Genomic DNA, 115,343 nt, shown 5'->3' on the forward strand with positions numbered 1-115,343 from the left:
TAATATCCTTACCTCGAATAACACCATTAATTGCAGCTGTTACAGCAGAAAAATCCTTGTAATCCTCTTTCCTTAAGTCATTGGCTTTTTCAATTACTGCATCTACTTTTGAGTAATCAGCAGGTTTTAATTGAGTATTAATTGCATTCTCGATTGCAATAGCATAACCATTAACAATATCTTGCTCGGTATAATGCTTATCACGCACAACAGCATTAATTGCATCTATTACAGCAGAAAAATTAATGTAGTTATTCATATTTATACTGTATGCTTTTCTAATTGCTTCATCTACTACTGAGTAATTAGCACTCATTAGATATTCTTCATCACATTTAGAATAGCGTAATAAATTTGATGAAGAATTACATCCGCTTTCAATCACATTCATTGTATATGTGCATACTAATTCATTTGATTCATTTATAATAAATGACGGTGGACATGGGAAAACCATTTGATTCTCTTTATATAATTTTTGTGAAAGAAGATCCAATTTACTTTCTTCAAAGTTAACATAGTAGAAATATATATGCTCTTTATTTATCGTTCGAATATCTCCACTTTCATCCATCCACTTTTCATCATCTATTTTCACGTATGTTTTACCGTCAATTATAATTTCACTTTGATATTCACTTGTCGTAAAAGGTTCATACTTCATTGCCGTAAGATATGTTGGGACGCCATTTTGGGATACGATTGTATACCTTGCATCACCCGTCTCAGAAACACCTCCACTCTCAACCGAGCTTAAGACATTGTTTATTGAATAAATCTTATTTTTATTATAGTAGAGTAACATTGAATTATCCGACTCAATTATCGATGAATAAGAATCACCGTCTGTTAAATCAGTCACGGTATTTCCTTTATTTGTAGATATTTTGATGATGCTATCTTTATACTTTTCGGAGAAAAAAGGATAGATTTTTTTAATAACTTTATCAAACATGACATCAGAAATATGCGTGGTTTGATCTACAGATTCTTCAAACATAGTGACTACCTCACCTTTTATTTCAGAAATAGAATAATTCGAAATATAACTACATTCTTTTGCAAAAATCATAGGTACAAGGTTTCCATTAGTAACTTCCGTATTATTTTCTGAGTAAAAAGTATTCGTTTCAGGATTATAATACATTCCTTCTATTCCATATGCATTGGTATCATTTAAAATATTATTACAAACCACCCAAGAAACAAGTATCTCATCCCCAACCTTAGTAATCCTTGGATTATATGTGCTAATATTATCTGACCCATAATAAGAAATATTAGAAATTGGAGGTTTCATTGTTAGTGTAATCGGGTCATAAATCGAAAGACTAATTCGCATAGCACTTGCTATATCATAGCCTATTGGTGATTCAACTAATTTCATAGTTGCGTCTGTCCATGCTATTAACACTTCTTCATTTGAATACAAAAACGGCTCCATATCCCATGTACCATCTTGTTCTATTGCCATTGGTACAGCGAAACTTCTACCATCATAAATAGAATAATATACTTCTGATAAATCGCATTTGCTTGAATCACTATTATCTATGGTAATTGCTAAAATCTCTTTCCCTTCATATTTTGAGTCTGGTAACGCTGCAAGCTTTGCTTCACAATAAAGTGGTACATTCGATAATAAAGTTGTATGTAAAACCCCAATATTTTGTGCCATTGCCGTTTCAGAAAAAATACCTATAAATAATGTGATAGATACAATAAATGTAATAATATTCACTTTTCTTTTTTTCTTAATGCCCATAATCATCCCCCATACTTGATTTAACACTACACTTCAAAATTTATAATATAATCCTATATTTTGTTCTTATTTGAATATTATAACTTAAAATACTGTAATAGTAAATGTAATGAAGATTGTTTATTAGAATAAATATTCTTAGTATTCATATTTATATTTGCAGCTACTCATACAGCAAATTTGCAAGGCGCTCTTGTGATATTAGACTATATAAGTTAAATTGTGTGTAATATAATTTTACATATATAGATTTTATAACATAACCAAATCTCATTATTTATGAGCTTATAGCAATATCTTGAACATATTGCTATCTTAACTAAAGATTATTTTTATTACTTTATAGTACAACCAAAACCCATGTTGGGAACACATAAAAAAAGCCCCTGAGAAGTATGATCCTCTCAAAGACTTAATCTTAAAATAAAATATATTATTTTTCTGGTTTCATTGTTGGGAATAAAAGTACGTCTCTAATTGATGTAGAATCAGTTAAGAACATTACTACTCTATCTATTCCTATACCTAATCCACCTGTTGGAGGCATACCAATTTCAAGTGCATATAAGAAGTCTTCATCAAGTACAAATGCTTCATCATCACCTAATTCTCTTTCTCTTAATTGTTGCATGAATCTCTCTCTTTGAACAACAGGATCATTTAACTCAGAGTAAGCATTACAGATTTCTCTACCATAGATAAATCCTTCAAATCTTTCAGTGAATGCTGGATCATCCTTTTTCTTTTTACTTAATGGAGAGATTTCAACTGGGTAATCGCAAACAAATGTAGGTTGAATCATTTTGTCTTCAGCATATTCTTCAAACATAGCATTTAATACGTCTGCTTTACTACAGTCAGCTAAATCTTTCTTAAATTCTAAGTGTCTTTCTTTAGCTATTACTCTAGCTTCTTCTTCTGTAATTGTATTAAAGTCAACACCTGAATATTCTTTAACAGCGTCAACCATAGTGATTCTTCTCCATGGTGGTGTAAAGTCTATTTCAGTTCCTTGATAATTAACTTTCATTGTACCAAGTACTTGTTGAGCAACAGAAGAAATCATATCCTCAGTTATTTTCATCATGTCATTGTAATCAGCATAAGCTTTGTATATTTCAATCATAGTAAACTCTGGGTTATGTCTTACGTCGATACCTTCATTTCTGAAGTTCTTTCCTAAGTCATATACTTTATCAAACCCAGCAACTATTAATCTTTTTAAGTATAACTCTGTAGCTATTCTTAAATACATATCTATATCTAAAGCATTATGGTGAGTGATAAATGGTCTTGCAGCAGCACCACCAGCTATTGGTGATAGGATTGGTGTTTCAGCTTCCATATATCCTCTAGTATCTAAGTACTCTCTAATTCCTCTGATTATAGCTGTTCTCTTCATTAATGTATCCCTAACTTCTGGATTCATTATAACATCTACTTCTCTATGTCTATATCTTAAATCTGGATCTTTTAACCCGTGCCATTTTTCTGGTAATGGTCTTAATGACTTACAAGCTAATACGAAATCTGTTACTGATACAGATATCTCTCCTCTTTTAGTCATGAACACAGTACCAGTAACACCGATGATGTCACCAATATTTAAAGTTTTGAACTCTTTTAATTTATCTTCGCCAACTTCATTTAATTTGATATATAATTGGATTTTACCCTCTTTGTCATGAAGATCTGAGAATCCAGCTTTACCTTGAACTCTCTTAGACATTAATCTACCAGCTACAGTAACTTCTTTACCTTCAAACTCTTCAAAGTTATCTTTGATTTCTTTTGAATAGTTAGTTACCCCTACTTTGTAAACCTCAAATGGGTCTTTTCCTTGTGATTGTAATTCTTCAAGTTTTTGTCTTCTTTGAAGCATTTGTTCATTTAATTCTTCTTTAGTAGCTTCAACGTTCTCATTTAACTCTTCTGGAGTTAATTGTCTTTCATCTGACATCAAAATTCCTCCTTACTTTATATCCATAACTCTAACTTAAGTATATAATTTATTATCTTTTTATTTCTAAAACTTCGTATTTTGAAATACCATCAGGAATTACAACTTCAATTATATCCCCAACTTTTTTACCAACTAAAGCACTACCTACTGGTGATTCGTTTGATATCTTATCATTTTCTGGTTCTGCTTCTGCTGAACCAACGATTTTATACTCAACTATTTCATCAAAGTCATAATCTTTAACCTTAACTATAGTTCCAATATTTACGATATCACTTTGAATATCTGATTCATCTACAACTTCAGCATTTCTTAACATGTTTTCTAATTGAGTTATTCTTCCCTCAACGAAACCTTGTTCATTTTTAGCTTCATCATATTCAGCATTCTCACTTAAATCTCCGAAAGAAAGAGCAACTTTAATCTTCTCAGTTATTTCTCTTCTCTTAACAGTTTTAAGGAAATCTAATTCATCTTCTAATTTCTTTATTCCATCAGCTGTCATTAAATACTTTTTAGCTTCATTCATTACTATACTCCCCTTCGCCTTCTATTTTCAATATTTTTTCCATATTCTGTATAAATCATTTAAACAATTATAAACCAGTAATATAAAATTGTCAACGAATATAAAACCTATAATTTTTCCTTATATTCATTAAGAGCTTCTATCACTCTATTATAATCATTTTCAGTGTTTACCGCATTTTTTAGTTCTGTACAATTAAGCATTCCTTTTACATAACAAGCTATATGCTTTCTCATTTCTCTAACAGCCTTATACTCTGTATGATATTTTAAAGCTAACTCATAATGCTTTATACACATATCAATTTTTTCTTTATCAGAGGGATAAGTTACTTCTTCCCCCCTCAAGGCTTCATTAATCTGATTAAACAACCATGGGTTTCCCATAGAACCTCTCGCAATTAATATTCCATCACAATTAGTTTCTTCAGTAATCCTTATGGCATCCTGTGCTGTAAATACATCTCCATTCCCTAAAACTGGAATAGATACTGATTCCTTTACCTTTTTAATTATATCCCAATCTGCCTTACCTTCATACATTTGCTCTCTAGTTCTTCCATGTACTGCAACACAATCTACACCAGCATCTTCTAATGCCTTTGCAAATTCAACTGCAGTAGCTGCATCCCTTTCGAAACCTTTTCTGAATTTAACTGTAACAGGTTTATTAGTTACTTTTTTTATTTCTCTAACAATTTCTGCTGCAAGCTTAGAATTTTTCATTAAGGCTGACCCCTCACCGTTTTTTACTATCTTAGGTACAGGGCATCCCATATTTATATCAATAATACAAATATCATCATTATTATTAAAGTAATCTTCACATACCTTTGACATTATGTATGGATCATTCCCAAAAATCTGAACCGCAGCTGGTTTAGCTTTATCTGATACCATCATTAAGGCCTCTGTATTTTCACTGCCATAATATAGTCCCTTTGCACTAACCATCTCTGTATATATAAGCCCACATCCTTGCTCCATGCAAATCTCTCTAAAGGCCACATCTGTTACTCCAGCCATTGGTGCAAGGAAAACATTATTCTCAAAATTTAAATTTCCTATTTTCATATTTACACCTATTATCTATTCTTCTCATATATAACTCTTAGACCTTCTAAAGTTAAATATGAATCTACCTTTTGTATAGTCTTAGATTCCTTTGCCATTAAATTAGCTAAACCACCTGTAGCTATTACTAGTGGTTCTTCATTATCTACCTCAGCCATCTCTTGCTTAATCTTAGCTACTATATAATCTACTTGACCAACATAACCATATATTATGCCCGCTTGCATACTTGAAGCAGTGTTTTTACATATAACAGTACTTGGCTTTATAAGCTTCACCTCTGGTAGTTTTGCAGTCTTTTCAAATAGTGCTTGAGCTGATATCTTTATACCTGGGCAGATAGTTCCACCTAAGTAATCTCCATTTTTAGTTACAGCACAAAATGTTGTTGCTGTACCAAAATCTATTATAATTAAAGCTCTTTTATAAGTATTGTAAGCTGCCACAGCATTTACAATTCTGTCAGCTCCAACTTCCTTTGGATTATCATATTTTATATTAACACCTGTTTTAACACCAGGCCCGACAATCATTGGATGAATACCAAAGTATTTTCTCACCATGTGTTCTAAAGAATACATAACATTAGGTACAACTGAGGAGATTATTACTCCCTCTACCTCTTTTAAATCAAATCCCTTATACTGAAAAAGCTGTAAAACTTGTATTCCGTACTCATCAGAAGACTTCTTAGAATCCGTCGACAGTCTCCAATCTGATATAAGCTTTTCATCTTTATAAAGGCCTAGTACAATGTTAGTATTTCCTACATCCAATACTAAAATCATTTAAATTCACCGCCTCACAGGTCATAAAATAAAAGCAGCTTGCAAGCTGCCTTACTCTCATTAGTCTAAGTTACTTAAAATTAATCAATACTTTAATTTTAACAACTTCACTTTATTTGTCAAGCACTTATATGGTTAATTGTCAAGTGCCTATGCTTAGTTAGAAGTTATAATATTACATCAATTATGTTATTAAGCTCATTCTAAAGACCTAAATTCTCTAAATATCATTTAACATTAATATATTTTTACATTTATTAGTTAACTTTATTCCTTCATAAATAAAAAAACTTATTTTTTTATGAGTTATCAATAAAAACTTACTTTAGCCTAAAGCTTTGATATTTTATCAATGATTATATTACCAAAATAATATTAGATTTTTTCACTATACCATAGTTATTTAGCTTTAGTATTTTATAATAACGCACCATTTAATCTTGTTAATTCACTATAAGGTATATTGGAAGAAAATATCTTCATTATACTTAGAGATAATAGTCATTATAGAATAACTATTAAGATAAATGTAGAGTATTAACTAAAATTTATATATACTAATTTAGTTTTAACAATTTACTATAACACATTAATTTAGTTTTGGCTTCTTAATACTTTATAATAAAGCTACTCTAATCCTATTTAATATACTTAACTTCAACTACTTTAATCGAAAATCAAAGGGTTGCAGAATTATCTCTACAACCCTCAATTAATTTTTACATTCTATAATCAGAATTTATATTAGAATAATCCTACGATTGTTCCATCTTCTAATATATCCATCTTATTAGCAGCAGGTACCTTTGGAAGTCCTGGCATAGTCATTATGCTTCCTGTTAATACAACTATAAATCCTGCACCATTAGAAAGCTTAACCTCTCTAACACTAACTCTAAATCCTGTTGGTCTACCTATTAAAGCACCATTATCAGAAAGAGAATTTTGAGTTTTAGCTACACATATTGGCAACTTATCAAGACCTAATTTTTCAATTTCTCTTATTTGATTTAAAGCAACTTTATCAAAATCTACTCCATCAGCACCATAGATTTCTTTAGCAATAGAGTTTATTTTTTCTTCTATTGCTAATTTTTCATCGTATAATACCTTAAAGTCACTTTCTTTCTTTTCTATAATGTCTATCACCTTATGTGCTAAGTCAATTCCACCGTCTCCACCTTTAGCCCAAACATCTGTTAAAGCAACTTCAACATCTAATGACTTACAGAAGTCTTCAATGAATTTGAATTCTTCTTCTGAATCACTTACAAATCTATTTATAGCAACTACTGGTTTAACACCAAATTTCTTTACATTTTCTATATGCTTTTCTAAGTTTACAATACCCTTAGCTAAAGCTTCAACATTAGGAGTATTTAAATCCTCTTTCTTAACTCCACCGTGATGTTTTAAAGCTCTAACTGTTGCAACTATTACTACACACTCAGGCTTTAACTCTCCATATCTACACTTAATGTCAAAGAACTTCTCAGCCCCTAAATCTGCTCCAAATCCAGCTTCTGTTACAGCATAATCTGAAAGCTTTAATCCCATATTAGTAGCAATTAAACTGTTACATCCGTGAGCTATATTAGCAAATGGACCACCGTGAACTATAGCAGGTGTATTTTCTAAAGTTTGTACTAGGTTAGGTTTTATAGCATCCTTCATTAATAGTGCCATAGCTCCATTGACACCTAGCTCTTTACAGTATACAGGTTCCCCATCTAAGTTATATCCTATAAGAATTCTACCCATTCTTTCTTTTAGATCCATTAAGTCTTTAGATAAACATAAGATAGCCATAATTTCTGAAGCAACAGTAATCATAAATCCATCTTCTCTTAAGAATCCGTTAGCTTTACCACCCATACCAACTACAACATCTCTAAGAGCTCTATCATTCATATCCATTACTCTTTTAAAGCTTATCTTTCTTGAATCAATTCTTAAAGGATTTCCTTGGTGAATGTGATTGTCTATAGCTGCTGATAATAAATTATTAGCTGCAGTTATAGCATGCATATCTCCTGTGAAGTGTAAATTTATATCTTCCATTGGAACAACTTGAGCATATCCGCCACCAGCTGCTCCACCTTTAATACCGAAAACTGGTCCTAAAGAAGGTTCTCTTAAAACTGCAACAGAGTTCTTACCAATCTTGTTTAAAGCTTGGCTTAAACCTATTGTTACAGTTGATTTACCTTCTCCAGCTGGAGTTGGATTTATCGCTGTAACTAAAATAAGATGTCCATTATTTTTTTCACTATTTTTACTTAAAACATCTAAAGAAATCTTACATTTATATTTACCATATAAGTCAATGTCATCTTCGCTTAATCCTAATTTCTCTGCAACTAATCTTACATGTTGCATTTGAGCCTCTTGAGCTATTTGAATATCACTTTTCATATTTAACACTCTCCCTAAAACAAATAATAGTTTGAACCTTTATAAGTGCTTACTACCAAAGTCTATACTTTAAAACATAGACTCACTTTCCTTATGTTCTTTAATAAAAACATCTCTATACTTAATACTTTTAATTTTCACTTTAACGTCACTACTAAAGTAGCCATGTTTATATTATAATACTTTAAAATAGTAAAAGCTATATATAAATCTTAATTTTACGAAAATTTTTATAATTATTGCGTTTTTTATATGTGTATATTCTTGATTTATATTGTTAAGCTCTCTTAAAATTAGAGTTAAGTTGCTTTTCCTATGTTTTTTTAAGTTAATTTCCGAACATTGTCTTGTTTTCTCAATGTTATACTTCTTATTTCCCAGACAATATATATAACTTTAGTAATTTCTTTAAGCCTCATTCTATTCTTTCATTGTATAAGAAAAAGGTGGGATATTATCCCACCCTTTAATTACATGTTATCTTTTTTAGTTACATCATCATCTTCCTTAGAAGATAATGCTTTATTTTCTTCTATACCGAAGTCATTAGCTACTTCATCTTGAGCTTCTTTAAGATTATGAGCAACCTCTGCTTCTTTTCTTAATTGCTCTTGTCTCTCAAGCTCTGCTTCTCTTCTTAATTCATCTTCTCTTTGTTTTAAAGCAGCCATTTTCTTAGCTTCTTTTTCTTCAATGAATTTATCTAGGTCTTTACCTTGAAGTATAGCTTCAAATTCATCACCTTCAAGTTGCTCTCTATCTAATAAAGCCTTAGCAACGCTATGAAGTTGATCAATGTGTTCAGATAAGATAGCTTCTGCTCTTTTATATGCCTCATCACTTAATCTGAGTATCTCAGCATCTATTCTAGCAGCAGTTTCTTCACTGTAATTTCTCTCGTGACCAAAGTCTCTTCCCATGAATACTTCCTCATGTCCTGTGCCGAAAGAAATTGTTCCTATGTTCTCTGACATACCAAAGTCCATAACCATTTTTCTTGCTATACTACTCATTCTATCAATATCATTTTTAGCACCAGTACTAATATCACCTAAGATAATTTGCTCTGCAACTCTACCTCCAAGCAATCCTACCATATCATCAAGAAGTCTAGATTTTGACATATAGCTTCTATCCTCTGTTGGTAGATTCATTGTATAACCACCAGCTCTTCCTCTAGGTATTATACTTATTTGATGTACTGGATCTGAATGATCTAAGTATCTCATTGTGATAGCGTGACCTGCTTCATGATAAGCAGTAAGTCTTCTTTCCTTTTCACTAATGATTCTACTCTTCTTCTGAGGTCCTGCAATTACTCTTGTAGAAGCCTCTTCAAGCTCATCCATTTCAATAACTCTCTTACGCTTTCTAACAGCAAGTAATGCTGCTTCATTCATAAGATTTTCCAAATCTGCTCCTGTAAATCCTGGAGTCTTTTTAGCAACTACCTTTAAATCTATATCCTTAGATAGTGGTTTCTTTCTAGTGTGTACCTTTAATATTTCTTCTCTACCCTTAACATCTGGAGCTCCAACAACAATTTGTCTATCGAATCTTCCAGGTCTAAGTAATGCTGGGTCTAATATATCTGGTCTGTTTGTTGCAGCTATCATGATTATTCCCTCATTACCAGCGAAACCATCCATTTCAACAAGTAATTGGTTAAGAGTTTGTTCTCTTTCATCATGACCTCCACCAACACCAGCACCTCTTTGTCTACCAACCGCATCAATTTCATCTATGAATATTATACATGGTGCATTTTTCTTAGCCTGTTCAAATAAGTCTCTTACTCTAGATGCACCTACACCAACAAACATTTCAACGAAATCTGAACCTGATATACTAAAGAATGGAACACCTGCTTCACCAGCAACAGCTTTTGCAAGTAATGTCTTACCTGTTCCTGGAGGCCCTACTAGTAAAACACCCTTAGGTATTCTAGCTCCCATATCTGTATATCTCTTTGGTTGTCTTAAGAAGTCTACTATTTCAGCAAGTTCTGCTTTTTCTTCTTCGGCACCAGCCACGTCATTAAAGTTTACTTTTTTAGCATCAGGCATCGCCATTTTAGCTTTGCTCTTACCAAAATTCATAACACCTCTTCCGCCACCGCCACCACCAGATTGTTGCATAAACATAAATAGTACAAACATAACAACAACAATAAGTATTATATTAGGTAGTAGTGATACCCAGATTGGAAAACTTTGAGGTTTTAAGTAGTTAATCTTAACTCCATCTAAATTTACTTTATCTAGATATTTGTTTAAATAACCAGTAGAAACAATAGTTTCATATTGAGTTTTTTGCTCATCTTTAAGTTGACCCGTAATTATACTCATTCCATCATCTTCTTGTATAGTTACGCTATCAATCTTGCCATTAACCCAATAAGTATTAAACTTATCAAAGCTTATGTTATTGCTTGTTGGATTACCCTGAAGTAATAACATTAAAGCAAAAATAACCAAGACTAATACAGCAATCCAGGCCGTTGCACTTGAATATTTCTTCATTTAAGGCCCCCCTCTCTATTATTTTGTTTTTAAGATATCACCTTAAAATTCTATCATAATGATTTTTTATTTACAATAATATTAGTAAACATCTTACCTTATATATTATTTATAAACTTCTTCTTTTAATATACCTATGAAAGGTAAATTTCTATATTTTTCTGCAAAGTCAAGTCCATATCCAACTAAGAAATGATCTTCAACATCATAACCTAGATATTTTACATCAATCTCAACTTTTCTTCTTTCATGCTTATTTAATAGGCATGCAATTTCTATACTTTTTGCACCTCTTGATTTAAAGTAACCCATTAAATAATTTAATGTAATTCCTGAATCAATTATATCCTCAACTACAATTACATTCTTTCCTTCAATTTCATAGTCTAAATCCTTTAGAATTCTAACTATTCCTGAACTTTGACTAGAATTACCATAGCTTGAAACAGCCATAAAATCCATATAACATGGTATTTCAATTTCCTTTAATAAATCAGCCATAAACATAACAGAACCTTTAAGTATTCCTACACATACAACTTCTTGCCCTCTGTAGTCCTCACTGATTCTCTTACCTAATTCTCTTGCCTTACTTCTAATTTGCTCTTCTGAGTATAATACTTCTTTAATATCAGATATCATTATTCCCTCTCCTAATCTCGACTCTTAGTATTTTATTGCTTTCTTCAGTAACTTTGAATTTATTGCTAATTCTATCCCCAATAATCCAAGCAATTTCATTATCTATGCAAAGAATTAACTTATTATTTCTTTCTTCCCTAGGAACCTTATTATCTATGAAGAATCGATTAAGCTTTTTGCTACCCTTCATACCTAAAGGCGTAAAAACATCTCCCTCCTTAGGGTATCTTAAGAGAATATTAGTCTCTTCTTTATCATCAATAGCTAAATATTTTTCATCTTCATCCTTAGACCTTTTAAAACTTCCCTTCTTAACCAAGCTTGCTTTAATATAAGCATCTATAGCTTCAATATAGACTTCTTCATTAATTGGTAAAATATATTCTTTAGGTCTATTAGACTCCGACTTTTCTTTTTCTACATATACATGAATATTTCCATAAACATTCTCTACAATAACTCCCCTCGGAAGAACACATCTCTTCCCTGTTGAAAGTTTCTGAATATTTATAACCTCATTTATATGGGTGCTTTCAAAATTGTTTAAATCTCCTACAACTTCTTTTAAGGTATGCCTTAGAACTCTGTTGATAATAGCCTCATGTTCCATAAACATATCACTTTTTATTATAACTGTTTTTCCAGTAGTATCACAATATTTTTTATACTTTTCCAAAGAAAGATTTTCTAAAAAATCATTTTCTACCCTAATTAAAGAAGATGTTCGATTTAATGTAGATATTATATCACTATTAAAGTTTTCTTCAATATAAGGAATAAGTTCTAATCTCACTTTATTCCTACTATATATATTCTCCAAATTAGTCTTATCAATTCTAGGATTTAATACAAACTCATCACAATAAGCCTCTATATCCCTTCTATTAATCTCTATTATTGGTCTTATATATTTATTATCTCTTACAGGCCTTATTCCTACAAGCCCTTCTAAGCCTGCTCCTCTCATAATCCTCATTAAAACCGTTTCTGCTTGATCATTATAATTATGTGCAAGTGCTATTTTATTAGCTCCAACCTCACTTGCTACCTCATCAAAGAAATCATATCTAGCCTTTCTTCCCGCAGCTTCACAAGATAATCCTGTTTCTTCACATAATTTATGTACATTAATTCGTTTTGAGAAAAATGGTACAGACAAGGATTCACTAATCTCTCTTGCATAATCTTCATCTAAGTTTGCATCTTCCCCTCTAAGACAATGATTAACATGGACAGCATAAATGCTTATACCTAGTTCATCCTTCAAATTACTTAAGACATGTAATAAGCAAACTGAATCTGGTCCTCCTGATAAAGCAACAATAACTTTATCACCTGTACAAAGCATATTATATTTTTTTATGGTGTTCAAAATTCTTTCTTTCAAACCCTGCATCTCCTAGTTTATTTTTTATACAGTACAGTATATTATATCATAAATAAAATCAATTATATTATTAGTAATAATAACTTAATATTATTTTAATATATTTCTTTTAAATTATATATGTACAATCTTAATCTATACTTAGTCTTATAAATAACATAAGTTCCTCTTATCTTTTATTTTTTCAAGAGTAACGCCATCTAAAATAACCTCTTATAAATAATATAAGTTGCTCTAACTTTTCATTGCTTACAAAGCACACAAATACATCTTTCAATAATATTTATTTAATTTAATATACCACTAATTTTCAAGCAATACATTATATATATTCAAAAGAATGTAAAATATTATTCATAATCAAAGTATACATTACAGTATTATTATAAATATGTCAAAATCTATTTTTTCATAAATAAAGCCCATACATCAACTTAATTTTATGTATGGGCCTTAGTATACTAAAACAACCTATTTTAAAGCTTTTACACTTATTAGTGTATTCATAATTTCAACTCATAATATCAACCCTAATTTCAGGTTTTCACTCCCCTTACTCTAAAGCATATACCTTAGAAACTAAAACAGTCATATCATCTTTAATCTTATACTTACTTAATTTCATTGCCTCATCCATTAGAGCATATGCTAAGTCTTTAGGATCATTGAAATTGTTATTTTTCAAATACTCACTTATCCACTTATCCCCTTCTTCATTTTGATCACAATCAGAAACTCCATCACTCATCATAATTAAAAAATCACCATTTTTAAGCATCTTTCTTTCTATCTCAATATCTGCCTCTTCTAAAACCCCTATAGGTAAGCTCTTAGACCTGACTATAGAAATATTGTTAGCAGACTTAATAAATGTTGAAACCGAACCAACTTTCACAAACTCAGCTTCTCCAGTATTCAAATCAATATTAGCTAAGTCCAAGGTCGTAAACTTCTCTTCTTCATCAAACCTCATGGTCATAATAGAATTTACCACATTAATAGCAGTTACCTTATCAAAACCCGACTTCATGAAATCATTAACCAATTGAACCGCTGCCGAACTCTCTCTACTTGCTTGAGGGCCTGACCCCATACCATCACTTAATACACATAAATAAGATCCATCATTTAAGCCACCATAATTGAAAGTATCTCCATTACATTTTTCACCCTCTTTACATTTAACAGATGCGTAAGTCGATACATAAAACTTAGGCGCTTGTTCAAAGGTAAATTCATAAATATTTTTGCTATAATCCACATTGCACTTGTCATTTGATATGCACATATCAATTCCTGTAGCCTTACATATAAGTGGTAAAATAGCTTTAATTACAATATCCTTATTTCTACAATTCTTAATACTAACTTTAACAACTAAGGAGCCTACTTTATTTTCAAAAGAAAATACATCCTCATAATTTATATTAGACTTATCTAAAATTCTCCTTATATCTTGTTCAACCTTAGTATTAATAGTTATATCCTTGGAGAAATCCTCCCCTATATTTTTTATTATCCCCGATATATTAATTATTTGATTAGAAAGAAGCTCCCTTCCTTCACACAAACTCAATCTCTTCATTTCACTTAACATATACTTTGTTATAATGTCCTCAGCATTTCTAAGTAATGCATTTCTATGAGTACATTTTCTTTCTATTTCATTTGGTACTATATGATTATTTTCCTGTAAATTTTGAATTAATTCTCCAAAAGCAGAATAGGTATAATGTATTTCCCTTTTCCAACACAAATGATTCATATCACAATTACTGCATACCCTATCTGCTAAACACTGCACCAGAGCCGAACTCTTATTCCTCATACCTAACTTATCATTTTCTATAAGATTATTAAGTACTCCTGACATATTAGTAAGTAATCCTGAAAAATCTTCTAATTTATATGCAAACATCTCTTTAACCTTGTCCACATATTCGTCTGTCAAATTAACCGTCTTTTTATCAGCATTTAAATCTAAAGCTAATTTTCTATAATGTTTATTGCTTATACATACAAAAATTAAACCGGCAACTCCAGCTTCAATAAGTGAAAAACCTCCCACTTCCAATAAATATATTTTCAATATCAAAAATACTACTATAAAACCAATAGCTGATACCCACTTACTTACATCCTTAAAAATTCCTGTTATGAGTCCACATATAGAATACATACTTATATATGCAACCATATTATTTGTACACATACCTGCAACTATGCCCATCGCTACCCCTGTAGCTGCACCTACTGAGCTACCACATATATAACTAACTATTGCTATAGATGCTAAAGCAAATATATTCATTAAAGATATTCCTGCTATTTCAATTCCCCAAGTTCCAGCAACTATAAGTGATAATAATATTCCCATACTTATAATTTCTTCATTATTGAAAAGGTGCTTCGTGTTAAGTTCCTTTATTCCCATTATGCCATTGTCTAAGACAAAGCATATTGGGACAATGAGCGTAATTTGTAATAAAGCACTAAAGGCTGAAACCTGTAATCCATAACCACTAATTAAGAAATTACTCAATAAAAACTCTAAGAAAATAGCTGTTCCTAAAATAAATATTCTTTTTTTCTTTTCTAAATGTCTACCTACTATATATTGAAAAGCTAATGTTGTTGCTAAGGCTATTATATATAATCCCAGATATTCAGATTGTCCAATTAATGATAAATATCCAAGAACACCACCCATTGTAACAACAATACTTGATACACTACTTGTATATGATGTAATACACATAAGCATGGCAACTCCAAAAGGAGCCATATTATTAATAAGCTTGACTCTAGTTACTAATAACATTACTGAAAATAATACTATGTATTTTAATCCCGCTTTTACACCTTCATTATTCTTTCCCTTTGATACATTTTTTTTACCTTCCCTTTTGTAAGGTAATACTTCCACTCCATATTGCATTTATGTTATCCCCCATATCATCTTTACTTTAAGATAATTATAGCAAGGCTCAGTGGAAATAATTGTAATTTATTGGATGTAGTTTAGAAGTTTTTAAAGACACCATATTACTTTTTGTTTTAAATTTATATATTTTTATCAGCATTTAAACACTTTTAAGTTTATTCCTTTTTTTACCAAAAGTATTTTATTGTAAACTTATGGAAAATCATTTACGGTTTTGTAGATAAGTTTTTATACTATTAACAGCTTATTGTGCATATATTATGATTTTTTTGGTTTAGAAGTGGATAACTTTTTATATTCCAAGCTTCATAAGACAGATTATAATAAGAATTGAAGTTTTTTATCACACTAATCCTATTTCAATTAAGGATCTACAATATTAAAAGTAAGTTGATTCAACAATAAATCAACTCTAAATATACTTCGGTCCCCTTCTTTAAACATATAGTTTTCAATATTAAAAACACACTATAATATATTAGTTAAGTTTTAATCTGCATTGCAATATTATAAGAATAGGTGAAATTTATTTAAGGTACTATTATAACCAATCTCATTTTACTATGACTAATTTCCTTTTACCCACATTATTTTAACTTTAATCAACAGTTATTAAGAGGAGTTATACACACTGTGGATACTTTTTAATCATTTATGTTTATATTTTGGCAATAAAAAAACTCACAAGTTTAACTTGTGAGTTTGGTAGCGGAAATAGGACTTGAACCTACGACCCTTCGGGTATGAACCGAATGCTCTAGCCAGCTGAGCTACAAGAACCGATTTGTCTGGCTAACTAGGTATCTCCTAGCGACAAGATTTATTATATACTTATTACTTTTTAATGTCAACCCTTTTTTCATATTTTAATATAGGATTAAATTTTACTATATTCAATCTTGTGAAATTATAGCTACGAACACCTACCTAAAACTCATTAATCTAAGCTTATATTCACCTATCTTTGTGTTTTCTATTTCTTGCTTCACATTTTATTTATATGATTTTTTTACTTCTTAAATTAACACCACTTGATTAATCCTTCCTTGTTAACTTTTATGTCTTCTCTTTAGCTTTATAATCCCTCTCTCATACTTTTAAATAAATATTCTGTATATTTCTTTTTTATGTCACTTCTCCCTTGTCTCCTAATAGGCGCTATCAAACCTTCATTAGTCATAAATGAATCATCATTAACCTTGATAATATAATCAAAATTAACTACACATCCCCTTACACAACATACAAAATTTTTATTTTCTAGTAAAACTGTAGCCAATTCATCAAAACCTTGTCTTGTAGTAAATTTATCTTTTTTAGTATATATCTCAACAAGACGATTTGCCGTCTGAATTAAAACTATATCCTTTAAAAATATTCTCTTTATAACTCTATTACATAAAACTTCTATAAATTTACTTTCAGAAAGGAACATATCTTTATATCTATCCATAGCCTTCTTAAACTTCTCATAAGTATAAGGTTTAATTAAATAATATGCCGCCTTAACTTCATAGCTCTCAACAGCATACTCTATACTACTAGTAGTAAAAAATATCATGCTATTTAAGTTCATCTCTTCTAGTTTTTTTGCAACTTCCATACCATTAATCTTATCCATATATATGTCTAAAAATATTAAATCAAAATCTTCTACCTCATTTTTTTCTATACTTTCTAAAAATACTTCTCCACTTATAAATTCCTCAACCTCAAAGCCAATATTACTTGAATTTAAGTATTGTTCCAAATATATTCTTGTAATATCTCTATCACTTTTCAAATCATCTACAATTGCAATTCTCATATATAATCTCCTTATAATGTTCTAAGTCTATATTTCCACATAAACTTTTTTATTAAAATCATATATTTATACAACCACCACTTAACATTAATCCTCTTACTTCATTTTTATTTTACTACAAATATTATATTACACTAAATTATTTTTTAACTTCCTATAAAAATAGTGAACCTATTTAGGTTCACTACGGAATTAACTTTCCATGTATTACATATCTATCATCTACATTTCCATTAGTACAAGTAGACAAAGTTATAATTTTATTATCTTCATTAGCATCTTCACCAGTATTATATTGACTCTTACTATTTACATATTCTATATATTTTTTGAAATCATCCTTATCTGAAAAGCTAGTTTTATAAGTGTCACTTCTAGCATCAGCTACATAGAAAGAAAATATTTTGTATTTCTTTTTTCCCTCTGGAGTATATAGAATAACTTCGGAGTGTTCATCATAAAACTCTTTCTTAGTGTATTTGCTTAAATCATGAAACATCTTTTGATTCTTCATATTATGTCCATATAAAATAGAATTACCATCAGAGAATACCTCATCGTTATTGCACTCAAGGAATATAGCTCCTGAACTATTGTTATTCTTTTCAAAGGTATGATTTATATAATAATCGTTATCCTTACCCTTTACAACTGGATAGTTTATATTCGTACCCTTAATTTCCACCCATGCTACTATGTCACTATTAATCTTTCTTAACTCTTCAAAATCTACAGTAGTTCCATCAACTTCCTCATTACCCTGTGATTCTTCTGTGGCAACATCATTGTGCTTGTACTTTTCTAGCTTATCATATTCTGATGAACCCTTGTTATACTCGCTGAAGATAGTGTATAACTTATAAGCAGAAAAACAAAACACACATAAAGCTACAATAAATATAATTCTCTCTACCCACTTTTTCATATAAATCATTCCTTTTCTCACTATGACTTTCTTATACAATATATTATATCTGAATTTTGGTCCATTTTCCTCCTATAAATCTCATAAAACATATAAATAACCTCATACATTGATCAATGAACAAAGCTATCCATGCTCCAAAAATTCCTAAACCTACTGGGAAACATAAAAACCATGTTAAAAAAGGCCTTATAATTCCTATACTAAGTAAAGAAGTTAATGCTACATACTTTGTATCCCCTGCCCCACGAAGACATCCCGAAATAATAACTTGAGATGTTTGTGCATGAGTAGTAAAGGCAACTATAATTAAAATAATCGCACCTTGTGCTATTATAATAGGGTCATTAGTAAATAAACCAATTAAAAAGTTCCTACCAAGGATAAATATAAAAAATAGTACAGTTGAACAAATCAAAGCTATCCTCTGAGATATACTCCCATATAGCATAGCAATATCAGGACGTTTTTTTCCAAGATTTTGACCAACTAAGGAAGATGCAGCAATACTAAATCCATCCCCTACTGAAAAAGATAAGTTAGTTATATTCATACATATCTGATGAGTAGCAAAGGCTGTTGTACCTAACTTCGCAACCATTAGTGCATATACAAAGAATCCTATTCTTAAAAAAACTTGCTCAGCAGCAGCACTACTACTTATATTCAAAATACTTCTTAAAGTCTTTTTATCAAAGTTCCATGATACATTAGAAAGAATATTTAAAAAGCCATCGCTTTTTCTTCTATAAACAGACTTTAGAGCCATTAAAAAAGCTACTATATTCCCTAGGACAGTTGCAATCCCCGCTCCAACAACCCCTAAGGTTGGGAAAAACACTATACCATTAATCAAAAGATAATTAAATATCAAGTTTATTATATTAGCCGCAATATTAGTTCTCATGGAAACCTTTGTATTTCCAATTCCTCTTTGAGCAGCATTTATAGTTAAACATATACCATTAAAAAATAAGCCCACCATTATTATTCTAAAATAAGAAATAGATGTGTTAATTATTTCTGGTTGAGCTCCTGCAAACTTCATTAATTGAGGTGCAAATGTTATTCCTAAAAAAGACAGAATAAAAGATAATCCTAGACTTATTAAGATACTTTGCTTTAAGCATCTATTAGCCGCCTTAATATCTCCTTCTCCCTTTCTTCTTGCCACCACAGCTGTTACCCCTACATTTAGAGAAAGTAACATAGCTAAAACTATAAACCTCGGCTGATTTGTTATTCCTACAGCAGCAATGGCTTCTGGACCTATTCCACCAACCATCATTGTATCAACTGATGCTACAAGACTTACCAAAACAGCTTCCACTATTGATGGCCATGCAATATTTAGAGTATTTCTATACCCTTCTTCAGTACTTGGTAATTCACCTTGAACATATTTTTCCTTAACCATGTACCGGCAAGAAAATATCTTCACCAGTAAATTTGACCTCATATATATCCCTTCTTTACCCTTATTGTCTTTACTTAATTTATCTATACTAAATTATTATAACACTTTTTACTATGTTTTCCTTAAAAGTTTATGTTTTTATTCATCATATATTTTTGCATAACTATATTTAACTCAATCTATAAAACAACTTCTTAATCCCCCTTAAAATTATTTTTCAAATCAATTTTTGCTTACATATTTTTCAAAAGAAAAAAGGCAGTAAATCAAAATGATTTACTGCCCTTAATTTATATTAAACTTTAAGTTCTTTTTCTTTATGATATTTTTATGCAAAATAAAAAAGGCTTCATTGCTGAACCTTAAAATTGGTTGCGGAGGCAGGACTTGAACCTACGACCTTCGGGTTATGAGCCCGACGAGCTGCCAACTGCTCCACCCCGCGATATTTGGTGCTGAAGACCGGAATCGAACCGGTACGGTGTTTAACCACCGCAGGATTTTAAGTCCTGTGCGTCTGCCAGTTCCGCCACTTCAGCATATTAATCTTTTTCTTAATTTCTGGCTTATTTATTTTGTTTTGCCATCGCTCTCAGCGACAAGTATTATTATATCTATATATGGATTAACTGTCAACACTTTTTGATAAATTTTATTCATTTTTATTCTTTTTCTCTCAAAGCATTGATTTTACTAGGGTTATAGCACTATTATTTTTAATAAAAGTATAATTTAAAAATTAATTCTTATACTTTTTATAGCTTTTTATTCTTTTATAACATCCTTTATGTTGAAGATTTGCATCCTTTTCTTTAACTTCAAATTATATATTTTTATTATCTTCCTTTTCTATTTTTAAAATAATAAAAAGGTTCAAACTATGTTTGAACCTTTTTTGGTTGCGGGGGCAGGACTTGAACCTACGACCTTCGGGTTATGAGCCCGACGAGCTGCCAACTGCTCCACCCCGCGATATTTGGTGCTGAAGACCGGAATCGAACCGGTACGGTGTTTAACCACCGCAGGATTTTAAGTCCTGTGCGTCTGCCAGTTCCGCCACTTCAGCATATTATTTTTCTGGCTAGCTAAGTACTCCTTAGCACATGAATTATTATATATCATTTAAATACTCTTGTCTATAGTTTTTTATAAATTTATTATATTTTCACCTAATTTCATTAACACTTAAGTTTAATTATATCAATTTTTTTATGAACATAGACTATAGCTATAATAGTAAGTTTAGTATTTTCTTAGAATGTTGTTTAATCTTTATCCTTACATTCAAACCTTCTATAAATAAAATATAAAAGGTTAAGAGCTTGAGAACCTTTCCCCAACTCTTAACCTGTAAATTCATTTATAAATTATCTATAATAATATAAATTATCTATAATAACTTTTTAAAACGCTCTAATTACTTTCTTGTTTTTTTATTGTTGTAAGCGCCATTTTTAAATTGTTTTGTGTCTTTAATTCTTTCTTCACTATCTTTTAAAAACTTAGATAAAGTGTCTTCAAAATTATTTGACGTTGATTTTGATCTATCTCCATAACTTCCTGAATGATTCCCAGAATGATTCCCAGAGTGATTTCCAGAATGACTTCTTTGTTTTTCTTTGTTCCAATCTACTTCAGCTGGTCTAGCTGACTTTCTTTCTGGCTCATTATCTACTTGTTTCATTGATAAACTAATTTTACCGTTATCATCAATTGAGATAACTTTAACTTTTACTACATCATTCTCTTTTAAATAATCACTAACTTCTTTAATAAAAGTCTTAGATATTTCGGAAATATGTAATAAACCTATCTTATCTTCCACCTCTACAAATGCACCAAATTTTGTAATGTTAATCACTTTACCTTCTAAAATGTTTCCTGGCTTTAAAGACATCTAAAAAATATCCTCCTTGAAATTAAATATTTATGTAAATTTAATACTTTTAACTTTATTTCTTGTTCATTACTGTAGTCTCTCCCTCTTTTATGAGACCAAGTTTTTCCCTTGCAATTCTTTCTATATAGTTTTCATCTTCAGACATTTTAACATTGTCCTTTAATTTCTGATTTTCTGCTTCTATCTTTACCAGCTCGTCTTCCCACTTCTTAACTTCTCTCTTTTGTCTAAAAATAGTTACTTGCTGATTAACCAAAGTTATTGCAACATATGCAATAGCTACAACTAGCAAAACAGGTTTTATTTTGGAAAACTTTTTCATTTCAACATCCCCACTTTAATAGCATTTGTTGTATCCTCTAGATAAATTCTCTTATATCTTCTTCTTTTTTTTAGTTATAGAATATTTAAGTATGTTTATAGGATATAAAATACCCTTAAATATTGCTCTAGTAAAGGAATAAGTTTCATTTATTATTTTCCTCAAAATCTTTGAAAAACCTCTACTAAATAGTTTTAAATACCCAAACAAACCTAAGAAAATAAGCAAATATATATATATACTAACATAAGCATAATTAGTATACAACAAAAATATAAAGACTAAAACTGAGGTTAATATCCAAAATAATACATCTGATATAAAAGTAATTATAGGGTTAGATTGCTCATCACCCTTAATTACTCTATATATATCGAATAGTACACCGGCTAATACTCCCGATAAGATTGCACATATAAATCTATTAACTTCTATAAAGGTTGGATTTATCATACTATCTTACCTAAAAAGTCTAGATAGTATACTATCTTTCTTTTTCACTTTTCTATTTTCACTGTATACAAAGGAGTTTAAAGTGCCAGTTATATTTACCTCTCCATTGACCACATCTAGCTTATTCATTTTTAGATTTTTACCTTCAATAGTTAAGTTGCCACCTTTGGTTATTAGATCTATTTCGTCCTCAGTGAAACTTATAACTTCAAGTACTCCGGTAACATGAAGTTTACTTCTATTAATTAAACTTAAGTCACCTAAGTTTTCTTCTACTTGAACACCTTTCTTAAAATCCTTCTTGCTTTCCATAGGTTACCTCCAATCAACATAGAATTCATACTCTTACTACTTCTAAATATATGCTAGTTGTCGGTAATTATTAACAATTTCTTTTTATTAATTAATTTTTAATTGTTTTAACCTAGGAATTACAAAGCTTTTCACAGAATATACAGAATTTTTTTGAATTTTACTCCTCTGTACTTTCAGCATCAGCACCAGATATTATTTCATACATTTCCTTAGCTTCTTCTTTTCTAACATGTTCTACTATATTCACTATCTTAGCTTTTAAAGTTTCCTTTGCAAATGCTATTTCTATAATATCCTCTTCATTTACATTTGTGCTAGGCTTAGCAACTTTACCATTAATACTTACTCTACCACTCTCACAAATTTCTTTAGCCTTTGTCCTTCTTTTAATAATTCTTGAAACTTTTAAATATTTATCTAATCTCATAATTATATCCTCTCTAACTTTTCAAAAATATATTTAACTCTAAATATGATAAATTATAATCTTATAAAGCTTATAAACTAACTATATAAGATAATTAAATATATCACACTCTCTCATCACAGCTGAGTCCCTATTAAACCTTTGCTATAATTCTATAAATACGCATATAATATCGATAACTTAACATTTATAATTCCATTTTCAATCTCAGCAAAACTTAACAAAGATTAATAAAAAAACCTAGATTTTTATACCTAGGTTCTTATTTACTGTGTAACATTAATTACTTATTAACTTTATCCTTAAACTCTTTACCTGCTTTAAACACTGGTGCTATTGAAGCTGGAATTTCGATTTCTTCCTTAGTTCTAGGATTTCTTCCTGTTCTAGCTGCTCTTTCTCTAGTTTCAAAAGTACCAAAACCTATAAGTTGAACTTTTTCATTTTGCTCTAGAGCCTCTTCTACTGTTTCAATGAAAGCTTTTAATGCTGCTTCTGCATCCTTTTTTGTAAGCTTTGATTTTTCACTCATAATAGTAATTAATTCTGCTTTATTCACCTTTGTTACCTCCTTAAGATAAACGTATACTTAATCATTTTCAAGTATACTAAACATACTTATTCTTTAAAAGATATTTAAATCCTTTTTTATATAAATTTTATACTTAAAAATATAAAATACATATGCTATTTAAGCTTTTTACATTTCTCCCACAATTCGTCCATTTCTTCTAAAGTCATTAATTTTAAATCTCTGCCCTGTTCTATAGCAGACTTCTCTATGAACTCAAACCTTGTTATAAATTTATCTACTGTATAATTTATAGCATTTTCTGGGTCAATGTCAAGGAATCTTGCAACATTTACTGTAGCAAACATTAAATCCCCTAGTTCTTCTAGTATTTTTGACCTATTTTGGGATTTATATACCTCTAAAATCTCATAATATTCCTCTTTTATCTTATCCATGGCAGGTTCCACATTATCCCAGTCAAATCCAAACTTAGAAGCCTTCTTTTGAACCTTATAAGCTCTCATTAATCCTGGTAGTGTTTTAGCTACATGTCTCAATTCATCCGTATAGCTATCATAGTTATGTTCAGTCTCTTTTATTTTTTCCCAATTTTCAAGAACCTTTTCACTATCATTAGCTATTACCTCTGCAAATATATGTGGATGTCTTCTTATCATCTTTTCACAGATTGATTGTGTAACATCATTGATATTAAAATACCCTTCGTCTTCACCTATTTGCGCATGGAAAATTACTTGAAGTAATAAATCACCTAGTTCTTCAACAAGTTTATCATCATCTTGTTCATCTATAGCTTCAATAACTTCATAACATTCCTCAACTAAATTCTTTTTAAGGCTTTCATGATCTTGTTCTAAATCCCAAGGACATCCATCAGTTCCTCTAAGAACTCTCATAATGTCTACTAAATCATTAAAATCCTTTTTACACTTAGTATCCTTAGGTATGTATAAAGAAGTTAAATAATCTATATCTTCTTGTCTATCTAACTCAAATAATTTTATTTTTCTAATACTTTCTAACCCTTTGATACCTGCAGCTCTTACAAAGTAAATCTCTGCTTCTTCATCATAGTATTCTGACAAAGTTATCTTAACCTCAGAAGCTATAAAGTTATTATATACTTGAGTTATCACTATGCCAAGTCTATTGTCTAAAATTTGATTTTTAATGTCAAAGGCATCTATGATTTTCAATCCATTAATAGGGTCAATTTTAAGACTTTCCATAATTGCATCTATAAAGCTTACTGCTGGAATCAGTTCTGTCTCTACCCCTTCTTTCTCACAAAGATCTAAAAGTATAGAAACAGATTTTTCTGCAACTAGTGGATGACCTGGTACACCATATACAATGTTTGAAAATTCCTTATGTTTTTCTATTAAATCAGCTGCAATAGAGCTATATACTTCATCAAAACTTTCGCTACTTTCATACTTATTATCATAAGTTTCGTATTTTATACCTAGTGTATTTATATACTCAATTGTTGGGTGAACTTCTGTCCTAAAGTATACCTTTTGGTTCTCCTTTAATATATCAATAGTACCTAATGTAAGAGATTCTTTATTTCCAGGTCCTAATCCAATTATTTTTATCATAAGCACACCATATAAGGGGATGTATTTACCTCTTATATACTTCCTTTCCTTATTTTTTTCTTAATATCACTATACTTGAAAACTTTAAAAATTACAATAAAAATAAGGTATATAATCACTCCAACAAATACAGATGCTAAACAAGCTAAATTGACACTACCCATTACCCTTAATGCACTATTATAAGTAAATATTACTGATATGCCCATAATAACTGTGGCAAAGCCTGGTTTAACTATGGTTTCATAGTAATTTACCGGAACTATAAGCACCTTTTTAAGTGCAACTAAGTTCAATGTACAAGTCACTAAATAACCTGCTATAGATCCAATTATTGCTCCATATATATTTATATTAGGCATACCAACTAAAACATAAGTTAGAATTACTTTTACAACACACCCTATAGCTAAATTCTTTACAGGTTTATAAAAATTATTCATAGCTTGTAAGATAGATGTAGTAGTTTGACATAATATTATAAATGGTATTGATAAAGAAACATATCTTAAAAGATCATATCCGCCATAATCCCCTGCAAATACTAAGTTTACAATAGGATATGCTAAACAAAATATTCCCATAGCTGATGGAAGTGCAATTACAGCTGATAGCTTCATTGCATTCTCTACCTTATTACCTAATTCCTTAGAGTCCTTCCTAAAAAATGTCTCCGCAATAATCGGTACTAAGGAAGCACATAATGCCATGGACAATGATAATGGAACATTAGATATAGTTCCTGCCTTTCCTGTAAGTTGTCCATATAGTATGGCAGCATTTTGAGTTGAAAAACCTGCTGCTAATAACTGTCTTGGCACAACTATAGAGTCTACTAGCCCCATGATAGTGCCTATAACAGCACCTAAAGAAAATGGAACTGCTGTTATTATAATTCTCTTCACTATACTTTTTTTATCTCTTACAGGTCTCTTAGGTACGCTCTTAGAAACCTTCATATATGTAAAAAATAAATATATTATACACATGATACCACCTGCAACAGCTCCTAAAGCTGCTCCACCAGCGGCATAATCTATACCCTTACCAATAAGTAAATAAGCTAATCCTACTCCAAATACAACTCTTCCTAGTTGTTCTAAAACCTGTGACACAGCTGTAGGATTCATGTTTTGAAGCCCTTGGAAAAACCCTCTAAATGCTCCCATTATAACAACTAGTATAGGCGCAATACTAATAGCCAGAAAAGCATAATATGATTTCATGTCCCATCTTAAGAAACTTATTATATTCTTTCCAAAGACTATCATTACAGTTGAAAATACAAGTGCAAAGGGAATCATAATTTTAAGCGTTGCCTTAAATACATATCTAATTCCACCCGTATCATTTTTACTTCCCATCTCTGATATTATCTTTGAAATTGCAATTGGTATACCTGATGCAACTGCTGCAAAGGTTATGTATAATGGATATGACATTTGATAATATCCCATTCCCTCATCACCTATAAGCATTTGTAACGGTATTCTAAAAAACAATCCTAAAAACTTAGCTAATACACTTGCAATACCTAAAATCAATGTACCTTTAATTAACGTTTGCTTTTTCATATTACCCTCCCAAATAATTCAATTACATGCAGCAAATCTTACCTTTTATCCTGTAGTCTACAAATCTCACTCCTAATACTGATATTTGTATTAACTCTCCTTAACAGAAACTATCTAAAAGTAAATTTGTTAAAGCTTGCCCCATATACTTCTATAATTATTAGATTTAAAAGGGTAATATTCCTAAAAAAAATTAAAAGCTTAACTAAGCGAATTACTTAATCAAGCTTTTAATTTCTTCATAAACGTATATTATTCCATTTGCTTTCCTAGGAAATTAGCAGCAGTTTCTGCTAACTTAAGTTGCACTTCTCCGAACTCTTCTGTTTTATTATTTGAAGCTATTATTACTGCCCCGATATTATCGCCTTCTGCTATAATAGGTGCTATAACTTCAGAAGAGTATTTTTCTTCAAAGTCTTCATCATCATAAATTGGTATAAGTGCGTCTGCTTTTCCGCCACGAACAACAGGTCTTCTAGCTTCCATTATTGCTTCTAAATCTTCACTTATCTTTCTATCTGAATATTCCTTTTTAGAAGCTCCACTTACAGATATAATGCTATCCTTGTCACATATTAACACTATATTTCCTATACTTTGTTGTAATGCATCTGCATATTCCTTAGAGAAATTACTTAACTCTTCAATTGGAGAATACTTTTTAAGTATTACACCACCATCTCTATCAGTGAATATTTCAAGTGGATCTCCCTCCCTAATTCTCAATGTTCTTCTAATTTCTTTTGGAATAACAACTCTACCTAAATCATCTATACGTCTTACTATACCAGTCGCTTTCATATTACCTACTTCCTCCTTCGTAACAACTTTAAATATAATAGCAAAAGTTATACTTATTCTTTCATCACTATATTCTATAAATAAGATGAGCCATATCAAGTAAAAAACATCATAGGCAATTAAACCTTAAATCATAAAATATACTGTTATTAATATTATCTATAAAAACTTGAAATTTTATGCACATTTAATATACTTTATTTAAAAATATTCCTATATTTTTTCATTTACTCCATTGAAACTTTTCTTACTAACCCATAACTATCTTGTTAAATTTAACATTTATTTTACTCTAGTTCACTAGCTTTTAATATTCATCTTTAAAATTTTATTACTCATTTTCCTTAACTATGTATTCTTTATTCATTCTTTGCATATTATTTCTTTTAGCTCTTTTTTCAAATTTAATCAACAATTAATGCTTACTCTTTATCAATCTATAAAAACTTTAAATCAATATCTCTTTTATAAGTCCGACTTTTCTAATACATCTTATTTAGATAATTTAAAATAGATTTGTAAATATATTACCTTTAATTAGCTTGCCTTATCCTATAAAATACACCAAATAAATAAGAAGGTAGAAACTTAATTCCTACCTTCTTATTGATTGTTCATTTATTTTATTGTTGATTTATTTTATCTTCATATACTTCTGGCTTTAATTGAGAATCCCAATCTTGTACTGTCTTAGTCCATAATTCAGTTTCCTTAGCCTTTGTTAATTCATCTTTAATTTGATCCTTAACATCATCAAATGGCTTAGGTGGAAAATCCTTTTTATCTAAAACTTTTACTATATGCCAACCATCTTTTGCCTCTGATGGATCTGTGTATTGTCCTGGTTGTAGTGCAATTGCAGGATACACAAAGCTGCTTTCTGAAATAGACTCATATCCTTTAAATCCCATGCTACCACCATTTTCTTTAGTAGCTTCATCCTTGCTCTTTTCCTTTGCTAATTGAGCAAAATCTGCGCCATCATCTAATTGCTTTTTAATTTCTTTAGCTTCATCTTGAGTAGCAACTAAAATGTGTGCAAGTTCAACACCTGACTCACCCTCAGCATATTTATATTTATACATTTCATATTGATTCTTTATGTCTGTATCGCTAACTGCAATATCCTTAAATATGTTCTCTTTAATCTTTTCTTCAAGAACAGTACTCTTTATTTTTTCTTTTAGTTCCTCTTCAGTAACTTTTTGCTTTTCTAAAGCTTGCTTATATGCATCTTCACTGTCATAACTATCTTTTACTTCTTTTAATTTAGCTTCTATAGCTTCATTCATTTCCTTCTCTGCAGGAACCACTTTCAACTCTTCAGCCTTAATAAGTATAATTTTTTCATAGACCATAGAGTTAACTACTCTAACTCTTTGTTGTTCTAAAATAGATTTTACTTGAGCATCTTTAGCATAGTCATCACCAAATTGTGCTTTAAAGCCCTCTTCCATAGCAGCTAATTCTGCGTCTATATCAGCTCTAGTAATCTTATATTTTCCAACTTTAGCTACTACCGTCTTAGAAACAGCTTCTGGCGTTTTTTCAACCATATTACATCCTGTAAAGGAAAGTAACATCATACTCGCCATAGCTAAAGCTATTAGTTTTTTTGTACTTTTCACGATTGTCCCTCCAATTCTTAACCTCATGTGTTAAGTATGTTTGAATTTTCCATTAAATTGATTTTACCATAAATCTATTCACTTGTAACTACGGTTTTAAAATCTTCAAATATTTCTTTTAATCTATTCATAATATCTTCTTTTTTAGGAGTTCTCACCTTGTAAACTAAGGTAGGTACTTCTCCCATCTTAATCATAAGCTCTTTATTATAGGTTGATAGCACTCTATTAATTATAGCTTTGCTCAATCTATCCCTATGTATGAACTTAATTTGAATCTCATCCTTAACTTCCTTAACCTCATAAATGCCTAGTTCCCTAGCAAGAGATTTAACATAAGCAATATTAATAAGATTTACAACTGGTAACGGCATTTCAGCAAATCTATCTTCCATTTCATCATATATATCCATCATATCATCATAGGAATCAATAGCTGCAATTCTCTTATAAACCTGTATCTTTTGAATTTCATCTTTTATATAAGTGTCAGGTATATAAGCATCTATTTTTATTTCTATTGTAGATTCAACTGGCTCATTTTCATCCTCACCCTTAATCTTATTAATAGATTCTTCTAACATTCTGCAATATAAATCATATCCTATTGTAGACATATGCCCATGTTGTGAAGATCCCATCATATTACCGGCTCCTCTTATCTCTAAGTCTCGCATAGCAATTTTAAATCCTGAACCTAGTTCCGTAAAGTCCTTTATTGCTTTAAGTCTCTTCTCTGCAACTTCAGTTAATACCTTATCCTTCATATAAGTGAAATAAGCATAAGCTATTCTGTTAGATCTACCAACCCTACCCCTTAACTGATAAAGTTGAGATAATCCCATTCTATCTGCATCACTAATAATCATAGTGTTTGCATTAGGAATATCAATTCCAGTTTCGATTATAGTAGTACATAATAATACATTATATTTTCTATCTATAAAATCAAGCATTATATTTTCTAGCTCACTTTCCGTCATTTGTCCATGAGCAATAGCTATTTTCGCCTCTGGTACAAGTCCAGAAAGATATGATGCCATTTCTGTTATAGTTTCTACCCTATTGTATAAGAAGAAAACTTGGCCCTCTCTATTAAGCTCCCTCAAGATAGCATCTCTTATAAGTTGCTCATCAAATTCAACAACATAAGTTTGTATAGGATATCTTTGTTCTGGTGGTGTCTCAATAACACTTATTTCCCTAACACCAGTAAGTGACATATGCAAAGTTCTAGGTATTGGAGTTGCTGATAAAGTTAAAACGTCTATATTTTGTTTTAAATTCTTTATCTTCTCCTTATGACTAACCCCGAAACGTTGCTCTTCATCAACAATTAATAATCCTAGCTCCTTAAATTTAACGCTCTTTTGAAGAAGCTTATGTGTACCAACTATAATATCTATATTTCCTGCTTTTAAATCCTCTAAGGTAGCTTTCTGTTGTGCTGTTGTCCTAAATCTACTAAGCATATCAACCTTAACTGGAAAACTTTCAAATCTACTCTTTAAAGTATTGTAATGTTGTTTTGCTAATATGGTAGTAGGAACTAAGAAGGCAACTTGTTTTCCATCCATAACAGCCTTAAATGCAGCCCTCATAGCAACCTCTGTTTTTCCATATCCAACGTCACCACAAAGCAATCTATCCATAGGCTTTGCATTTTCCATACTTAACTTAATTTCCTCTATAGCAGTAAGCTGATCTGGTGTTTCTTCATATGGGAATTCATCCTCAAATTGCTTTTGCCATACAGTATCCTTAGAAAATGGATGTCCTCTTAATATGCTTCTATTAGCATATAGCTTTACTAAATCATCTGCAATATCTTCAATAGATTTTTTAACTTTTCTCTTAGCCTTACTCCACTCTAAACTACTTAGTTTATTTACCTTAGGAGTTTTTCCTTCTGCTCCAATGAACTTATGAACCATATCCAATTGATCAACTGGCACATAAAGTGTTCCATTGTCTGCATAAGCTATTTGTAAAAAGTCCTTTTTGTGATTTTGAACTTCTAATTGTTTTATACCCTTATAAATACCAATACCATTATTAACATGTACAACATAATCTCCAAGTTTTAATTCATTAAAGCTTTTTATTTTAGCTGTACCCTTCTGTGGTTTCTTCTTCTTAACCCTTCTCTTGCTCTCTCCAAAAATACCCTTATCAGATATAACAAAAAGCTTTAAATCAGGATATTCAAAGCTACTAAGTTGATTCCCCTGAGTTATAACTATCTCTCCAGGTTCTAAAGTATTAATTGAATCTTTATAAACTGCTGTTACTCCATTAGAATCTAAGGTCTCTACTAATCTTTCTCCCCTACTTTTAGTTCCTGAGAATATTAATACCTTATACCCTAAGGCCTTTTTGTCTTGTATATCCTTGACAAGCAATTCAAGTTGTCCTTGATAATTAGTAATTGATATTTCATTAAAATTCACTATACTTCTAGGTTTAAAATACTTAGTAGCCTTAGCCATAGAGTTAAGAGTTATTAATTCCTTACTTACAAGTGTCTCTGTAACTTGATCCATAGGTAATAACAGTTCTCCCTGTTTAGGTAGGATATTCCCCCTACTCAAGAAGGCTTCATAATTATACATAAACTGTGTTTCTGTACTTTCAAGCTTTCCACCACATCTTTGAGAGTCATCCATAATGATTAAAAAATCCCTTAGATAATCAAAGAAAGTAGAAGTTTTCTCATAAAAATATGGTAAATAACTATCCATTGTACCGAAACTCCACTTTTCTTTAAGAGATTCTAAATTTTCTGAAACTATTTTCTTTATATTTTCAGCTTCTTCCAGTAACTTTTTCTTTTTAAAATTAGCCAAGCTACATTCTAAATCCTTACTTATAGACTCAATTCCATACTTAATATTTTCTTCTGAAAGAATAATTTCTTTAGCTGGAAATATCTCTATATTAAATGTTTTATCAATACTTCTTTGAGATTCAGTATTAAAAGTTCTTATAGAGTCTACTTCATCATCAAAAAACTCTATTCTATAAGGAAGATCTACTGTTGGAGGATATATATCTAGTAATCCTCCCCTTATAGAAAATTGACCCTTAGTTTCAACTTGAGCTACTCTTTCATAGCCACATTGAATAAGCTTAGTTGCAAACCCCTTCAAGTCAATTCTATTACCTACTGATATTTTAAAAATATAATCCTTGAATAACTCTACTGGTGTACAGACAGAGCTAAGTACATCAACACTAGCTACTATTATCTTCTTCTCTTTATTTAAAAGGCTTCTTAAAACCTTTAATCTTTCCCATCTCAAATCTCCAGAAATGGCTTCTACATTATAAAAAACCGCTTCCCTAACTGGCATATAGTGAACCATAGGCGTGTATAAATATAAATCTTCATAAATATTTCTTGCCTCTATATCACTATGAGTTAATATAAGTATAGACTTATCTAATCTGTTAAAAAGACTGCCAACTATATAACTCTTAGCCGAATCTTCAACGCCATATATACCAACAGGAGCCTTATCTGTCTTTAAATTTTCTATAACTTCCTTAAATCCATCACTTTCAATGAGTGGCTTTATTAAACCATCTAACCTCACAATAACACCCCTCAATAGTCATAAATCTTTATTCTGCTTTGAACCCATTAAAATTATTCATAGCACTCTTAGCATCTTCTTTTATAATGTTCTCTACAGCTTTAGTCGATGCCTCTAAAACCTTCTTTAGCTTTTGCATATCCTCATCTTTAAATTTCCCTAAAACGTGTGATACCAAATCATGTTCTGGTTTTCCAACACCTATTTTTACGCGTGGAAAAACTTCAGTAGCTAAACAAGATATGAGACTCTTAATTCCGTTATGTCCACCTGCACTACCCTTTTCTCTTATTCTCATTTTGCCTACTTCTAAACTTATATCATCATAAAGTATGATAATATTTTCATTAGGTATATTATAATAATTAGCAAACTGCACAACACTTTCTCCACTTAAATTCATGTATGTTGTTGGTTTTAATAAAATAACCTTTTCGTTTGCTATTCTAGTCTCGCCATAAACTCCTTTAAATTTTACCCTCTCAATAGATGTATTATACATTTCCGCCATAATATCTACAGCATCAAATCCTATATTATGCCTTGTGTTTTTATATTCATCCCCAGGATTTCCAAGTCCAACTACTAAGTACATCTCTACCTCCAATTATTTTATCTAATAAGTTTAAACCTCAAATATAAAATAAATTTATTACACGATGATAGTCTAATAATGTCATTAATTTTCATTAATATCCCTATAAATTTTATTTTTTATTTAATCAAATATAATTATACTATTATATTATACTTACTTATCTTAGAAATTTAAATATATATTATGATTTTAAGGTTATGTACATAATGCTCCTTTTAAAATCATCCTTCAATCCACATCTAGTATTATACTGTTTTGTTTATTTATTCCTAAGAAACACAAACTTATTATAAACTTTTTTAAAGAAAATTACTACTTTCATATTTAAAATAAGGATTTAAATTATATATTTAACTTAAACTCATAAAAAAAATGACTACTTATAGTAGCCATCTAAAACTCTCTTATATATTTTAACACATTTAAATATTTTATGAAGTACTTCTTACCTCATTATACTATACTTGTAATTGTTTTCTTTAATTAGCTATAATCCATTTAATATTAATTACTTCTCCAGCTCTCCATACCTTGCATTCTATCATATCACTAGAATTTTTCTCTTTAACTATAGATGCTAAATCATCCACATTATCAATAACTTGATTATCCACAGATATAATTATATCTGTTGGTTTAAATCCTATCTCATCAATATCTCCAACTTGCAAGTCCTTACGATTTACCACTTCTTGAATATAAGCTCCCTTTACTCCATTTGGACCTCTTGGTTTAGCATTTTTAGCAACTATACCTAAGGAATTCTTAAGTATATGCTGATTTTCTATAATATCATCTGCAATCTTTTTTATGTCATTACTAGCAATTGCAATATTAAAGTCCACCTCTTCTTTGCTATCACCAAGATTTATGCCTATTATTTCAGCATTCTTATTGCTTACTATTTCGCAGCCTAAATCTTCATCAATATGATTTTTAACTTTCAAAATATTGTATACTTTATTTTCAGTTTTATCATCTGCCTTAGTGGTAAATACCTTATTATTCTTAGATACTATCTCCGCTGAACATATATTAAGTTTATTTCGATTTCTTTCATTGCTACTAAAATAAATTATCTCATCGCCTTCTTTAACTCCATTGGAGTCTCCAAAAATCATAGATGTCAAATCCTCACTATTAACCTTAAGCATAGCTATATTAGATGCATCATCTATACCAAGAATATTTGCTTTAATATTACGTCCATCATTTGTCGTTATTAATGTTTCATTTTTATCTGATATCATATTTTTATTAGCAATTACATATCCATCACTAGAATAAACTATTCCTATTGAAGTCTTAACACCATTTTTGACTAAGACCGTTCCCTTTTGAACATTTTCCACCACATTTACAAGCTTACCATTGTATTTTTCACTATATTTATTATTATAATCGGAATCTATATCCTCTTTATATAGCTGTTCTTTTAAATTATACTCCTTAGACATTAAAAAAAATATACTAACACCTGAAGTTGAAATTAGTAAAACTAACGCTACTGCTTTCCCGATGAATCTTAGTCTTCGCCTACCTCTATTAATTCTAAATTGTATCTTGCTCTGATCTTCAGGTTCATTATATCGTTTAGGTATATCTATTTTCTTAGCATTTTTTCTATGAACCATAAACACCCTTCCTAACTCAATAAAATAAATTCAAATCAGACTCAACAGATTGCACAATTGAGTCCAATTTAAATAATCAAAGTTACTAGCACTATATTACTTAACTGTTTTTAATGTAAAGTTAAAGCAAACACCGTTATCTTTATTATTCACCCAGATATCTTCACCAAACTGTGTTATTATTTCACGTACTATAGGTAATCCAAGTCCTGTACTAACCTTTGAAGTCCTTGATTTATCTGCTTTATAAAATCTCTCCCATATATGCTTTATATCTTCATCCTTAATAGGCTCACCATCATTATAAATGGACACCAAGACTTTCTTACCCTTGGTTTTAACATTCACCTTTACATTTCCACCATCCGAAGCATATTTTATAGCATTATCAACCAAGTTAACTAGGACCTGTATAAGTTTATCTCTATCTGCCATAACATTAAGCTTTTCTTTCTCAAAGAAAACATTTATCTTAAGATTTCTCTCCGATATTTTAGTTTCAAATTTAAGAACTGTAATTCTAATAAGTTCATTTATATCTAGTTCCTCATACTTTAGACTTTGTTTTCCAGATTCTAAGGCTGATAAATCAAGGAGATTATTTACTAATCTAGTTAATCTATTAGTTTCCTCATATGCCATGGATAAGTATTGATGCTGCTTATTTTCTGGAATAACCCCATCTATTACAGCTCCTATAAATCCTTTAATGGATGTTATCGGTGATCTTATTTCATGAGATACATCTGATATAAATCTTCTTCTATTATTTTCATTTTTCTCTAAGAAATCAGCCATATAGTTAAAACTATGAGCAAGTTCTCCTATCTCATCATCGCTTTCAATTTCCACTCTTCTATCTACTTCTCCGATAGCTATTCTCTTAGCAATACTAGTTATTTTATCCAAAGGATCTATTATATATCTTTGGCTAAACCAGTATAAAATTACAGACCATAAAGCTATTAGTAATAAGGCTGAAATCCATATTACTTTGTATATAGTTTTAAGTGGCTGAATAATTTGATCCACAGAAATATTAGCAACCATAACCCCTACAAAATCATTGTAATAAGTTTTGGCCGGAACCGCTATTGTATAAACAGGCTTTTTATACATATCTTCATAATAACCCTTATACTCAAGCGCCTCACCTCTTTTTAATTTCTCAAGGTCTTCTCCCATCACTTGCTGTCCAATATACTTAACTTGATTATAGTTAGAAGTTGTGTATAGATATCCTGCTTTATCTAAAACCCAAATATCTGCATTTAAATACTTAGCTACAAACTCTATAGAAGACTCTAAATTGTCTAAGGTTATATCATTGTATGAATGCCTTATAACTAAGTCATTAACTATCTTTAACTGTTCTACTACACTTTCCTTCTTATCTTTCATCATATAGTTATCAAACCAAAATGACATTATAGTTGAACCTATAATAAAACTAATAGAGATAGTTATAATAGATGTGGCAATCATCTTGTTGAATAAACCCTTTTGCTTCATCTATCTCACCTCAAACTTGTACCCAACACCCCATACAGTTTCTATTTGCCAAGACATAGTTCCTTGAAGCTTTTCTCTTAACCTCTTAATGTGAACGTCTACAGTTCTTGAATCTCCTGGATAATCATATCCCCAAACTTCACATAATAATTGCTCTCTAGTAAATACCTTGTTTTTATTACTTGCTAAATAATGTAGTAATTCAAATTCCTTTGGTGGCATTTTTATTTCTTTACCTTTATAAATTACATTATAAGAAGCAATCTCTATAACTAAATCCTCAAATGTTAAAGTTTCTCTATTTGTATTGTCTGCATTGTATCTTCTCAAAACAGCCTTTACTCTTGCTGTAAGTTCTTTAGGTTCAAAAGGCTTAACCATATAGTCATCAGCACCTAATTCTAAACCTAATACCTTATCAAAGGTATCACCCTTAGCAGTTAATAATATAACTGGAACCTCTGAATCTCTTCTTATTTGTTTTAAAACATCAATTCCATCCATATAAGGAAGCATAACATCTAATATAATTAAGTTTGGTTTATATGAACTAAACTTTTCTAAAGCATCTTTACCATCATGAGCTAACATAGTATCATAACCCAAATTTTGTAGATATATCTTTATAACTTCACTTATATTTTCGTCATCATCAACTACTAAAACTTTTCCAATTGTACCTTCCATCATAAAATCCTCCTCAAAGTAAGCTTATTACTTTTTAATTTTATTTATCTTGTTTATTATTAATCCACTATGAAACAATATTTATCCATGTAAATTAAATAATGATATTCATCTTTTTTCTTAAATTATTAGCTATTGTTATTCTATAAATCCTAATTAATTATTCTACATTCCTAATAGTAGTTGTATTTATTCTACAATTAATGTTACCTATAAATACAATTAGGATTCTCATTAGAATATATATCAACTTCTAATTTAAAATATTTTTAAAGTTAGATTATATATAATTTATCACATTTTAATTTATAAACCTTAATTATGTCTCAAATGTTACAAATTATTTACCTACTTTTATTTAATTACATATTTTATTCTTCCAAATATAAGATTTCAAGATAATTTTTTCACTATACTCATTATAACTCTTCATTGTAATTTCAATCTACTAAAAATTTAAAAACCTTAATTAATCTACATAATATTAGATTATTTTATTAGTGAATTATATTTTAAAATAAAAAACAACTAAGAGTTAATAATTATTCTCTTAGTTGTTTAAATTCATATATAAATCTGGTTAGTCTTCCAAATTTATTTTTATATTTAGGTTTATTCAGTAATTATAGTAATCTCAAATATATCAAGGATTATTCTTTAGAAGATATATTTAAAATAACATCTTTAATACTTAGTTTTTATTCAAAGGAACTTTCATCAAATCTAATAAAAAATCCTTGTGGATGGTCACATACTGGGCATTTTAACGGTGCTTCTTCTCCGTTATATATATATCCGCAATTAGTACACATCCATCCTTCCTTTTTCGGTTCTTCTTTAAATAAAGTTCCATTCTCTATTCTGTCAGCATACTTTTTAAATCTATCAGAGTGTATTTTTTCAATGGATGCAATATTATTAAATAAGTCTGATATTTCAGCAAAACCTTCCTCTAATGCTATTTTAGCAAACCCATGATAGATATGTTCATATTCATTATTTTCATGTTTCTGTGCCAATCTCAATAGCTTTAACGTATCACTTTCTACTTCAACCGGATAAGCCGCTTTTATCTCAATATCCTCACCAGAAAACTCCTTTAATCTCTTCATATATTCTTTAGCATGTGCTCTTTCTTGATTAGCAGTATAAAGGAATAAATCTTGTAAAATTGAATATCCTTCTTTTTTAGCAGCTGATGCAGCAAAAGTATATCTGTTTCTCGCTTGACTTTCACCTGCAAATGCTCTCATTAAGTTTTCTTTTGTTTTACTTTTATCAAAATTAGTCATTAATGTTACCTTCCTATCTTTAATTTTTTCAATTATTATAATGTTACTATAATAATTGACAACCTATTTAACTTTTATACACAATAATCCATATTTTATATTTTTTGAATACGCCTTTATACAGTTACTTAGAAAATACTACTCTTATATTATTTTTAAAAAGAATTCTTTTATTTATTTTTAATACATATACTAAATAAAAGATCGAGTAAGAGGTAGATAATTATTTTATCTACCTCTTACACCACCGTGCATACCGTTCGGTACACGGAGGTTCAATAGAATTACCTAAATCTTAAATAGCTTTTGGTTAATGTTATAAACCCTTGTTCTTTTAGGTAGTTATTGAGCTTTGGTTTGTTAGGCAACCTTACCCATAGGCACTGCCTTATATGTGATTTCTATACGTAAGACAAGAGACTTGCCGCCGACTTCCTTAAGATTACGCCCCTGGGCGCACCTAAAATAAGCAGCTGGATAAAACTCCAACTGCTTAAATACTACTCCATATTCTCTTCTAATAAAGATGATGTACAATTAGGACATCTAACTGCATCAATATGAATTTTACTCTTACAATATGTACATTCCTTAGTAGATGGTGCTACCTCTTCTTCCTCTTTTTTAGGTGCAAACTTCTTATTCAAAGAATTAACTATCTTTATAAGACAGAATATTACAAAGGCAGTAATTAAAAAATTAATAATTGCAGTAATGAAATTCCCGTAAAGAAGTATTGGTGCATTTTCTCCTGAACCTAAAGTTAACTTCAAGTTAGAAAAGTCAGTACCACCAAAAATCCCAAGAATCGGTGTCAATATATCCTTATTAAGAGATGTTACAATAGCAGTAAATGCACCTCCTATAATAACCCCAACCGCTAGGTCCATTACGTTTCCTCTCATAATAAATTGTTTAAATTCGCTAATAAATTTCTTCTTTTTGCTCATAATATCCTCCTTTTATAAAATTTAAAAATCTTTATGTATTATTTTATCTCTTATTATTTGCGATTATTATAGCACATAATACTTTTCCAAACTATATATTTCTTATATAAAAAGAGCATTCATCTCCTTAACTTAATTAGTTATTTTGATGAATGCTCTTTTATTATAATTATGTCAATATGAATTAGTCCTCAAATAGCTTACTTACAGATACATCTTCGTATATTCTCTTAATTGCCTCTGCAAAAATAGGCGCTACTGGTAGTACCTTTATTTTCTCTATTAACTTATCTTGTGGTAAATCAATAGTATGTAACATTACTACTTCTTTTAAAACTGAGTTTTCTAATCTCTCAATAGCAGGACCAGATAAAACTCCATGGCTACAACAAGCATAAACTTCCTTAGCTCCTAATTTCATTAAAGCAGCTGCTCCATTCGTTATAGTACCAGCAGTATCAATCATATCATCAATCATGATACAAGTTTTCCCTTTAATGTCTCCTATGATATTCATAACCTCTGACACATTAGCCTTTGGTCTTCTCTTATCAATTATAGCTATAGGTGCATGTAATTTATCAGCAAACTTTCTTGATCTTGTAACACTTCCTAAGTCTGGTGATACTACAACTACATCTTCATTATCCTTGAATCCTAGGTCTATAAAATAGTTAGCTAAGATTGGAACTCCCATTAAATTATCTACAGGAATATTAAAATATCCTTGAATTTGAGCAGCATGTAGATCCATAGTTAACACTCTATCAGCTCCAGCAGCTGTTAAAATGTCAGCAACTAATTTAGCTGTAATTGGATCTCTAGCCTTAGCTTTTCTATCTTGTCTAGCATACCCGTAATATGGGATAACAGCTGTTACTCTACCTGCTGATGCTCTTTTAAAAGCATCTATCATTATTAATAACTCCATTAAGTTGTTATTAACAGGCTCATTAGTAGATTGTATTACAAACACATCCCTACCTCTAACAGTTTCATTGATGTTTACTGAAATTTCACCATCACTGAAAGTTGTTACATTTGCATCACCTAAAGTTACTCCTAAAGTTTCTGCTATGTCTTGTGCTAGCTTCGGATTAGAATTACCCGAAAAAACCTTGATATTTTTTCCATGAACTTGCATCGTGCAGCCCTCCTAAATTATTTTTCTTTCTTTAACCCCTTATTTTTAACCCAATCATTTATGATTGTTTGTCTAGCTCTAGCAACTGCTAATGAATCCTCTGGTACTTCCTTTGTAATAGTAGAGCCTGCTGCTGTGTAAGCATTTTTTCTAACTATTACTGGTGAAACTAAATTTGTATTGCATCCTATAAATGCATTGTCTTCAATAATGGTCTTGTGCTTTTCTTTTCCATCATAGTTTACGACAACAGTTCCACATCCGAAATTACATCCACTTCCAACTTCAGCATCCCCAATGTAAGTTAAGTGTGATACCTTAGTTCCATCTCCAATAGTAGATTTCTTTATTTCAACAAAATCTCCAATTTTAACTTTTTTACCTATACTTGAATTTGGTCTTATATATGCAAATGGTCCAACTGTAGTATTTTCCCCAACCTTGCTTTCTAAAATAACAGCGTTATCTACTGTAACACCAGCTTCGATTATGCTATCCTTAATTCTTGAGTTAGGTAATAACATACAACCTTCTTTAATTACTGTCTTGCCTTCTAAAATATTTCCTGGGTATATTATTGTGTCACTTCCAATTTCAACATCTACTCCTATATAAGTATTATTAGGATCGATTATAGTAACACCATTTTCCATATGTTGTTTATTGATTCTTTGTTTCATAAGCATTTCTGCATGCGCTAATTCTACTCTAGAGTTAACAGCAGTTATTTCACTAACTGGTACTGTAAATGCTCCAACTTTTAATCCTTTTGACTTTAAAATCTCTATAACATCTGTTAGATAGTATTCACCTTGAGCATTATTGTTATTTAATGAACTTAAATTCTCTAATAACACTTTTATATCAAAACAATACATTCCTGAATTGATTTCTTTCACTTTAACTTCTTCTTCATTACAATCTTTAAACTCTACAATTTTCTCTACTTCATTTGAAGAGTTTCTAATTATTCTACCATATTTAGCTGGATCATCAATTATTGATGTTATTACTGTAGCCTTGTAATTTCCATCTTCATGAAAACTGTAAAGCTTTTCTACCATTTCTTTTGTGATTAATGGTCCATCTCCAACGAAAACAGCAACAGTTCCATCCTTATCTTTCAAAAAATCCTCAGCACAAATGACTGCATGCCCTGTACCTAGCTGTTTGTCTTGGAATGCATAATTAACATTTCTATCTTCAGTTGCTTTTTTAACTTTCTCTGCACCTTTTCCAATTACCACTGTTACTTCTTCAATACCAGTAGATTTTATATTATCAATAACATGATTTATCATTTCTTTACCACAAACTTTGTGAGTAACCTTTGGCATATCTGATTTCATTCTTTTTCCTTCACCAGCAGCCAATATAATAGCACTTTTAAACAAATTGAACACCCCAATTACTTTTTAATTTATAATTAGTACTCATAATACATTTAATCCTATTAATTATTATATTTTATACTATGTATATTTGCAATATAATGAGCCGTTTTCTTTCGTTTTTTATATTTATTTTAAAAAATTCTTTCATATTAATGTATATTGAAGAAGAAATTTCGTCTTTATCTTTAGTTTGTCTTTAAATATATTTCAGCAAAAACAATATTATTCAGAATTTTAAGAACTAACCGAAAAATAAAATAAGGAAGCCGGAGCTTCCTTATTTTTTAACATTTCAATACTTTATTCATTTACAATAGAAGTATGTTCTTGCTCTGATACAACCTTTGCATATTCACCTAATATAGCTTGTTGAATTCTTTCTCTTGTATCAGTATTAATTGGATGCGTGATGTCTTTAAATTCTCCTGATGGTGTCTTTCTACTTGGCATTGCTATAAATAATCCGTCTTTTCCTTCTATAACTTTTATATCATGAACTACGAATTCATCATCAAAAGTTACAGATACTATAGCACGCATTTTTGTTTCTTCCGATATCTTTCTTACTCTAACATCTGTAATTTGCATTTGGGCACCTCCGAATATAAAAGATAAATCCGTCCTTAATAAAACTAAAAAACTTAGTGTAACTTACTATTTCTTCCTCATTATATTAAGTCCTTCTTTTTTGATATGAAAATATTTTTTTCAATACTTATTGAAGTATTTTCCATGAAATTAGAATTTTGTATCTTTCCGTTTGTAAAGTTTTTACATTGTTCAAGCTAATATTATCAAATTTTGTTACTTTTGTAAAGAAGTATTATATATTTTAACAAATTAATACTTATTTATTTGTTTTTCAAATTATATAGACATATAATCTTTTTATTATTATTTTATTTATTTTTATAAAATATTGGATTTTATTGTAAATCCTCTATTAGTTCGACTTACTTTAGGTATTATTTTTGAATTTAACTTATTAATTATATATTTTTCTTAAATTTACTGTAGAAAAATATTTTTTCTTGCTATGATTAATCAAATACTCATATTTATTTTTTTATTTTAGGCTTATTTAGATTGGCTTATTTTTTTGTCTAATATGTAGGCTTATGAAAACATATATCATAATTTAGAATTATATTTTTTTAAGTATTTAAGAATACTTAACCGATTTGCATAAATTTCAGCTGTGTTTCCTTTATTCTAAATAAATTTCCACCTTGCTATGTCGAATGACTTTATTGATATATTTTATTTTCTTATTTTTTAAATCTCACCTTCCCACATTCTATAATCGTTCTATTATAAAACATAATAAAACTCTAACTAAGACCAAGCCCAGCTAGAGTTTTGTTGCGTTTTATTTAATATAATCACGTTCTATTTGCTTCACTATACAATTAATAACTTTTATAAGTTAGATGGACTTAATATAGCTCCACCATTTTCGTCTATTCCATTAAACTGAAGTAATGACATATACTCATTAAATAACTTTCTAGGTGTATCTGCATCATCTATTAATACGCCTATTCCAACTAACTCACATTCAAATTCATGAAGTAAGTTTCTTATACCTGAAGCTGTTCCTCCACCCTTCATAAAATCATCGATAAATAAACATTTACTACCTTTATTTATTGACTTTCTAGCAAGGGACATAGTCTGTATCTTTTTGCTTGAGCCTGAAACATAATTTATACTTACAGTTGGTCCTTCTGTAACCTTAGGGTCTCTTCTTACTATAATTAATTTAACTCCTAGTATTTTTGCAACTTCATAAGCTAAAGGAATACCCTTAGTTTCTATAGTTACAACATAATCAACTTCTAAAGAATTGAATTTAGATGCTAATATGCTTCCTGCTTGAGTTATTACATTAGGATCAGATAATATATCCGTTATATAAATAAAATCTCCTGGAACTACTCTATCCTTTCCCATTAAAACATTACACAATCCGTCTACAAACTCAGATGTTTGCTCCTTAGAAACCTCCGAAATAAACTTAACTCCACCAGCTGCTCCAGATATAGTCTCTATCTTCCCCATAGAAAGCCTAGATAAACTCTCTCTTACAATAACTATATCTTCACTTATAGTTGATTTTGCTGCATTAAGTAATTCTGTAAATCTATTTAAATTTATTATCTTATTTGGATTCTCTACAAGAACTTTTGTTATAGCCGCTATTCTCTGATTTCTATTAAACTTTTGCTCCATTTTTTCTCTCCTAAAACAATTTCACGAATTTTATACCAATTTATTTAATCTATTATTCATAGTTTAATATTTACTTTCTTTTATTGTCAATATTATAACGAATATTTCTTTATAAATATATTCGTTTTTTTAAAACTCAATCTTACTTCACATAAAATTTCAAGTTAAATCTTGTATAAATGGAAATTAAGTATATTTAATCTTTTAATTTCCTTAAACCCTTCTTATACTTTCCTATTTATTTTATATTTGTAATTCTACCCAAATTTATTTATGTATAACCTTTTATAAAAAGATTTTTATTTTTTAATTCAATAACCTAATTTTAATATTCATACTTTACTCTTACTCTATGTTTTAAACAAATATCATTTTAGAATCCTCAAACTCATTTTTATCAAAATAGTTCTTACTTATTCTATGTAAAAACCTATATATATTTATATTGTCCTATTATTTCACTAGCCTTATTTAATCTTATAGTTTTTCTCATTCTAGATTTATCTAAAAGTTTCTAATCCACATGCTTTAATCTCTAAATAACCTCATTTCCACATTATAGGCTTATCTAAAAGTAATACTATATTATCTACTTTCTTCTTATTATTAAAAGTCATAGCATTTAAATGCTTTACTGTAACTTCATTAATTATCACCTTACAATTAAGCATAGTATATCTACTCTAATTCTCTAAATTTTTACCACGACTGTATTGACTTTTCTTCATATTGTATATAATTATATTATAACTTTATGATTTTACATTATTTATAGAAGATATTCATTAACGTGCATATATTAATATATAACTTTTAATACTGATAGAGCTTTATTTACAATATTTAAAGTTTCTATTATTATATGTATGATTTATGGAAGGTTGGTTTAGTCTTAGAAAAAATCTAAGTTTCTTTAACTTTAGATTTTTTAGACTTAAGCTTATAAATTAAGTTTATTTGTATTGTAATAAAAAGTCTTCACCCTATTTTATCACTAATTTAAAGTATTAGCTAAAGCTTTAAGTTAGGAAAACATACTTAAAAGCTTTAATAAAACTTATGTATATTAAGTCCTACTATTAAAACTACATTATAAAATAGTAGTTTATTTCAGCTTTTAATACAATTACAAAGCTATGAAGGTTATTTAATACAATATTTAATTCTTAATTTTATAAATTTCAAATAATTTTAAGGAGTGTACTATATGTCATTTAATTTTATAGAAGATAAAAATAAAAAAGTCCACTTTATAGGTATAGGTGGAGTAAGTATGAGTGGGCTTGCTGAAATATTACTTGAAAATGGATATAAGGTTTCCGGTTCTGATAGAGCTGCATCCCCTATGACTGAAAAGCTTAAAAATTTAGGAGCAACTATTTATATAGGGCAAAGTGCTGAAAATATAAAAGATGCTGACATAGTAGTTTACACAGCTGCTATAGCTGAAGATGACCCTGAGCTTATGAAGGCTAGAGAATTAAATTTAATTTTATTAACAAGAGCCGAGTTCCTTGGCAAGATAATGCAAGGACATAAATACAATATCTCTGTTTCAGGAACTCATGGTAAAACTACTACAACATCAATGTTAGCTCATGTTTTACTTGAAGAGAATGTAGACCCTACAATATTAGTTGGTGGAAAGCTTGATTCTATAAGCGGAAATGTTCGCGTTGGTCATAGTGATTACTTCCTAACTGAAGGCTGTGAGTATAAGGAATCTTTCTTGAACTTCTTCCCTCACATTGGAATAATTCTAAACATTGATGAAGATCATTTAGATTACTACAAAGATATAAACCATATAAAACAAGCTTTTAGTAAATTTATTGATACCATAGATGAGGATGGTTATTTAATAGCTAATATTGAAGATGAAAATATGCTTGAGATTTTAGGTACACCTAAGTGCAATGTGCTTACTTTTGGACTAAACCACGGTATGGTTCAAGCTAAAAATATAAGCTTTAATGAACATGGTTGTGGAAACTTTGATGTTTATAAAGATGGTGCTTTCTTATTCCATGTATCTTTAAATGTACCTGGAAAGCATAATGTTCTTAACTCACTATCTGCCATCTGTACTGGCTTAGCTTTAAACTTAAGTAATGATGCTATAGTTAATGGTCTTTTAAGCTTTAGTGGAACTCATAGAAGATTTGAACGTAAGGGTGTTAAAAATAATATAACTATAATAGATGACTATGCTCATCATCCTACAGAAATAAAGGCCGCTTTAGACACTATATCAAAGTATCCTCATAAAAAAATTTTTACACTATTCCAACCACATACTTATACAAGAACTTTAACTTTATTTGATGAGTTTGTTGCTTGTTTCACTGGAGTAGATAATTTAATTTTACTAGATATATATGCAGCTCGTGAAAAAGATAATGGAGTTGTAAGTTCAACTATGCTAGGCGATAAGCTTAGAGAGCTTGGTACAAACTGCTTAAACATTCATGATTTTAAAGAAGCTGTAGCATATTTAAAAGAAAATGCTTCTGAAGGAGATATTATATTTACAGTAGGAGCAGGAGATGTTTATACAATAGGTGAGGATTTCTTAAAAGCTTAATATTATAATATATTTAAAAAAGTAACAGTTACTTATAATACTTAGAGTAACCGTTACTTTTTTAAGTATATAGTTATTCTAAGTATTGGCTTTACTAAGGAAAGAGATTCTTTCAATTTTAATTCCATCATAAATCAAACACAGAATAAACATCTTATTTCAACTAATTATATAACCACCTATCAATTTTACCTTACCTTGTTTCTATAAATAACTAATAGTTATTTTATTATTATACAAATTTTTTATTATTTTCTTTTTAATTTACTGTAAAATACAATTATCTTTATTTTTATTACATTTAAATACATTTTATGTATTTAAATGTATTTATTATTTATTTTTTTATTCAATACTCAAATGCCATTCTATTAGTTTCCTCTATCGAAAATTTATTTCTTTAGTTTTCACTCTATACAAATGGCTTGATTTCAACATCTGTACTTTTTTTACATATCCTGAGGTTACATTTTATCTTTTCTTATTGTTTTTTACACTTTTTTACTATGTTTACTTTTTATTTAACTATTGTTATAATTCTCATGAAAATACAATTAAGTTATCACTTTAAAGTATTGCAAAATATTAATCTGTATACTTAGCTATTTTCACTATAATAAATATTATTTAAATTAAATATATTTTAATTCATATTAAAAAACTTTTTAGGAGGAATTTAAATTGAAAAGAAAAACTTTAGCCTTAATGTTAGCTTCAGTATTAATTGTAGGAAATTCCATGACTACATTTGCTGAACCACTTAATAGTAATTATGACTCTAAAGAATTAGCAAGCTTTAAGGGTATACCTGGGATTTTTTCAATAGAGAATCCAAATCCAACATTAGAAAATGATGGGGGTATTGTAAAATTTAAAATTAAAGGTGAAAACCTCGATGAGAATCTTACTAAAGTAAAGATTCTTTTAAATAATGCCTCACAAAATGAAATCATTAATACCCTAGTTTTAACTGGTTTTGGAAACTCTCAGAATTTAGAACTTACTTTTCCTAAAAATACCGATACTGAAGATAAAATCTACTCTGTTCTCTTCAACGAAGATGGCGGTGTAAATTTTAGCAACAAAAAAACTATAACTGTTAAAGGTTGTAAGAGTAATGATTCAGATACTAAACCTGACAGTAAACCTGTTGAAAGTTTACAACAAATAACTAACCTAGAAGTTCTCTTACCTACTATGTCTAGTAATGGTAAATATAATCCAGTGAAAATTACTGGTGAAAATTTAAAACCTGAAAATTTAAGTCTTCAGATTTTTGAAATTTCTAATGGCATAGAAATTTATAGACCTGAGCTTTCTAATGACCTTAAATTTAAGGGTACTGATACTTATCAAGAAGCTACATTGGAGTTTCCTGAAAACAACAATGATTTTGACTTAAATTATATAGTTAAAGCAGGGTTAAATCTTAATAATGGTTCACCAGTAGAGTACAAGAACTCAGTTCCTGTTAAAATAAAATCTACTAAATTACTACCTGATATTGATTTAAAGCCTTTAGATGTTACCCTTGATGAAAATCATAAAATTGTTACTATGAAATTTGAACAAGATATTTTTAATGCCAAGGCATCTTTAGAAAAGTTAAAAAATGAAATCTCTATATGTAAAGATTATATAGATAATCCCAATGAACTTATTAAATTAAATGATGAGGATACTATATTAATTAATAAAAATATTTTAACTATATCCTTAAATGAAAAAATTATAAGTAAATTTGGACACATACTTATAAATCCCTCAGCATTAAAAACTTCCGATAATAAATTAATAGGAAAAATAAGTAGTTTTATTGATTCTAATCATACTTCTTCGCTACCTAAGATATATAGTAACTCTATTATTGATAATAAAACTACACTATCAAATAAGGGTGGAAAAGTTTCTGTTAAAATAAAAGGGGGAAATTTATCTGATTCATTAAGTTCTACAAATAAATTAGATGTAACTATGGGTAAGATACTTCATATTTCTAATCCTATTAAAGAAGAATCAGATATAAATGTTAAGGTTACTGGTTCAGGTGAAGAACAAACACTCGAGTTTTCACTTCCTGAAAACACCAGTAATAAATCTCAATCTTATAGATTAATGATTTCTCTTAATAGTGGTTCAACCTATTTAGAAAGTAATTCTAAGAAGTTAGTTTTTACAGTTTTACCCGAAAATAAAACAAGTAATGACATTACATTAAGTCATATGACTATTTACTCTTATGCTACAACTGGTAATGCTGATAATACTTATACCATAACACCACTTTTACAAGAAAGCAAAAAAACAAGACTTCATCTATATGGATCAAATTTAGATAAAACTAAAACAAAAGTTAAAATTATAGATGAATATGGTGTTGAGTGGCCTGTTTATAACATTCCTGCTTATGATAGTCATGATCATTTTATCATGGTTAACTTTGATGGTACTGGTATTAAGGGAAATGGTGTCGAACAAGACCTAGAAATTATTTGCCCTAATAATATGAATCGTGATATTACATACACTATTCAAGTTGCTCCTGATGGAGTTAATTTTAACACTGAAACAGTTGTTACGGTTACTGTATTATCTTCAAAATCAGGAGAAGACCGCAATCCTGTTAAGAAAACTGTAACTATCAATTACATTGACGAGGATGGAAATAATTTATCAGATTCTAAAAATATCATTGGTTATTCTTGGTTTAATCTATATAGCCTAAATATTAATTCAAAAAATATTGAAGGATATGAGTTAAAGACAAGCCCTGATTTATCAGGTACAATAGGTGATGAAGACAAAACTCTAAACTATGTTTATAAAAAAGTCTCTGAAAATCTAGGCACTGATAAGCCAACGATAGATGACCCAACTACTGAAAATTCAGGAACTGATAAACCAAAGGTAGAAAATCCAACTACTGAAAACTCAGGTACTGATAAATCCTCTGCAAAGAATGATACTGTAGCTAAAACAACCATAGATGTTAAACATACTGATAGAATTAAATCTACTAGCACTCTTCCTCAAACTGGACAAGATTCTATGATTCCAACTATAGCTAGTGGATTAATGGTTACATTATCAGGTTTATTTGTTGGTCTAAAAAGTAAAAAGAAAAAATAAGATTAATATTTTATAAGCTAACATTTCTATATGTTAGCACCATATTAAAGAGAGAAAGCTTGTGGAAAATTCAAAATTTCCACAAGTCTTTTTACATATTTTTCATCATTCTTATACTCTTTATATCCTTCACTATTAGTTATAATATACTTTAAAAATTCATTGCTTTCAAGATTATCCTTAATACTTGATAATAGTTCCCTAGCCTTTTTAGAAACCTTAGGGGTAGGACTTTTATATTTTATTGTCTTTGTATTTCTAGGATATCTTGACTTCAGAAAAAAAGAACTTTAGTAAATATACTTTTATCTCCCTACAATAATTTAAAATACTAATCTTACTTATTCATATTTTTTATTTTTATACCAAACTTTATTGACATATGAATAATTCTAGTATATACTAATTATTGTACTTCGGGGTGTAGCGCAGATGGGAGCGCGCGTGGTTTGGGACCATGAGGTCGCAGGTTCAATCCCTGTCACCCCGACCAAAAGAGTCTTGAGAAATCAAGACTCTTTTATTTTTATATTCCATTATACTAACTAAATACTAATCACAAATAACTCATTTCTTTTAACTCGCAAATACACTTTTCTTGTGTAGTTTAATCTTAGTTCATAAAATGAAAAGTAAGCATAAATATACTTAAATACAGTATATTTTTTCTTAATATATTTATAACTTATTATTATCATAGGCTTTGCTATAATAATAGATTTTAAGCTTATGAATTGCAAATATAATTATTAGCTTCATCTTAGTATTTTTATATAAACCTCATTTTATTTGCGCTTATATATGATTTTTGTCATATTTCAAAAATTTCTTGGTAAAGATATAAGTAGACCTATATTTTTATTAGTAGACTTGTTGCAATTATTTACTCCAAAATTTAATGTTATATTCTTACGAGGTGATACTTAAAATGAATGGCAAATATAAAGACCTATTTAAAGAACTCTTATTAGCCTATAAAAATAATGAGTTTCTTGAAAAACTAGATGATATTAAAAGCAAAAGTAATCTTAAAGAAGAAGAATTCATAAAACTTGTAGCTTCTCTTTGTGGAGTTGAAATAGACATCTCTTCTAATTATAAAGAAGATTTGCTAGATGCTATAGCTAACTACTCTAACAATACAAAAATAGTTTCTAAGATTGCTGCATGTACATCAACCTGTACTTCTCACAATAAAAAAACCAAATGTGAAAGTTCTTGTCCCTTTGATGCTATACTATATAATGCTCTTGAAAAGGAAACTTATATAGACAATGATAAATGTGCCGATTGTGGTATTTGTATCGATGCTTGTCCTCATGGTAACTTTGTGGATAAAGTAGAATTCATGCCCCTTTTTGATTTAATAAATAAAAACGCTACAGTCATCGCAGCTGTTGCTCCTGCAATATCAGGTCAATTTGGTGATGATGTATCCATGAATCAAATGAGGAGCGCTTTTAAAAAACTTGGTTTTACAGAAATGATTGAAGTTGCTTTCTTTGCAGATATGCTTACCTTAAAAGAAGCCTTTGAATTTAATGATCATATAAAAACTGAGGATGATTTGATGATAACCTCTTGCTGTTGCCCTATGTGGGTAGGTATGCTTAAAAAAGTATATGGTGATTTGGTTAAACATGTTACTCCATCGGTATCCCCTATGATTGCAGCTGGAAGAGTAATGAAAGAGCTAAATCCTAACTGTAAGGTGGTCTTCATAGGTCCTTGTGTAGCTAAGAAAGCTGAAGCAAGAGAAAAAGATTTACTTGGTGCAATAGATTTCGTTTTAACCTTCCAAGAACTTAAAGAAATCTTTGATGTACTTAATATAGAACCTTCTAAACTAGAAGAAGATAAGTCTACAGAGTATGCTTCTAAGGGTGGGCGATTATATGCCCGTACTGGAGGTGTATCTATTGCTATCGAAGACGCTATTAAGAAGTTATTCCCTGAAAAAGCTAAACTCTTAAAGCCTGTTCAAGGTAATGGAGTAAAGGAATGTAAAGAACTCCTTATGAAGGCTCAAGAGAAAAACTTAAACGCCAACTTTATAGAAGGAATGGGCTGTGTTGGTGGTTGTGTTGGCGGTCCTAAAAAACTTATTCCTACAGATAAGGGAAAAGAGCATGTAGATGACTTTGCTAACTCCTCACAGGTTAAGGTAGCTATTGATAGCTCATGTATGCTAGAATTCCTAAACCGACTTGGAATTACATGTATAGAAGACTTTGGTTCTGAAAGTAAAACTGAAATTTTCCACAGAGAGTTTTAAGTTTTCACAAAAATTTTTTATATTATACACACTAGTTTAAAATCTTAAGTCTATACTAAATTGTGTTGAAGATTATATTTCTAAATTCGTAATTTCATATGACTCTTAGGATAGGTTGTGTTATGAGTACCCCATACCTTATATTTATAACACAGTTTATGCTAACTTTCCCAACGTAAAAAATAAGCCTTGATGGCTTATTTTTTTGCGCTCATATGTTATACTGATATATGTGTTATTAAAGATTATATATTAATGAAAGGAAGTGTCCATAGATGAAATTATTTTTCATATCAGATATTCATGGATCTATTTACTATTTAGAAAAGGCCTTAGAAAGATTTAATATTGAAAAAGCTGATTATCTAGTTATTTTAGGAGATGCCCTTTATCACGGACCTAGAAATGCACTTCCTAAAGACTATAATCCTAAAGCTGTTTGTGAATTATTAAATCAATACAAAGATAAAATCATGGCTGTAAGAGGAAATTGTGATAGTGAAGTTGATCAAATGATTATAAATTATCCAATGATGAGTGATTATTCAATAATCCTTTATAATAATAAAAGACTATTTTTAACTCATGGTCACATATTTAATAAAGACAATCTTCCTAACTTAAGCGAAAACGATGTAATCATTCACGGACATACACATGTACCTGTAGCTGAAAAATTAGAGAAGGTATTTTTAATAAACCCTGGCTCAATATCTATACCTAAGGAAAACAATCCACCTTCTTATGGAGTATTAGAGAATGACTTATTTGAGATAAAGGATTTAGATGGGGTTATCTTTAAGCAACTATACCTTCAGTAATATAATGATAATTAACTAAGGAGTGAGTAGATGTTAACAAATATAAAAGCTGCTATATTCGATTTAGACGGAACTTTAATAGATTCAATGGGAGTATGGCATGACATAGATGTAGAATTCTTAAAGGAAAGAAATCTTGAAATGCCTAAAGAGTTAGGTAAAGAAATAAGTGCTATGAGCTTTGAATCTGTTGCTATATATTTCAAGAAACTTTTTAATTTAGAAGAATCAGTAGAGGAAATAAAATCTATTTGGCTTAAAATGGCTATGGAAAAGTACTCTCAAATAACTTTAAAGCCTGGTGCAAAGGACTTTTTATTATATTTAAAAGAGCAAGGTATTAAAGTAGGACTAGCTACTAGTAACACAACTGTTTTATTAGAGTCAGTTTTAAAAGCAAATGGAGTATATGACTTATTTGATGCTATTACAATAACTAACGAAGTAGAAAGATCAAAGTGTTTTCCAGATGTTTATTTATTAGCATCACAAAGGTTAGATGTTCATCCTAATAACTGTATAGTATTTGAAGACTTATTAGCAGCTATTAAGGGAGCAAAATGTGCTAATATGAAGGTTGCTTGCGTGCAAGACGATCATGCCCATGACTCTATAGATGAATTAAAATCAGAGGCTCATTTTTATATTAATAGCTATGATGAGTTAAATGATAGCTTAAATAATTCATTATGTAGTGCTGTATAGAATCTACGCTATCTAAGCTGAATTGAATTTTATTATTTTACAAGAAAAACTTTTGAATAAGTTAAAGCATAATATAAACTTAAAATTATCTTATAACTTTAGGGAATGATGCATAAAGTACACAATTTTTATACGTTATGCATCATCTCTCTTTTTTTCACTTTTAATATTTAATTTTAATCTTCAATTTATATATTTACTTTTAATATTTAATATGTTAATATTATCCTGAGATTTCATTTAATACTTTTCTTATAAGCGTGTCAGTTAAGAAATTCTCTTTAAATCCTAAATAAGAATTATCTACATATTACTAATATAAATATCTACTCTAAATGATAGATGTCTTATTTTTCGCGGATTTTTATATTAAATTTCCTTTACGAAAATCAAAACAATATAATTTCACTAATAATTCTTTATAAAACTTATCTCTACTTATTATTAGATAAAACCATTTCTAAATTAAAGTGTGGATTATTAATTGAAACTTATATAAATAGAATTTTAGATAAAGTTTACCCTAAAATAACTTTATAAAATGTTTAATATATAGTTTAGGGAGTTAAATTATATGCAACCCCTTTTGTTATAATTCAACTCCCTGTATACGTTCTTAAAGTTACAAGGTGTAATTTATATATATTTTTTCATTAAAATCTTTAGGAGGACATAAATGAAGTTTAATAAGAGAGCCCTTATACTAACGATGAGTACGGCATTGATACTTTCAAGTTTACGCCCTTTAATACCTTATGCCGAGCAAGAAATTCCTAATGATAATACTATGTTAAATACTTCTATAAACACTGAAATAAACTCTTCAGCAATTCAAGGTGATAAAAATAATTTATCAGAAGTCACTAATACTTCTGGTATAAACTCGAATTCTGAAGATAATAAGGTCTCTAATGATAAATTAACTGTTGATAATGTAAGTAATTCAGTTAATAACATCAATGCTTCTACAGCACTTCTCTCAAGATTAGCTGAGCAGCCTTATGTTACTAATGTATCTGTAAAGGAAGACTCAACTTTAGATAATTATAAGGGAAGCTTTAGTATTGATGGAAAAGCTAGAATAGGTAATACTGTTTATTTGTCATATAATAGTACAAGCCAAGAGCAAGTTATTAATGAAAATATAGATTTTAAATTCTCTGTAGAAAGTACAGTAAAGGATTTCACTATTGAATTATATTCAAAGGATAGTTATGGTAAATCCTCTGATAAAACAATTATAGAAGTCAAAAACGGTGCTAGCACTATAATCAAAAATGGTACTACTCCAACTTCTAATACTTTACCAAGCATAGATGCTAAGGATATTTCTTTATCTCTTAATGACAAATTCGATGCTATGAACTCTGTCTTTGCTTATGACAAGGAAGATGGAGAATTAACAACCAAATTGGAAGTATTGAGTAATAGTGTAGATACTTCTAAAGCAGGTACTTATAAAGTATCTTATAAGATAACTGATAGCGATGGAAATATAACCTTAAAAGATATAAATGTTACTGTACAAGGCAAAGCAAATGTAAAGCCTATTATAATAGCAACTGATTTAACCTTTGACCTTTTTGATAAGTTCTTTGCTATAGACTATGCAACTGCAATAGATGAAGAGGATGGAGATTTAACTGATAAAATAGAAGTTCTAGAAACCACTGTTAACACAGCTAAATCTGGTGTTTATAAAGTTGTATATAGTGTAACAGATTCTGCTGGAGCTACAACTACCAAAACTATTTCTGTTACAGTTACAAATAAACTGAGCGATCCTAATACAAATCCTGTATTAATCCTTGCTTATCCTGAAATAACCTTAGGTTCAAATTTTAATCCTATGGATTATGTAGCAGCTTGGGATAAGGAAGATGGTGATATAACTAAATTAATAGATATATTAGAAAATACAGTTGATACAAGTAAAGTAGGGGTTTATAATGTTACCTACCAAATCATAGATAATGATGGTGGCGCTGCTGTAGCTGATATGCCAGTTTCTGTAGTAGATCCCAATGATAACTCTGGGAACCTTGATTCTAAAAACGAGAATGCTTCACCTACTATAACACTGACTCAAACTCATATACTTTTAGGGGATACCTTTGATCCACTATCAATTGTCAGTGCTTATGATGAAGAGGATGGAGATTTAACTGATAAAATACAAGTAATTGAAAATACAGTCATTCCAACTAAAGAAGGAGTTTACAAGATTGTTTATAAGGTAACCGATAGCCAAGGTGCTAGTACTGTAGAACAGGTTACCCTAACAGTAACTAGAACACAATCTCCTGTAGATGTTGTTAATACTAATTCACCAACACCTAAAGATACCACTACTGAGAGTAACACATCTACTGCTGCTCCTGTTACTGGTGATCCTACTTCCTTAGGCTATCTTGGATTAATGTTAGGTTCATTAGGAATTATAGTTGCTGGAAAACCATCTAAGAAAGATAAGGAATAATTTAATAAGCTTTATATAATAATTTATTGTATAAATATTATCCCCAATAGTTAAAAGGGCTACTATACTAAATGTTCTCTCCAGTATAGTAGCCTTTTTACTTATTAATTTTTAAATAACTATTCTATCCTTATTATACCTAGGCACTATATCTGTTATATCCTTTTTAGTACAATAAACTAAATCATCATTATATCCTAGTTCAATCATTCTCTTATAATGCTTTGCACTCTTAAGGAATTCATTTATATCCTTATTATTTCTATATAAATATAAAGCTGTGTATGCAATGTCTGAAAGCTCAACCTTATCTTCACCCAAAGTATCACATAAACAATCTGTTATATATCCTCCACATATGAAGTCATCCATAGAGAATTGTCCTGCTGTTCCTGCATTAACAATAATTACATCTCTGTTAAGCTTTATAAGTTCCTTTGCTACAGCCTTTGCATTTATCATAGCCCCTATTAAAATATCACTAGCATTAGTACTTCCCTTAATAGCCCTCGTTCCATTACTTGTAGTCATTATAACAGTCTTATCCTTAATTAAATCCTTAGTATACTCTAAAGGAGAATTAGAACAGTTAAAGCCCTCTATCTTTAAAGCATTTCTCTCTCCGCCTAATATAACATCATTATCCATGCTTTCACCAATAGCCTTAGCTTCCTCAATAGAAGTAACAGCAATAACATCCTTACATCCATTAATAAATGCAGTTACAATAACCGAAGTAGCTCTAAGCATATCAATAACCACAACTGTCTTATCTTTTAACTTGTCACTCATAATATAATCTGCTGAAATAACAACATCAATTTTCATATAATAATCCCCCTTGTATAATGTAATTATAACATTAAATAGAAAACTATCTATATTTCTTACAAACATTACAACTTAATTCTTTTTTATTAAAGAAACGTAAGATAGCTCTTCAAACTCCTACTTTTCTTTGATAATACTCAACTTTAAATACCTCAAAATCATTACTAAAATATCTATTTTGTAATATTAAAAATCACCTATGATATCTTAGATAATTTTTAGCATTCCAATATAAGTCTATAAACTAAATGAAGTTTACTTAATAAAATATTTATAAAGATATAAAGTTCTTTCCTTGATATAAATCCTCATTCTTCATTTTATCATCTATAGCATTTAATACTTCCCACTTTTTAAGGCTCCACATAGGGCCTATAAGTAAACTTCTAGGTGCATCACCTGTTAGTCTATGTATAACCATATCCTCTGGTAATCTCGTAACAGCCTCACAAATTAAGTCTACATACTCGTCTTGGCTCATAAACTTAAGCTTGCCACTGTTATATAAATTCACCATTGGAGTATCCTCCATTAAATGAAGAAGATGCATCTTAATTCCTTGCGCTCCAACATGAGCTAAGTAATCAATAGTGTCTAGCATTTCTTTTTTCTCTTCTCCTGGAAGCCCAAATATGCAATGTCCTACTACATCTATATTTCTAGCTCTTAAATTCTTTACAGCCTCTGTAAAGGTTTCCGTATCATAGCCTCTATTTATAAGTCTACCTGTTGTATCATTAGAGGTTTGAAGTCCTAACTCTACCCATACATATAATTTCTTACTGTACTCCTCTAGTAAATCTAAAACATCCTCATCTAAACAGTCTGGTCTAGTAGCAATAGCAAGAGCCACTACCCCCTCTTCCTTCACTGCCTCATCATACTTTTCTCTTAATACTTCCACAGGAGCATAAGTATTAGTGTATGCTTGGAAATAAGCTATATACTTATCGCCCTTCCACTTCTTATTCATCATATTCTTAATATCTAAGAATTGACTTCCTATAGAAAAGTTTCTGTCTCCTGCAAAATCTCCTGAACCTCTTTCACTACAGAATATACATCCACCCTTGCTTACCTTACCATCTCTATTAGGACAACTAAATCCCGCATCTAAAGATATTTTAAATACCTTATCTCCAAATTTATTTCTTAAAAAGTAATTTAAACTATGGTATCTTTTATCTCCCCACATTGTTGTCATACTTCTTCACCATCCTTTGAATATCTCGTGCATATCTAATTACCTACACTATACTCCTTTAAACATCTATAATATTATACCACAATGAACAAAATCTCATCTCTAGTTATAGAAGTATAAGAATTAAGTTACAATCATAATTAAAAATATTTTTATAGTTTACTCATTATTTAGGAACTTTCTTAATATGTATTTACTATATAGAAATTTTATAGGAGGTAACTTAACTTGAAGAAAAACTTTTCTATGGTATTAAAGCTGGCAGCTGTATTCATAGGAACATTAGTTGGTGCTGGACTTGCATCAGGACAAGAAATAACCCAATTTTTCACTACATATGGTGCAAAAGGATTTATCGGAATTGTTCTTTGTTGTATATTATACATACCAGTGTGTTCTATGATAGTAGTAATAAGTAATAAATATAACCTTAAGTCCTATACAGGGCTTATACAGTTAGTTAGCCCAGGACCCCTAGGTAAACTAACAACTATATTCATGAGTTTATTCCTTGTAAGCTCATCAGCTATTATACTAGCTGGAAGTGGAGCCTTACTTCATCAATACTTTGGAGTTCCAAAGTGGATCGGAATTATAATAATGACATCCGTTGCTTTATTCACCTTACTTAAGGGTAGTAGCGGACTTATAACTATAAACTCATTTATAGTGCCATCATTAATAACCGTTATAACAACAATCTTTGTATTATATTTAGTATTCTGCAAAGACATGGTTACGCTTGAAAATATAAAAGCTCTGCCAATTACTAAACAAACAATAGTCCCTGGACAATGGTTTGTTTCTGCGCTACTTTATGGAGGCTTCAACATACTTTGCTGTAGTGGTGTTCTAGTGCCTTTAAGCTCCGAAATTAAAAATAACAAAGTTTTAAATAGCGGAATATTCTTAGGTGCAATAGGACTTACCATTCTATGTATGATGATTAATTTAATGCTTGGTTTAAACATACCATTTATCTTCAAATATGACATACCACTTTTATATGTAGCTCAAAGATTTATTGGTGTAGTGCAGATAGCTTTACTTATGATAATCTGGTGTGAAATGTTCTCAACAGAGGTATCAGATATATACAGCTTAGGTAAAACTATAGAACAAAAATTCAATATACCTTATAAAAAGGGTATATTCTTAGTTTACTGTTTATCAATTCCTATTTCACAAATAGGCTTTAAAGAATTAATAAGTGTACTTTATCCTTGTTTCGGTGTAATAAGTTTAATCTTCGTAGCACAAATAGTTATGTTCTACAGAAAGAACTGCAAAGGCCGTAGATAGTAGAAATTTATACACTTTGCAATATTAAAACTACATTAATCAAACTTCACTTGATATTCAAATTTTAAATTTGAAGTTATCATTGTACGTCAAAATTACTTGCTGCAAGGAAGATATATAAGTTCTAATTAATAACTAGCTTTATTCTATAATTAATGTTAAATCTAAATAGAATAGAGCTTTGTTATTTAAATAATCTTATAATTAATTCACAATTATACACTTTATTTATCCACAACTATAACAACTTCCTCTCTATAATCTGAATAACTTTCAGTAACTTTAACTTTCATCTTTTCTCTTATATATCTTTAATCGCAAAGATTATTATTTATAACATTAATAGACCATATCTAAATAACTTAATAGTATGCTCATAATCTTATATCTCACTTACCTTTTATTTCAGTTTTTAAACCTGTAAATAACATAATCGTATTCTTACAATTAGTTAACTTATAAAACATAGATAGACTGATCCTTGCTCTTAGCCATGTATATTAAAGTTACTTTTTCTAGATACACATTTATACTAAGTTTAATATTCCTCTTACATCTATAGTTTTATACTACATCCTCTTTGCACTATTTATTTTATATTATAATTGTTCAAAATAATAAATAGATTTATAATTTAAATAGACTTCACTTTAGTTATTCACTAAATAAAATAGAACTATATATGTAGGATATTAATTACAACATATATAATTAAAGAACTTACTAAAAACTAAAAGTTGATAATGTATTATAGTCTGGAAGCATATAAGAAAGTCTCATTGACTATTTTATGATTTGAATGATAAAACTCTTACAAAATAATTATAATTGAAAGTAAGATTCAGTTTATAAAACCTATATTAATATAACTTACGAAAGGAGATTTTGGTGAGATTACTAGTAACAGTATACCCCTCACTGAATATAAACTATGAATAATGAAGTTTTAGAATTACTAAAAAGTTGTACTACATGTCCCAGGAAATGTAAATCCAATAGAGTAGAAAACAAAATAGGTTTCTGTAAATCTACGGATAAAGTAAAGGTTGCTAGAGTATCCTTACATCATTGGGAAGAACCTTGTATCTCTGGTGAAGAAGGCTCTGGAACAGTGTTTTTCTCTGGTTGTAATCTTAATTGTGTTTTCTGCCAAAATCATGATATAAGTCAAGAAGGTATAGGTGCAGAAATAACCATTGAAAGACTTTCAGAGATATTCCTAGAACAGCAAGATAGAGGTGCAAATAATATAAACTTAGTAACTCCTACACACTACGCCCCTCAGATTATAGAAGCTTTAAAGCTAAGTAAAACTAAAGGATTACAACTACCAGTAGTTTATAATTGTAATGGCTACGAAAGTCTTGAAACCTTAGAGTTACTTAGAGGATATATTGATGTCTTTGTACCAGATTTAAAATACTTTAAAGATGAGTATGCCATAAAATACTCAAAGGCACCTAATTACTTTTCTATAGCATCAAAAGCAATAGAAAAAATGTATTCAATGGTTGGCCCAGTTAAATTTAATGAAAAAGGTATAATAGACAGTGGAGTAATAATACGTCATCTTATGCTTCCTGGTCTATTATTTGACTCAAAGAAAGTTATAGACTACATATATAAAACCTTTGGAGATGATGTGTATATAAGTCTAATGAATCAATATACACCTATGTTTAAAGTTGTAAATTGTGATGAATACTCATCTATAAATAAACCCTTAAATCCTAAACACTATGATAGTTTAATTGATTACTGTTTAGACCTTGGAATTACTAAAGCCTTCATACAGGATTCTGGTACTAACACAGAAGCCTTTGTTCCAGAGTTTGATTTAAGAGGAGTAGAAAAAAAGCCCTATGACCAATAAAGTCATAGGGCTTGACTTATTCTTTTTGTTATTAATATTATCAACAGAGCTTGAAATTTAAAACTCCTGATATTAAACTCACCATAAATCCTTTGAACTCACTTTCATAAACTTTAAATTCACCACTTTATTTCCTTCGTTTAAGTATCTATACTTTATAGCATTACTTATCTTATCTTTTCATTACATATTAAGACCATTTATTTTATCGAGGCTATTTATCTTTTATCTTTAAAATTGAGACTTGAGAACTATCTATCTTTTCCCTATTCTCTTTTACTTATCTTTAATTATTGAGGCTATCTATTTCATTGCTACTATTTATCTTTTATCTTTAAAACTGAAACTAGAGGGCTATTTATCTTTTTTTCTATTCTCTACTAACTTTTATTTATATTAAAACAAATCTATAGGGTATTCTACAGTTGGAATATCATTTATTCCTGTATAAGGTACATGAGGTGTAAATGTGGCCATACCTACACTTGACCTTAGTTCAGCAATCTTAGTTACTCCAACGTATATATCAGAAATAGCATACCATGTAGCATAATCAACTATTCCTGTTTGAGGTAAATTAAATACCTCTTGGAACTTCTTAACTGATTCTTGAGTAGCTGGTCCATAAACTCCATCTACTTTAACCTTTTTAATAGCTGGATAGTTATCTCCTATCCTGTTTAAATATTGTTGTACAACCCTAACAGGCTCTCCAGAATAACCTAACTCTAAGGAGTATCCTGGATAAGATTTAGGAATTCCCTTAACTTCTTCTGCTCTTACAAGTTCTATATCATTTCCATAGAAACTAGTTAAGATTTCATAAGGAGGCAACCCATTTTGTCCTAATTCTTGACTTCCCCATTGAGTTAGCCAACCAGGACATTGCACCTGTCTACCATCACAATATTGTGCTAATAAAGGTTGCTTTTTATTCCATCTCTTAATATAACTAGAGAAAATATCATCTACTACAACACTTATGCTATCAAAAATGTTTCTTCCATAAGTGAAAGCATGGTCGTATGCAGTTGAGTTAGTTATATCAAAGTTTTTGCCCTTTCCTCTATACCATTCAGTATAAATCCTATTTAAAGTAAAGGATAAAATGCAATAGATATTAGCTCTTATAGCATTTTCACTCCATGTTGCATATATCTCACAAGAGGCAACATTCTTTACATAGTCTTTAAATCTAACTGTATAGTTTGGAGCATTATTATTATTAGGTAACCCTGCATGAACTACCACAAACTCAGGTATTACAGGTTTAGGTAATACCACACTTCCTGATGGTGGAGGTGGAAGTGCCTTATCTGGATCCTCAGGTATTTTTCTAGGATATTCACCTAATAATGTATTGGAATTCACCACTATGATTTCATCTTGTCTTGTATCTTTTCTTAAACTCTTCTTAGGCACCATATTGCATGGTTGTATTGCTAAGGTATCTGGGAACAATTGAGCACCATCTATAATCAGTGGCTCAAATCCTTCTGCTTCAACCCTAATATTGTATAAGCTATAGGGATCCATGCTACCTGGTTTTATAGAATTATCTAAGGGTGGTGTAGGTAATTCTATAATTGAAGTCTCTCCATTTGCATTTGAAGTTTCTTTGGTTTCTATTCTTTGAGCACCAGGTTCTGATTTAGAAGTTACAGTAACCTTGGCACCTTCAATTGGAACATAAGAGCCTTCATTGTAAAGCTGTACTTTCAAAGTACCAGTATCAGCCATATTAAAACTCCTTTTAAACTTGATTCCTTATTATACTATGATTTTTAAAGTGCATTTGATACAAATTATGGTATTTATTTAAAAGTATAGTGCCTTAAATTATGCTTCTTAAATACTTCTTATTTGTTTTAAAAGTTGGATTATAAGTAGATTGCTAAAAATCTTACCTCAATTTTCATACTGATATAAATGTTTTTATTTTGATTAACCATTATCAATAATTTATAATCATACAAAATAATATCGCACTAAGTAATCTACATAAAACATAATAACCTTATAATTCTAAGGCTATTGTATTTTAGCACTTTTTCTTAATGCGATATTCTTTACTTATTTAAACTTATTAATATTTCCTCCGGTATTCTAACCAAAACCTTTCCCTTAATATTTTTACTCTCAATTATATCATCAACTTCAACTATATTATCATCTTTAAATAACCTTATATAAGAGTCCATATCCTCTTCATAACCTCTAAACGCCTTAAATAACCCTTCCAAATCTAGCATTCCATATCCCCATTGAGTATTTGGGTATATATCTCCATCCCTTTTTTTTGTTCCCCTTATTAACAAAGCTTTAACCTTATTAGAGTACATATTTGTATCATTTTTTTGAACTATACCCCATTCCAAAATAAGCGCAACAGCTCCAGCTAATACAGCACTTGCAGCACTACTTCCTGATACTACACTTTCTCCACCACCTACCATTGTAGTTCTAACATTTATTCCTCCTGTAGTTACATCAGGCTTTACCCTTCCATCTCTAGTATATCCTCTTCCAGAATAGCCAAGTATAGTACTATTATTCTGATCATATGCAGAAGTTACTATTGCTGTCCTGGATGTTCCAGGAGTTGTTAATGTTGTATATGGTGATGCATTTAAGAACTTTGTGCCTGACTTGATAAGCTGACTTGATGGAATCCACATATCATATTTACCATTTACAATATAATCTCCATAGAGCTTTATCTGCCATATTCCACCCTTAATATTTTTAATTAAAATAGTTATAAGTTCATCTCCAGTTAACTCCTCAGGTAAAAAGTAATTTATAAACACCTTGCTTCTTTCAAAAACTAAGTTGAAATCGTATAAAAAACCTAACTTAGGTGGAACTCTATCAATTGCCTCCCCACTAGGTGATACTATTCCAACAGCTATTTTATCCGGCATTCTGCCCCATATACTTACAATCAAATTTTCCTCATTATCATCAACCTTAAGCTCCACAGTTTGAATTTCCCCATTATTATTAAGTTTTCCTTCCGCATGAATACCTACATCACCCTCATTACCAGTACCTGTGACTACGACAACTCCTCTAGACCTTGATATATCATCTATAAATCTTTCTAATAAAGTTGATCCATCATGAGCGCCAAAATTACCTCCTAAGGGAATTAAAATAACCATTGGTTTTTTTTCTTTTTTATAAAAATTATATAAATAATTGATTCCTAATATTAAATTCGAACCATCATAAACAGGAGTATTAGGTGCATTTATTCCTATTTCATCTAAGAACACCTTCTCCGCTGGTTTTAACTTCACCATGACAAGTTCACAATCTGGCGCTGCTCCAATAGAACCATCTCTCGCTCCAGCTATTCCTGCTACTTTAGTCCCATGTCCTATTTCATCCTTACTCTTTACAATTTGGTATGGATCCTTACCTTCCTTATGAGCTGTAATAGCTGCATTAATTTGCTCTCTTTTATATTCGGTACCTAATCCTATCTTTTCTGGTCCTGGACCCTCTTGTATTGTCTGATCCCATATAGCTGCAATTCTAGTTGTGTCATCTTCATACATAAACTCTTTATTTAAATAATCTATACCTGTATCTATTATTCCTATTAATACACCATTTCCTCTTAAATTTAAATATGGAGCATCATGAAACTTTTCAATATTAGCTGTTTCTAAGGGTGATACAGAATTAAGAGTATACAATGTTCCCTTATCCACATAAGTTATCTGCGGAATACTTTTTATAACCTCATTCTTTTTTGAGCTTTCAACAACTAACAACGCATAATTATCATCTAATACCGTAGCACAAGCATACTCTATCTTTTTTAAGGTTTCTTTAATATCACCTTCATATAAAATGATTATACTTTCATAATTAGGATCATAAAATCCTTTCTTACAAAACTCCTCACCTCCCTGACTCACTCTAGGATTTTCATAATCATTCCCATACTCTTCCTGTCCTAATTTTTCTTTGCAACCACATCCTCTTTCTTTCTCTCCATTGCTTTTGATTTTTTTCTTTATTTCTATACTGGGTATAACAAAATTTTCTTCTAGTCTTATATTTCTCATATTATGTCTACTCCTTACCATACCCTCATTTATCCATGCCTCCATGGAATTAGATAAACATAAAGTTCCATATCCCCAACTTGGGTCGGGATAACTTATATCTGTTCTATTTCTAACTGCTCCTTTTATTAAAAAGTATTTAACCCTATCACCATACATATATACATCATTGCCCTTTACTATTCCCCACTCCATAAGTAATGCAGAAGCACCTGCAACCATAGGAGTAGCCATGGATGTACCTGACATAGTGGTAAAACTCCTATTAGGTGATGCTGACTCTATATTCTCACCAGGAGCCACAAGGTCTGGCTTTATACTTTGAAATGATCTAGGTCCTCTCCCTGAAAAAGCTGACAAGTTATTTGTAACTGCATTGTAGCTTCCCACTGTTATTGCAGTCATCACAGTTCCAGGTATCCCCAAAGTATTGTATGGATTTGGAGATAAAAATTTAGTACTCGGGCTTAACCCCTCTGAAATCGGAAGCCATATATTGTACTCTTGATTTTTAAGATTACTATTAGAGTATAAATTTATTGTCCAAACCCCTGGAGTCAATGTTGTTCTTAAGGGAATAAGTGTGATAACAGTTTCTCCATTTAAATTAAATGGTTGTGGCCCTGAGTTATATATATAATAGGAGTCTAAGCCTATATTGCTAGATATATAACTTTTATTAAGTGGAACAATACCACTACTTCTTCCACTTGAGTCCTTAATTTCTATACTTAATTCAGATAAGAAGTTCTTATATAATTGTAGAACTATTATCCTTTCATCTGGACCCATATTAAATCCTATGCTTTGCTGTGGTTGAATTATACCACCAACATGATGCCCACTTTCCCCCTCATTTCCTGCTGCTATTACAAAGTTAAGTCTTTCAAGTTCTGATACAGTTTTTATATATAATTCTAAAAGACTCTCTCCATCATGTGCTCCATCATTAGTGCTAAAGCTAAGATTAATAACAAGTGGAGCTTTCAATTCTTTACTCTTATCTATTAAAAACTTTACCCCCTTCATCAATTGAGTACTTTGTGCAAAATTAGCTTGTTTAGTTCTAGTCATCTTAACCATAATAATAGAACTTTCATAAGCTACTCCGTAATAATCTTTATTTATTTTCCCCCCTCCACATGCTATACCAGCAACATGAGTTCCATGTCCAGAGGTATCAACTTGATTAACTATACTAAGTGGATTAGGTGCTTTAATAGCATTATTTATATCCTCCTCAGTGTAAACCATATCACTTTGTATATCATATATATATTTTATCCTTGTAGTTCCATCCTCATTTCTAAAGGCTGGGTGCATATAGTCAATTCCAGAATCGATAAATCCAACTATGACCCCTTTACCCGTTAAGTTATATGACTCCCATACCCTGGTTATACAAGAGGACTTATTACTGGCTAAGGAACTCGCATACATAGGTTTAGGTAATTCAAAATATCTTATCTCTGGAATCTGTAATGCCTTATCTAAATTTTCACCTCTTATGCTAATTACCGCAAAGTTAAATCCTAAATCTACAATACTTCCCTCTAAGGCAGTTATTTTCTCTTTTACTATGTTTATGTCACCACTTATAAGAACCGCTAACTCCAAAAACTCCTTTTCATTCTGCGGCTCATTAAAATATTCAGCTACCTTAACCCTAACTTCTCTAGGAACCTTGGTTATTAAATTTGTTAATGCATTAGCCTTTTCCATAAAGCTTCACTCCATAAAATACTATTATTTATATAATATGTTTTACCCTATACATTGTTTCACACTTATCCCTATATTTTATCCAAAATTAACCTCTTATCTTCTTCCTTAGACTTTAGCTCTTCTATATATCCTTATAAACTGCTCTTTACTTCTTAGTTCTTCTATAATACTTTAAGTCATTCTTCACCCTTACTTTTTATTTCTGCTTCAAATCTCTTTTCACTACTCACTTTTACTTATCTTTCTCCGCTCTTCAAATCTTTTCACCGTTGACAATTACTCCTTAACTATTCTCTCTTTAATAAATGAGTTTTCTTCAAAAAATAAATATGGCATATTCCCAATCTCCATGTTAAATATAAGTTATGCTCCAAATATTTAACCAGAAATAGTTAATATGCCAATTTAGCCTACAAATATAACTATAATTATATCTGTATAATTTATAATTGTAATTCAACGTAATTTAATTTCGCTATTACTTTTAATTCTCTTTTACTTATTGTATCTGCTCTCAAAGCATTCTTATTAGAAATTAATAAAATCTTATCTGAGTCTAGTCGTTTAACTTGTCTTAAGCATCTTTCTCCATTATACTCTACAAGACAAATAGAATTGTTTTCAATTTCTCCTGTTAAATTTGCAAAAGCAAGGTCATCCTTAGCAATTCTAAAGCTAAGCATATCATCATTCTCTACTTTCAAGAATATAACCTTATCTGGAGCGTACCCATTTATTCTATTAGATACAACAGGTAACTGCTTTTTATCAATAGCTTTATTTAAGTCATATCCATATACAGGTACACTTCTTAAAACTGAGCTGAAAGCATCACTCCATTGATTATCAATCTTTTCAAGAGTTTTGAATTTAGGCTTAACCTCTACTCTATCCTCTGCTTCTGCCACATCTTCAAAATTCATAGAGATATCATTGATTTCTTCACCTAAAATCTTAGAAACCTTCTCCATGATTGATTCATTAATTACCTTTCTACCAAGTTCAACATCCTTAATAAAACTTTCTGAAACTCCTAATTTTTTACCCAATGCCTTTTGAGTCAATCCCTTTTTAGTTCTAACTTGAGCTATTTTTTCTCCTATTCTACTCATTTCAAAGCCACCTCTGCTATCATAACAATACTTTTTAATATATTTATTACTATATAAATTTTAATTAATCCTCTATACATATAACCATGTATTATATATTTCACTGCTAAATCTAATCTATTGAATAATATTTATAGAAATATCCTCATAATATTTGTACTTAATTATTCTTAAAAACTCTATCTATAGATCTTAAAAACTTACTAACACCCTTATATTTAACCTTAATTTAAAAACTAAATAAACTCAAATATAAAAAATCAACTAAAGCTTGAATATAGCTTCAATTATTAATTTTTATTTTGTAAATTCTTAAAACTAGCTTTCTCCTGCATTAAATGTTCTGCTAAGTAATCAAACTTCCAATTTATAGATGTCGGAGTTACTCCAGCTAAAATAGCATCTTTTAGCTCAGGATATTTTCTTATATCCTTAACCATCTTCTGAAGTTCTGCTTGCATAAATCCATGAAATAATATTATGGGATCACAATTTAATTTTTCCTTCTCAGTAACTTCAGGAGTTGTGCCATCAATTATTTCACCAACAGTTAAATCCACCATATTGTTTTCTATGATTTTACATAAGGAAACCTTATTTAAAGCACAAAGACTTCTTAATCTAAAACAACTAGGCATATCAAATCCATAAACATATACAGCTTTCTTTCCCATAATTCTCACGCTCCTTTTCTTATACCCTATGTATAATCAATAACCACTCACTTAACTCCTAAAAGTTAAATAAGTGGTCATAAATTATTGTTTTACACTAATTACTTAGTTTCTGGCTCACCATATTCAACACCAAAAGTATCTACAGTTACGGATTCCATAACTTGATCTTCGTGAGGTCTATCAGCTCTATCTCTCTTAGAGTTAACTATTTCTTGAGCAACATCTAAACCTTCAGTTAATTTACCGAAAGCAGCATATTGACCGTCTAAGTGTGGAGCATCTGAAGTCATAACGAAGAATTGACTTCCTGCTGAATCTGGTACATAAGTTCTAGCCATAGAAAGAACACCAGCAGTATGTTTTAAATCATTTTTAAAACCATTGCTTGAGAATTCTCCCTTTATGCAGTATCCAGGTCCGCCAGTACCAGTTTTTTCTGGGCATCCACCTTGAATCATGAAACCAGGAATTACTCTGTGGAATATTAGTCCATCATAGTATCCTTTATTAATTAAGCTTATAAAGTTTTTAACTGTATTAGGAGCTATTTCTGGGTATAGCTCAGCCTTCATAACCTTACCATTTTCCATTTTTATTGTAACTATTGGATTTGTCATTTGAAGTCCTCTCCTCTTAGAAAAATTTTCTTAATTCACAATATATTATACCATAATTACCATAAAACTATTATGATAAAATATTCCTTCTCTAAGAAAATTCTTCTTTCAAAGAAATTATTTAATGACTTCCTTCTTAATATTCAAATTCACTTCTAAAACCTTTACATTTTGGGCAAAATTAATAATAACACTACCACCTGGAAGTATCATTATATTCTTATCATTTAAAAATTTTATAATTTCTTTGTCAGTTGCTTCCACATTATATACAATAAGCTCCTTATGGTTTACCTTTGGCTTCTTTGTACCATATCCAAAGTTAATTTCCTTTTCACTTAATTTTAGGTTTTCTCCAATATTTTCATCACATATAGCTATTGTAGCGTTTTCAGTTCCATTATCACAGACTATACCTAATGAACTTATTATATATATTTTATTGCTATCACTTGGATTGTTAATAGAAACATATTTAACAGCCTTATTGCTATCTATAAGAGCCTTACTTAAATAAAATTCATTACTTTTCTCATTGTTTAATTCCTTATCTAATAAAAATACCTTCATTGTTTTCTCACCTTATTTCTTATGATTTGCAAGTGTTGATTAGTTTCCGTCTTTTTTAATAGGTCTTATTGGAATTGCTTGCATTAGTAAATCTTTATTGCAAACTAAAACTTCTTGATACACCTTGAAATATAACTCCTCATTCCACATAAATTAATGTAATAAATATGAAACTTCTACATTATATTCATGTCAAAATGTTAATGTGCTTTAAAAGTTATATATGTAATTAGCCTAATTAGTAATTTAATATAATTTCAAGTACAAACATATAATCTCTAATTAATGTTCTACATTTGTATAATCTTTATATTTATTCTATATTCAGTTTTACATATAAATAAAATCAAGATTCTTTACTAGAATATATATACTTTGTAATATTAAATCTACATAATCGTAATTTATTATATATTAAAATTTTTTATCCTATAAAATATAAATAAAGTTTATTTAACGCAAGATATATATTAATAATTAATTTTAACTTTTTCTTCATAAGATTACTTACAACCTAAACACAAAAAATTAAGAAGCTTTAGTTGTACATAGAGTTCTCAATTACATTGCTTCACTAATTTAGAATTAGCATAGACAACTACATTGTTTATCTATTACACTAAAGCTTCTTAAAGTGCTTTTCTCTACAATACAACTGTACCGTAAATTAAAGCAAAATATATAAACTAATACTTCATTTACTTTTTAAGCAACCCATATCCCTTTTGCTTTTTCATAACTCTTATTAAAAACACTCTTCATTTACTTTTTAAGCAACTCATATCTCTGTTGCTTTTTTATAACTCTTATTAAAAATACTCTTTATCTACTTCTTAAGCAGCTCATATCCCAAAGCATTTATCTTATCATTATTTAATGAATTATATATAGTGACGCTACCATCTTCCTTTGATAAGTTAAGTAAATTCTCATCTTCAAGCAACCTCTTTAATTGATTAACAGTCCCTACACTACCATCTATAATAGGAATATCCTTACCTATTATTCCACTCAAAGTTCCCTTTATAAAAGGAAAATGTGTACATCCTAAAACAACTGCCGCTATATCTTCTTGCATATAAAATGCTACTCTATTTCTTAAATAATCCTCAAGTCTTCTTCCACTTATAACTCCATCTTCTATAAGTTCAACTAAACCTGGACATGGAAGTGGTCTTATTTGTCCTGAATTATTGCCGTATTTCTTCATCAGGTTATTGAATTTTTTTTCTGCTAAGGTCATAGGGGTAGCCATTATTAATATCTTACCCGGTCTATTAAGCTCAACAGCTGGTTTTAAAGCAGGTTCTATACCTATAATAGGAATATCCTTATACTTATCTCTAAGCTTTATAATAGCTGCACTAGTAGCCGTATTACATGCTACAACCAAAGCTTTTACTCCCTTTGATAATAAAAATTCTGTAGCTTTAAAACTTAGTTCTTGAACCTCTTCTACAGTCTTAGTACCATAAGGTGCATTTTTAGAATCCCCAAAATACACATAACTTTCTTTAGGCATTAATCTAACAGCCTCTCTCAATACACTTATACCGCCTACACCTGAATCAAAAAATCCTATAGGTTTTTGATTTTTTTCCATACTTTCACCACCATATTACTTACTAAAGTAATAATATTACTTTAAACTTAATAATATTATACCACGTGTGTTTTTATTTACTTTTATAAATTTAAAAATGTATTATATAATCTTCACTATTAAAACTATATCATGAAATTTTAACTTATATCTAAAATTATCATTAAGTTTATTTAGTACAAGATATTTAAGCTATGTAACTTTGAAACTATTTTGTAGGTTTATATCTATATTTTTATTCATATAATAATGAAACATAGATATAAATTACACTTAAAATTATCTATGGAAGCATATAACTTTAATATAAAAAGCTTCTCAACATTAAGTATTAGCTTTTTATATTAAATAAGTCTATCTATAACTCTAACTGTATAAACTTAATTGAAATATATACTATAATTCAAAGGTATTACAGATATATGGAAGGAAAGATTATTTTAAATATTAGAAATTAAATCCTCCTTAAAACCATATAATAGTTATATACCATATCATAACCATTTTCAATATAGCATAATCATATTTTAATTACATTTAATTTTATATAAGTTTACACATTGTACATTATAAAAAAATTTTTCTATATTATAATAATTAATAAGATAGTATTAGAAGGAGGAGAAATTCCATGAATAACAAAAATCTTATAGATACTTTAGAAGCTCTTTCAAATTCAGTTAAAGAAACTGTAGACACTGTATTAAAAGCTACAAAAGAAAGTGCTAATAACGTTGTAAAAAAATCTGAAAATATAGTTGAAATCTCTAAGTTAAATGCTTTAGTAGCATCTAAAAACAATGAGTTATCTTCAACACTTGAAAAAATCGGTGAAGTTGTAACACTTAAATTTGAATCTAATATTTATATTGATCCTGATTTAGTAGAATACGCTTCTCAAGTTGCTGACCTTAAAAATGAACTAGATGAAATAAATCAACAAATATTAAAACTTAAGAACAAAAAACAATGCTCTCAATGTGGTGAATACTTAGATAACACTCATGTTTTCTGTCCTAACTGTGGTGCAAAGCAAGAAGTTTACGAAGCTCCAACAGAAACTTGTACAGAAGATCCTAAATGTGAAGAAAAAGAAAGTGAAGAATGTCCTACTTGTTTAGAAGAAAATAATGCTGACAATAAAAGCGAAGATAAATAATACCTTAAACTAGCTATGTTCATAAGAATTAATCTTATTATGAACATAGCTCTTTTTAATTTTCACTTACTATGTGATATAAACTATTGTTAATCTATATGATTGTATATTACCTTCATTCAAGACCCTTAGTATATATTTTGTAATTATTTTTAATCTAAGTATCATTTCCCATATTAATATATAATCTTTTATATTCTTAACTCAAAAACCTATAGAATAAACTTCATTATCATGTTTATCCTATAGGTTCATACTATCATTTTTCTTTATATTTATTTTTCTCTAAAATATCCAAGTATAAACAACAAAACGAATGTAATTGGTATGTTAACCACTAGATTGGGTAATATATCTAACTTTACTTTTGTAAAAAAAAGTTCATAATCGTTAAAAATATTAACTCCATAATTAAACTTTTGTGAAATATATATCCCTATTACTGATCCAATAAATTGTATAATAATAATATATATTATTGATTTTTTTCTTGTTTTATTCATATATTTTAAACCGGAAAACCAGTGCTTTTATATGTGTTAGAATAGACTAAATTTCTTCTTCCTGAATCTGAATAGAAATATACCCCAACTACCAACTTAGACTTATATCTCCCTACAATTACTGTACCATATCCTGTTAATCCAAATTTATTATAGTTGTTTTCAATACAATCAGTTGCATATGAAGATATAGCAGCTGCTACTGCACTACCAGCAATACCCGTTCCTGGACCTCCTAAGTAACCAATTCCTGTACCTGCTGCTTGAATTACAGCACTAGTCACTAATTTTTCAGTCATTTTTCTACTAGACACATCAAATGTAAAATCAACAAATGAACGATCCCATTGATTAAACTCTCTAGTTTGTACTATATACTTATCATTTGTATCGATAGTTTCTGCATTTACAGTTAACTTAGGACTCATAGTGCATACCATAGAAGTAATTATAATGCAACTTAAAATTTTTTTCATAAATATATGCCTCCTTTTTTTTGCATCCTATTAAGTCATATACATATCATATTTATCCTAACTAATAAGAAAACCCATAAAAGTATAAAGCAAACGTTTAATCTATATATTAGATTTTATTTATTTTTTAATATTACTAAATTACTATACTATTAAACTTAAGCTTAATAACTTCTATTATTTTTACATTATGTTCATTATTTATTTCCTCTATAAATTTTACATTTAACTCAAAATTAATAATTAGTTTTCTTATTGAAGACCTATATACTACGTATTACCTAAAGGTATTAGCTTGCTCCATAAGTATAACATAACTTTTTTTACAATGTTAACCTTTTAATATTAATAAAGTAATATTAGTTAATATTTATATTTTTTTTATATAAATATACATTTATTGTCTTACAAAATATTCTTGAATCTAATACCCCCCTAAAATTTGTTAATCTTATTATGAACATAGCTCTTTTTAATTTAAGGTTATTATTTTCATATTAAAATAATAAAATATTACGTATAAAACTATCTAAGGGGTGTGAAAAGTGAAAGATTCTATTGACCTTTCAGCAATAAAAAGGACTTTAAACGAAATAACCTCTCAACAATCCAAGGACACAGTTGATAAAATGAAATTAAATTATTCTATAATACAAGTGGAAGAAGACATAACCAAGCTTTTTATTAAAATAGGTACACTATCTTATTCTGCACATAAAAACAATACTTTAATTACAAATGAACTGGATAGCTGTTATAAAAAATTGGATTTACTTCATAAGAGACTTGAGAGTCTAAATGATAGATTGAATTATTGAGAAAGATACATTTGAAAAATTTACTAATAATAGAGTATAAGCTCCTCTTTATTTGACAATAATTTTAATGGTTGTATAATTAAATATTATTTATAAAAATTACAAGTACCGATAATTATATGTAAATAATATAAGTAGTAATTTTATATACAAATATTTCTTATAGAAATAGGAGGATTACTTATGTTCAAAAAATTTAATAAAAGCATAATTTTTGCATTAACTCTTGTCTTTATTATGTCATTTATCACTGGTTGTAATAAGGATAAAGATTCTAATGCTAAGGACAAAACTAATGCAAAACCTGTTGTTGCGGTGTCTATAGTTCCTGAAGAAACCTTTGTAAAAGAAGTAGCTGGAGATTTAGTAGATATAGTTACATTAATTCCACCTTCTCAAAGTGCAGAAAGCTATTCACCTACACCTAAAGATATGCAAAAATTTAGTGAAGCTGACTTATACTTTGCTATAGGTGTGCCAGCAGAAGAAAACAATATTATGCCTAAGATTTCTGATTTTAATAAGGATCTTAAAGTAGTTAATTTAGATAAAGCAGTCTCTAAGGAATATAAGGATTTAGAATTTGCACCTGGTAGTAGAGACCCTCATATTTGGTTATCACCAAAAAGAGTTAAAGTTATGGTGGACACTATAGCAAGTGAATTATCAACTTTATTACCTGAGCATAAAGCTACCTTTGAAGAAAATGCTAAAAACTACAATGCTAAGCTTACAGAATTAGATAATGAAATTCGTTCTAGTATCGATAAATTAGATAACAAAAATATAATAGTATATCATCCTGCATTTAACTATTATGCTGAGGACTACGGAATAACTATGCATGCCTTAGAAGAAGAAGGTAAGGAAGCTACTCCTCATACTCTACAAGATTTAATAGACTTTGCTAAAAAGGAAGATATAAAGGTTATATTCTATCAAGCTGAAGTTGATAGCAAGCAAGCTAAATCCTTCGCTGAATCTATTGGTGGTGTTACTGAAATGGTTGAACCCTTAGCACCTAACTATATAGATAACTTAAAGAAAATGACTGATACATTTTTAAAAGTAAAAAAATAAATTTCAATAATTAATTCTAAAGATAACTTCAGAGGACTACCATGCTTCTGAAGTTATTTAAGTTCTAAGATAACTAAAAGATAAAGGAGGTGTATCATGGAAACTATTATAAATATTAAAGGCCTTCATGTACATTATGATAAGCACTGCGCTCTTTATGATGTAAATATGAATATACTTGAAAATGACTTTTTAGCCATAGTTGGTCCAAATGGCGGAGGTAAAAGTACACTTTTAAAATCCATATTAGGATTGATCCCTATAACAAATGGAGAAATACTTATAGCCGGTAAATCACCAAAGGAAGCTCATGGAATCATAGGATATGTCCCTCAGTTTTCAAAGTTTGATAAATCCTTTCCTATAAGTGTAGAGGAAGTTATATTATCCTCAACCTTAGCTAATAAAAGTCACTTATTTCATAGACATTCTAAATTAGATAAAATGCTAGTTTCTGAGATTTTAGAAAGACTTAATATTACAGACTTAGGTAAAAGACAAATAGGTGAACTTTCTGGAGGACAACTTCAAAAGGTTTTAATTGCAAGAGCTCTTGCTTTAAACCCTAAAATCCTTATATTAGATGAACCAACAGCTAGTTTAGATTCAAAGGCAAGTGAAGATATATATTCTATCTTAAAGGATTTGAATAAGGATAAAACAATCGTGCTTGTTACCCATGATATTGGTAATATACAAAATAATAGCTCTACCTTAGCCTGTATTAATAAGACACTTAAGTACTATGGTAAAGCAGAATTAAACAATACAGTTTCAGAGGAACTTTACGGTACTTCTATAAAGAACTTAATTTCCTTAAAAGAAAGAAACATAAGGAGGAAATGTTAATGCTAGAATCACTATTTAAATATCCCTTTCTTCAAAATGCAGTAATTAGTGCAATACTAGCAAGTATTGCCTGTGGAATAATTGGTACAATTATAGTAGAAAAGAAATTAGTAATGATGAGTGGAGGTATTGCTCATACAGCCTTTGGTGGTGTAGGGCTTGGGTACTTTCTAGGCATAGAGCCAATAATAGGAGCCTTAGTCTTCTGTGTTGGTTCTGCAATAAGCATTACTACAATTAATAGAAAAACTAAAACTAATACAGATAGTATTATAGGTATGTTTTGGGCTTTAGGAATGGCTCTTGGAATATTGTTTGTAGGGCTAACACCTGGATATCCACCAGATATGAATTCTTACCTCTTTGGAGATATTTTAAACGTATCTAGATTTGATGCCAAGTTAATGTTTGGTATGGATGTTATTATAGTACTTAGTATAGTTATGTTCTTTAACACAATTAAAGCTTATTTATTTGATGATGAGTTTGCTTTTACTATAGGTGTAAAAACAACGGCATTAGAATATGGACTATTTATACTTGTTGCTTTAACAATCGTTATATTACTTAGACTTGTTGGAATTATACTTGTTATGGCATTGTTAACTACTCCACCAGCAATAGCTAAACTCTTTACCTTCAATCTAAAGACCATGATGATACTATCATCTATACTTGGAATGGTATTCTGTTTAACAGGCTTATGGGTATCCTACACCTTAAATATACCTTCAGGATCATCTATAATCTTAATAACAGTTATATCCTACTTCATAGCTTATATGATTAAAAAATTCATACTAAAATCTAAACACTGCAATAATTAGCAATAAACTGCTTAAATAAGTAAAGAGCTTAAACATATAGTTTTTAACTACACTATATGTTTAAGCTCTTTTTATTTCATATTCCCATATTCTAAGTCATATTAAATTCATTTTAAAAAGCTATATATAGTAGTATTAAGCTATATATTAAAAATAAGATAAACACAGCATTTATAATACTGTAGATTATAATTGATATATTAGATCGATTCTTTTCCTTAGAAGTCTTAAGATTCACATAGCATCTAGTTAAGTAAGATGAGCAATTGGCAACATTAAGTATTAATAACACACCAAAAATTAAGAATAAATAAATGGTCTCTATAGCTTCTTTAGGTACATGAAGTATTGAGGATAGCAGCACCCCTATTACAATTAATATACTAAAAAAGCTTATAGCACTATTTAATACATATCCCCTTTTTATTTCCTTCACCTCCTTCAAATAAGATTTTGCTTTATAGGACACTTTTATTAATTAAATATTACATAGTAAAAACAAAGTATATCTTAATAAAAGCAAAAGGACTGCCACATTAATGATATGAAAATCACTAATTAAACAGTCCTTGTTAAATCAATTTAGGCAATAAATTGGTTTAAGCTTATCATAAACAATAAGAGAGTTATTACTTAAATAGTTTTAACTTAAATCTTATTATTTAGACTCTAATTCTACAAGTTTTTCTAGGATAAATTCTTTTACATCTCTATCTTTAATATTGAAAGAAGAATCATCTATATCACTTGGTCTAACCATAAAGAAGTTGATTAATAACTTGTTGCCTTTTATTAAGTAATCTTCACTAAACATTGGTGAGAAAACTATTTCAACGTCTTCATGTTTTGCATCTTTAACTGCTTCATTTACTTTAGCAATTAAAGCATCTACATTAAGCTTTTTAACTGGAACTATCATAGAATCCTTGTACTCCATGTCTTCCATGATCCACATGTTGAAGTTCCAGAATCTTCTTTCCTTTTGGTTACCTGTTAATGGCTCTCTGTTTTTAATAGCACTAAGTACTCTTCTCACTGATTCTGCATTAAACTCGTCATCATATATACAAGTCATAGCAGTCATTTGTCCTACATCGTGAAAAAATTTCTCAGAAACATTTTCTTTTTCACTTGCTGCTTGCCAGAAGTAGTTCATTACTTCTATAGCTTCTAAGTTTAATTTTATTGTTTTTAACATCAGTTTTTTCCCCCTGAGACTACTTTGTAAATAAGGTTAGTATTTTAATACTCACTAAAAATTATATACCTTATGCCCTTCTTATTCAACAAACAATTAAAAATATTAGTAATTGTCTGCTAAATCAGGAGTTATATAGTTCTATTTTAAAGTAATGGCTTATTTTAACTGCATACACTTAATTTCCTTGTATTTTGAGACTTAAAGAAAGGTAAAACATATAACCAATTTATTAGTATCCTTCTTAATATTTTTGTATTACATGTTATAATACATGACATGAATTTTTTAGTAATTTATGTATTAAGTCAACTTTAATTCTACTATATTTAAATTTATTAATTTAAATACATGTGGTTCAATATTAAATATATATTGTTTTAACATTACATAAGTTGCCCTATATATTATCCTTAAGATTACTTACATTATTATCTTTATACTCACTTATATTTCTAGTCTTAAGAATATCAATATAAGCTACTATAATCTTAATATTACAACATAATAAAAATGAGCTCTTTTACCTCTTTGTATATTTTTAACTTCTTCCGACTTAATATTACAACATAATAAAAAGGAGCTATCACTCCTATGTATAATTACACAGTGTAATAACTCCCTAAAATACTATTTTACTATTTCAATGTTTGCTTTAGCTTTTAAATCAGCTGTTTTTGCCATGTAAGCTTCTTGTTGCTTCTTACCTAATAATTGTTGAGCTATGTTGTTTTTAACTTCTTCAAAGCTCTTAGGAGCAGCATCTGTTTTGCTTACTAATTTGATTAAGTGATATCCAAATTGAGTTTTAACTGGTCCATTTACCTCACCTGGAGTCATAGAGAATGTCATTTCTTCGAATTCTGGAACCATGCTTCCTCTTGGGAATTCACCTAAATCTCCACCAGCTTGGCTTGATGGACAAGTAGAGTGCTCTTGTGCCATTTCTTCAAAAGAAGCTCCCTCTTTAATTTTTGCTAATAATTCATTAGCTTTTTCTTCAGTTTCAACTAAGATATGACTAGCTTTAGCCATTTCTGGTTGAACAAATTGCTCTTTATTTTCATTGTAGTGTGCTTCGATTTCTTCATCAGAAACTTTAGCTTCGTTAAGAACTTTTCTTAAAGCATATTGCTTTAATACGTTAGCTTTAACTTGTTCCATTTCTTTAATAAATTCTTCTTCAGCCTCATAATTACTATCAACAGCATCTGTATATAATAATTCTTGATTTATTAACTCTTCTAAAAGTCTTTCTTGACCTTCTGGTGAATAGAATTGAGCTGCAACCTGTGGTTGTAATCCTGAAAGTAATACTTCCATATCAGTTTGTGTTATTTCTCTACCATTAACTTTAGCTATAACTTTGCTCATTTTTAACTCTCCTTTAATATCTCTAGTGATACATCACTAAGATTCGTATTTATAATAAAAGCTAGACTTATTATAACATATAACTATTTTTACAATATATAGTTTACTTCATAAAACTTTATATCAATATCTTAAATATATTTAATAACTATAAATTTAGAACACTTACTAAATTTATATCTTTAAAGCTTTATAATACTTTCATGTGAGAAACTCTACATATATTATGTATCTTATATATTATCTAAAATTAAGCCTATTTTCCATATTAATATAGATGATATCAGAAAACTCTTTTCTTGTCTAATTTACTTCTCTCTATAAAAATAAAGCTCAAGTTATTATAGTCATTTATTAAAAATTTATACTTTCATAAATTTTTAAACATTTCAGACTAAAAAAATAACTTGAGCTTAAAATTTGCCTGTATACAAAATTTATCTATATATTATTAAGTTATCTAATTATAACTTATATAAACAATATTATGAAGCTTGAGTAACATTCTCTTTTACTTCTACAGGTTTTTTACCCATCTTCTTAAATACAGTACCACCAACAAATCCTGCTAAAGATCCACCTAAGATAGCAAATACAATTGCTAAAACAACTTTCTTAGGATCATTGAATCCAAATGGAGCTATTAAACCTGGAATAGGTGATGCTGTACCAGGCGCATTGTTTATTATTTTAAAACATGCAGCTGAAAGACCAGCAAGTCCGCCTCCGAAGAAGTTTGAACAATATATTGGAATAGGGTTAGCTGTTACTATATCCGCCTGAGTTAAAGGCTCTAACATAACTGCCATAACATTACTGTTATCTCCAAGATGTAATTTCTTAAATATTAATCCATTTGTAAATGAACCACCAACACAAGCGATTGCTGCAATACCCATTGCTAATCCTTGAAGACCTAACATTGCAGTTAAAGCCATTGAGCTTAGTGGAGATGTACAAATCATCTTCATTATACCACCTAAAAGGAATCCCATAACTATTGGTGATTGTTCAGCAGCAACTGAAATCATTCCTCCAATATTAAGTAAAGTAGCATCAACAATTGGGTTGAATCCCATTGCTATAAGTCTTGCTAATGGAGCCATTAATAAAGCACCAACAATAAGGTCTAAACCTTCTGGTAAAGCTTTTTCAACATATGGGGAAATTAAAGCAACTATATAACCAGCTATAAATCCTGGTAGAATTCCGTATCCTGAAACTGCAACACCTGCTGCTACAGCATATACTGGGTTTATTCCTACACTAAGTCCAACAAGTATAACTGCTGCTATACCACCCATACTACCTGATGCAGCACCAACTTCACCTAAAAAGCTGATGTGTAGTAAATCTCCACATACATATCTATGGATAGCCTCAACTAGGAATGTTGCAACCGCAGCATTAGCTAATCCTGACATAGCCTTTTGCCCTTTAGGCATTTTTAATGTAAATAATGAGAATAATACTAAAGTGAAAATTAATAATCCAATCCCTTTAACAATAGTAAACATAAATGATCCTCCCTTTAAATTAGATTTTTTTAAAAGAAATCAACTATTATTATTAAAAAAACACACCCCTGTTTGATATTTATTTAACAAATTTGTTCTTTTTTTTTATTTTTTTGTTATAATAACATTTGAAATTTTTTAATTAAAAACTTACATTTTTCGAAATACTACTTAACATAACTTAATACTTCCCACTTTTTTGGAATTTTCAGACTTATGTTTTTAAATCTTCATAAAACTGAAAGATTATTATTACATAATTCTTTTGAAATAATTACATAAAGTTAAACTTTGTTTTTTTAATAACAATATAATTAAAGTATACTGCCTAACTACTAATTACCTCATTAAACTTCAATAAGTTGTTTAGAATATTTAATCAATTGTTGTTTTTCTATTGATTTTTTTAATAATTGAAGGTTTGTAATAAAAAATAAATCATTATATGATAAAAATAAACTCATAACATCGACTTTCATATTATAATTTTTTTATTATATTTAAAGATTTCTCATAATGAATCTTTTTTCGACTTTTTTAGTGATAATTTTCCCATAACTTCATGAAATGACTTTTGAATCAAATTAAATTTCATTTTTTTGACTTCAAAGTCTCTATTCACAAACAATTGAATCCAATAATACACTCCTTAATTCAAAAGCAACTTTATTAATGCTTATCAATTGTCTATTAGACTATATATCACCTGAAATTATTTTTAGTATATCCACTAGAGTTTTTATTATGGCTATTATTTTATGGAACTTTTCCATGATTTTAATACTTACTTAACAACTTGAAACAATTTTTATTCTCTTATTAACTTATTAATTACTTTGATTGCTGAATTACTTTAATTTCTTTAACTTCTTTAGCTTCTTCAATTTATCAATTTATTTTATTACTCAGTTACTTTAACTTCTTAATTACTTTACCACTTCAATTACTTACTTAAATACTTAAAACATACTTATTCCCTTACTAATTAATTGCTTATTCATTAATCTTATTTTCAAAGAAAAAAACCAAGCTCCTTAGAACTTGGTTTTTTCTTTATATTAAATTTTATATGTTATGTATTCTTTAACCTTCTAGATTTAGCTTAATATATAAGTTTTAATTAATATTCCACATTTAAATAATAGTTACATTTATTCTATAGTGAATCTTACCTCTAAATACAATGAAGATTGTTTATTAGATATTTAAATTACACCTTCTCACTATAAAATATAATTCCATTTATAAATTTCTTTATATTTATCTTTCCTCTTAAAACCGTATTGCCTCTTATGTAGTCCATCTCTCTTTTTATTTGTTCAAAATTATATAAACCATTAGAGTATTCAATAAATATTTCATTCATGTAATCTTCTATACCTAGGTTTGCCATATTAATCATACCAACTGTAGCAGCTCTTCTTATTCTTTGCTCCATTGATTTAGGTGTATCAGTAAATAAAGTACATAATTCTCTCATTGTATAATCGTTAGCATTTTGATTATTCTCTATAAGATACTCAATAACCTGTATTATATCCTTACTTCCTATCTCACCCATTATACCTAATTTTTGAAGAATAGCCTTTATTCTAGTTACATAACTAGAAGTATCCTCTCTGCTTGAGAAGCCTCCTTGTATCCTATCATCACTAAAGATGTTTTGTATCTTATATAACTTTTTTTGAGCATCAATATACTCTATAACCTTCTTCATGATTTGCTCAACTTCTATGGCATTTACAGGTTTATGTATGTAAAATTCTACACCCTTTTCATAAGCCTTTGCTACCATTTCCTTATTATTAACCTGCGAAAGCATTATAAACTTAGTGTTGCTACCAGCTTCCCTACATTCGTTAACCACAGCAATTCCATCTTTATTAGGCATTAACAAATCTACTATAGCTATATCAGGCTTTAAATCTATTATATCTTGTATTGCATCAATACCATTGTTACAGCTTCCTATAACTTCGCCAAGATCTCTATCCTCAATTATCATTGTAAGTATATTTATAACATTGCTATCATCATCAACTAAAAATATTTTCATCTTTACCCCTCCAGTTCCTCCTTAGGAATTGTTATTATAAACTTAGTTCCTAAATCTTCTTCTGACATTACCTCAATCTTCCCATTTAAACTTTCTTGAACTATATCCCTTACCAAACTTAATCCAAGTCCTCTATTTATTTCTCCAGTATCATAATTTATTTTAGTAGAAAACCCTGGATGAAAGATACTCTCCAAGTATTTTTTCTTTATACCACCAGCATTATCTTCAATTATGAAAATATGATTAACCTTATCATATTCATGAGTAAATCTAATATATCTATCTATATCTTCTTCATCTCTATTTTTCATAGCTTCTATGGAGTTAGTAATTATATTTCTAAAAATAGACATTAAATAATAATGTTTATTTGTAAAAAAATCCTGATTTAAAATAAAGCTAAACTTTATTTTATCATCTGATATTATTCCATCACTCTCCATTGCACTTTTAAGAATACTTACTAATTCATTGAAATACATTCCTTCATCATGTAAGTTATTTTCAACGGCTTCCTGAAGCCCTCGAACCACTAATCCATATTCCTTTTTTACCTCATGTATATCTCTAGCTATATTTAAAGCTGAGCTTGCCCAAGTATCATAATTTTTATCTTTTTTAATATTTTCAAATAAGGTATATGCTTCTGTCATAGTAGACTCTATATGGTGCATGTTTTTTTCCATCCAAAACATTTCACTTTTCAATTTTGAAGTTAAAGATAATAGTTTTTTATATCTATCCTCATGTTCTTTACGTAGCAAGAATATATTATAGTATTCCATTGCATATAATGCAACCCAAACTAAAAATGACCTTACTATAGCAACACCAATTAATCCTAACTGCAACTTAAGATGAAAGATATGCCCATCCGTTCTTATAGTTAACTCTACTAAGTTTGAAAAATAGTCTATACCTAAAAATCCTATGAACAAATACTTCAATTTAAGAGTAGGATCAAACTTCTTATACAGCTTAAAGAAAATCCCATAATATATATAAAAGAATATTTCCGGGAAATATGTAGTTATTCCTTCCACAACACCTCCATAATTAAAAGCATGTATACTAACCTTTAAAACATATACAAATACAGCTGTTAAAATAGCCGTTCTAATAATATTTAAATCGTCAAAAATATATAATAATAGTGGAAAGAGAATTATAGCTATGGATATATCAAAATCCGATATAAATAAACTAACCTTTATTTGAGATATTATAGCCAAAATAGTAGCAACTAAAAAAGTAAGTTTTAACCCTCCACCTCTATCTTCTAGTTGTAAGTTATCCATTTTTATTACTCCTTTGCCCTTCTTATGTAAATCATATAAGTTTAAATTAATTCGCTACAATCTTATTGAAAGGTAGAGACCTTAAATAATAATCAATTCTAGCCTTACTGAAAAATAATTATTGAATGTATGTATATACTTTGTAATATTACATCTACATCATGGTATATTAAATATTAAATTTTCTATCCTATTAAAACATGAATGAAGTTTATTTAATGCAAGATATATACTTTAACTAACTTTAAATATAAAAAGAATTTTTTATTGATATATGCACATAAAAATCCCTTATTTACATTTAGTCTAATTAAATACATCTCCTTATATTTTATCATCATTATTCTAAGTATGTAAAATATTCCTCAATAAATATTCCAATAATTAAATTTATTTAAACTATTTCTAAGTATATATTCTACTTCAAAATATCTAAAATTATATATTCCTCAAAAACAAACTATATATAGTATGTTTTAAAATAATCTAAATACATCTTCCTACTTTAAATAAACTAAACCTCTATCCTTATTTTTAAGCAAACTATATATCTGTTTTAAAATTAGCTAAGCATATATTCTTCTAGTAAAGAAGTAAAAATAGACTCCACTCTAAAAAAGTACATGAAAATAAAAGAGAAGTGAATCATACTTAATATAATCATCACTTCTCAGAAGAACATATATTATCTTTAATAATTAATTCTTATTACTTAAAATCATATTATTTATATAAAGGAAACTTACTACATAAATTCTTAACCATGTTACTAATTTCCTCAAGGTTACCTTCTCTATTCTCTACAGCTAAATTTATTATCTTAGCTATTTCCTTCATTTCACTGATTCCGAATCCTCTAGTTGTAACAGCAGCTGTACCTACTCTGATACCACTTGTTACAAATGGACTTCTTTGCTCATTTGGCACTGTATTTTTATTAACAGTTACCCCTATGCTATCTAATAAAATCTCACAATCCTTACCTGTTATATCCTTATTAGTTAAGTCTATAAGTAATAAATGATTGTCTGTTCCATCAGAAACAATTGAGAATCCAAATTCTTTTAAGGCTTCACTTAATGCATTAGCATTATCCACAACCTCTCTTTGATAAGCTTTGAATTCTTCACTCATAGCCTCTTTAAAACACACAGCCTTAGCAGCTATTACATGCATAAGTGGTCCACCTTGAATTCCTGGGAAGATAGCCTTATCAATATCCTTAGCATACTTCTCCTTACAAAGAATCATACCACCTCTTGGACCTCTAAGTGTTTTATGAGTAGTTGTAGTAACGAAATCTGCATAAGGTACTGGATTTGGATGAAGCCCTGTAGCAACTAATCCAGCTATATGAGCCATATCAACCATCATATAAGCCCCTACTTCATCACATATCTCTCTAATCTTCTTAAAATCTATTATTCTAGAGTAAGCACTAGCTCCTGCTACAATAAGCTTTGGAGATACTTCTTTAGCTATGTTTCTTAAATTCTCATAATCTATATGTCCATCTTCTCCAACACCATAAGAATGGAACTCATAAAGCTTTCCTGAAAAATTAACCGGACTACCATGAGTTAAATGTCCACCATGAGATAAATCCATACCTAATACCTTATCTCCTGGTTCTAATATAGCAAAGTAAACAGCCATATTAGCCTGTGATCCTGAATGTGGTTGAACATTGGCATGTTCTGCGCCAAATAATTCCTTTGCCCTATCTCTAGCTAAGTCCTCAACAATATCCACATACTCACAACCACCATAATATCTCTTATGTGGATACCCCTCAGCGTATTTATTAGTCAATATAGACCCCATAGCCTCTGTAACAGCCTCACTAGTGAAGTTTTCTGATGCTATAAGCTCAATCTTCTCTTCCTGTCTACTTCTCTCCTGTAAAATAGCCTCGTAAATTTCATTATCTACTCTTTTCACATTTTCTAATTTCATTTGAAACCCCTCCTATTAAATAGTTCGACCAACTGACCTAGAAAGAATCGCTCTTTTACTTTATCTCATTGTAAATATTGTTATTTTATCACACATGTAAATTAAATGCACCTTAAATTTTTATAAAAAAATTATAATATTAAGGAATTTTTATCAATACCTATACTAAATCTCACTATATTCTAAAAATCTTATAATATTTAAACTTTCTAAGCCCTCTTAATTCTTATATATGTCTTAAAACTCTTCTATATATCCTTTTATACCTAAGCATTTTATCTGTTCTATCTTACTTATTAGTATGTATATATTTCTTCAATTTCTTTAACCCTGCTTCTTAACTATTATCTATTTTTAAAACTATTAACCTATACATGTTAACCTTTTTCTATATTTTGAACATCCTCACTCTTACTTATTAACTTCTCTCTATCTTTTAAACTTTTTCTATATCCTTGTAAATCACTTTTATCTAATCAATCTGTTTTAATAGATAATTATTATCTACAAATATATTATATCAAATACGCTTATTTTATGTCTACTTAATTCTAAATCATATTAATGAGCTAAATTCATAATAAAAATTATTTAAATAAGAAAGTATATATTATATAATTAAATTAAAACTATGAAAGCCATGGCAAAAAGCTACTATTTCAGCTTTTGAATATAAGGTCACAGGCTTAAAAGGAGACTTTAATATGGATAGAGAAAAGTACATAAAAGCTAAAGAAGCAATCGAAAAGACATTAACATCTCTAGAGTCAATTTTAAATGAAGATAGTCCAACTGGATTAAACACAGGTGTTAGCTACGAAAATCTTGATGATCTTATAGCAGAGCTAGACAGATTGACTAAAGTATTAGAAAGTTATTCTTAAATAGTTTAAGTTTTAATTTAATGAAAAAGAGATTATGTGAAGGTATCATTCCTTCATATAATCTCTTTTTATTTTATATACTCATATTTTACGTTTATACATGAATTTGTGTTGTTATATAATACTCTCTTTATAATATATTTATCTTTTTCCTTTAAATCTTCTTAATTCAATATATATCTTCATATTTCTCTTCCTTAAACTTCTTAACCTCAATATATACCTCAGCGTATTTCTTCTTTATAAGGCTTCTTAATTTTAAATATAATCTGTTATGCTAGTTGATTTTTCAAAATGGATTTTCAGCTTATAAGATAGCGAAGGAGCTAAATCTCCCAATTAACACTCTTTTAAATAAAATCCGCCGTGGTACGACTACACAAGTTAAGCAAGGAAACTCTATTAAGATGTATCTTGCATATACCAGTGAAGCTATTTACCGAAACAATCGTAAGAATTGCTACCTCAAGTTTAAACTCCTTAGAATATATAGCAGATACAACCGTATACTTTACACATTCACACCCTTCATTTGAAAATGAAACTAATAAACGTAATAATGGAGTAATACGTGGTTTTATTTCGAAAGGAAAAACTATAAACAATTAGTACCTTAATAAATAGTTATAGCCATTAAGAATATATCTAAAAAAAATATATTGACATAAATTAAAATAGTATGATAGAATCATTTTCAAAGTAAATACTTAAAATTCAGTGAAGAAGAGAGTAGTTTAAATGTATTTTATAGAGAGCTAAGGACGGTGGAAGCTTAGCAAAGAAGTTTAAATGAAGAGAGCTTTGGAGAAAACTATTTGAACATTTTATTTATAGTAGAATAGTTGGTTTAATCTGCCTTAAAGATATGAGATAATAAGTTTACTTATTAATTAGAGTGGTATCGCGATAAATTCGCCTCTTAGTGTTTTGCTAAGAGGCTTTTTTAATACCCAAATTTATCAGAAGATATAGATTATTTAGGCCTATTAAAATATACCTTCTTAAATTATATTAGGAGGAAATTTAAAATGAAAATTAAAGAAAAAGTTGTACTAGCATATTCTGGCGGATTGGATACGTCAATAATCATACCTTGGTTAAAAGAAAATTACGATATCGATGTTATAGCAGTATGTGCAAATGTAGGTCAAGAGGAAGATATGGATGAAATTTATGGAAAAGCTTTAAGAAGTGGTGCAAGTAAAGCTTATATAGAAGATTTAAGTGAAGAATTTGTAACGCAAGCAGTATTTAAAGCCATAAAGTCTGAGGTAAAATATGAAAATAAATATTTACTTGGAACATCTTTAGCTAGACCTATAATTGCTAAAAGATTAGTTGAAATAGCTCATAAAGAAAATGCAAAATATATATGCCATGGTTGTACAGGAAAAGGAAATGATCAAGTAAGATTTGAAGCCTCAATATCAGCCCTTGATCCAAGTATAAAAATTATAGCTCCATGGAGATTATGGAATATAAAATCTAGAGAAGATGCAATAGACTATGCTAATAAAAATAATATTGAGGTTGCAGTAACTAAAGAAAAAATTTACTCTGTAGATGCAAATTTATTCCATATCTCAACAGAAGGTGGAGATATAGAAGATTTAAAGAATGAGCACAAAGAAGATTTAGTATATAAAAAATGTATGCCGATTGAGAAAGCATCTGATATAGCAGAATATGTAGAGATTTATTTCGAAAAAGGAGAGCCAAAGAAAGTAAATAACGAGCAACTTTCTCCTGTAGAAATAATAAAGACATTAAATGACATAGGGGCAAAGCATGGTGTAGGGGTTATAGACATATTAGAAAATAGATTAGTAGGAATGAAATCAAGAGGAATATATGAAACTCCAGGTGGTACTATACTGTATGAAGCTCATAACATATTAGAAAGTGCTACACTAGATAAAGATACAATACATTATAAGCAAGTAATAGCTCATAAGTATTCAGAACTTATCTATAACGGAATGTGGTTTAGTAAATTAAAAGAATCAATAGATGTTTTTATAGAAGAAACTCAAGAAAATGTAACAGGTACTGTAAAGGTAAAGCTATACAAAGGTAATATAAAACCAGCTGGTATTTTTACAGAAAATGCATTATATGATGAATCTATATCTTCATTTGGAGATAGTGAATTATATGATCATAAAGATGCAGATGGATTTATAAATTTATTTACACTTCCTTTAAAAATAAAATCATTACAACAAAAGTAAGTATAGATAAAATTATACATCAACTAATTAAAACATCATTCATACAATGAAGTTTAATTAAATAAAGATAAATTCTATGAAAAAGAGAGTAGATATAAATTAAGTTTCAGCGAGCTAGAGTTGGTGTGAGTCTAGTAATAATGTTTATATTGAAGAGAGCTTTGGAGAATAATACCTGAATTAGTAGTATGGTATTAGGAATATCTCGCCTTAAGAGAACTGAGTGGATAAGTATAACTTATCAATTAGAGTGGTAACACGGAAATTTTCGTCTCTTGGTTTTATAACCAGGAGACTTTTTTATTTTAGTAAATATAAAATATATTACGAGGTGAAGTTAATGAAACTATGGGGTGGACGTTTTAGAAAAGAAGAAAATAAACTTATGGAAGAATTTAATAAATCATTTGATTACGATAAAGTATTATATAAAAAGGATATAGAAGGAAGCATTGCTCATGTATATATGCAAGTAAAGTGTAATCTTTTAACAAAGGAAGAAGGTCTATCTATAACTAATGGATTAATAGACCTTCATCAAGATATAGATAATAAAAAATTATTATTAGAAGGTAGCTATGAGGATATACACAGTTTTATAGAAATAAACTTAATAAAAAGAATTGGTGAAGTTGGTAAAAAACTACACACAGCTCGTAGTAGAAATGATCAAGTAGCAACAGATATGAGATTATTTGCTAAAGAAAGTACTATAGAAATAATAGATTTAATAAAAAACTTTAAGACAACTTTAAAAGAAGTTGCTTACAAAAATTGTGTAATCATGCCAGGATATACTCACTTACAAAGAGCCCAAGTTGTAACATTTAAACATCATTTAATGGCTTATTATAGCATGTTTGATAGAGATGAAAAAAGACTTGCTAATGCTTTAGAAATATTAGATGAATGTCCTTTAGGATGTGGTGCATTAGCAGGCACTACCCATAATATTAATAGAGAACATCCTAAAGAAAAATTAGGGTTCAGTAGAGTTGTAGAAAACTATATAGATGGTGTAAGTGATAGAGATTATCTACTTGAACTTATGAGTGATTTTTCAATAATAATGATGCATTTAAGTAGATTAAGTGAAGAGCTTATATTGTGGAGCAGTCAAGAGTTTAAATTTATAGAAATGGATGATTTATATACAACCGGTAGTAGTATAATGCCACAAAAGAAAAATCCTGATGGTGCTGAGTTAATAAGAGGAAAAACAGGTCGTGTTTATGGTAATTTATTTGGATTATTTACTGTTATGAAAGGATTGCCACTTGCTTATAACAAAGATATGCAAGAAGATAAAGAAGGTTTCTTTGATAGTGTAAACACTATTCAAATGTGTGTTTCTATTATGGAAAGAATGATTGCTACTTTAAAAGTAAATGAAGAAAATATGAAAAAAGCTATTAATAATGGTTTTTTAAATGCTACTGAGGTTGCAGATTACTTAGTTAAGGAAGGAGTTACATTTAGAGATGCTCACGAAATTGTTGGAAATATAGTTATTTTTTGCGAGGACAATAACAAGGCTATCGAAGATTTAGAACTAGATGAACTTTTTAAGTTTAGCGATGTATTTAAAAAAGATATCTATGATTTTATAGATTATGAGAATATATTAAACAAAGGATCTAAAAAGAATTTATTATAAACATGTATTTTTAAAATTTCACTTTAAGGACTAGAGTTTAGATTTTACAAAAGTTAAAGCCATTATAATACTTTTATTTCAATTCTAATGGTTTTAACTTTATTTATTAATATTTTTTAAAAAACTATTATTGAAATTAAGCATAACCAAAACCTAATAACGCTCCAATTGTCATAAGCAAATAAGATAAACTAAGATCTATTTATAAAAAATCTTAATACCGTAAAATATTTATCTTTAAAATCAATTTATAATTTAAGTAATAAATTTCAACTTTCTAAACTATATTTATAATATATGTTTTATCAAAGAATCTTCTTATTTCTTTTTTAATACAATATAAAGCAACAATAGATAAATCATTAACCTATAATTTTAATATTGAAATAAAGTAGCCCTTAAAGACTCAAGCCACATATATCATATTTTTATTACATGTAAAGCTTATTAAATTATTTAGGTGTAATAATAAATTAATCTTAGAACTTAACCCTCTATCTCTTCTATATTAATCTCTTCATAAGCTAACTTATACATACTACTTATTTTAAAGAAGGGGCAAACAATATATGAAATTATGTACACTAAATAATGCCTATAAACATCAAGATAACCTAACTAGCTACAAACTTTTTAAAGAATACAACATGCTAAATATTGAAGTGAATCCCTTGAACTTCAAGAGTGACTTATATAGTCTTTCAAAAGAAGATATAGATAAATTTATATTAAGTACAGTAGAAAGGAACGTAAGTATTCAAGCTTTTGAATATACAGAACCTGAGAACCTATTTATATTCAAGAATCGTAATACTAGATTAGAACTATTAAACAATATAAAGGATTGCATAATTCTTTGTTATAAATTAGGAGTGCCAGTAATTAATATAAACTACCTTAAGAATAATAACATGGATAATATAAGTAAAGATATGAGTTATCAAATTCTCTTGGAGTTTTTCGCTGAACTTGGGGATTTTGCAAACAATAAAAACGTGACTCTTACTTTAGGTCCATGTAGTAAGTATTCCTTAAGTAATGATATTATAAAGAATGCTATATTTCGTATTAATAGTCAGTGCTTAAACTTTATAAAGGAATTAAATAATCCCTATGTCAAGCTTAACCTTACAAACTCAATTATTTTAGAAAATCATTTTGATTATGAAGAATTAATAACCATAGCTTCACCTTACCTTCATAATTTTTATATAATTGAAGATTATTTAATACCATTAAACAACAAGAATGTAATTCGTAACTCAAGCTTACTCACGATTTTAAACTCAATTAAATATAGTGAATTATTAACCATAGACTTTAAGGATAGAAAAAATGTAAAAGATATAGTTCAGTTTTTATTACATTCAAATTTAGGTATATTATGATTATCTTTTTAATATATAAGTATTATAAAATAATTTTCACTATATTACCTATCAATCTATTTTAAAGTCTCTATATTATATATAGACAAAAATTAACCCCTCGTAATTTAATATTACGAGGGGTCATATCCGTAGTATTTATTCAGAACTCTTCATTAGTTAATTAATTGCATCACACAATATTGGGCTTTAATTCACTCAACTCAATATCATGTTATAAAATTTTGTTTTATTCGTTATATCCGCCACATGGGAAGCCATAGTCATCATTTTTTGGACATGGTTTTGGACATGGTGGACATGGTTTTGGACATGGTGGACATTGTTGACAGTCACCACTTAAACAATAGTGGCTTGGTTTATTTGTGTCAAGTATTAAAGGCTTAACCTTAACATTGTTATACCAAACCTTAACTAAATAAACTTTACCTGGACAAAGAGGCCCAAATAAGAATTGTCCATATTCATCTGTGAAAGTATGAGTAATTGGACAAAGTGATAATGGATCGCAAGGATTATTAACTGCAAATAATTTAACTACAGCATCCTTAACTGGTCTTCCTTTACAATTTATAACCGTACCATTAATAACACTTCTATTATCTTCTGGACACTTAACTATTGCTTCTATTTGTTCATTTTGAGTTGGATGAATTTTGAAATCTCCTGATCTGTAACCCATTCTATAATCCTCCTAAGTGTTTGTAATTCGGATATTTAATATCCATAGTTTAAATATATGTATTTTTGCCAAATTGTGTGATATATTTTTTATACATATATACTTTAAACACTTAGGTTATATGCATTAACACTTGAATTTACTAACTTCTAGTTAATTACTATTTTTTGAAAACTCTATAAACAAATTCATAATCTTATTTAAACACTTATCCTTATGACATATAAGTTTCAAATCTCTTGCCATACTTACATCCCTAATTCTGCTATAAGAAAGTTTCCCAGAAGATACTTCATTCTCTATACACTTTTTAGATATACAGGATATACCTAAGTCAGCCTCTACAGCTCTTTTTATAGCCTCCGTATTTCCTAAGCCAAATTGAAGATTATACTTTATATCATTTTTATCAAATATGCTTTCCACAACACTTCTAGTACCACTGCCACTTTCTCTCATTATCATTTTTTCTTTCGCTATTTCTTCTTTATCAATATAATCTATTCCATTAAATCTATGATCCTTAGAATATATGATAACTAACTCATCATCCCAAAAGTTTTCTTGTAGGATTTCTGAGTCTTCTATTATTCCTTCTATAAATGCAAAATCTATTCTATTCTTTAATACAAGGTCTTCTATATTTTCAGTATTCTCAATTATTATAGATACATCAATATCCTTGTATATTTTTTTAAATTTACCTAGAAGCTCAGGTAATATGTATATACCAATGGTAGTACTAGCACCTACAACTAGCTTTCCTGCTCTTAACTCCACAGAATCTTTCATGGTCTTCAGGGCATCTTCATATAAGTTTAGTATTCTTCTAGAATAATTCAAGAAAACTTCCCCCTCATGGGTTAAATAAAGTTTTTTACTTATTCTATCAAATAGTTTTACCCCAAGCTCCTCTTCTAGTTCATGAATACATTGACTTATAGCCGGCTGGCTTATATATAATTCTCTTGCCACCTCAGTCATATTTAATTTAGTTGCAACATTATAAAAAATATTTAACTTTCTTTCATTCATATTAACTAATTATTACTTAATCATATATAAAGTAGGTAAATCTAATTATATAAAATAATAGTTTTCCTTATGTAAATTATAAGCTTAAGTAATTTTCCCTCCATCTAAAATATAATAAGAGTCTACATCATTATTAAAATATATATATATTGTCTATTTTTTTATTTTTAATACAAATCATAACATCATATAATGAAATATTATATCACAAGCATATGTAATCAGTACTATATATTAAGATATGCATTGCCAAATTTAATACTAAAAGTCTAACCTACAAAATAAAAATAGGGTGTGTATTAGTAGCATAACTACTAACACAATCACCCTTAAAGTAAATTTATTTTAAATGATTTATTTATTATTAAATTTATTTTTTATCTTGTTTCTTTTTAAATCCTAAACCTAAAGCTCCAAGAACTACAGCTAAAGCTCCAACTCCATAAGCACCTAAAGGAATAGTTTGTCCAGTTTGTGGTAACTTATTACCTGGTTTGTTTTCAGGCTTAACCTCTGGCTTAACTTCTGGTTTTGGATCTGGTGTTGGTTCTGGATCTGGTGTTGGATCTGGGTCCGGTGTTGGATCTGGGTCTGGTGTTGGAATTGGATCTGGTGTTGGGATTTCATTAACATCTAATTGATCCCCATTACCATTTGCTAATATTTGAGTTCCATATCCATTTAATTCACTGTTGTATAATGCCTTAGCATTATTGTCTTCGTCAACGAAGATCATGTGATTTAATTTCCAGTCCTCTTTATTACCCATCATATAGTGTACGTTTGCACTATATAAGTTACCTTCTTCTTGTTGTAATTTCTTTTCAACAATTTCACCAGTCTTAGTATTTACATAAGAAGCTCGAGCTTCTTTAATACCTTCATTTAACTTGAAGAAACCTTTAGCGTCTGCTCCTACACTATTTATAGATATACCCTTAAGGATAACATCTGCATCAGCCTTTTGAGCATCCATATTTGAAGGCATGTTAGCTTCATCCATCTTAGCTATGTGGATTTTAGCTGAACTTCTATCCTTACTTTCTTCAACAACGAATACTTTTAATCCAAGATTATCAAGCTTAACACCATGTTGAGCTTTTTCATCATAGTAGCTCTTACTATCATTAAAGCTAGGAACTGCATCAGTTACATTATCAGTAGTGATAGTACCTTTACCCCAGTCAATGTTAAGTGGTGTAGTATCTCTCAATCCGAATGCAGCATCATGCATGTTGAATCTTCTATTATCAACTCCACTTGAACCATCAGCTTTGCTATAAGTTACTAAATCTTGTCCAGCATCAACTACAAGAACGTTAGCTTCACCTGGATGTTTTCCATAATCTTGATCTGGTTTACTTGCAAGGAACTTATCATTTACATACCACATTAATAGACCGGCATCATATTTAAGGTCTTCGTAATGATTCCATGGGAAGTTTATAAGACCTTCATCAACTAATCCATTTTCACCATTTCTCCATTCTAAGAAGTAACGTCTTCCTGTATGTTTGAAACCTTCAGATTGCTCAAATCCTTTTAATTCAAATTTGCTAGCTCCTTCAGCATCATCTTCAAATATAACTGCATCATCAGCAGAAATCTTAATTTGATCTACAAACATACCAGGCATAGAACCATTAGTATCATTCCAAATGTGGAACTTAAGCTCTATTTCTTTACCAGCATATGCACTTAAATCAAACTCAGCATCTACCCAAGTCTTGCTTGTTCCTGTTATAGCATGTCCTGGATTTCTTTCTCCGCCTTGGTTAGCATTAGGGTTAGTATCAGTTGTGATATTACCTTTTACAGCTTCCCACTTATCAGTACCAACTTCTTTTACTTGAACTGATGCATAATCCCAATCTTCTTCTATATCATACCAAGTTTTAAATTGTAACTTAGCTGCTTTATTTGCTTTTAAATCAACCTTATTAAGAATCATATCACCAACGTGACTATCGCCAGTTCCACTATAATAAGCTTGTTTACCTTGAATCATATCAACTATTTTTTCTTTGTTGTCTGGTAATTGGATAGCAACGTTATTAAGTCTATTCCCTCTTACTGAAACTTGATCTAATTCTACATCCATACCATCAGCATCAAGATCGCTTAAGTTAATATTTTTAGTGTTACTCCAATTTAACTTCTTGCCCTTAGCCTCAAAAGATGTTTGTAACTGATCTCTACAATAAGCACCATAACTATTAGGCATAGCTCCTCTTATTGTACCAGTATAACTACCACCCATTACAGACCAGTTTTGAACTGCTGGATCACCATTACCATATAAGTCAGGTAATCCTAAAATATGTCCAAATTCATGGTTAAATAAGTCTATTGGCATATCTTGAGACATTACAACATAACTTTGAGCTTTCCAAGTCTTACCATTGGCATCTTTAGCTTCTGGTACTTGATAACCTGAAGTAGGGTACCAATCAATATTAGCTCTAAACGGCCATATAGCATCTTCACCTAAAGAACCACCACCATGCTCTTCACCAGTACCTGGGTGTAATAATACTATAGAGTCTATTATTCCATCTGGTTCATAATAATTTCCATCACCATCAGCATCAAATTGATCTTCAACATCATATTGACTTAAATCTATATTTGGATCATTAACTGCATTTTGGAATGCTTCCATTACAAGCTTAGTAGCATTGTTTTGGTCACTTCCGCCACCATAGTCAGGGTCATTTGCCCCATAGAATGTAGCATTATTTTTAGCTAAGTATGGTCCAACTACATTCCCATCTAATGTATAACTTCCACCTGATTCTTCTTCAAAGAATTTCTTAACAGTCATATAGTCTCTTGTTTCAGCTGTTAAATTTCCTTCTTCATCAAGTTTACCTGCATTCCCCTTATAAGTATTATCCCCAAAGAATATGTTTTGATAAAAATCTGCTGTAAATTCTGGTGGATTAACTAAATAGTTATTTACTGACCATGTTTCATTCTTAACAAAGTCTGAATATCTATAATCTTGATATTCCATCATAATTACCAATGGTTTGGCTTTTACCTTTTCTCCATTCCATTGAGTTTTCTGAGCTGGAGCTATTGAGTTATTCACTCCTAGTGGAGCTGCTTCAACATTTGCCATAGGCGCAATTAAGCCTAACATAAAAACAGTAGAAAGTACCTTAGTTAGAGTTTTTTTACTAAACATTTTATCCCCCCATATTATAAATAAATTAAAAACCTAAAGAATAATTCAGAATATTAAAACTTTTGAAATTTTAAAACTTTAAAACTTTAAAACTTTTTAACAATTGTAACAAAGTAATAAATTTAATACAATAGTTTTTGTAAAATTTTTACCATTTTTGCCAACATATTTTTCCGACTTTTTATTTTGATTTTCGCACTTTAAGTTGCTAACACTACGACTTATCATAGATACTTTTTAATTAGAATTACAAAATTCTACTCTATTAAGAAATTTCTGCTGTTATATAATTTTATTTTTTCATATTTTTATTATTAAAGTTTATTTTAATTATAAAATTCATTCAAAATAAATTCAAATAAACTTAATAATTATGAATTTTTTTCCTTTCTTCCTTTTTTTCCAAGATAACTAAAACTAAAACGGTTAAGGCAGCTAAATAATCTGCAATAGAAGCGGCTAAAAATACACCTTCAGCACCTATTATTGCTGGTAATATCAAAGTTGCTGGTAAAAAGTAAATAAAAGACCTTCCCATAGATACTAAATTTGCATAAAAATCCCTTTTTGTAGCTTGATAGTAATTAGCATAGGTGTATACTATTCCAACTATAGGAACTCCCCCTAAATACATTAGCAAACGTTTGCTAGAAAGTTTTACCACTTCAGGATTGTCATTAAATATAGATACTATAAATTCTCCACCAAATATAAATAACAACAAAAATAAAAATCCTACAACTACATCTACTTTAACAGTTAATCTTAGAACTTCTTTCACTCTGTGATTTTTACCAGCACCAAAGTTATAACCTATAATTGGCTGTATTCCCTCTGCTATTCCTAGCAAAGTCTGTGCAGATATACACGATATGTATCCAACTATAGCAAAAACTGAAACATCAATTACAGTACCATACTTCAAAAGTAGCTTGTTTTGTATAAGACTAATAACACCTAAAGATATTTGTATTCCAAAGGATACAAAACCTGATATAACAATAGCCTTTAAAAGTTTTACATTAAACCTTAAATTTTCTTTTTTTATCTTAATATTAGATTTTCCCTTAGTAAAATAATATAACATGTAAAGACAAGATAAAGTCATACATATTGAAGTAGCTAGGGCTGCCCCCTTAATTCCAAACGGAAGTACTGATACAAATAACCAATCAAGCACAACATTTCCTAGTGAACTAATGACTCCCACCTTCATAGCCACAGCTGGTTTTCCATCAGCTCTTATAATTGGATGAAGTGATGTTCCTATCATTTGAAAGAAGGCTATACAAAATATAATCTTACTATAATCAATAGTTAAGCCTAATACCTCTCCACTTGCTCCTAAAAAACTCATTATAGGACCAACAAATATAAGCACTATTGCACTTATTGCTAAAGCTATACTTCCAAGAGTAATCATAGCAGTTCCTAAGACCTTCTCTGCTTCCTCATCTTTCCCCTGTCCTCTTTTCATTGAAACCCATATGGATGCACCTACACCAAAGAGAGCTGCTATAGCCCCATTTATACATAAAATAGGGAATTGAATATTAATAGCCGCTAAGCCTAACTCCCCAACATTGTTTCCAATAAAGATTCCATCCACAATAGCGTACATAGCATTTACCAGCATCCCCACAATACCTGGTATAACAAACTTAATAAATAAACTCGGTATTCTCTTTTCTAAAATTTCTTTGTGCATAAATTTCCCCCTTACGTAAAAAAATAATGGCTAAAATATAAGTTTTCTTTCATTTTTAGCCATTTATAACTATAATATAACATATTTTAGATTTTTATTCAATATGCTTCAATATACTTCTTATAGTTTCTTATATATTCGATTTTCTTTATACTTTAATAAACAGCCTCCGTATAATTATTCATCAAAGCGATCTAAATTCATTACTTTGTTCCACACTGCTACAAAATCTCTTAAGAACTTCTCTTCATTTCCATCACATGCATAAACCTCTGCTACTGCTCTAAGTTGTGAATTTGATCCAAATATAAGGTCTACTCTACTTGCAGTCCATTTTAAATTTCCTGTTACTCTATCAAGTCCTAGGAACCTTTCCTTAGCCTCAGGTGATGGTTTCCACACTGTATTCATATCAAGAAGATTTACAAAGAAATCATTTGTAAGACACTCTTCTCTTTCCGTAAATACTCCATCCTTAGAATTATTATAATTAGTATTTAATACCCTCATTCCACCTATTAATACTGTCATTTCTGGAATTGTTAGAGTTAATAATTGTGACTTGTCAATTAATATATCCTCTGCCTTTACTGAATACATACTATTTACGTAATTTATAAATCCATCTGCCTTAGGTTCTAATACACTAAAGGATTTTATATCTGTATCCTCCTGTGTTGCATCAGTTCTGCCTGGAGTAAAAGTTACATTTACTTTATAGCCTGCCTTCTTTGCAGCTTCTTCAACTCCTACACAACCACCTAAAACTATAAGATCCGCTAAAGAAACCTTTTTTCTTCCCTTTCTATGATGACGATTAAATTCATCCTGTATATCTTCTAATACCCTTAAGACCTTTCTAAGCCTTTCTGGCTCATTTACCTGCCAATCTTTTTGAGGCAACAATCTTATTCTGCCTCCATTTGCTCCCCCACGTTTATCAGAATCCCTAAAGGTTGATGCTGAGGACCAAGCTGTTGCAACTAACTCCGATATAGATAATCCCGAATCTAAAATCTTCTTTTTAAGTTCACTTATATCCTTATTGTTAATGATTTTATAATTAGCTCTTGAAACTGGATCTTGCCAAATGAAATCCTCCCCTGGAACTTCCGGTCCAATATACCTTGACTTCGGCCCCATATCTCGATGTGTAAGTTTAAACCAAGCACGTGCAAAATCCGCCTCAAATTTTTCTGGATTATCTAAATAGTTCTTTGCTATTTTTTTATAAATTGGATCATAAATAAGAGATAAATCTGCTGTAGTCATCATAGGTCTATGCTTTTTAGATTTATCAAAAGCATCCTCAACCATATCCTCTTCCTCTACATCCTTTGCTAGCCATTGATATGCGCCTGCAGGACTTTTCACAAGTTCCCATTCATATTTAAATAAGGTCTTTAAGTACCCCATTGTCCATGCTGTAGGCTTTGCCTTCCATGCCCCTTCAATACCACTACTTATAGTATCTGGGCCCATGCCTGTCTTATAGCTATTTTTCCATCCAAGTCCTTGTTCTTCAATAGGTGCCGCCTCTGGTGCTTCACCCACATATTTAGGAGATGCTGCCCCATGACATTTACCAAAGGTATGTCCACCAGCTATAAGCACAACTGTTTCCTCATCATTCATAGCCATTCTTGAAAATGTTTCCCTTACATCATGAGCCGATGCTACAGGATCTGGATTTCCCTTTGGCCCCTCTGGATTCACATAAATCAATCCCATCTGAACAGCAGCTAAAGGATTTTCAAGTTCTCTAAAAGCTCTCTCAGATTTATTACGGTCAGCTCCAAGCCACTCTTTTTCACTTCCCCAATAAATCTCCTCCTGAGGCTCCCAAACGTCCTCTCTTCCTCCACCAAAACCAATAGTCTTTAGTCCCATAGATTCTAAGGCACAATTACCTGTTAGTATAATAAGATCTGCCCATGATATCTTATTACCATACTTTTTCTTAATATCCCAAAGCAAACGTCTAGCTTTATCTAAATTTATATTATCCGGCCAACTATTAAGCGGAGGAAAACGTTGAAGTCCCTGACCTCCGCCCCCTCGCCCATCACCTATTCTATAGGTTCCAGCACTATGCCAAGCCATACGAATAAAAAAAGGGCCATAGTGACCATAATCAGCAGGCCACCATTCCTTTGAATCTGTCATAAGCTTATACAAATCATTCTTTAGTCCATAATAATCTAATTTACTAAACTCCTCTGCATAATTAAAATTCTTAGACATAGGATTACTTTTGTCACAGTTTTGACGCAAAATATTAAGCTTAAGTTGATTGGGCCACCAATATTCATTCGTAGTACCACTACCAGCTACCCCACTACTCTTGCCCGTAACTGGACACTTCATTTCCGACATATAATCTTCTCCTTGTATGAAAATATTTTCACAGTAAATTATATGATTATTACAGATTTATATATCAAAATAATTGAAAACTACAGTTTTAATTTAATTCATAAAAAAATAAGAGTTAAAAACTTAACTCTTATTTTTCACTATCCTTTAATTCTCTTTATTCTTGCTGTACCTCAATTCCTCGATTCTTCTTTTTCCTCTCTATTAAAAGTATTATCATAACTGTTGTAACTGCACAGTAATCAGCTACAGCTGCTGCTATAAACACTCCTTCTACTCCAATGAAGGCAGGAAGTATTAAGGTTGCTGGAAGTAAGTATATAAATGAACGTCCCATAGAAATTAAGTTAGCATATACATTCTTCTTAGTTGCTTGATAGTAATTAGCAAAAGTATATACAAGTCCAACTACAGGAACTCCCCCTAAATACATAAGGAGTCTTCTGCTTGCAAGTTCAACCACCTCTGGATTATGGTTGAATATAGATACAATCAAATCTCCACCAAAAATAAAAATAAATAAGAATAAAAATCCTAAAACAAAGTCAACTACAATTGTAAGTCTTAGAGTTTCTTTGGTTCTCCCAATATTTCCCGCGCCATAATTATATCCAATTATAGGCTGAATACCCTCCGCAACTCCTACTAATACTTGAGCAGACATCACTGATATATATCCAACTATAGCAAAAACAGAAACGTCAATAACATTACCATAGTTTAAAAGTAACTTATTTTGTATTAAAGTCATTATTCCTAAGGATACTTGAATTCCAAAGGATACAAATCCAGAAATCATTATAGTTTTTAATAAGTACGGTCTGAATCTTAAATTGTGTAGTTTTAACTTAACATTGGATTTTCCACTTACAAAGTAGAAAAGTAAGTAACTTCCTGCTAAGGTCATACCTATTACAGTAGCCCATGCAGCTCCCTCTATTCCGAAGCCTAACTTAATTACAAAAAGCCAATCTAAAACTATATTAATAAGAGCACCTGTAACCAAAACCTTCATAGCTAAAGCTGGATTTCCATCGGCTCTCACAATAGGGTTCAATGCACAACTTAATACATAGAAAATAGTAAACATAAAAATAATCCTACTATAATCCATAGTTAAGGTAAGTACTTCCCCCTCTGCTCCTAAAAATATCATTAAGGGTTCTAAAAATGTAAGTCCTATTATAGTAATAACAAGAGCTAAAACAACCACTGTTAAAATAGTAGTACCCAGTAGTTTTTCAGCTTCTTCCTTTTTTCCTTCTCCACATTTTATAGAAATCAAAATAGATGCTCCAACACCAAATAACATAGCAATAGCCATATTAATACAAAGCACTGGATAGTCTATGTTTACACTGGCAAGTCCAAGTTCCCCAACTCCATTGCCAATAAAAATGCCGTCTACAATAATATACATAGCATTTACAAGCATTCCCACAACTGCAGGAATAACAAACTTAATAAATAAACTACTTATTTTTTTTTGTAATATTTCCTCTCTCATAAGTCCTCCATAAAATTACGCTCATGTTGCTTCCCTACATAAATAAGCTTTTCATATATGCTTATACTATGTCTTAATCCCCTATGCCGTTCCCTAGTAATATATTTTCCCCCCTCATATATCCTTATATCCTCCATTTGTATAAAGTTTTAGCCTAAGACTATTAATTATACACGAAAACAATACACTTAATAACCCCCTTCAAATACCCAAAGTAGCTACATTGTCTTTAATTATTTAAAATCTTCTATTACACTTCCTCCAAAATTCTGCCCTAAATACTATGAAATCATTAAAGAATCTCTCTCATATACTGAGAATTTACCCAAACAACTACCCCACATACTATAAGAATAAAAAACTATACCTCAAATACTAGGAAATTATAAAAAAACTATGCCTGATACTATGAAGTCAAAAAACAGCTACCTCAAACACTCTAAAATAAAGTATTTGAGGTAGCTGTATATACTATTATTATATCCAAATTGCTTCTTTTAATATAGTTTTTAAATATATAAAAATATTTCTTTACTATAATATTCAACTAATATTTAAGTTGCTTCTTTACTATAGTCTTAGACTAAATTAAAATTGTTTTTCTACTATAGTCTTAAGATCTATATCCAAGTTGTTTCTTTAATATAATCTTCAACTAAATCTAAGCACATCTCTGGATGTATAGTTTCTTCATGAGAAATAGCTATTATAGACATTGCCATAGCATATCTCACGGTTTCCTTCATAGATAAGCCATTCATATACCCATAGCATATTCCTGCTACAAAGGAATCTCCTGCCCCTGTAACATTAACTACTTTTACAGCACTGCTTTTTAAGGTTCCACATTCATTAGCATCAGCATAATATATCCCATCTTCATCAAGGCTTATAAATACCTTCTCAACACCTAAATCTAAGAAATACTGTGCTGCTCTTTCAATGTCTTCCATAGTTTCTAGCTTAAAGCCACATAAAGCTTCTGCCTCAATTCTATTAGGCTTAATTGTATGAAAGTGCTTAACTAAATGTTTTATATGCTGTGCCTTATTTGCAGACACTGGATCTAAAATAAATTTTGTCTTACCACTAAACTTTGTAACTATATATTCTAAAATCTCAGGGTTATCAGTATCTAAACAAGTATACTCTGAGTTTTCTATAACCTCTGCCTTAGAATCAATAAATCCTGTATCTATCATGTCCAAGCTTTTCATGTCTACTATAGCTGACACCATTTCACCTGAATCATCTAAAATAGCCATATATGTTGGTGTAGAAACATTATCTAATATAAGTGAGTTACTCATATTATATCCTATTTCTTCTGCATTACTAAGCACTCTCTTTCCCATCTCATCGTTACCTAAAACAGAGATAAACTCAGTATTAACTCCAACTCTACATAAATTTTCGGCTATATTACGGCACACTCCACCTAGTGATACCTTAACCTTACCTGGGTTTGAATCATAGCATCTTAATTGTCTGTTACTAAGACCAAATATATCTATAATAGAAGCACCCAATACTAAAACATACGACTCTTTATTTTTCATTCTTCCCCCTCCTACCTAGCAATATAAATATTATCATATAAAAGAGGTTTATTGAATAATAAAGTTGAATTTTGTCGCAATATATTAAGATTTTTTATTGGAAAACTCTATTTATTTTCCATATCACTCAATCTTTCATTCAAAATATTAATTTGATTACATAAACAACTATTAATTTCTTGGAGATTAGAAATCTTTTCATAAATCTCCTTAAACTCTTTTGAAGTATTTTTATCCTTTTTACTACCTTCTTTTTTGCCTTTACCATGACCCTTAGATTTACAATTACAATAAATTTTACATTTCTTTATTAAGGGATTTTCTACATTGCTTGACTTGATGCCTACCCTGATATGTGAATTTTATTTGACTCTCTTATGAGTACAACCTACATTCTTACCTAAACTTCTTTTTTCAATGAAGCTTTCATCTTCTCTAAAACCTTTTTCTTTCTTCTTCTACAAACATGATAACTGCAATTATTTTTTTCTGCATACTCCTTAATTGATTCTCTTAAAAAATAATAGCTAACAATTAAATTACGCTCTTCATTATTTAAATTTCTAATTTCATTAAATAAATGAGTTCTTTCTTGCTTTTCTATGACATGTTCTTCTACTGAAAAGCCATCCCTCATAGTTTCAATTCTACTAACATTAAACTCCTCATCTATGTCAAAGGCCTGCTCCACACTATACTTCGCATTTTTTCTTATATCCATGTAATAATAATTTCTTAAAGACTTAACTAAATATCCAATTATTCTATCTTCCTCAAACCCTTGAAATTTATTTAAATCTACCTTACCTACTATAAGAAACAAATACATATAACCCATTTGCATAAAATCTTCTCTTTCATAACCATTAAGAAAACTCTCCCTGCTATACTTTTCTATATATGGACTAAATACATTTATTAGTTCCTCAGAAGCTTCCTCATTATTTAACTTAACCTCTCTTATAAGCTCAACTATGTTCCCAAATTTTTTATTGGTAAACTCCATACCCCTCTCTCCTTTTAATACCATCAATGCTTTATTCACTTAGAATACCTAAGCCTCAGTTCATCCTTAAACTTTAAATCAATCCTCCTTATCTCCTTTCCATATTTCAATCTATTAATCTCCTTTAACTTCTTTACGCTTCTCTATTACTTCTACTTATCTTCTATATTTCAATCTCTTAATCCATTCTCTCTATTTTTCAACTATTCTCTCTTAGTTTTTCTCCGTCTTTTAAATATCTATATATAAAATATGCTTTTTCATCAAATCACTGTTCATTTTTCGTAAAAAAAGTTGCAAAATAATATAAATTATTTTGCAACTCACAAATTATATTTATTAAATAATTTAAGAGTAAATCATTTAATCACACGTTCATTTCATCTTAGGATTCTTAATATGCCAATAATTTTAATAACCAAAACCGTATGCCAAAATAGATAATAGTATTAATCTGTATACTCACACTACACAATTATCATATTTTAAATTAAACTAGTTTATTTTTCTTATTCTTCAAATTCCTTACCACATTGAGAACAAATCATCTTGCCTTCAACCTTAAGATGTGGAGTCATCTTACCGCACACCGGACAAGGCTTCATATCATCTCCGTACCCCTTATTTTCAGTAGTCGGATCTGACATAATTCCTAATAAAACTAGTATAGAAGAAATACCCACTACAACCTGAGTTACAACATCTACATTAACACTAACATTTAAAAGTGCAAGAATTGCTGCCACTTGTGAAACTATACTTATTACAACGGAAGGATTTTTTAATCTTTTTAAAATATTTTTAATTTGCTCCACAAAACATTCCTCCATTCTTATAAATTAATATATAACTTATTAGGAAATTACTATTTCACATAAATTTCCACACATACTTCCCAAAGAAATTATATACCTATATTAACATATGATATTTTTCCTCTGTTTGTGCAAAGTTTCTCATGTTTTTTACAATTTTCACAACTAATATAATGGTTAAATGCAAGTTTTAAGGATTCAATAAATCTAATTTAAAATATATTTAGATAGCCTATACTATACTTTTACAAGATAGAAATCTAACTATAATGTCTCGATTAAATCTTAACGTAATATTTAATACATAAATATACTCTATTTAATAGACTATACGTCTCATTAAGTACTTATTTCCTATCCAAAAGTATTATTTATAATACCTCAAACTCAGTAAAAAATATACATCCTTTTATGCTATAATTTACCTCCTTTACCTAATATATTTCACCTTAAAATTCATCTATTATATTAGTTGTACTTTGAAATTTAAAAGGTATAGTGAAAAGATTATTTCTTAACCTATCTTATATAATAATCTTTCGCTAAATTTAAGGGGGATTCTATATTATGAAAAGTAAAAAACTTACAGCTTTAGCTTTAGCCGCAGCATTAATGACAGGAGCTGCTGGATCATATGCTTATTTCTCAAGCACCGCTAGCATCGAAACACCTGCTAACTTAATTATCGAAACCGGAAGCATGAATTTAAAGGCAGATAGTGGGGTTTGGGTTACTAATGACAATAATGAAACTTCCAAAGTAGATGTTACCGACGCAAATGGAAATACAACCACTAAATTTACTAATGTTAGACCTGGAGAAAGCTTCGTAAAGGATTATTATATTAAACCTACAGATAGCACATTAAAACAAAAGGTTGCTTTCACTGGTGGAAATATTAAAAATCAACCTGAGGGAATTTCTTTATCTTTTTATGCTGAATTTATTCAAAGAGATGCTGACGGAAATGTTATTGATTATTATCCAGTTTATGCTGGTAATGAAATCACTTTCAATCCTGAATTTAATGAAGAAATCCGTGTTTCAATAAAAGCTACTGCAAATACTTCTATGAATAATACTGACTCAACTAATGCCTCAAATCAATTAAGATCCTTTGACTTAAATGATTGCATAGAAAAACTAGTATTTACAGGTAAACAAATGAACCAATAAGTTTAATATTATTAATACTTAAATATAAAAGGATATTCTAATTATTTAGAATATCTTTTTATGTAATATATACCTTATAATATTGAAACTTAACTATATTATCTTATTAGTTGAATTTTAGTATTTCACTCTAAAATTATCAAACTAAGTAAGAGTTTACTCGAATAACTATATATCCAATGGGACTTTTAACTTTTATAGTAAAGGTAGGTAGCGTAACATGAAAAAACTTAATAAATCTTTATGTTTTATGGCTCTTATCACCCTACTTTGTATACCTATAAGTAATCATTCTGTATATGCTAAATCTACTAATGATATATTTATTACTGAGACATATACATCAAATGATGGCTATTGGTATCCAGGAAGGTCAGAGTCTAAAACATTCTCCATATTAAATAACATGGAGCAAAATATATTAATAAACAGACTTTATTTAAATTTAAACTCTTGTGCTAATTATAGCACTAATGAATTCTTATCTATAAAGAGCAAAGAATTCAAGGAAATATCAAAGAACTGCAATGTAACTTTAATGAAAGATAATAATAAATTATTAAGCACTACCCTATGTGACTTATTAAGTAATGATGGAGTTATACTTGATGAAAAGCTTTCTTTAAGTTCTAAAGACTCTCAAGAGCTTACTCTTTTAATAGATTTTAATTCAGAAATGAATAACAACGCTCAAGGTTTAGAACTAGACCTAAGTATAGCTCTTGCATACGAAGAAAATACTGCTGCTATTGGTTCAGGAAATAGTACTAATGGATCTATAAATAAGGGCTCAACTAATACTCTCCCACAAACTGGATCAAGTGTTGATAGATATTTGATATTTCTTGCCATAGGATTAGTTTCTGCCGTATCAGGACTAGCATTGATGGAAAGAGATTCTATAAAGAAAGGAGGTGTTCAAGATGAATAAAGCTTCTTTACTAGGTAGAAGGCAAAAATCTAAGCAATTACGAAGTAAAAATAAAAACTATAAAAAAGCTCTTTGTAGTTTGGGACTTTCATTAATAATGGCATCAACTGGCACCTTAGGAACCTATGCATATTTTACTACTAAAGCAGAACTTAATGCTCCAAGTAATATAATCTTAGAATCTGGAAGCGTACAAGCTGAATATAGTAAAGCTGTGAATATTGATGGCTTGGCACCTGGAGAATCTAAAAGTGATAACTTTAACATCACTAACACAGGTACTTTAAAACAAAATTTAGCCTTAAGTTTTGAACTTCTAAAGAATAATGAATTTAGTGATTCAGAATTCTCTGCTCTTGAATATTCTTTAAGTTTTGTAGATAAGTCATCTGAAAATACAAAGCAAATTAAAGCTATAGAAGCTATAAATCTAAGTGATTATATAAACAACAAAAAATCCATAAGCCTAACTTATACTGATGGTACTCCTGTTGTTCTAAATTCTAATTCTAACTTAGAATGTACAGTTTCTATAAAGTGTAAAGATAACATACCTGAATCAGCTTCAGGTAAAATTGCAAAGTTTAATTTAAAACTTACTTCTACACAATTAACTACTGACTAGGGGAGGAATAGTTATGATGAGAAATAAAAATGCATTTATGGCCATTGCTCTTGGGTTAGTGTTAACTACAGCCGGCAGTGGAGCAACTTATGCATACTTCAGTTCACAAATAGTACAAAGCAATACTGTAAGGATGAGTGTATTTAAAAAATTCAAAATTGACTTTACTGTAAATTCAACTAAAGCCGTAGAAAGTGTAAATGGTAAATTCGCATCTTATACAACAGAAAATACAGATAACAACTTAGGTGGAATGAAATTTAAAATAAAAGCGGAAACCGAAAATGGTAAGGAAAGCTTAGGTAATGACATAAAAATTGTATTTGGTGCTAATTGGGATAAAAAAAATACCGCTACTTGGAATCCAAGCACTAAAACCATCTATGCTTATTTACAACCTTCACTTCTTTATTATGAGTCAGGTATAGAAAATTTAATAAATAAAGCTTCTATTCCTGATATAAAGAAGATAGATTTTGATAAGATTGGTGGATTATCCGGAATTGCTCTTTCCACTTCTGATACTTGTAGCGCAACATTATCAGGAGGAATTAACACAGTAAAAGCAACTAAAGAAAGTACCATGCTTACTATATCTAAGGCACCAGAAATAGATGGTAGCTTTGATATAAACTTCAAAAATAATAATAACATTAATATAACTAAAACCATCAAGGTATCTACCAGTGATTCAGCAAAGTCTATTTTAAATAAGGTAAAAGATAATCTTTTATCAGTAGATACTATTAATAAATCCTATGATATAAAGGTTAATTCTAATACAATTACAATAACTAATAAGAATGCTGGTAAAAATACAGATATAGATATTAATTTACTTGTTAAATAGTAATCTACCACTAAAGTAGACTTTTTTACTATGATTTGTATCTAACTTTTAAGTTCCCAAGATATAGGTCTATGTAATAATATAAATTTTGGAGCTGTCGCATTAAAAATTTCACATACAATATATTGTTTTGCAGTTTTAAAATTAACACAATATATTGTAGAGTTTATTCTTAGTGCGACAGCTCCTTTTTATAATCTATTAGCAATAATTTTCTTAATTAAAACACATCATGCATTCATTAAAATTATCTAATATTTATTTTTAATTCTATGTATATACTTTTCAATATTAAAGCTAGATCATAGAAATTTATTACATATTAAATTTTTTTAATCTTATAAAATATGAATGACGGTTATTTAACGCAAGATATATATTATAAAAATCTACTACTTTAGTATAATCATTAATACTTTTAGGTATAAGATTAAATACCTCTTTTAGATAAATAAAATATAGTCCCTTTACAGTAAAAATTTACCTCCAATGCCTAATATGTTTAAAATCTAAATTACATTATCATATTACTTGTGGCACTAATAAACCAAGAGGTTATACAACATATGTCACTAATACTTTCTATTAATTTAAACTTAATATTTTAAAAATCTAAGGGGGATTCAATTATGAGAAGATCTAAAATAGCTGCATTAGCTTTAGCAGCAACAATGTTAACTGGTGCTGCAGCTGCAGGATCATATGCTTACTTCACAGCTAAAACTGAAGTTACTACTCCATCTAACTTAGTTATACGAACTGGTAAAATGAACTTAGAAGTATCGAAGGAAAGTGCTTGGGATACTCAAAATATGGGAACATGGGACAAGGAAACTATAGAATCAACTTCATCAGAACTTGAAAATGGTAATACTAGCTTTGAACAAGTAAAACCAGGTGAAAGATTCTCTAAAATTTACACAATCACTCCAAAGGATAGCAACTTAAATCAAAAGGTTACTTTTACTGGTGGAGACATACTTCCTGAAACTAATGACTTCCACATAAACTATGTAGTTAGACACAATAATGGTTCAAGCTCTGTTGATGTTAACAAGGGAGATGTAATAAACCTTGCACCAACAGATGAAATAGAAGTATGTGTATACGTAGATGTTAAACCTTCAATGACTGGAGAAAACCTTGGTGGCGAACAAGACAAGCTATTTGATTTAAGTGACAACATTACTCCAATAGAATTCCAAGGTGCTCAAATAAACGCTCAATAATGTTTTTAAATATTTAATTAAAAAGGCATTCTTTCTATAAAACTAGAATGTCTTTTTTTAATAGTAATAATATCATTTCTTATGGAATGTATATTTGATAGAGGTGAAGAATTCTATGCTTAAGCTAAAAAAACTGTTTAATAAAACTATATCCATATTAATTACCATTTTGTTAATAATATTATGCCTTAACACTCTTTGCACCAAATCTGATGTTATGTTTAAAATAATTGGATTTAGAAATTATACTGTTCTAAGTGGTAGCATGGAACCAACTATACAGCCTGGAGATGTAGTATTTATTAAACATAAAAATAAATCTACTATAGGATTAAATGACATAGTTACATTTAGAGAAGATAATAAAATAATTACTCATAGAGTAATTGAAGACTCTGAGAAAGGCTTTATAACTAAAGGAGATAATAACAACGTGGCTGATTCAACTATTCTAGAAGCTGAAAATATTTTAGGCAAGGTAGTTCTTACAGTTCCTAAAATAGGATATATATTATCATTTTTATCCAAACCATGGATTGTAACCCTAGAACTATTACTACTTGGATTCACATTCTTTTTTATCGGAATTAAGGGTACTGATGATTAATCATATTAGGAGGTGTATTTTATGAATGCTATTATTATTTCTGAATATTTTATAGTACAGGATGCTATAAATCAACTTCTTTATAAGAACTTTAATATAGAAGAAATCAAAAATCTAAAAGAGCTAAATTCATTTAAAGAATTGAATCTCATGAATTATGAACTTTTAATAATTAATATGGACTATGAAGATGACAAAATTATTTCTTTAGTAAGGTCCATAAAAAACAATTACCGTAATATACAAATAATTATGTTGAATTTCAAATCCAATCTTAACTTAGCTTTAGAGTATATTCAATCTGGTATAGATGCTTACTTATTAAATATTAAAGAAAAGGATGAGTTTATTTATGCTATACGCAAAGTCCTAGAAGGTAAAAAATACTTTGATAGTTCTTTACTTGAAAAAATATTAAATGATTCAACTAAAAATAGAGCCTTAGATTTAACTGACCGAGAAACACAAATTCTTGAAGAAGTGTCAAAGGGATTAAGTAACAAAGAAATAGCCTCTATTTTATACCTATCTGAGTATACTGTAAAAAAACATATTAGTAATATACTAAAAAAACTTAAGTTAAAAAGTAGGAGAGATCTAATGATTTATGCACTTAAAAATCGTACAAGTTAATACCTATATTTACTATAGCAGAATGTAATTTAAGTGAAGATTTAATTATATGATGCTATTTTCTTTTTAAAATATTGTTATTCTCATCTATATTTATTTGCATATATGTATATTTATGTTTTAATTTGAAATTTTGTGTATATAGACTTCTAATTTAATAGTTATCATTCTTTTTTTTTCCATTTTTTCTTCCTTATACTTGATTATTATTGTATTTTTATATTATAATATATTGGTACATGGTATATTTAGCCTTAAATTCTATATATTTAGTTACATAACAATTTTTCTCTTAATTCCATTATATATTTTATTTTTAATTTTATAAGTTAACTCTTTAGATTTTATAATAATACTAGGTTGGCTTTTAATTTATATAATATGATGTAATTTTTATATTACATTACTATATTGCGGTTATTTTAAATGCATTTTAATTTTAAGTTTCAACTTAATTTTAGGAGGTAATTCAATGAATTCCATTATTATTTCAGATTCATTCATAATTAGAGATGCTTTGACAAACTTATTAAAAACAAACTTTAAGGTAGATAGTATAACCAGTTACCTAAATTTGAAGGAAGTATCCAATGAAAGTTTACAAAAAACTAAACTTTTAATTGTAGATTTAAAAATGGTTACAACTTCAGATATGTCTTACTTAAACAGTTTAAAGTTAAAATTTCACAACTTGAAAGTTGTTATTTTAGACCTTCTAAGCAATTCAAACACACTGTCAAGAGTAAGTACTTTAAATATCGATGCATATATTATAAACATTACAGATAAGGATGAATTTTCCCTTATAATAAAAAAGGTTCTAAAAAATGAAAAATACTTTGATAGCGAATTGATGGGAATGTTAATTAAATCAAATAAACGCTCACTTAATAAATCTCTACTCACCAAAAGAGAACTTGAAATTGTTTCTCAAGTATCTAAAGGCTTTGACAATAAAGAAATAGCAGAAAACCTATATATTTCTGAATACACAGTGAAAAAACACATTAGTAATATACTATCAAAACTCCACTTTAAAAATAGACGTGACCTTATGTTATATGCTTTAGATGATAAATAATTCATTTTAAGCACGTTTAGATACAATTAAAACAAAGTCTATTGAAAGCTTAACTCCTAAAGTATATTCTAAATATATAAGATCAACTACACCTTTAGTGTATAATCTTATATATTTATTTTTTTTGTTTATTGGTTATTTAGGAGGTATACAAAATGAACACACTAATATTATCCGATTCATTTATAGTGAAGGACTCATTGAGAAACCTATTAGAAAGCAACTTTAATATGGATAACATAGAAATGGCCAGCAAAATAAAAGACCTTTCTACAGAAATTCTTACAAACATGAATCTATTAATAGTAGATTTAAACGATAATGATAATGATTTATCATATATAAATAAACTAAAAGAAACTTTTAGAAACCTAAAAATAATTATATTCGATTTTTTCAAGGGACAAAGTAATTTATTAAATCTATTCAATATAAACATCGATGCATATGTTTTAAATCCTACAGATAAGATTGAATTTATTTATATAATCCGTAAAGTACTAGATGGCAAAAAATATTTCTCTAGTGAAATATTAAATACAATTCTCCAATCAAACTTAAAAGAATCCTCTTCCGCTAAGATTACAACCCGAGAATTTGAAGTTTTAAATTGCTTATCTAAGGGGCTTTCAAACAAAGATATCGCTAAAAGTTTATATATTTCTGAATACACCGTAAAAAAACACATCAGTAATATG

85 protein-coding genes, 6 tRNA genes, 2 pseudogenes and 2 other annotated features (1 of these 95 running past the window's edge) are annotated in these 115,343 nt (G+C 29.4%); of the genes and pseudogenes, 28 read left to right on the top strand and 65 right to left on the bottom strand.

Going from position 1 to position 115,343, the window contains the following annotated elements:
* From BUA48_RS13115 to BUA48_RS15955, 40 genes and pseudogenes are all read right to left on the bottom strand, one after another.
* Window positions 1-1,765, bottom strand: a 1,765-nt coding sequence (locus tag BUA48_RS13115; RefSeq protein WP_341465252.1) for a hypothetical protein, incomplete at its 3' end; no start/stop codon positions are given.
* Window positions 1,766-2,198: 433 nt separating this feature from the next.
* Window positions 2,199-3,725, bottom strand: coding sequence for a lysine--tRNA ligase (gene lysS / locus BUA48_RS13120; RefSeq protein ID WP_072832527.1), 1,527 nt, complete (start codon window positions 3,723-3,725; stop codon window positions 2,199-2,201).
* A 52-nt stretch (window positions 3,726-3,777) separates the two neighbouring features.
* A complete protein-coding gene (greA, locus tag BUA48_RS13125; RefSeq protein ID WP_072832528.1) occupies window positions 3,778-4,257 on the bottom strand; it encodes a transcription elongation factor GreA in 480 nt (159 codons plus the stop codon).
* A gap of 107 nt (window positions 4,258-4,364) precedes the next feature.
* The gene (gene dusB / locus BUA48_RS13130; RefSeq protein WP_072832529.1) at window positions 4,365-5,330 is read right to left on the bottom strand and encodes a tRNA dihydrouridine synthase DusB; all 966 of its coding nucleotides are present in this window, start codon (window positions 5,328-5,330) and stop codon (window positions 4,365-4,367) included.
* An 11-nt stretch (window positions 5,331-5,341) separates the two neighbouring features.
* Window positions 5,342-6,118 (bottom strand): type III pantothenate kinase, encoded by a 777-nt coding sequence (locus BUA48_RS13135; protein WP_072832530.1) that lies wholly within the window; start codon window positions 6,116-6,118, stop codon window positions 5,342-5,344.
* A 744-nt stretch (window positions 6,119-6,862) separates the two neighbouring features.
* Window positions 6,863-8,533 carry a formate--tetrahydrofolate ligase gene (locus tag BUA48_RS13140; RefSeq protein WP_072832531.1) on the bottom strand — a complete coding sequence of 557 codons (1,671 nt, stop codon included), beginning with the start codon at window positions 8,531-8,533 and terminating at the stop codon, window positions 6,863-6,865.
* 470 nt (window positions 8,534-9,003) lie between these two features.
* Window positions 9,004-11,055, bottom strand: a complete 2,052-nt coding sequence (gene ftsH, locus BUA48_RS13145; RefSeq protein WP_072832532.1) for an ATP-dependent zinc metalloprotease FtsH — start codon at window positions 11,053-11,055, stop codon at window positions 9,004-9,006.
* A gap of 105 nt (window positions 11,056-11,160) precedes the next feature.
* A complete protein-coding gene (hpt, locus tag BUA48_RS13150) occupies window positions 11,161-11,697 on the bottom strand; it encodes a hypoxanthine phosphoribosyltransferase (protein ID WP_072832533.1) in 537 nt (178 codons plus the stop codon).
* Complete coding sequence (gene tilS, locus BUA48_RS13155; RefSeq protein WP_072832534.1) at window positions 11,687-13,084, bottom strand: tRNA lysidine(34) synthetase TilS; 1,398 nt, start codon at window positions 13,082-13,084, stop codon at window positions 11,687-11,689. Before tilS ends, hpt begins: the two co-directional genes overlap by 11 nt.
* Before the next feature lie 553 nt (window positions 13,085-13,637).
* Window positions 13,638-16,022, bottom strand: coding sequence for a stage II sporulation protein E (spoIIE, locus tag BUA48_RS13160; protein WP_072832535.1), 2,385 nt, complete (start codon window positions 16,020-16,022; stop codon window positions 13,638-13,640).
* A 709-nt stretch (window positions 16,023-16,731) separates the two neighbouring features.
* Window positions 16,732-16,812, bottom strand: a tRNA-Met gene (locus BUA48_RS13165).
* Between the two features lie 291 nt (window positions 16,813-17,103).
* On the bottom strand, window positions 17,104-17,835 hold the full coding sequence (locus BUA48_RS13170) for a LytR/AlgR family response regulator transcription factor (RefSeq protein WP_072832536.1): 732 nt from the start codon (window positions 17,833-17,835) through the stop codon (window positions 17,104-17,106).
* A 184-nt stretch (window positions 17,836-18,019) separates the two neighbouring features.
* Complete coding sequence (gene srtB, locus BUA48_RS13175) at window positions 18,020-18,760, bottom strand: class B sortase (protein ID WP_178138988.1); 741 nt, start codon at window positions 18,758-18,760, stop codon at window positions 18,020-18,022.
* A 43-nt stretch (window positions 18,761-18,803) separates the two neighbouring features.
* A complete protein-coding gene (locus BUA48_RS13180; protein ID WP_207647624.1) occupies window positions 18,804-20,219 on the bottom strand; it encodes an MATE family efflux transporter in 1,416 nt (471 codons plus the stop codon).
* 327 nt (window positions 20,220-20,546) lie between these two features.
* A tRNA-Met gene (locus tag BUA48_RS13185) sits at window positions 20,547-20,622 on the bottom strand.
* Between the two features lie 5 nt (window positions 20,623-20,627).
* Window positions 20,628-20,716 (bottom strand) — tRNA-Leu (locus BUA48_RS13190).
* A gap of 357 nt (window positions 20,717-21,073) precedes the next feature.
* A tRNA-Met gene (locus BUA48_RS13195) sits at window positions 21,074-21,149 on the bottom strand.
* A gap of 5 nt (window positions 21,150-21,154) precedes the next feature.
* A tRNA-Leu gene (locus BUA48_RS13200) sits at window positions 21,155-21,243 on the bottom strand.
* 351 nt (window positions 21,244-21,594) lie between these two features.
* Complete coding sequence (locus BUA48_RS13205) at window positions 21,595-22,074, bottom strand: S1 RNA-binding domain-containing protein (RefSeq protein ID WP_072832538.1); 480 nt, start codon at window positions 22,072-22,074, stop codon at window positions 21,595-21,597.
* 55 nt (window positions 22,075-22,129) lie between these two features.
* Entirely contained in the window at window positions 22,130-22,399 is a 270-nt protein-coding gene (locus BUA48_RS13210) for an FtsB family cell division protein (protein WP_072832539.1), read from the bottom strand.
* Between the two features lie 51 nt (window positions 22,400-22,450).
* Window positions 22,451-22,852: a spore cortex biosynthesis protein YabQ gene (gene yabQ, locus BUA48_RS13215; protein WP_072832540.1), complete on the bottom strand. Its 402-nt coding sequence runs from the start codon at window positions 22,850-22,852 to the stop codon at window positions 22,451-22,453.
* 6 nt (window positions 22,853-22,858) lie between these two features.
* The gene (yabP, locus tag BUA48_RS13220; protein WP_072832541.1) at window positions 22,859-23,164 is read right to left on the bottom strand and encodes a sporulation protein YabP; all 306 of its coding nucleotides are present in this window, start codon (window positions 23,162-23,164) and stop codon (window positions 22,859-22,861) included.
* A gap of 160 nt (window positions 23,165-23,324) precedes the next feature.
* Window positions 23,325-23,594, bottom strand: a complete 270-nt coding sequence (locus BUA48_RS13225) for an RNA-binding S4 domain-containing protein (protein WP_072832542.1) — start codon at window positions 23,592-23,594, stop codon at window positions 23,325-23,327.
* 283 nt (window positions 23,595-23,877) lie between these two features.
* Window positions 23,878-24,168 (bottom strand): annotated as a pseudogene (locus BUA48_RS13230) (HU family DNA-binding protein); the annotation flags it as partial.
* A 113-nt stretch (window positions 24,169-24,281) separates the two neighbouring features.
* Entirely contained in the window at window positions 24,282-25,730 is a 1,449-nt protein-coding gene (yabN, locus tag BUA48_RS13235; protein ID WP_072832544.1) for a bifunctional methyltransferase/pyrophosphohydrolase YabN, read from the bottom strand.
* Window positions 25,731-25,762: 32 nt separating this feature from the next.
* Window positions 25,763-27,304 (bottom strand): putative polysaccharide biosynthesis protein, encoded by a 1,542-nt coding sequence (locus tag BUA48_RS13240; protein ID WP_072832545.1) that lies wholly within the window; start codon window positions 27,302-27,304, stop codon window positions 25,763-25,765.
* A 252-nt stretch (window positions 27,305-27,556) separates the two neighbouring features.
* Window positions 27,557-28,108, bottom strand: a complete 552-nt coding sequence (gene spoVT, locus BUA48_RS13245; RefSeq protein ID WP_072832619.1) for a stage V sporulation protein T — start codon at window positions 28,106-28,108, stop codon at window positions 27,557-27,559.
* A 623-nt stretch (window positions 28,109-28,731) separates the two neighbouring features.
* A complete protein-coding gene (locus BUA48_RS13250) occupies window positions 28,732-29,736 on the bottom strand; it encodes a peptidylprolyl isomerase (protein ID WP_072832546.1) in 1,005 nt (334 codons plus the stop codon).
* A gap of 74 nt (window positions 29,737-29,810) precedes the next feature.
* Window positions 29,811-33,332 carry a transcription-repair coupling factor gene (mfd, locus tag BUA48_RS13255; protein ID WP_072832547.1) on the bottom strand — a complete coding sequence of 1,174 codons (3,522 nt, stop codon included), beginning with the start codon at window positions 33,330-33,332 and terminating at the stop codon, window positions 29,811-29,813.
* 28 nt (window positions 33,333-33,360) lie between these two features.
* Entirely contained in the window at window positions 33,361-33,927 is a 567-nt protein-coding gene (pth, locus tag BUA48_RS13260) for an aminoacyl-tRNA hydrolase (protein ID WP_072832548.1), read from the bottom strand.
* A 482-nt stretch (window positions 33,928-34,409) separates the two neighbouring features.
* Window positions 34,410-35,564, bottom strand: coding sequence for a S1C family serine protease (locus BUA48_RS13265; RefSeq protein WP_072832549.1), 1,155 nt, complete (start codon window positions 35,562-35,564; stop codon window positions 34,410-34,412).
* Window positions 35,565-35,660: 96 nt separating this feature from the next.
* On the bottom strand, window positions 35,661-37,076 hold the full coding sequence (locus BUA48_RS13270) for a sensor histidine kinase (RefSeq protein ID WP_072832550.1): 1,416 nt from the start codon (window positions 37,074-37,076) through the stop codon (window positions 35,661-35,663).
* A complete protein-coding gene (locus tag BUA48_RS13275; protein ID WP_084666354.1) occupies window positions 37,077-37,763 on the bottom strand; it encodes a response regulator transcription factor in 687 nt (228 codons plus the stop codon).
* A 698-nt stretch (window positions 37,764-38,461) separates the two neighbouring features.
* Complete coding sequence (gene rbr / locus BUA48_RS13280) at window positions 38,462-39,055, bottom strand: rubrerythrin (RefSeq protein WP_072832552.1); 594 nt, start codon at window positions 39,053-39,055, stop codon at window positions 38,462-38,464.
* 500 nt (window positions 39,056-39,555) lie between these two features.
* Entirely contained in the window at window positions 39,556-40,005 is a 450-nt protein-coding gene (mscL, locus tag BUA48_RS13285; protein ID WP_072832553.1) for a large conductance mechanosensitive channel protein MscL, read from the bottom strand.
* 184 nt (window positions 40,006-40,189) lie between these two features.
* Window positions 40,190-41,149: a ribose-phosphate diphosphokinase gene (locus tag BUA48_RS13290; RefSeq protein WP_072832554.1), complete on the bottom strand. Its 960-nt coding sequence runs from the start codon at window positions 41,147-41,149 to the stop codon at window positions 40,190-40,192.
* Window positions 41,150-41,166: 17 nt separating this feature from the next.
* Window positions 41,167-42,543, bottom strand: a complete 1,377-nt coding sequence (gene glmU, locus BUA48_RS13295) for a bifunctional UDP-N-acetylglucosamine diphosphorylase/glucosamine-1-phosphate N-acetyltransferase GlmU (protein ID WP_072832555.1) — start codon at window positions 42,541-42,543, stop codon at window positions 41,167-41,169.
* A 300-nt stretch (window positions 42,544-42,843) separates the two neighbouring features.
* Window positions 42,844-43,131 carry a septation regulator SpoVG gene (spoVG, locus tag BUA48_RS13300; protein WP_072832556.1) on the bottom strand — a complete coding sequence of 96 codons (288 nt, stop codon included), beginning with the start codon at window positions 43,129-43,131 and terminating at the stop codon, window positions 42,844-42,846.
* Between the two features lie 831 nt (window positions 43,132-43,962).
* Window positions 43,963-44,775 carry a pur operon repressor gene (gene purR, locus BUA48_RS13305; RefSeq protein ID WP_072832557.1) on the bottom strand — a complete coding sequence of 271 codons (813 nt, stop codon included), beginning with the start codon at window positions 44,773-44,775 and terminating at the stop codon, window positions 43,963-43,965.
* A 545-nt stretch (window positions 44,776-45,320) separates the two neighbouring features.
* Window positions 45,321-45,446, bottom strand: coding sequence for a hypothetical protein (locus tag BUA48_RS15955; protein ID WP_278336847.1), 126 nt, complete (start codon window positions 45,444-45,446; stop codon window positions 45,321-45,323).
* Window positions 45,447-45,982: 536 nt separating this feature from the next.
* Between BUA48_RS15955 and murC the strand changes: the two genes are divergently transcribed.
* The 7 genes from murC to BUA48_RS13340 all read left to right on the top strand — a co-directional run bounded on the left by murC (window position 45,983) and on the right by BUA48_RS13340 (window position 56,768).
* A complete protein-coding gene (gene murC / locus BUA48_RS13310) occupies window positions 45,983-47,359 on the top strand; it encodes a UDP-N-acetylmuramate--L-alanine ligase (protein WP_072832558.1) in 1,377 nt (458 codons plus the stop codon).
* 681 nt (window positions 47,360-48,040) lie between these two features.
* On the top strand, window positions 48,041-50,488 hold the full coding sequence (locus BUA48_RS13315; protein ID WP_072832559.1) for a MucBP domain-containing protein: 2,448 nt from the start codon (window positions 48,041-48,043) through the stop codon (window positions 50,486-50,488).
* A gap of 417 nt (window positions 50,489-50,905) precedes the next feature.
* Window positions 50,906-50,981 (top strand) — tRNA-Pro (locus BUA48_RS13320).
* Between the two features lie 435 nt (window positions 50,982-51,416).
* Window positions 51,417-52,763 (top strand): [Fe-Fe] hydrogenase large subunit C-terminal domain-containing protein, encoded by a 1,347-nt coding sequence (locus BUA48_RS13325; RefSeq protein WP_072832560.1) that lies wholly within the window; start codon window positions 51,417-51,419, stop codon window positions 52,761-52,763.
* Between the two features lie 275 nt (window positions 52,764-53,038).
* Window positions 53,039-53,584: a phosphodiesterase gene (gene yfcE, locus BUA48_RS13330; protein ID WP_072832561.1), complete on the top strand. Its 546-nt coding sequence runs from the start codon at window positions 53,039-53,041 to the stop codon at window positions 53,582-53,584.
* Window positions 53,585-53,614: 30 nt separating this feature from the next.
* Entirely contained in the window at window positions 53,615-54,289 is a 675-nt protein-coding gene (locus tag BUA48_RS13335; RefSeq protein ID WP_072832562.1) for an HAD family hydrolase, read from the top strand.
* 676 nt (window positions 54,290-54,965) lie between these two features.
* Entirely contained in the window at window positions 54,966-56,768 is a 1,803-nt protein-coding gene (locus tag BUA48_RS13340; RefSeq protein ID WP_072832563.1) for an immunoglobulin-like domain-containing protein, read from the top strand.
* Window positions 56,769-56,879: 111 nt separating this feature from the next.
* Here BUA48_RS13340 and BUA48_RS13345 read toward each other — a convergent pair whose 3' ends face one another.
* Window positions 56,880-57,596, bottom strand: coding sequence for a 2-phosphosulfolactate phosphatase family protein (locus BUA48_RS13345; RefSeq protein WP_072832564.1), 717 nt, complete (start codon window positions 57,594-57,596; stop codon window positions 56,880-56,882).
* A gap of 274 nt (window positions 57,597-57,870) precedes the next feature.
* Window positions 57,871-58,803 (bottom strand): tRNA modification radical SAM protein MnmL/YtqA, encoded by a 933-nt coding sequence (gene mnmL / locus BUA48_RS13350; protein WP_072832565.1) that lies wholly within the window; start codon window positions 58,801-58,803, stop codon window positions 57,871-57,873.
* A gap of 246 nt (window positions 58,804-59,049) precedes the next feature.
* Here mnmL and BUA48_RS13355 point away from each other — a divergent pair, with 246 nt between their 5' ends.
* Both BUA48_RS13355 and BUA48_RS13360 read left to right on the top strand, forming a co-directional pair.
* Window positions 59,050-60,105: a YkvI family membrane protein gene (locus BUA48_RS13355; RefSeq protein ID WP_072832620.1), complete on the top strand. Its 1,056-nt coding sequence runs from the start codon at window positions 59,050-59,052 to the stop codon at window positions 60,103-60,105.
* Between the two features lie 931 nt (window positions 60,106-61,036).
* Window positions 61,037-61,978 carry a radical SAM protein gene (locus BUA48_RS13360; protein WP_072832566.1) on the top strand — a complete coding sequence of 314 codons (942 nt, stop codon included), beginning with the start codon at window positions 61,037-61,039 and terminating at the stop codon, window positions 61,976-61,978.
* A 396-nt stretch (window positions 61,979-62,374) separates the two neighbouring features.
* Here BUA48_RS13360 and BUA48_RS13365 read toward each other — a convergent pair whose 3' ends face one another.
* The 7 genes from BUA48_RS13365 to murI all read right to left on the bottom strand — a co-directional run bounded on the left by BUA48_RS13365 (window position 62,375) and on the right by murI (window position 72,361).
* Window positions 62,375-63,718, bottom strand: a complete 1,344-nt coding sequence (locus BUA48_RS13365) for a peptidoglycan-binding protein (protein ID WP_072832567.1) — start codon at window positions 63,716-63,718, stop codon at window positions 62,375-62,377.
* A gap of 329 nt (window positions 63,719-64,047) precedes the next feature.
* Entirely contained in the window at window positions 64,048-67,779 is a 3,732-nt protein-coding gene (locus BUA48_RS13370) for a S8 family peptidase (protein ID WP_084666355.1), read from the bottom strand.
* A 446-nt stretch (window positions 67,780-68,225) separates the two neighbouring features.
* Complete coding sequence (locus BUA48_RS13375; RefSeq protein ID WP_072832568.1) at window positions 68,226-68,894, bottom strand: S24 family peptidase; 669 nt, start codon at window positions 68,892-68,894, stop codon at window positions 68,226-68,228.
* 290 nt (window positions 68,895-69,184) lie between these two features.
* Window positions 69,185-69,568, bottom strand: a complete 384-nt coding sequence (locus BUA48_RS13380) for a DUF3783 domain-containing protein (protein ID WP_072832569.1) — start codon at window positions 69,566-69,568, stop codon at window positions 69,185-69,187.
* Between the two features lie 101 nt (window positions 69,569-69,669).
* Window positions 69,670-70,188, bottom strand: coding sequence for a peptidylprolyl isomerase (locus BUA48_RS13385; protein ID WP_072832570.1), 519 nt, complete (start codon window positions 70,186-70,188; stop codon window positions 69,670-69,672).
* Window positions 70,189-70,305: 117 nt separating this feature from the next.
* Window positions 70,306-70,758: a hypothetical protein gene (locus BUA48_RS13390; protein ID WP_072832571.1), complete on the bottom strand. Its 453-nt coding sequence runs from the start codon at window positions 70,756-70,758 to the stop codon at window positions 70,306-70,308.
* 826 nt (window positions 70,759-71,584) lie between these two features.
* Window positions 71,585-72,361 (bottom strand): glutamate racemase, encoded by a 777-nt coding sequence (gene murI / locus BUA48_RS13395; RefSeq protein ID WP_072832572.1) that lies wholly within the window; start codon window positions 72,359-72,361, stop codon window positions 71,585-71,587.
* A gap of 631 nt (window positions 72,362-72,992) precedes the next feature.
* Here murI and BUA48_RS13400 point away from each other — a divergent pair.
* Window positions 72,993-73,520: a zinc ribbon domain-containing protein gene (locus tag BUA48_RS13400; RefSeq protein WP_072832573.1), complete on the top strand. Its 528-nt coding sequence runs from the start codon at window positions 72,993-72,995 to the stop codon at window positions 73,518-73,520.
* A gap of 508 nt (window positions 73,521-74,028) precedes the next feature.
* Here the strand turns inward: BUA48_RS13400 and BUA48_RS13405 are convergent.
* Window positions 74,029-74,499 (bottom strand): hypothetical protein, encoded by a 471-nt coding sequence (locus BUA48_RS13405; protein ID WP_072832574.1) that lies wholly within the window; start codon window positions 74,497-74,499, stop codon window positions 74,029-74,031.
* A 545-nt stretch (window positions 74,500-75,044) separates the two neighbouring features.
* Between BUA48_RS13405 and BUA48_RS13410 the strand changes: the two genes are divergently transcribed.
* The 4 genes from BUA48_RS13410 (at window position 75,045) to BUA48_RS13425 (ending at window position 78,073) form a co-directional block, all read left to right on the top strand.
* The gene (locus BUA48_RS13410; protein ID WP_072832575.1) at window positions 75,045-75,317 is read left to right on the top strand and encodes a hypothetical protein; all 273 of its coding nucleotides are present in this window, start codon (window positions 75,045-75,047) and stop codon (window positions 75,315-75,317) included.
* A 183-nt stretch (window positions 75,318-75,500) separates the two neighbouring features.
* A complete protein-coding gene (locus BUA48_RS13415; RefSeq protein WP_072832576.1) occupies window positions 75,501-76,397 on the top strand; it encodes a metal ABC transporter solute-binding protein, Zn/Mn family in 897 nt (298 codons plus the stop codon).
* A 96-nt stretch (window positions 76,398-76,493) separates the two neighbouring features.
* On the top strand, window positions 76,494-77,246 hold the full coding sequence (locus tag BUA48_RS13420; RefSeq protein WP_072832577.1) for a metal ABC transporter ATP-binding protein: 753 nt from the start codon (window positions 76,494-76,496) through the stop codon (window positions 77,244-77,246).
* On the top strand, window positions 77,246-78,073 hold the full coding sequence (locus tag BUA48_RS13425; RefSeq protein ID WP_072832578.1) for a metal ABC transporter permease: 828 nt from the start codon (window positions 77,246-77,248) through the stop codon (window positions 78,071-78,073). The genes BUA48_RS13420 and BUA48_RS13425 overlap by 1 nt, the downstream gene beginning before the upstream one ends.
* A gap of 658 nt (window positions 78,074-78,731) precedes the next feature.
* On the opposite strand, the gene BUA48_RS13435 is transcribed toward BUA48_RS13425, so the two are convergent.
* From BUA48_RS13435 to BUA48_RS13460, 6 genes are all read right to left on the bottom strand, one after another.
* Complete coding sequence (locus tag BUA48_RS13435) at window positions 78,732-79,271, bottom strand: TDE2712 family protein (RefSeq protein WP_072832580.1); 540 nt, start codon at window positions 79,269-79,271, stop codon at window positions 78,732-78,734.
* A gap of 630 nt (window positions 79,272-79,901) precedes the next feature.
* On the bottom strand, window positions 79,902-80,645 hold the full coding sequence (locus tag BUA48_RS13440) for a peptidylprolyl isomerase (RefSeq protein WP_072832581.1): 744 nt from the start codon (window positions 80,643-80,645) through the stop codon (window positions 79,902-79,904).
* A 485-nt stretch (window positions 80,646-81,130) separates the two neighbouring features.
* Window positions 81,131-82,162, bottom strand: a complete 1,032-nt coding sequence (locus BUA48_RS13445) for a PTS sugar transporter subunit IIC (protein WP_072832582.1) — start codon at window positions 82,160-82,162, stop codon at window positions 81,131-81,133.
* A gap of 1,210 nt (window positions 82,163-83,372) precedes the next feature.
* Entirely contained in the window at window positions 83,373-84,218 is an 846-nt protein-coding gene (locus BUA48_RS13450; RefSeq protein ID WP_072832583.1) for a response regulator, read from the bottom strand.
* Between the two features lie 2 nt (window positions 84,219-84,220).
* Complete coding sequence (locus BUA48_RS13455) at window positions 84,221-85,519, bottom strand: ATP-binding protein (protein WP_072832584.1); 1,299 nt, start codon at window positions 85,517-85,519, stop codon at window positions 84,221-84,223.
* A gap of 723 nt (window positions 85,520-86,242) precedes the next feature.
* Window positions 86,243-87,475 carry a serine hydroxymethyltransferase gene (locus BUA48_RS13460; RefSeq protein WP_072832585.1) on the bottom strand — a complete coding sequence of 411 codons (1,233 nt, stop codon included), beginning with the start codon at window positions 87,473-87,475 and terminating at the stop codon, window positions 86,243-86,245.
* Between the two features lie 704 nt (window positions 87,476-88,179).
* Here BUA48_RS13460 and BUA48_RS13465 point away from each other — a divergent pair.
* The 5 genes and pseudogenes from BUA48_RS13465 (at window position 88,180) to BUA48_RS13480 (ending at window position 93,635) form a co-directional block, all read left to right on the top strand.
* Window positions 88,180-88,359 (top strand): hypothetical protein, encoded by a 180-nt coding sequence (locus BUA48_RS13465; protein ID WP_072832586.1) that lies wholly within the window; start codon window positions 88,180-88,182, stop codon window positions 88,357-88,359.
* Between the two features lie 290 nt (window positions 88,360-88,649).
* Window positions 88,650-88,841, top strand: a pseudogene (locus BUA48_RS16035) (IS30 family transposase); the annotation flags it as partial.
* 226 nt (window positions 88,842-89,067) lie between these two features.
* Window positions 89,068-89,282, top strand: a binding site (T-box leader).
* A gap of 111 nt (window positions 89,283-89,393) precedes the next feature.
* The gene (locus BUA48_RS13470; protein WP_072832621.1) at window positions 89,394-90,590 is read left to right on the top strand and encodes an argininosuccinate synthase; all 1,197 of its coding nucleotides are present in this window, start codon (window positions 89,394-89,396) and stop codon (window positions 90,588-90,590) included.
* Window positions 90,591-90,657: 67 nt separating this feature from the next.
* Window positions 90,658-90,869: a binding site (T-box leader), on the top strand.
* 61 nt (window positions 90,870-90,930) lie between these two features.
* The gene (argH, locus tag BUA48_RS13475) at window positions 90,931-92,247 is read left to right on the top strand and encodes an argininosuccinate lyase (RefSeq protein ID WP_072832587.1); all 1,317 of its coding nucleotides are present in this window, start codon (window positions 90,931-90,933) and stop codon (window positions 92,245-92,247) included.
* A 569-nt stretch (window positions 92,248-92,816) separates the two neighbouring features.
* Entirely contained in the window at window positions 92,817-93,635 is an 819-nt protein-coding gene (locus BUA48_RS13480) for an apurinic/apyrimidinic endonuclease family protein (protein ID WP_072832588.1), read from the top strand.
* Window positions 93,636-93,864: 229 nt separating this feature from the next.
* On the opposite strand, the gene BUA48_RS13485 is transcribed toward BUA48_RS13480, so the two are convergent.
* The 9 genes from BUA48_RS13485 to BUA48_RS13530 form a co-directional block, all read right to left on the bottom strand.
* Window positions 93,865-94,317 (bottom strand): carboxypeptidase-like regulatory domain-containing protein, encoded by a 453-nt coding sequence (locus BUA48_RS13485; protein ID WP_072832589.1) that lies wholly within the window; start codon window positions 94,315-94,317, stop codon window positions 93,865-93,867.
* A 153-nt stretch (window positions 94,318-94,470) separates the two neighbouring features.
* On the bottom strand, window positions 94,471-95,352 hold the full coding sequence (locus BUA48_RS13490; protein WP_072832590.1) for a LysR family transcriptional regulator: 882 nt from the start codon (window positions 95,350-95,352) through the stop codon (window positions 94,471-94,473).
* A 370-nt stretch (window positions 95,353-95,722) separates the two neighbouring features.
* The gene (locus tag BUA48_RS13500) at window positions 95,723-98,542 is read right to left on the bottom strand and encodes an immune inhibitor A domain-containing protein (protein WP_084666357.1); all 2,820 of its coding nucleotides are present in this window, start codon (window positions 98,540-98,542) and stop codon (window positions 95,723-95,725) included.
* 364 nt (window positions 98,543-98,906) lie between these two features.
* Window positions 98,907-100,250, bottom strand: a complete 1,344-nt coding sequence (locus tag BUA48_RS13505; RefSeq protein WP_072832591.1) for an MATE family efflux transporter — start codon at window positions 100,248-100,250, stop codon at window positions 98,907-98,909.
* Between the two features lie 177 nt (window positions 100,251-100,427).
* Complete coding sequence (katG, locus tag BUA48_RS13510; RefSeq protein ID WP_072832592.1) at window positions 100,428-102,626, bottom strand: catalase/peroxidase HPI; 2,199 nt, start codon at window positions 102,624-102,626, stop codon at window positions 100,428-100,430.
* 157 nt (window positions 102,627-102,783) lie between these two features.
* Window positions 102,784-104,133: an MATE family efflux transporter gene (locus BUA48_RS13515; protein WP_072832593.1), complete on the bottom strand. Its 1,350-nt coding sequence runs from the start codon at window positions 104,131-104,133 to the stop codon at window positions 102,784-102,786.
* A 620-nt stretch (window positions 104,134-104,753) separates the two neighbouring features.
* Window positions 104,754-105,692 carry a carbohydrate kinase family protein gene (locus BUA48_RS13520; RefSeq protein ID WP_072832594.1) on the bottom strand — a complete coding sequence of 313 codons (939 nt, stop codon included), beginning with the start codon at window positions 105,690-105,692 and terminating at the stop codon, window positions 104,754-104,756.
* Between the two features lie 400 nt (window positions 105,693-106,092).
* A complete protein-coding gene (locus BUA48_RS13525; protein WP_072832595.1) occupies window positions 106,093-106,698 on the bottom strand; it encodes a sigma-70 family RNA polymerase sigma factor in 606 nt (201 codons plus the stop codon).
* Between the two features lie 509 nt (window positions 106,699-107,207).
* Window positions 107,208-107,513, bottom strand: a complete 306-nt coding sequence (locus tag BUA48_RS13530; protein WP_072832596.1) for a phage holin — start codon at window positions 107,511-107,513, stop codon at window positions 107,208-107,210.
* Between the two features lie 567 nt (window positions 107,514-108,080).
* On the opposite strand from BUA48_RS13530, the gene BUA48_RS13535 reads away from it, so the two are divergent.
* The 9 genes from BUA48_RS13535 to BUA48_RS13575 form a co-directional block, all read left to right on the top strand.
* Entirely contained in the window at window positions 108,081-108,689 is a 609-nt protein-coding gene (locus BUA48_RS13535; protein ID WP_072832597.1) for a SipW-dependent-type signal peptide-containing protein, read from the top strand.
* A gap of 220 nt (window positions 108,690-108,909) precedes the next feature.
* Window positions 108,910-109,620, top strand: a complete 711-nt coding sequence (locus BUA48_RS13540) for a hypothetical protein (RefSeq protein WP_072832598.1) — start codon at window positions 108,910-108,912, stop codon at window positions 109,618-109,620.
* Window positions 109,613-110,245 (top strand): TasA family protein, encoded by a 633-nt coding sequence (locus BUA48_RS13545; protein ID WP_072832599.1) that lies wholly within the window; start codon window positions 109,613-109,615, stop codon window positions 110,243-110,245. Before BUA48_RS13540 ends, BUA48_RS13545 begins: the two co-directional genes overlap by 8 nt.
* A 13-nt stretch (window positions 110,246-110,258) precedes the next feature.
* Complete coding sequence (locus BUA48_RS13550; RefSeq protein ID WP_072832600.1) at window positions 110,259-111,095, top strand: M73 family metallopeptidase; 837 nt, start codon at window positions 110,259-110,261, stop codon at window positions 111,093-111,095.
* A 629-nt stretch (window positions 111,096-111,724) separates the two neighbouring features.
* The gene (locus tag BUA48_RS13555; RefSeq protein WP_072832601.1) at window positions 111,725-112,324 is read left to right on the top strand and encodes a hypothetical protein; all 600 of its coding nucleotides are present in this window, start codon (window positions 111,725-111,727) and stop codon (window positions 112,322-112,324) included.
* A gap of 115 nt (window positions 112,325-112,439) precedes the next feature.
* Window positions 112,440-112,931, top strand: a complete 492-nt coding sequence (locus BUA48_RS13560; protein WP_072832602.1) for a signal peptidase I — start codon at window positions 112,440-112,442, stop codon at window positions 112,929-112,931.
* Window positions 112,932-112,952: 21 nt separating this feature from the next.
* Window positions 112,953-113,564 carry a response regulator transcription factor gene (locus BUA48_RS13565; protein ID WP_072832603.1) on the top strand — a complete coding sequence of 204 codons (612 nt, stop codon included), beginning with the start codon at window positions 112,953-112,955 and terminating at the stop codon, window positions 113,562-113,564.
* A gap of 472 nt (window positions 113,565-114,036) precedes the next feature.
* Complete coding sequence (locus BUA48_RS13570; RefSeq protein ID WP_072832604.1) at window positions 114,037-114,645, top strand: response regulator transcription factor; 609 nt, start codon at window positions 114,037-114,039, stop codon at window positions 114,643-114,645.
* Window positions 114,646-114,800: 155 nt separating this feature from the next.
* Window positions 114,801-115,343, top strand: the 5' portion of a protein-coding gene (locus BUA48_RS13575) for a response regulator transcription factor (RefSeq protein WP_072832605.1). Its footprint extends 75 nt past the window's final position; only the first 543 of its 618 coding nucleotides appear in the window; its start codon is at window positions 114,801-114,803; its stop codon lies beyond the right edge, outside the window.

This window comes from Clostridium collagenovorans DSM 3089 (assembly GCF_900130005.1).
GTDB lineage: Bacteria > Bacillota > Clostridia > Clostridiales > Clostridiaceae > Clostridium_D > Clostridium_D collagenovorans.

Bases quoted from the DNA above. Each gene is read 5' to 3' on its own strand.
- spoVG (WP_072832556.1), bottom strand. From the start codon at position 43,131: ATGCAAATTACAGATGTTAGAGTAAGAAAGATATCGGAAGAAACAAAA.
- BUA48_RS13205 (WP_072832538.1), bottom strand. From the start codon at position 22,074: ATGTCTTTAAAGCCAGGAAACATTTTAGAAGGTAAAGTGATTAACATT.
- BUA48_RS13480 (WP_072832588.1), top strand. From the start codon at position 92,817: ATGAAATTATGTACACTAAATAATGCCTATAAACATCAAGATAACCTA.
- BUA48_RS13550 (WP_072832600.1), top strand. From the start codon at position 110,259: ATGATGAGAAATAAAAATGCATTTATGGCCATTGCTCTTGGGTTAGTG.
- murI (WP_072832572.1), bottom strand. From the start codon at position 72,361: ATGGAAAAAAATCAAAAACCTATAGGATTTTTTGATTCAGGTGTAGGC.
- BUA48_RS13240 (WP_072832545.1), bottom strand. From the start codon at position 27,304: ATGAAAAAGCAAACGTTAATTAAAGGTACATTGATTTTAGGTATTGCA.
- BUA48_RS13375 (WP_072832568.1), bottom strand. From the start codon at position 68,894: ATGAGTAGAATAGGAGAAAAAATAGCTCAAGTTAGAACTAAAAAGGGA.
- purR (WP_072832557.1), bottom strand. From the start codon at position 44,775: ATGGAGCAAAAGTTTAATAGAAATCAGAGAATAGCGGCTATAACAAAA.
- BUA48_RS13420 (WP_072832577.1), top strand. From the start codon at position 76,494: ATGGAAACTATTATAAATATTAAAGGCCTTCATGTACATTATGATAAG.
- spoIIE (WP_072832535.1), bottom strand. From the start codon at position 16,022: ATGCAATATGGAGTGGAAGTATTACCTTACAAAAGGGAAGGTAAAAAA.
- BUA48_RS13210 (WP_072832539.1), bottom strand. From the start codon at position 22,399: ATGAAAAAGTTTTCCAAAATAAAACCTGTTTTGCTAGTTGTAGCTATT.
- rbr (WP_072832552.1), bottom strand. From the start codon at position 39,055: ATGACTAATTTTGATAAAAGTAAAACAAAAGAAAACTTAATGAGAGCA.
- BUA48_RS13445 (WP_072832582.1), bottom strand. From the start codon at position 82,162: ATGTTTACTATTGTTAAAGGGATTGGATTATTAATTTTCACTTTAGTA.
- BUA48_RS13400 (WP_072832573.1), top strand. From the start codon at position 72,993: ATGAATAACAAAAATCTTATAGATACTTTAGAAGCTCTTTCAAATTCA.
- BUA48_RS13390 (WP_072832571.1), bottom strand. From the start codon at position 70,758: ATGAAGGTATTTTTATTAGATAAGGAATTAAACAATGAGAAAAGTAAT.
- hpt (WP_072832533.1), bottom strand. From the start codon at position 11,697: ATGATATCTGATATTAAAGAAGTATTATACTCAGAAGAGCAAATTAGA.
- katG (WP_072832592.1), bottom strand. From the start codon at position 102,626: ATGTCGGAAATGAAGTGTCCAGTTACGGGCAAGAGTAGTGGGGTAGCT.
- srtB (WP_178138988.1), bottom strand. From the start codon at position 18,760: ATGAAAAAGTGGGTAGAGAGAATTATATTTATTGTAGCTTTATGTGTG.
- BUA48_RS13460 (WP_072832585.1), bottom strand. From the start codon at position 87,475: ATGAAATTAGAAAATGTGAAAAGAGTAGATAATGAAATTTACGAGGCT.
- BUA48_RS13275 (WP_084666354.1), bottom strand. From the start codon at position 37,763: ATGGAAGGTACAATTGGAAAAGTTTTAGTAGTTGATGATGACGAAAAT.
- mscL (WP_072832553.1), bottom strand. From the start codon at position 40,005: ATGAGCAAAAAGAAGAAATTTATTAGCGAATTTAAACAATTTATTATG.
- spoVT (WP_072832619.1), bottom strand. From the start codon at position 28,108: ATGAAAGCGACTGGTATAGTAAGACGTATAGATGATTTAGGTAGAGTT.
- BUA48_RS13535 (WP_072832597.1), top strand. From the start codon at position 108,081: ATGAAAAGTAAAAAACTTACAGCTTTAGCTTTAGCCGCAGCATTAATG.
- BUA48_RS13455 (WP_072832584.1), bottom strand. From the start codon at position 85,519: ATGGATAACTTACAACTAGAAGATAGAGGTGGAGGGTTAAAACTTACT.
- BUA48_RS13485 (WP_072832589.1), bottom strand. From the start codon at position 94,317: ATGGGTTACAGATCAGGAGATTTCAAAATTCATCCAACTCAAAATGAA.
- lysS (WP_072832527.1), bottom strand. From the start codon at position 3,725: ATGTCAGATGAAAGACAATTAACTCCAGAAGAGTTAAATGAGAACGTT.
- BUA48_RS13180 (WP_207647624.1), bottom strand. From the start codon at position 20,219: ATGAGGTCAAATTTACTGGTGAAGATATTTTCTTGCCGGTACATGGTT.
- yfcE (WP_072832561.1), top strand. From the start codon at position 53,039: ATGAAATTATTTTTCATATCAGATATTCATGGATCTATTTACTATTTA.
- BUA48_RS13525 (WP_072832595.1), bottom strand. From the start codon at position 106,698: ATGGAGTTTACCAATAAAAAATTTGGGAACATAGTTGAGCTTATAAGA.
- BUA48_RS13140 (WP_072832531.1), bottom strand. From the start codon at position 8,533: ATGAAAAGTGATATTCAAATAGCTCAAGAGGCTCAAATGCAACATGTA.
- BUA48_RS13270 (WP_072832550.1), bottom strand. From the start codon at position 37,076: ATGAAGCAAAAGGGTTTATTCAACAAGATGATTGCCACATCTATTATA.
- BUA48_RS13365 (WP_072832567.1), bottom strand. From the start codon at position 63,718: ATGGCTGATACTGGTACTTTGAAAGTACAGCTTTACAATGAAGGCTCT.
- BUA48_RS13415 (WP_072832576.1), top strand. From the start codon at position 75,501: ATGTTCAAAAAATTTAATAAAAGCATAATTTTTGCATTAACTCTTGTC.
- yabN (WP_072832544.1), bottom strand. From the start codon at position 25,730: ATGATAAAAATAATTGGATTAGGACCTGGAAATAAAGAATCTCTTACA.
- BUA48_RS13545 (WP_072832599.1), top strand. From the start codon at position 109,613: ATGAATAAAGCTTCTTTACTAGGTAGAAGGCAAAAATCTAAGCAATTA.
- murC (WP_072832558.1), top strand. From the start codon at position 45,983: ATGTCATTTAATTTTATAGAAGATAAAAATAAAAAAGTCCACTTTATA.
- BUA48_RS13465 (WP_072832586.1), top strand. From the start codon at position 88,180: ATGGATAGAGAAAAGTACATAAAAGCTAAAGAAGCAATCGAAAAGACA.
- BUA48_RS13505 (WP_072832591.1), bottom strand. From the start codon at position 100,250: ATGCACAAAGAAATTTTAGAAAAGAGAATACCGAGTTTATTTATTAAG.
- BUA48_RS13425 (WP_072832578.1), top strand. From the start codon at position 77,246: ATGCTAGAATCACTATTTAAATATCCCTTTCTTCAAAATGCAGTAATT.
- BUA48_RS15955 (WP_278336847.1), bottom strand. From the start codon at position 45,446: ATGCTTAATTGTAAGGTGATAATTAATGAAGTTACAGTAAAGCATTTA.
- BUA48_RS13290 (WP_072832554.1), bottom strand. From the start codon at position 41,149: ATGCAAGTTCATGGAAAAAATATCAAGGTTTTTTCGGGTAATTCTAAT.
- pth (WP_072832548.1), bottom strand. From the start codon at position 33,927: ATGTACTTAGTAGTTGGACTTGGAAATCCTGGGGATGAATATAAAAAC.
- yabP (WP_072832541.1), bottom strand. From the start codon at position 23,164: ATGGAAAGCAAGAAGGATTTTAAGAAAGGTGTTCAAGTAGAAGAAAAC.
- dusB (WP_072832529.1), bottom strand. From the start codon at position 5,330: ATGAAAATAGGAAATTTAAATTTTGAGAATAATGTTTTCCTTGCACCA.
- BUA48_RS13560 (WP_072832602.1), top strand. From the start codon at position 112,440: ATGCTTAAGCTAAAAAAACTGTTTAATAAAACTATATCCATATTAATT.
- BUA48_RS13355 (WP_072832620.1), top strand. From the start codon at position 59,050: ATGGTATTAAAGCTGGCAGCTGTATTCATAGGAACATTAGTTGGTGCT.
- BUA48_RS13490 (WP_072832590.1), bottom strand. From the start codon at position 95,352: ATGAATGAAAGAAAGTTAAATATTTTTTATAATGTTGCAACTAAATTA.
- BUA48_RS13265 (WP_072832549.1), bottom strand. From the start codon at position 35,564: ATGGTTCATAGAAAAAATGCTAAGAAAATAGATATACCTAAACGATAT.
- BUA48_RS13440 (WP_072832581.1), bottom strand. From the start codon at position 80,645: ATGAGCAAAGTTATAGCTAAAGTTAATGGTAGAGAAATAACACAAACT.
- BUA48_RS13540 (WP_072832598.1), top strand. From the start codon at position 108,910: ATGAAAAAACTTAATAAATCTTTATGTTTTATGGCTCTTATCACCCTA.
- mnmL (WP_072832565.1), bottom strand. From the start codon at position 58,803: ATGACAACAATGTGGGGAGATAAAAGATACCATAGTTTAAATTACTTT.
- BUA48_RS13405 (WP_072832574.1), bottom strand. From the start codon at position 74,499: ATGAAAAAAATTTTAAGTTGCATTATAATTACTTCTATGGTATGCACT.
- BUA48_RS13335 (WP_072832562.1), top strand. From the start codon at position 53,615: ATGTTAACAAATATAAAAGCTGCTATATTCGATTTAGACGGAACTTTA.
- argH (WP_072832587.1), top strand. From the start codon at position 90,931: ATGAAACTATGGGGTGGACGTTTTAGAAAAGAAGAAAATAAACTTATG.
- BUA48_RS13325 (WP_072832560.1), top strand. From the start codon at position 51,417: ATGAATGGCAAATATAAAGACCTATTTAAAGAACTCTTATTAGCCTAT.
- BUA48_RS13555 (WP_072832601.1), top strand. From the start codon at position 111,725: ATGAGAAGATCTAAAATAGCTGCATTAGCTTTAGCAGCAACAATGTTA.
- yabQ (WP_072832540.1), bottom strand. From the start codon at position 22,852: ATGATAAATCCAACCTTTATAGAAGTTAATAGATTTATATGTGCAATC.
- BUA48_RS13345 (WP_072832564.1), bottom strand. From the start codon at position 57,596: ATGAAAATTGATGTTGTTATTTCAGCAGATTATATTATGAGTGACAAG.
- BUA48_RS13170 (WP_072832536.1), bottom strand. From the start codon at position 17,835: ATGAGAATTGCAATTGTAGATGATTTGAAAAGTGATAGAGATATTACA.
- BUA48_RS13570 (WP_072832604.1), top strand. From the start codon at position 114,037: ATGAATTCCATTATTATTTCAGATTCATTCATAATTAGAGATGCTTTG.
- BUA48_RS13565 (WP_072832603.1), top strand. From the start codon at position 112,953: ATGAATGCTATTATTATTTCTGAATATTTTATAGTACAGGATGCTATA.
- greA (WP_072832528.1), bottom strand. From the start codon at position 4,257: ATGAATGAAGCTAAAAAGTATTTAATGACAGCTGATGGAATAAAGAAA.
- BUA48_RS13340 (WP_072832563.1), top strand. From the start codon at position 54,966: ATGAAGTTTAATAAGAGAGCCCTTATACTAACGATGAGTACGGCATTG.
- BUA48_RS13370 (WP_084666355.1), bottom strand. From the start codon at position 67,779: ATGGAAAAGGCTAATGCATTAACAAATTTAATAACCAAGGTTCCTAGA.
- BUA48_RS13135 (WP_072832530.1), bottom strand. From the start codon at position 6,118: ATGATTTTAGTATTGGATGTAGGAAATACTAACATTGTACTAGGCCTT.
- BUA48_RS13225 (WP_072832542.1), bottom strand. From the start codon at position 23,594: ATGAGATTAGATAAATATTTAAAAGTTTCAAGAATTATTAAAAGAAGG.
- ftsH (WP_072832532.1), bottom strand. From the start codon at position 11,055: ATGAAGAAATATTCAAGTGCAACGGCCTGGATTGCTGTATTAGTCTTG.
- BUA48_RS13435 (WP_072832580.1), bottom strand. From the start codon at position 79,271: ATGTTAAAAACAATAAAATTAAACTTAGAAGCTATAGAAGTAATGAAC.
- BUA48_RS13515 (WP_072832593.1), bottom strand. From the start codon at position 104,133: ATGAGAGAGGAAATATTACAAAAAAAAATAAGTAGTTTATTTATTAAG.
- BUA48_RS13520 (WP_072832594.1), bottom strand. From the start codon at position 105,692: ATGAAAAATAAAGAGTCGTATGTTTTAGTATTGGGTGCTTCTATTATA.
- BUA48_RS13380 (WP_072832569.1), bottom strand. From the start codon at position 69,568: ATGGGAAAGAAAGCTGTATATGTTTATGGATTTGATATGCCTAGTTGT.
- BUA48_RS13385 (WP_072832570.1), bottom strand. From the start codon at position 70,188: ATGACAAATCCAATAGTTACAATAAAAATGGAAAATGGTAAGGTTATG.
- BUA48_RS13450 (WP_072832583.1), bottom strand. From the start codon at position 84,218: ATGAAAATATTTTTAGTTGATGATGATAGCAATGTTATAAATATACTT.
- BUA48_RS13500 (WP_084666357.1), bottom strand. From the start codon at position 98,542: ATGTTTAGTAAAAAAACTCTAACTAAGGTACTTTCTACTGTTTTTATG.
- BUA48_RS13360 (WP_072832566.1), top strand. From the start codon at position 61,037: ATGAATAATGAAGTTTTAGAATTACTAAAAAGTTGTACTACATGTCCC.